At 64.1% G+C, this 112140-nt stretch carries 107 protein-coding genes, 1 tRNA gene and 3 pseudogenes (2 of these 111 running past the window's edge); 58 read left to right on the top strand and 53 right to left on the bottom strand.

Annotation, left to right across the window (positions count from 1 at the left end; genetic code table 11):
- The 3 genes in view from V1280_RS09925 to V1280_RS09915 are tightly spaced (at most 25 nt apart) and all read right to left on the bottom strand, a layout consistent with a single transcriptional unit that may run on beyond the window.
- A protein-coding gene (locus V1280_RS09925; RefSeq protein WP_334522404.1) for an L-idonate 5-dehydrogenase crosses the window boundary here: on the bottom strand, positions 1–389 show its beginning. Its footprint begins 643 nt before the window's first position; only the first 389 of its 1032 coding nucleotides appear in the window; it begins with the start codon at positions 387–389; its stop codon lies beyond the left edge, outside the window.
- Positions 390–414: 25 nt separating this feature from the next.
- Positions 415–1182, bottom strand: a complete 768-nt coding sequence (locus V1280_RS09920) for an SDR family oxidoreductase (protein WP_334522401.1) — start codon at positions 1180–1182, stop codon at positions 415–417.
- 12 nt (positions 1183–1194) lie between these two features.
- A complete protein-coding gene (locus V1280_RS09915; protein WP_334522398.1) occupies positions 1195–2394 on the bottom strand; it encodes a mandelate racemase/muconate lactonizing enzyme family protein in 1200 nt (399 codons plus the stop codon).
- A 178-nt stretch (positions 2395–2572) separates the two neighbouring features.
- On the opposite strand from V1280_RS09915, the gene V1280_RS09910 reads away from it, so the two are divergent.
- Positions 2573–3340 (top strand): GntR family transcriptional regulator, encoded by a 768-nt coding sequence (locus V1280_RS09910; RefSeq protein WP_334522395.1) that lies wholly within the window; start codon positions 2573–2575, stop codon positions 3338–3340.
- Positions 3341–3364: 24 nt separating this feature from the next.
- Positions 3365–4729: an MFS transporter gene (locus V1280_RS09905; RefSeq protein WP_334522392.1), complete on the top strand. Its 1365-nt coding sequence runs from the start codon at positions 3365–3367 to the stop codon at positions 4727–4729.
- A 9-nt stretch (positions 4730–4738) separates the two neighbouring features.
- Here the strand turns inward: V1280_RS09905 and V1280_RS09900 are convergent, their stop codons facing one another.
- The 4 genes and pseudogenes from V1280_RS09900 to V1280_RS09885 all read right to left on the bottom strand — a co-directional run bounded on the left by V1280_RS09900 (position 4739) and on the right by V1280_RS09885 (position 10284).
- On the bottom strand, positions 4739–5989 hold the full coding sequence (locus V1280_RS09900; RefSeq protein WP_334522389.1) for an arsenic transporter: 1251 nt from the start codon (positions 5987–5989) through the stop codon (positions 4739–4741).
- A gap of 22 nt (positions 5990–6011) precedes the next feature.
- Positions 6012–7290 (bottom strand): annotated as a pseudogene (locus V1280_RS09895) (MFS transporter).
- A gap of 66 nt (positions 7291–7356) precedes the next feature.
- Entirely contained in the window at positions 7357–7797 is a 441-nt protein-coding gene (locus V1280_RS09890; protein ID WP_334522386.1) for an EamA family transporter, read from the bottom strand.
- Positions 7798–7806: 9 nt separating this feature from the next.
- Positions 7807–10284, bottom strand: coding sequence for a PAS domain-containing hybrid sensor histidine kinase/response regulator (locus tag V1280_RS09885; protein ID WP_334522383.1), 2478 nt, complete (start codon positions 10282–10284; stop codon positions 7807–7809).
- Positions 10285–10502: 218 nt separating this feature from the next.
- Here V1280_RS09885 and V1280_RS09880 point away from each other — a divergent pair, with 218 nt between their 5' ends.
- From V1280_RS09880 to V1280_RS09865, 4 genes are all read left to right on the top strand, one after another.
- Positions 10503–11585, top strand: a complete 1083-nt coding sequence (locus V1280_RS09880; protein ID WP_334522380.1) for a zinc-binding metallopeptidase family protein — start codon at positions 10503–10505, stop codon at positions 11583–11585.
- 172 nt (positions 11586–11757) lie between these two features.
- Positions 11758–13773, top strand: a complete 2016-nt coding sequence (locus V1280_RS09875) for an acetyl/propionyl/methylcrotonyl-CoA carboxylase subunit alpha (RefSeq protein WP_334522377.1) — start codon at positions 11758–11760, stop codon at positions 13771–13773.
- Between the two features lie 148 nt (positions 13774–13921).
- Positions 13922–14788 carry an isocitrate lyase/PEP mutase family protein gene (locus V1280_RS09870; RefSeq protein ID WP_334522374.1) on the top strand — a complete coding sequence of 289 codons (867 nt, stop codon included), beginning with the start codon at positions 13922–13924 and terminating at the stop codon, positions 14786–14788.
- Positions 14785–15084, top strand: coding sequence for an acylphosphatase (locus tag V1280_RS09865; RefSeq protein ID WP_334522372.1), 300 nt, complete (start codon positions 14785–14787; stop codon positions 15082–15084). The genes V1280_RS09870 and V1280_RS09865 overlap by 4 nt, the downstream gene beginning before the upstream one ends.
- 7 nt (positions 15085–15091) lie before the next feature.
- Here V1280_RS09865 and V1280_RS09860 read toward each other — a convergent pair whose 3' ends face one another.
- Positions 15092–16612, bottom strand: coding sequence for a PAS domain-containing sensor histidine kinase (locus tag V1280_RS09860; protein ID WP_334522370.1), 1521 nt, complete (start codon positions 16610–16612; stop codon positions 15092–15094).
- A 152-nt stretch (positions 16613–16764) separates the two neighbouring features.
- Here V1280_RS09860 and V1280_RS09855 point away from each other — a divergent pair, with 152 nt between their 5' ends.
- The 3 genes from V1280_RS09855 to V1280_RS09845 are packed head-to-tail and all read left to right on the top strand — an operon-like array spanning position 16765 to position 19437.
- Positions 16765–17322, top strand: coding sequence for a GbsR/MarR family transcriptional regulator (locus V1280_RS09855; RefSeq protein ID WP_334522368.1), 558 nt, complete (start codon positions 16765–16767; stop codon positions 17320–17322).
- Between the two features lie 16 nt (positions 17323–17338).
- Positions 17339–18004 carry a DUF4166 domain-containing protein gene (locus V1280_RS09850; RefSeq protein ID WP_334522366.1) on the top strand — a complete coding sequence of 222 codons (666 nt, stop codon included), beginning with the start codon at positions 17339–17341 and terminating at the stop codon, positions 18002–18004.
- Positions 18001–19437 (top strand): TIGR01777 family oxidoreductase, encoded by a 1437-nt coding sequence (locus tag V1280_RS09845; protein WP_334522364.1) that lies wholly within the window; start codon positions 18001–18003, stop codon positions 19435–19437. Before V1280_RS09850 ends, V1280_RS09845 begins: the two co-directional genes overlap by 4 nt.
- 3 nt (positions 19438–19440) lie before the next feature.
- Here V1280_RS09845 and V1280_RS09840 read toward each other — a convergent pair whose 3' ends face one another.
- Positions 19441–20295, bottom strand: coding sequence for a LysR family transcriptional regulator (locus tag V1280_RS09840; protein WP_334522363.1), 855 nt, complete (start codon positions 20293–20295; stop codon positions 19441–19443).
- Between the two features lie 111 nt (positions 20296–20406).
- Between V1280_RS09840 and V1280_RS09835 the strand changes: the two genes are divergently transcribed.
- Positions 20407–20829: a tautomerase family protein gene (locus tag V1280_RS09835; RefSeq protein WP_334522361.1), complete on the top strand. Its 423-nt coding sequence runs from the start codon at positions 20407–20409 to the stop codon at positions 20827–20829.
- A 45-nt stretch (positions 20830–20874) separates the two neighbouring features.
- Here the strand turns inward: V1280_RS09835 and V1280_RS09830 are convergent, their stop codons facing one another.
- Positions 20875–21588, bottom strand: a complete 714-nt coding sequence (locus V1280_RS09830) for a DNA helicase (protein WP_334522359.1) — start codon at positions 21586–21588, stop codon at positions 20875–20877.
- A 197-nt stretch (positions 21589–21785) separates the two neighbouring features.
- Complete coding sequence (gene lipB, locus V1280_RS09825; RefSeq protein WP_334522357.1) at positions 21786–22535, bottom strand: lipoyl(octanoyl) transferase LipB; 750 nt, start codon at positions 22533–22535, stop codon at positions 21786–21788.
- Positions 22536–22617: 82 nt separating this feature from the next.
- Between lipB and V1280_RS09820 the strand changes: the two genes are divergently transcribed.
- Together V1280_RS09820 and V1280_RS09815 are read left to right on the top strand one after the other, a co-directional pair.
- Positions 22618–22860 carry a FliM/FliN family flagellar motor switch protein gene (locus V1280_RS09820; protein WP_008141759.1) on the top strand — a complete coding sequence of 81 codons (243 nt, stop codon included), beginning with the start codon at positions 22618–22620 and terminating at the stop codon, positions 22858–22860.
- A gap of 196 nt (positions 22861–23056) precedes the next feature.
- Positions 23057–23141: transfer RNA gene (locus tag V1280_RS09815), tRNA-Leu, on the top strand.
- Positions 23142–23330: 189 nt separating this feature from the next.
- Here the strand turns inward: V1280_RS09815 and V1280_RS09810 are convergent.
- From V1280_RS09810 to V1280_RS09800, 3 genes are read right to left on the bottom strand one after another with little or no spacing between them, the layout of a single operon-like run.
- Positions 23331–24251 carry an FAD binding domain-containing protein gene (locus V1280_RS09810; protein ID WP_334522353.1) on the bottom strand — a complete coding sequence of 307 codons (921 nt, stop codon included), beginning with the start codon at positions 24249–24251 and terminating at the stop codon, positions 23331–23333.
- The gene (locus V1280_RS09805) at positions 24248–26935 is read right to left on the bottom strand and encodes a molybdopterin-dependent oxidoreductase (RefSeq protein WP_334522351.1); all 2688 of its coding nucleotides are present in this window, start codon (positions 26933–26935) and stop codon (positions 24248–24250) included. The genes V1280_RS09810 and V1280_RS09805 overlap by 4 nt, the downstream gene beginning before the upstream one ends.
- Positions 26932–27573 carry a TetR/AcrR family transcriptional regulator gene (locus V1280_RS09800; protein WP_334522349.1) on the bottom strand — a complete coding sequence of 214 codons (642 nt, stop codon included), beginning with the start codon at positions 27571–27573 and terminating at the stop codon, positions 26932–26934. The genes V1280_RS09805 and V1280_RS09800 overlap by 4 nt, the downstream gene beginning before the upstream one ends.
- Positions 27574–27868: 295 nt before the next feature.
- On the opposite strand from V1280_RS09800, the gene V1280_RS09795 reads away from it, so the two are divergent.
- Complete coding sequence (locus tag V1280_RS09795) at positions 27869–28234, top strand: helix-turn-helix domain-containing protein (protein WP_334522347.1); 366 nt, start codon at positions 27869–27871, stop codon at positions 28232–28234.
- Positions 28235–28248: 14 nt separating this feature from the next.
- Here the strand turns inward: V1280_RS09795 and V1280_RS09790 are convergent, their stop codons facing one another.
- The gene (locus V1280_RS09790; protein ID WP_334522345.1) at positions 28249–28893 is read right to left on the bottom strand and encodes a transglutaminase-like cysteine peptidase; all 645 of its coding nucleotides are present in this window, start codon (positions 28891–28893) and stop codon (positions 28249–28251) included.
- A gap of 325 nt (positions 28894–29218) precedes the next feature.
- A complete protein-coding gene (locus tag V1280_RS09785; protein ID WP_187437394.1) occupies positions 29219–29476 on the bottom strand; it encodes a hypothetical protein in 258 nt (85 codons plus the stop codon).
- A gap of 229 nt (positions 29477–29705) precedes the next feature.
- Here V1280_RS09785 and V1280_RS09780 point away from each other — a divergent pair, with 229 nt between their 5' ends.
- Positions 29706–30080, top strand: coding sequence for a hypothetical protein (locus V1280_RS09780; RefSeq protein ID WP_334522341.1), 375 nt, complete (start codon positions 29706–29708; stop codon positions 30078–30080).
- 10 nt (positions 30081–30090) lie between these two features.
- Here V1280_RS09780 and V1280_RS09775 read toward each other — a convergent pair whose 3' ends face one another.
- Entirely contained in the window at positions 30091–31359 is a 1269-nt protein-coding gene (locus V1280_RS09775; RefSeq protein ID WP_334522339.1) for a polysaccharide deacetylase family protein, read from the bottom strand.
- A gap of 179 nt (positions 31360–31538) precedes the next feature.
- Complete coding sequence (locus V1280_RS09770; RefSeq protein ID WP_334522337.1) at positions 31539–32345, bottom strand: polysaccharide deacetylase family protein; 807 nt, start codon at positions 32343–32345, stop codon at positions 31539–31541.
- A gap of 76 nt (positions 32346–32421) precedes the next feature.
- On the opposite strand from V1280_RS09770, the gene mgtE reads away from it, so the two are divergent.
- The 4 genes from mgtE (at position 32422) to V1280_RS09750 (ending at position 36237) form a co-directional block, all read left to right on the top strand.
- Positions 32422–33843, top strand: a complete 1422-nt coding sequence (gene mgtE, locus V1280_RS09765; RefSeq protein ID WP_334522334.1) for a magnesium transporter — start codon at positions 32422–32424, stop codon at positions 33841–33843.
- Between the two features lie 165 nt (positions 33844–34008).
- Positions 34009–34320 carry a helix-turn-helix domain-containing protein gene (locus V1280_RS09760; protein ID WP_334522331.1) on the top strand — a complete coding sequence of 104 codons (312 nt, stop codon included), beginning with the start codon at positions 34009–34011 and terminating at the stop codon, positions 34318–34320.
- Positions 34321–34460: 140 nt separating this feature from the next.
- A complete protein-coding gene (locus tag V1280_RS09755; protein ID WP_334522328.1) occupies positions 34461–35279 on the top strand; it encodes an aldo/keto reductase in 819 nt (272 codons plus the stop codon).
- Positions 35280–35328: 49 nt separating this feature from the next.
- A complete protein-coding gene (locus V1280_RS09750; RefSeq protein WP_334522325.1) occupies positions 35329–36237 on the top strand; it encodes a hypothetical protein in 909 nt (302 codons plus the stop codon).
- Positions 36238–36268: 31 nt separating this feature from the next.
- Here the strand turns inward: V1280_RS09750 and V1280_RS09745 are convergent, their stop codons facing one another.
- The 3 genes from V1280_RS09745 to V1280_RS09735 form a co-directional block, all read right to left on the bottom strand.
- On the bottom strand, positions 36269–37867 hold the full coding sequence (locus V1280_RS09745; RefSeq protein ID WP_334522322.1) for a hypothetical protein: 1599 nt from the start codon (positions 37865–37867) through the stop codon (positions 36269–36271).
- 79 nt (positions 37868–37946) lie between these two features.
- Entirely contained in the window at positions 37947–38798 is an 852-nt protein-coding gene (locus V1280_RS09740; protein WP_334522319.1) for an alpha/beta hydrolase family protein, read from the bottom strand.
- Between the two features lie 903 nt (positions 38799–39701).
- Complete coding sequence (locus V1280_RS09735; protein WP_334522316.1) at positions 39702–40427, bottom strand: DUF599 domain-containing protein; 726 nt, start codon at positions 40425–40427, stop codon at positions 39702–39704.
- Between the two features lie 125 nt (positions 40428–40552).
- On the opposite strand from V1280_RS09735, the gene V1280_RS09730 reads away from it, so the two are divergent.
- The 5 genes from V1280_RS09730 (at position 40553) to V1280_RS09710 (ending at position 43733) form a co-directional block, all read left to right on the top strand.
- On the top strand, positions 40553–41215 hold the full coding sequence (locus V1280_RS09730; protein WP_334522314.1) for a glutathione S-transferase family protein: 663 nt from the start codon (positions 40553–40555) through the stop codon (positions 41213–41215).
- Positions 41216–41348: 133 nt separating this feature from the next.
- Complete coding sequence (locus V1280_RS09725; protein ID WP_442895117.1) at positions 41349–41717, top strand: YidB family protein; 369 nt, start codon at positions 41349–41351, stop codon at positions 41715–41717.
- Positions 41718–41903: 186 nt separating this feature from the next.
- On the top strand, positions 41904–42107 hold the full coding sequence (locus tag V1280_RS09720; RefSeq protein WP_148773938.1) for a hypothetical protein: 204 nt from the start codon (positions 41904–41906) through the stop codon (positions 42105–42107).
- A gap of 156 nt (positions 42108–42263) precedes the next feature.
- Positions 42264–43250 carry a hypothetical protein gene (locus V1280_RS09715; protein ID WP_334522311.1) on the top strand — a complete coding sequence of 329 codons (987 nt, stop codon included), beginning with the start codon at positions 42264–42266 and terminating at the stop codon, positions 43248–43250.
- Between the two features lie 42 nt (positions 43251–43292).
- Positions 43293–43733, top strand: coding sequence for a DUF1489 family protein (locus V1280_RS09710; RefSeq protein WP_334522308.1), 441 nt, complete (start codon positions 43293–43295; stop codon positions 43731–43733).
- A gap of 176 nt (positions 43734–43909) precedes the next feature.
- On the opposite strand, the gene panC is transcribed toward V1280_RS09710, so the two are convergent.
- Entirely contained in the window at positions 43910–44764 is an 855-nt protein-coding gene (gene panC, locus V1280_RS09705; protein ID WP_334522305.1) for a pantoate--beta-alanine ligase, read from the bottom strand.
- Positions 44765–45039: 275 nt separating this feature from the next.
- Here panC and V1280_RS09700 point away from each other — a divergent pair, with 275 nt between their 5' ends.
- The 4 genes from V1280_RS09700 to V1280_RS09685 all read left to right on the top strand — a co-directional run bounded on the left by V1280_RS09700 (position 45040) and on the right by V1280_RS09685 (position 48836).
- The gene (locus tag V1280_RS09700) at positions 45040–45963 is read left to right on the top strand and encodes a division plane positioning ATPase MipZ (protein ID WP_148754852.1); all 924 of its coding nucleotides are present in this window, start codon (positions 45040–45042) and stop codon (positions 45961–45963) included.
- 346 nt (positions 45964–46309) lie between these two features.
- Complete coding sequence (locus V1280_RS09695; RefSeq protein ID WP_334522301.1) at positions 46310–47170, top strand: alpha/beta fold hydrolase; 861 nt, start codon at positions 46310–46312, stop codon at positions 47168–47170.
- A 126-nt stretch (positions 47171–47296) separates the two neighbouring features.
- Positions 47297–48052 (top strand): VWA domain-containing protein, encoded by a 756-nt coding sequence (locus V1280_RS09690; protein ID WP_334522298.1) that lies wholly within the window; start codon positions 47297–47299, stop codon positions 48050–48052.
- 61 nt (positions 48053–48113) lie between these two features.
- Positions 48114–48836 carry a DnaJ domain-containing protein gene (locus V1280_RS09685; RefSeq protein WP_334522294.1) on the top strand — a complete coding sequence of 241 codons (723 nt, stop codon included), beginning with the start codon at positions 48114–48116 and terminating at the stop codon, positions 48834–48836.
- A gap of 224 nt (positions 48837–49060) precedes the next feature.
- Here the strand turns inward: V1280_RS09685 and V1280_RS09680 are convergent, their stop codons facing one another.
- On the bottom strand, positions 49061–50881 hold the full coding sequence (locus V1280_RS09680) for a D-alanyl-D-alanine carboxypeptidase (protein ID WP_334522292.1): 1821 nt from the start codon (positions 50879–50881) through the stop codon (positions 49061–49063).
- Between the two features lie 389 nt (positions 50882–51270).
- On the opposite strand from V1280_RS09680, the gene V1280_RS09675 reads away from it, so the two are divergent.
- Positions 51271–51609 carry a phasin family protein gene (locus tag V1280_RS09675; RefSeq protein WP_148754857.1) on the top strand — a complete coding sequence of 113 codons (339 nt, stop codon included), beginning with the start codon at positions 51271–51273 and terminating at the stop codon, positions 51607–51609.
- Positions 51610–51681: 72 nt separating this feature from the next.
- Here the strand turns inward: V1280_RS09675 and V1280_RS09670 are convergent, their stop codons facing one another.
- Positions 51682–53646 carry a TadE/TadG family type IV pilus assembly protein gene (locus tag V1280_RS09670; RefSeq protein ID WP_334522283.1) on the bottom strand — a complete coding sequence of 655 codons (1965 nt, stop codon included), beginning with the start codon at positions 53644–53646 and terminating at the stop codon, positions 51682–51684.
- A 482-nt stretch (positions 53647–54128) separates the two neighbouring features.
- On the opposite strand from V1280_RS09670, the gene clpS reads away from it, so the two are divergent.
- Both clpS and clpA read left to right on the top strand, forming a co-directional pair.
- On the top strand, positions 54129–54461 hold the full coding sequence (gene clpS, locus V1280_RS09665; RefSeq protein WP_027530069.1) for an ATP-dependent Clp protease adapter ClpS: 333 nt from the start codon (positions 54129–54131) through the stop codon (positions 54459–54461).
- A 292-nt stretch (positions 54462–54753) separates the two neighbouring features.
- Positions 54754–57165 carry an ATP-dependent Clp protease ATP-binding subunit ClpA gene (gene clpA, locus V1280_RS09660; RefSeq protein WP_334522277.1) on the top strand — a complete coding sequence of 804 codons (2412 nt, stop codon included), beginning with the start codon at positions 54754–54756 and terminating at the stop codon, positions 57163–57165.
- Positions 57166–57235: 70 nt separating this feature from the next.
- On the opposite strand, the pseudogene V1280_RS09655 reads toward clpA, so the two are convergent.
- From V1280_RS09655 to V1280_RS09640, 4 genes and pseudogenes are all read right to left on the bottom strand, one after another.
- A pseudogene (locus V1280_RS09655) lies at positions 57236–57691 on the bottom strand (translation initiation factor 2); the annotation flags it as partial.
- A gap of 128 nt (positions 57692–57819) precedes the next feature.
- Positions 57820–59241, bottom strand: coding sequence for an MFS transporter (locus tag V1280_RS09650; protein WP_334522275.1), 1422 nt, complete (start codon positions 59239–59241; stop codon positions 57820–57822).
- 187 nt (positions 59242–59428) lie between these two features.
- Positions 59429–60454, bottom strand: a complete 1026-nt coding sequence (locus V1280_RS09645) for an aldo/keto reductase (protein ID WP_334522272.1) — start codon at positions 60452–60454, stop codon at positions 59429–59431.
- 122 nt (positions 60455–60576) lie between these two features.
- Complete coding sequence (locus tag V1280_RS09640) at positions 60577–61482, bottom strand: LysR substrate-binding domain-containing protein (RefSeq protein ID WP_334522269.1); 906 nt, start codon at positions 61480–61482, stop codon at positions 60577–60579.
- A 219-nt stretch (positions 61483–61701) separates the two neighbouring features.
- Here V1280_RS09640 and V1280_RS09635 point away from each other — a divergent pair, with 219 nt between their 5' ends.
- On the top strand, positions 61702–63024 hold the full coding sequence (locus V1280_RS09635) for an aspartate aminotransferase family protein (RefSeq protein WP_334522266.1): 1323 nt from the start codon (positions 61702–61704) through the stop codon (positions 63022–63024).
- Positions 63025–63043: 19 nt separating this feature from the next.
- Entirely contained in the window at positions 63044–63946 is a 903-nt protein-coding gene (locus V1280_RS09630) for an amino acid ABC transporter substrate-binding protein (protein WP_334522263.1), read from the top strand.
- Here the strand turns inward: V1280_RS09630 and V1280_RS09625 are convergent.
- Positions 63943–64179, bottom strand: coding sequence for a hypothetical protein (locus V1280_RS09625; protein ID WP_334522260.1), 237 nt, complete (start codon positions 64177–64179; stop codon positions 63943–63945). The genes V1280_RS09630 and V1280_RS09625 overlap by 4 nt on opposite strands.
- A 104-nt stretch (positions 64180–64283) precedes the next feature.
- Entirely contained in the window at positions 64284–65240 is a 957-nt protein-coding gene (locus V1280_RS09620; RefSeq protein WP_334522257.1) for a helix-turn-helix domain-containing protein, read from the bottom strand.
- 198 nt (positions 65241–65438) lie between these two features.
- Between V1280_RS09620 and V1280_RS09615 the strand changes: the two genes are divergently transcribed.
- Together V1280_RS09615 and V1280_RS09610 are read left to right on the top strand one after the other, a co-directional pair.
- Positions 65439–66455, top strand: a complete 1017-nt coding sequence (locus V1280_RS09615; protein ID WP_334522254.1) for a carbon-nitrogen hydrolase family protein — start codon at positions 65439–65441, stop codon at positions 66453–66455.
- A 26-nt stretch (positions 66456–66481) separates the two neighbouring features.
- Entirely contained in the window at positions 66482–67522 is a 1041-nt protein-coding gene (locus V1280_RS09610) for a phenylacetaldoxime dehydratase family protein (protein ID WP_334522251.1), read from the top strand.
- Here V1280_RS09610 and V1280_RS09605 read toward each other — a convergent pair.
- Positions 67519–68157 carry an HAD family hydrolase gene (locus tag V1280_RS09605; RefSeq protein ID WP_334522249.1) on the bottom strand — a complete coding sequence of 213 codons (639 nt, stop codon included), beginning with the start codon at positions 68155–68157 and terminating at the stop codon, positions 67519–67521. The genes V1280_RS09610 and V1280_RS09605 overlap by 4 nt on opposite strands.
- 325 nt (positions 68158–68482) lie before the next feature.
- Here V1280_RS09605 and V1280_RS09600 point away from each other — a divergent pair, with 325 nt between their 5' ends.
- The 5 genes from V1280_RS09600 (at position 68483) to V1280_RS09575 (ending at position 72911) form a co-directional block, all read left to right on the top strand.
- A complete protein-coding gene (locus V1280_RS09600; RefSeq protein WP_334522247.1) occupies positions 68483–68677 on the top strand; it encodes a hypothetical protein in 195 nt (64 codons plus the stop codon).
- Positions 68670–68984: a hypothetical protein gene (locus tag V1280_RS09595; protein ID WP_334522244.1), complete on the top strand. Its 315-nt coding sequence runs from the start codon at positions 68670–68672 to the stop codon at positions 68982–68984. The genes V1280_RS09600 and V1280_RS09595 overlap by 8 nt, the downstream gene beginning before the upstream one ends.
- 45 nt (positions 68985–69029) lie before the next feature.
- The gene (locus tag V1280_RS09590) at positions 69030–71315 is read left to right on the top strand and encodes a glycosyltransferase family 4 protein (protein WP_334522241.1); all 2286 of its coding nucleotides are present in this window, start codon (positions 69030–69032) and stop codon (positions 71313–71315) included.
- A 34-nt stretch (positions 71316–71349) separates the two neighbouring features.
- On the top strand, positions 71350–72648 hold the full coding sequence (locus V1280_RS09580) for a glycoside hydrolase family 130 protein (RefSeq protein WP_442895116.1): 1299 nt from the start codon (positions 71350–71352) through the stop codon (positions 72646–72648).
- A 62-nt stretch (positions 72649–72710) separates the two neighbouring features.
- Complete coding sequence (locus V1280_RS09575) at positions 72711–72911, top strand: hypothetical protein (protein WP_148773911.1); 201 nt, start codon at positions 72711–72713, stop codon at positions 72909–72911.
- A 49-nt stretch (positions 72912–72960) separates the two neighbouring features.
- Here V1280_RS09575 and V1280_RS09570 read toward each other — a convergent pair whose 3' ends face one another.
- Entirely contained in the window at positions 72961–73977 is a 1017-nt protein-coding gene (locus tag V1280_RS09570; protein WP_442895115.1) for a TRAP transporter substrate-binding protein, read from the bottom strand.
- Between the two features lie 156 nt (positions 73978–74133).
- Between V1280_RS09570 and V1280_RS09565 the strand changes: the two genes are divergently transcribed.
- From V1280_RS09565 to tsaA, 4 genes are all read left to right on the top strand, one after another.
- Positions 74134–75039 (top strand): lytic transglycosylase domain-containing protein, encoded by a 906-nt coding sequence (locus tag V1280_RS09565; protein WP_334538250.1) that lies wholly within the window; start codon positions 74134–74136, stop codon positions 75037–75039.
- Between the two features lie 99 nt (positions 75040–75138).
- Positions 75139–75879 (top strand): AzlC family ABC transporter permease, encoded by a 741-nt coding sequence (locus V1280_RS09560; RefSeq protein ID WP_334522235.1) that lies wholly within the window; start codon positions 75139–75141, stop codon positions 75877–75879.
- The gene (locus tag V1280_RS09555; RefSeq protein ID WP_334522232.1) at positions 75876–76226 is read left to right on the top strand and encodes an AzlD domain-containing protein; all 351 of its coding nucleotides are present in this window, start codon (positions 75876–75878) and stop codon (positions 76224–76226) included. Before V1280_RS09560 ends, V1280_RS09555 begins: the two co-directional genes overlap by 4 nt.
- Positions 76227–76258: 32 nt before the next feature.
- Positions 76259–76750 carry a tRNA (N6-threonylcarbamoyladenosine(37)-N6)-methyltransferase TrmO gene (gene tsaA, locus V1280_RS09550; RefSeq protein WP_334522229.1) on the top strand — a complete coding sequence of 164 codons (492 nt, stop codon included), beginning with the start codon at positions 76259–76261 and terminating at the stop codon, positions 76748–76750.
- A gap of 3 nt (positions 76751–76753) precedes the next feature.
- Here the strand turns inward: tsaA and V1280_RS09545 are convergent, their stop codons facing one another.
- From V1280_RS09545 to V1280_RS09530, 4 genes are read right to left on the bottom strand one after another with little or no spacing between them, the layout of a single operon-like run.
- Positions 76754–77179 (bottom strand): HIT family protein, encoded by a 426-nt coding sequence (locus V1280_RS09545; protein ID WP_334522226.1) that lies wholly within the window; start codon positions 77177–77179, stop codon positions 76754–76756.
- Positions 77180–77230: 51 nt separating this feature from the next.
- A complete protein-coding gene (locus tag V1280_RS09540; protein WP_334522223.1) occupies positions 77231–78472 on the bottom strand; it encodes a GNAT family N-acetyltransferase in 1242 nt (413 codons plus the stop codon).
- A gap of 48 nt (positions 78473–78520) precedes the next feature.
- On the bottom strand, positions 78521–79273 hold the full coding sequence (locus tag V1280_RS09535; protein ID WP_334522220.1) for a glycerophosphodiester phosphodiesterase: 753 nt from the start codon (positions 79271–79273) through the stop codon (positions 78521–78523).
- A gap of 5 nt (positions 79274–79278) precedes the next feature.
- Complete coding sequence (locus V1280_RS09530; RefSeq protein ID WP_334522217.1) at positions 79279–79746, bottom strand: RidA family protein; 468 nt, start codon at positions 79744–79746, stop codon at positions 79279–79281.
- Positions 79747–80000: 254 nt separating this feature from the next.
- Here V1280_RS09530 and V1280_RS09525 point away from each other — a divergent pair, with 254 nt between their 5' ends.
- A complete protein-coding gene (locus V1280_RS09525; RefSeq protein WP_334522214.1) occupies positions 80001–80846 on the top strand; it encodes a cell envelope integrity EipB family protein in 846 nt (281 codons plus the stop codon).
- Positions 80847–80964: 118 nt separating this feature from the next.
- On the opposite strand, the gene V1280_RS09520 is transcribed toward V1280_RS09525, so the two are convergent.
- The gene (locus V1280_RS09520; protein WP_334522211.1) at positions 80965–82704 is read right to left on the bottom strand and encodes a hypothetical protein; all 1740 of its coding nucleotides are present in this window, start codon (positions 82702–82704) and stop codon (positions 80965–80967) included.
- 20 nt (positions 82705–82724) lie between these two features.
- Complete coding sequence (locus tag V1280_RS09515) at positions 82725–84032, bottom strand: autotransporter strand-loop-strand O-heptosyltransferase (RefSeq protein WP_334522208.1); 1308 nt, start codon at positions 84030–84032, stop codon at positions 82725–82727.
- A gap of 559 nt (positions 84033–84591) precedes the next feature.
- On the opposite strand from V1280_RS09515, the gene V1280_RS09510 reads away from it, so the two are divergent.
- The 3 genes from V1280_RS09510 to V1280_RS09500 all read left to right on the top strand — a co-directional run bounded on the left by V1280_RS09510 (position 84592) and on the right by V1280_RS09500 (position 88621).
- Positions 84592–86730 (top strand): type I secretion system permease/ATPase, encoded by a 2139-nt coding sequence (locus tag V1280_RS09510; protein WP_334522205.1) that lies wholly within the window; start codon positions 84592–84594, stop codon positions 86728–86730.
- A complete protein-coding gene (locus tag V1280_RS09505) occupies positions 86717–88150 on the top strand; it encodes an HlyD family type I secretion periplasmic adaptor subunit (RefSeq protein ID WP_334522202.1) in 1434 nt (477 codons plus the stop codon). Before V1280_RS09510 ends, V1280_RS09505 begins: the two co-directional genes overlap by 14 nt.
- Before the next feature lie 69 nt (positions 88151–88219).
- A complete protein-coding gene (locus tag V1280_RS09500; RefSeq protein WP_334522199.1) occupies positions 88220–88621 on the top strand; it encodes a RidA family protein in 402 nt (133 codons plus the stop codon).
- 348 nt (positions 88622–88969) lie between these two features.
- On the opposite strand, the gene V1280_RS09495 is transcribed toward V1280_RS09500, so the two are convergent.
- Entirely contained in the window at positions 88970–89377 is a 408-nt protein-coding gene (locus tag V1280_RS09495) for an ACT domain-containing protein (protein ID WP_334522196.1), read from the bottom strand.
- 198 nt (positions 89378–89575) lie between these two features.
- On the opposite strand from V1280_RS09495, the gene V1280_RS09490 reads away from it, so the two are divergent.
- Positions 89576–89731, top strand: a complete 156-nt coding sequence (locus tag V1280_RS09490; RefSeq protein ID WP_334522193.1) for a hypothetical protein — start codon at positions 89576–89578, stop codon at positions 89729–89731.
- A gap of 16 nt (positions 89732–89747) precedes the next feature.
- On the opposite strand, the gene V1280_RS09485 is transcribed toward V1280_RS09490, so the two are convergent.
- Both V1280_RS09485 and V1280_RS09480 read right to left on the bottom strand, forming a co-directional pair.
- Positions 89748–91037 (bottom strand): DNA polymerase IV, encoded by a 1290-nt coding sequence (locus V1280_RS09485; RefSeq protein ID WP_334522190.1) that lies wholly within the window; start codon positions 91035–91037, stop codon positions 89748–89750.
- A complete protein-coding gene (locus V1280_RS09480) occupies positions 91034–91345 on the bottom strand; it encodes a DUF3572 domain-containing protein (RefSeq protein WP_008130066.1) in 312 nt (103 codons plus the stop codon). Before V1280_RS09480 ends, V1280_RS09485 begins: the two co-directional genes overlap by 4 nt.
- Before the next feature lie 250 nt (positions 91346–91595).
- Here V1280_RS09480 and V1280_RS09475 point away from each other — a divergent pair, with 250 nt between their 5' ends.
- Together V1280_RS09475 and V1280_RS09470 are read left to right on the top strand one after the other, a co-directional pair.
- A complete protein-coding gene (locus V1280_RS09475; protein ID WP_008566616.1) occupies positions 91596–91961 on the top strand; it encodes a response regulator in 366 nt (121 codons plus the stop codon).
- A gap of 14 nt (positions 91962–91975) precedes the next feature.
- Positions 91976–93349 (top strand): PleD family two-component system response regulator, encoded by a 1374-nt coding sequence (locus V1280_RS09470; protein ID WP_334522183.1) that lies wholly within the window; start codon positions 91976–91978, stop codon positions 93347–93349.
- Between the two features lie 160 nt (positions 93350–93509).
- On the opposite strand, the gene V1280_RS09465 is transcribed toward V1280_RS09470, so the two are convergent.
- Genes V1280_RS09465 through V1280_RS09445 form a run of 5 tightly spaced genes read right to left on the bottom strand, consistent with a single transcriptional unit; the run spans position 93510 to position 97993 of the window.
- The gene (locus tag V1280_RS09465; RefSeq protein ID WP_334522180.1) at positions 93510–94214 is read right to left on the bottom strand and encodes an ABC transporter ATP-binding protein; all 705 of its coding nucleotides are present in this window, start codon (positions 94212–94214) and stop codon (positions 93510–93512) included.
- A complete protein-coding gene (locus tag V1280_RS09460; protein ID WP_334522177.1) occupies positions 94207–94953 on the bottom strand; it encodes an ABC transporter ATP-binding protein in 747 nt (248 codons plus the stop codon). The genes V1280_RS09465 and V1280_RS09460 overlap by 8 nt, the downstream gene beginning before the upstream one ends.
- Positions 94950–95960 carry a branched-chain amino acid ABC transporter permease gene (locus V1280_RS09455; RefSeq protein ID WP_334522174.1) on the bottom strand — a complete coding sequence of 337 codons (1011 nt, stop codon included), beginning with the start codon at positions 95958–95960 and terminating at the stop codon, positions 94950–94952. The genes V1280_RS09460 and V1280_RS09455 overlap by 4 nt, the downstream gene beginning before the upstream one ends.
- Positions 95960–96829 carry a branched-chain amino acid ABC transporter permease gene (locus V1280_RS09450; protein WP_334522172.1) on the bottom strand — a complete coding sequence of 290 codons (870 nt, stop codon included), beginning with the start codon at positions 96827–96829 and terminating at the stop codon, positions 95960–95962. The genes V1280_RS09455 and V1280_RS09450 overlap by 1 nt, the downstream gene beginning before the upstream one ends.
- 15 nt (positions 96830–96844) lie before the next feature.
- On the bottom strand, positions 96845–97993 hold the full coding sequence (locus V1280_RS09445) for an ABC transporter substrate-binding protein (protein WP_334522169.1): 1149 nt from the start codon (positions 97991–97993) through the stop codon (positions 96845–96847).
- Between the two features lie 25 nt (positions 97994–98018).
- On the opposite strand from V1280_RS09445, the gene V1280_RS09440 reads away from it, so the two are divergent.
- Complete coding sequence (locus tag V1280_RS09440) at positions 98019–99026, top strand: GntR family transcriptional regulator (protein WP_334522166.1); 1008 nt, start codon at positions 98019–98021, stop codon at positions 99024–99026.
- Here V1280_RS09440 and V1280_RS09435 read toward each other — a convergent pair.
- Positions 99020–99631: a TetR/AcrR family transcriptional regulator gene (locus V1280_RS09435; RefSeq protein ID WP_334522163.1), complete on the bottom strand. Its 612-nt coding sequence runs from the start codon at positions 99629–99631 to the stop codon at positions 99020–99022. The genes V1280_RS09440 and V1280_RS09435 overlap by 7 nt on opposite strands.
- A 131-nt stretch (positions 99632–99762) precedes the next feature.
- Here V1280_RS09435 and V1280_RS09430 point away from each other — a divergent pair, with 131 nt between their 5' ends.
- Both V1280_RS09430 and V1280_RS09425 read left to right on the top strand, forming a co-directional pair.
- Complete coding sequence (locus tag V1280_RS09430; RefSeq protein WP_334522160.1) at positions 99763–101001, top strand: MFS transporter; 1239 nt, start codon at positions 99763–99765, stop codon at positions 100999–101001.
- A gap of 541 nt (positions 101002–101542) precedes the next feature.
- Entirely contained in the window at positions 101543–102034 is a 492-nt protein-coding gene (locus V1280_RS09425; protein ID WP_334522157.1) for a cupin domain-containing protein, read from the top strand.
- Between the two features lie 47 nt (positions 102035–102081).
- Here the strand turns inward: V1280_RS09425 and V1280_RS09420 are convergent, their stop codons facing one another.
- The 4 genes from V1280_RS09420 to V1280_RS09405 all read right to left on the bottom strand — a co-directional run bounded on the left by V1280_RS09420 (position 102082) and on the right by V1280_RS09405 (position 106418).
- On the bottom strand, positions 102082–103161 hold the full coding sequence (locus V1280_RS09420; protein WP_334522154.1) for an NAD(P)H-dependent flavin oxidoreductase: 1080 nt from the start codon (positions 103159–103161) through the stop codon (positions 102082–102084).
- Positions 103162–103170: 9 nt separating this feature from the next.
- Positions 103171–103884 carry an SDR family NAD(P)-dependent oxidoreductase gene (locus tag V1280_RS09415; protein ID WP_334522151.1) on the bottom strand — a complete coding sequence of 238 codons (714 nt, stop codon included), beginning with the start codon at positions 103882–103884 and terminating at the stop codon, positions 103171–103173.
- A 137-nt stretch (positions 103885–104021) separates the two neighbouring features.
- Entirely contained in the window at positions 104022–104678 is a 657-nt protein-coding gene (locus tag V1280_RS09410; protein WP_334522149.1) for an AraC family transcriptional regulator, read from the bottom strand.
- Positions 104679–105164: 486 nt separating this feature from the next.
- Positions 105165–106418: an acyltransferase family protein gene (locus tag V1280_RS09405; RefSeq protein WP_334522146.1), complete on the bottom strand. Its 1254-nt coding sequence runs from the start codon at positions 106416–106418 to the stop codon at positions 105165–105167.
- Positions 106419–106734: 316 nt separating this feature from the next.
- Here V1280_RS09405 and V1280_RS09400 point away from each other — a divergent pair, with 316 nt between their 5' ends.
- A complete protein-coding gene (locus tag V1280_RS09400) occupies positions 106735–107565 on the top strand; it encodes a transglutaminase-like domain-containing protein (RefSeq protein ID WP_334522144.1) in 831 nt (276 codons plus the stop codon).
- Between the two features lie 528 nt (positions 107566–108093).
- On the opposite strand, the gene V1280_RS09395 is transcribed toward V1280_RS09400, so the two are convergent.
- Both V1280_RS09395 and V1280_RS09390 read right to left on the bottom strand, forming a co-directional pair.
- The gene (locus V1280_RS09395; RefSeq protein ID WP_334522141.1) at positions 108094–108294 is read right to left on the bottom strand and encodes a hypothetical protein; all 201 of its coding nucleotides are present in this window, start codon (positions 108292–108294) and stop codon (positions 108094–108096) included.
- A 200-nt stretch (positions 108295–108494) separates the two neighbouring features.
- Entirely contained in the window at positions 108495–108761 is a 267-nt protein-coding gene (locus V1280_RS09390) for a hypothetical protein (protein WP_334522138.1), read from the bottom strand.
- A 227-nt stretch (positions 108762–108988) separates the two neighbouring features.
- Between V1280_RS09390 and V1280_RS46745 the strand changes: the two are divergent.
- The 4 genes and pseudogenes from V1280_RS46745 to V1280_RS09370 all read left to right on the top strand — a co-directional run.
- Positions 108989–109120, top strand: a pseudogene (locus V1280_RS46745) (MFS transporter); the annotation flags it as partial.
- Positions 109121–109521: 401 nt separating this feature from the next.
- Complete coding sequence (locus tag V1280_RS09380; RefSeq protein WP_334522132.1) at positions 109522–110916, top strand: ammonium transporter; 1395 nt, start codon at positions 109522–109524, stop codon at positions 110914–110916.
- Between the two features lie 74 nt (positions 110917–110990).
- Positions 110991–111335 carry a hypothetical protein gene (locus V1280_RS09375; protein WP_334522129.1) on the top strand — a complete coding sequence of 115 codons (345 nt, stop codon included), beginning with the start codon at positions 110991–110993 and terminating at the stop codon, positions 111333–111335.
- Positions 111313–112140, top strand: partial view of a DUF6745 domain-containing protein gene (locus V1280_RS09370; protein WP_334522126.1) — the 5' portion only. The gene runs 300 nt beyond the window's last position; the window shows 828 of its 1128 coding nt (coding positions 1–828); the start codon lies at positions 111313–111315; its stop codon lies off the right edge, out of view. Before V1280_RS09375 ends, V1280_RS09370 begins: the two co-directional genes overlap by 23 nt.

Here is a 112140-nt window from a genome sequence, read left to right as displayed (position 1 = left end):
GTGATGAACTCGCGAAATCCGCCCTGGACATGGGGAAAGCGCATCGCGCTGCCGAGGAAGCGCATGTCGAGGCACTGGTTGCGCAGGCCTTCCTGGCAATGCAGGCACTGGCCGCACGGCTTGCTCGGATTGACCGCGACGCGCGTGCCCGGCTTCACGCCGGTGACGCCGTCACCGATGGCCGCGACGATGCCGGCGATCTCATGCCCCAGCGCCATCGGCTGCTGGATGCGGACCACGCCGAAGCCGCCATGATGATAGTAATGCAGGTCGGAGCCGCAGATGCCGCCATTGGCGATCTTGACGCGGACCTCGCCCGGGCCGGGCTCGGGATCCGGATAGTTGTCGATCCGCAGGTCCTTCGGGGCGTGAATGACGACGGCGCGCATGGTCTCGTTCCCTCAGGTTTCGCGATTACATCGCGGCGATCATGCCGCCATCGACATAGATGATCTGGCCATTGACGTAGGTCGAGGCGTCCGAGGCGAGGAAGATCGCCGCGCCCACCAGCTCGTCCGGCTTGCCCCAGCGCTTTGACGGAATGCGGCCCATCAGCCAGTTGTTGAAATCGGTGTTGTTGACCAGCGCCTCGTTCATGTCGGTGAGCATGTAGCCGGGGCCGATCGCATTGGCCTGGATGCCGTGCTGGGCCCATTCCACCGCCATCGAGCGGGTCAGGTTCTTGATGCCGCCCTTGGCCGCGGTGTAGGGCGCGATCGTCGGGCGCGCGAGCTCGCTGCCGAGCGAGCCTATGTTGATGATCTTGCCGTGCTTGCGCGGGATCATGCGCTTGCCGGCCTCGCGGCCGATCACGAAGGCGCTGGTGAGATCGGTCTCGATCACCTTGCGCCACTCGTCGGTGGTGAACTCGACCAGCGGCTTGCGGTGCTGGATGCCGGCATTGTTGACGAGAATGTCGACCGCGAGCCCTTCGCGGTCGAAGCGCTCGAAGGCGGCGACGATCGCGGGCTCATCGGTGACGTTGAACGCCGCGCCCTCGGCCTGATGTCCGGCGGCGCGAAACTCGGCGACAGCCTGCTCGACGCGCTTGGGATCGACGCCGTTGATGATGATTTTTGCGCCGGCCTTGGCCATGCCCTCGGCGATGGCGCGGCCGAGCCCGCGGGAAGAGCCGGTCACGAGCGCGGTGCGGCCGGAAAGGTCGAAGAGGGCGGTGCTCATCTCAAAAAATCCTCAAGCGTTGGAGCGACGCACGGTCAGATCGGAGCGATCGAATACGGCGGGCAGAAGATCGACGCCAAGGCCGGGGCCTTCCATCGGGAAGACATAGCCGTCCTTGATCGTTGGCATCGTGGTGACGAGTTCGTTGTACCAGCCCTTGTAGAAGGCGCGCACGGATTCCTGGATCAGCGTGTTGGGCTGGCTGAACGACATGTGGATGGCGGCGATGAAGCCGATCGGGCCGATGCAGTCATGCGGCGCGAAGGGCCGGTGATAGGTCTCGGCCATCGCGGCGATCTTGCGGCCCTCGGTGAGGCCGCCGGTCCAGCACAGATCGGCCATCACCACGTGCATGGCGTCGCGGTCCAGCATGTCCTTGTAGGGGAAGCGCGAGCCCAGCGTCTCGCTGGCGCAGACCCAGACGTCGGTCGAGCGGGCATATTCGGCCAGCGCCTGGGGCGAGTTCATGCGGATCGGGTCTTCGTACCAGGTCGGCTTGTAGGGCTCGAGCGCGCGGGCGATCTGCTTTGCGGTCGGCAAATTCCACAGCGAATGGAGCTCGACCATGATCTCCATCTTGTCGCCGACGGCTTTGCGGATCTTCTCGAACGGCTCGATCGCCTGCTTCATCTGGGCGGCCGTGATGTAGAGACCCTTGTTCTCCTGCGCCGCCGGATCGAACGGCCAGATCTTCATCGCCGAAATGCCGCTTTCCAGGAGGTTTTCGGCGAGTGCATCGGCGCGGTTCATGAAGCCGTCGAGATCCTCGTACGGACCCTTGTTGGCACCGAGATTCCAGTTCGAGACCGGGCTGATATTGGTGGAGCGGACATATTGCGTGCCGGCGCAGGTGTTGTAGATGCGCTGCTTGTCGCGGCAGAGGCCGCCAAGCATCTGGTGCACCGGCTGATTGCAGACCTTGCCGAACAGATCCCACAGCGCGATGTCGATCGCCGACGCCGCGCGATATTCCACGCCGGTCGAGGACTGCGCCATCGGCAGGTTCAGCATGTCGCGATGGATCGCCTCGATATGGAGGGGGTTACGGCCGAGCAGGCGACCGGCAAAGGTGTCGTGGATCTGCGCTTCGACTGCGCCGGCACCATAAAAGGTTTCGCCGAGACCGATCATGCCCGTATCGGTGTGAACGCGCACCCAGATGACGTTGGAGAATTCCTCGGTGCGCAGTGTCTCGATCGACGTGATCTTCACGGCAATTGTCCTCCCGTCACAGGCGCCTCGCACCGTCGTGTTTTCATTTTGCGCTGCAACATGCAACGCGTCCGCGAAAGTCTTACGCTTGCTTGTAATATATCACAACATGTTTTAAGGGTGCCACAAATAAGGCGCCGCCCAGCAACGAGAGCGCGGGCTGACGGGAGAGGACGACATGGCACGGCGCAAGCGCACGCTCGAGGTGGTGAGAAACGAGGACGACGGCGAGGGCAAGCCCTCGCGGCGCAACCGTCTCAACTTCTTCGAGCTGGCCTATCAGAAGATCGAGGAGCTGCTCGTTCATTGCGAGCTCAAGCCCGGACAATTCATGACGATGCTGGAGTTGCAGCAGATCACCGGCTTCGGCCGCACGCCGGTGCATCACGCGGTCAATCGTCTCTCCGCCGATACGCTCATCATCATCCGTCCGCGCCATGGCCTGCACATCGCGCCGATCGATCTCGCGCGCGAACGCATGCTGCTGGCCTTGCGCCGTGACATGGAGCGCTTCGTCGTCCGCCTTGCGGCCGATCGCGCCAGTCTCTCGCACCGCAATCAGGCGTTCCACATCGAGCGCTTGCTGCGCGAGCGCCGCGCTACGCTAACCCTCGACGAGTTCAACAGCATCGACCGCCGCATCGACGCGCTGGTGCTGGAAGCCGCGGGTGAGCCGTTTCTGGTGCATACGCTTCGGCCATTGCACACGCTGTACCGCCGCATCGGCTACATCCACCACCGTTTCATGCCGGGGCAGGCCGACCTGTCCGGCACGATCGACCATCATCTTTCCATTCTCAATGCCGTCGCCAACCGCCGCGTCGAGGATGCGGTGAAGGCGAGCGACGCACTGATCGACTACATGGGCGAGATGTTCACGGGCATGGAAACGGGGATCGACCCGCGCCTGCTCGATTGCAGCATCGAGCCGCTGCTCGGTGCGTAAAGAGTTTTGAAGAGAGGACCAAACATGTCAACGATGGCCGTGCCACAACCGACCGCGAGCGAAGCTGCGGTCCGCTACCTCATCACGAACTACAGTCCCAAGGGTAACAAGGTCGGCTGGCTGATGATGGCCTCGATCCTGGTCGAGGCCTGGGACCTCTATTCGATCGCCTTCGTGCTGATCTTCATCAAGGAGCAGTACAATCCTGATCCGCTGATGCTCGGCCTCGCCGCGGCCGGCACGCAGGGCGGCGCGTTGATCGGCGCGCTGCTCGGCGGCTGGCTGTCCGACAAGATCGGCCGCCGCGTGATGTTCCTGGTGACGATGGTGATGTTCATCGTGCTGGCGCTGGCGCAGGCCTTCGTGCCGAGCGTCGGCTGGCTCGTCGTGATCCGCTTCCTGCTCGGCGTTCCCCTCGGCTCGGATATCTCGACCGGCTACACCTACATCATGGAATCCATGGCCAAGGGTGAGCGCGAGGTGATGGGCAATCGCTGGCAGTTCATGTTCGCCGTCGGTGAAGTGCTGACCATCGGTGTCATCGTGATCTTTCTGCTGTTCGACATCCAGCACGAGATGCTGTGGCGTGTGACGCTCGGCCTCGGTGCGGTGCCGGCGCTGATCATCCTGATCATGCGCCACGACGTGCCGGAGACGGCGGTGTGGCTGGTGCAGAAGGGGCGTTATCGTGAGGCCAAGCAGGTCGCGCGCGAGATGTTCAACGACGATCTCGCCATGCTGCCGGACCGGGACGTGCAGGTCCCGAAAGTCAGCACGCGTGCGTTTCTGGCCGACCTCAAGCAGGACCCGATCCGCTGGCGCGCGACGGTCTACGGCTGGATTGCCTGCTTTGCGCAAGGCAGCGAGTTCTCGACCTTCGCGTTCTATTTGCCCGTGCTGTTCGTGATGGTCGGCGTGTCGAGCGTGCTCGGTATCAATCTGGTGACGATGGCGCTGTTCTGCTTCGCCGCTCTGTCCGGCTGGGTCGGTCCGTTGCTGACGCCGAAGATCGGCCACCGCGGCATCGCCATCGCGGGCTTCTCGATCGTGCTGGCCTCGCTGCTGGTCGCAGCTTTCGCGCTCTACACCGACAACAAGACCCTGCTGCCGTTCGCGGCCGCCGCCATGCTGTGGGGCCATTATTGGGACGCGTCGAACTGCATGACGATCCCGACCATGGTCGCCAAGCCGAAGTATCGCGGCACGGCGAGCGGCTTCGCCTACATGTTCGTGAAGTTGCCGTCGTTCCTGGCGATCTTCCTGTTCCCGACGGTGTTCGCTGCGGTCGGGCAGGCCAATGCCACGCTGATGGTCGCGATCTTCCCGCTGATCGGATTGCTCGCCGCACTCTTCATCCTGCCGGAAGTCTACGGCTACGAGAACGATTGATCTTGCAAGCTACCTGATCGCGGCCGCCAACGCAGCGATCAGGGCGGGCGGCGTCACCAGCATGCCGAGCTTGAGGAACGGCCAGGCGCCGACCTCGATCTTCTCGCGGCGGAGCGCGACCAGCCAGAGGATGGTCGCAAGCGAGCCCGTGACCGACAAATTGGGGCCGAGATCGACGCCGATCAGAATGGCGCTGACCACTGGCGTTGGCAGGTGATCGCTGGCCGCGACCGAGCCCGCGACGAGGCCAACCGGCAGATTGTTGGCAATATTGGTGGCCATCGCCGTCGCAATGCCGACGCTCCAGGCGGCCTTCGGGATGGATTGCGCGACCGCCTGATGCAGCAGCGCACTGAGCTGTCCGATGACGCCGGTCTTCACCAGAGCCTCGACCATCACGAAGAGCCCGCCGACCAGCGGCAGCACGCTCCAGGACACGCCCTTCAGAACCGGCAGCGGCGATTGGCGGCTGATCAGCAGCACGATCGCGGCCGTCACCACGCCGCAGATGAAGGTCGGCAGGCCCAGTTGCTTGTCGAGCGCGGAGGCTGTGACCAGGACGACGCCGATGGCGACGATGCCGACGGCCGTCAGCTTGCCGCCGCGACCGAGCTTTGGATGCGGCACGCTGCGTGCGATGGTCTCTTCCTTCAGCGCGCGATGTTGGGTCAGGCGCAGCACGATATAGGTGAGCAGTATCGAGGCCGCCGAGGGCAGGGCGAACAGGCGCAGCCATTCGGTGAGCTGCGGCATGCGCGCGCCGAACACGACGAGATTGGCGGGATTGGAGATCGGCAGCACGAAGCTCGCGGCATTGGCGATGAACGCGCAGACGAACAGATAGGGCAGCGGCTTGGCGCCGGCCGCGCGCGTCGCGGCATAGACTGCCGGCGTCAGCACGATGGCGGTGGCATCGTTCGAGAGCAGCACGGTGACGACCGTGCCGACGATGTAGATCAGCAGGAACAGTCGCTGCGGCGAGCCGGATGCATATTCCACCGCGAGGGCTGCCAGATAATCGAACAGGCCCTCGAGCCGGGCGAGCTCCGCGATCAGCATCATGCCGATCAGGAACAGATAGACGTCGACGCCCTTCTCGATACCGGTGAGTGCATCCTGCCATGGCAGGAGGCCGAGCAGGACGAGGGCGCCGGCGCCGAGCACGGCCCAGATCGCCTCGGGCAGGCGAAAAGGACGGATGATGACGCAAGCGGTCGCGGCGACGATGATGCTCCAGGCCCAGATGGCGTCAAACGGCACGTTCAATCCTTGTGGCGCGAGTTCATTTGGCAGCGATAGCGGAAGCCGACGCCACTGTCTTCCCCCGCGGACGCGGATCGTCGTCTGCGATTTGCCGCCTTTCGGGGAGGGCGAGCAGGCAGATCACGGCGCCGATTGCCGCAATTGTGCCGAGCGTGATGAAGGCCGCGCTGTAACCAGCGCCGACCACGACGAAGCCGGCGAGCGTCGTCGATAACGCGGCGCCAATGCTCTGGGCCGTTATGACAGCACCTTGCGCGACGTTGAAGCGACCCGTGTTGCGCATGAGGTCGGCGACGATCACCGGGAAGATCGCGCCAAAAATGCCGGCGCCGACGCCGTCGAGCAGCTGGACGCCGACCAGCCAGAACGGATTGTCCGAGAGCGTATAGAGCGCGCGCGCGAACGGGCAGTATCAACAGCGCGGCGACGAAGAAGCGCTTGTGGCCCCATCGGTCGGCCTTGGCGCCGACCAGCATCGCGAACGGCACCATCACCAATTGCGCGGCCACGATGCAGGCCGACATCAGGCTGGTGCCCATGTTCTTGTCCTGCAGCGCCAGCTTTTGCCCGACCAGTGGCAGCATCGCGGCGTTGGAAAGATGGAACAGCAATACGCAGATCGCGAAGACGAGCAGGGGGCGACAGGTCAGCAGCACGGCGAGGCCTGACGGCTGCTCGCTCTGTGCATCGGCGTCGTCCAGCCCGCGGGCAAGGTCGTGGTCGATGGCGCGTTCGGGGATCGCCAGGATGCTGACGAGGCTCGCGATCGCCATCGCGCCGAGAAGGTAGAACACGACAGTCGGGCCGAACCAATAAGCGGACACGCCCGCGAGACCGGCCGCAACCGCGTTGCCGGCGTGATTAAAGGTCTCGTTGCGTCCGATCCGTCGGGTGAAGGCGGCATGGCCGAAAATGCCGAGCGAAATGGCGGCGATCGCGGGCAGGAAGATCACGGCGGCAGCCTGCGCGATGCCCTGCGAGATCGCAACGGGCCCGAAGGTCGGAAACAGCGGTAGGGACAACGAGGCGAGGGTCACCATGACGGCAGCAATCACCATCACTGTCCGTTTTGCCCGCGTCGCATCGACCAGCGCGCCGGCCGGCGTCTGCGCCACGATGCCGGCGATGGTCGAAATCGACATCACGAGACCGATCCGCGCCTCGTCCCAGTGCTGCTCGGTGAGGAGATAGACGGCGAGATAGGGGCCGAGGCCGTCGCGGACGTCGGCAAGGAAGAAATTCGCCGCATCCAGCGCGCGGCCGGCCTGCCTTGCCTGATCGGGGTTGTCGCGCGACATCGGTCTCTCGATCGAGGCTGGGAAGTGCTCGGGCAGAAACCGATCTCACGCCACCTTTGTTCCGCCCTAAAACTTCACGGCCAGGAGAACCGCGCCGGCGCCGATCATCGCGATCCCGATCCAGCCCTGTGCCGTCGGCCGCTCGCCGAGAAAGGCAAAGGCGAACAGGGCAACCAGCACGACGCTGAGCTTGTCGATCGGTGCCACCAGTGTCGCGGGTCCGAGTTTCAGCGCACGAAAGTAACACAGCCACGACGCGCCGGTCGCAAGCCCCGACAGCACCAGGAAAAGCCAGGTTTTCGACGAGACCGCCGAAGGTACGGCGAATTGCCCGGTGAAGAACAGCAGCATCGAGAAAGCCAGCAGCACTACGATGGTGCGGATGAAGGTCGCCAGGTCCGGATTGATGTTCTCGACGCCGACCTTGGCGAAGATCGCGGTCAGTGCGGCGAAGCAGGCGGAGAGCAGCGCCCAGCTCTGCCAGGCGGAGAAGATGGCGGGTTTCATGCGGGTTCCTTAGCGAGCCACCGACAGCTTTTCCGTGATCGCCTTGCGCAGGATGCGCGAGAGCGATTCCACCGAATACGGTTTCTGGATCAGCTCGAAGCCGCGGTGGGCGTTCTCTGCGAGCACGTTGCTGTAGCCGCTGGTCAGCACCACCGGCAGGCCCGGATAGCGCTCGCGGATGATGCCGGCGAGCTCGACGCCGTTCATGCCGGGCATGATGACGTCGGAGAACACCAGATCGACGGCGAACTCGTTCTCGCCGAGGATGGCCAGCGCCGCGTTGGCGTTGGCGACGCGGCGGGTGACGTAGCCGAGATCCTCCAGCAGCTCCGTCGAGAACTGGCCGACATCGTCATTGTCCTCGACCACGAGCACGCGGTAGCCGCGCCCGGTGGTCGAGCCTTCGCTGGTGAACGATGCGGCTTCCTTTTCGGCTGCAGGGCTTTGCGCCTGCGGCAGGTAGATCGTGAAGGTCGCCCCCTGGCCCCGCGTGCTCGTCACCGCGATGTCGCCTTCGGACTGTTTTGCGAAGCCGAACGCCTGGCTGAGGCCGAGGCCGGTGCCTTTGCCGACCTCCTTGGTGGTGAAGAACGGCTCGAAGATGGCGTCGATGTTCTCGGGCGCGATGCCGCTGCCGGTATCCGCGAGCGAGATTGCGACGTAATCGCCGCCGCGCGCCGACTGCGTGCGCAGGTTCGGGATGCCCTGAACCTTGCGCACGGCGATGGTGAGGCGGCCTTCGCCGTCCATGGCATCGCGGGCGTTGATGGCGAGATTGATCAGCGCCGTCTCGAACTGCGCGATGTCGGCCACCGTGAAGCAATCGGCATCGTCGATCTCGACGACGATCTCGATGCGGCCGCCGACCAGCGGCCGGACCAGCTGCGCCACGCCCTCGACCTGGCTGCCGACGTTGAAGATCTGCGGTTTCAGCGGCTGCCGGCGTGCGAATGCCAGAAGCTGCGCGGTCAGTTTCGAGGCGCGCTCGACAGTGTCGGAGATGGCGTCGACATAGCGGCGGCGGCGCTCCTCCGGCAGCTCGCGCCGGCGCAGGAAGTCTGTCGCAGAGCGGATGATGGTGAGGAGATTGTTGAAATCGTGCGCGACGCCGCCGGTGAGCTGGCCGATCGCCTCCATCTTCTGTGACTGCCGCAGCGCCTCCTCGCCGCGGCGACGCTCGGTGATGTCGACGGCCTCCGGCACCGCGCCGGTGATGTTGCCGTGACGGTCGAGCACCGGGCGCATGCCGAACTCGAAGTCGCGCTCGCCGATGGGAAGGCGCAGCCGCATTTCCATCCGCACCGCTTCGCCTTTCAGTACGGTATCGAAGGCCTCGCGCACCGCGGTGCTCATGCCCTCGGTGGTGCTGAACCAGGGTGTGTCCCAGAACAGCTTGCCGATCACGTCGGCAGAGTTCGCCTTCATGCCGTCGAGCGCGGTCTTGTTGGCGTAGAGCAATTCGCCCTTGAGGTTGACCAGCCCCTGATACTGGTTGCTGGTCCCCAAAATTGCGCGCAGCCGCGCCTCGTTGGATTCGAGCTCGGCGGTGCGCTCGGCGATGCGCTCTTCGAGCGTCTCGTTGAGCTGCCGCAGCTCGATCTCGGCCTGCTTGGCGACGGTGATGTCGTGGGCGACGCCGATGAAGCCGATATGCTTGCCGGTCGGGTCCCAGCGCGGCTGCGATTCCGAGCGCAGCCAGCGCCATTCGCCGGAGGCATCCCTGTAGCGTGCCTCCAGCACGAACGGCTTGAGCGACGCTTCCCCCTGGACCGATTGCTGCAGCACATGCGGCAGGTCGTCCGGATGCAGCACCTTGCGCCAGTCGAAGGCGATGGCCTGATCGTAGGGCAGGCCGACGAAATCGACATAGGCCTGGTTGGCGAAGGAACGCGTGCGGTCGAGCTTCGTCACCCAGATCGGCACCGGTGCGCTGTCGGCGATCAGCCGAAACCGCTCCTCGCTCTCGCGCAAGGTCTCGCGCACCAGCATCTGGTCGGTGACGTCGATATGGGCGCCGACGAGGCGGATGGCACGGCCGTCGCTGTCGCGCTCGATCTTGGCGACGACGCGGATCCAGCGCGTCTCGCCGTCGCTGGGGCGGACGATGCGGTATTCAGCGGTGTAGTCCGCGCTGGTCCCGGCCAGCGCCTCAAAGAAATGCTTGACGGTCGCGTCGCGGTCATCGGGATGGATACGGCTGACCCAGTCCTCGTGCGATTCATCTGCGGCCTCGGGCGGCAGCCCGTGGATCATCAGATATTCCGGCGAGCGGCGGTTCTTGAAACCTTCGCGGAAGTCGACCTCGAGCCCGCCGACCTTGCCGATGCGCTGGATGCGCGCTAGCTCCGCCTCGCGCTCCTGGAGCGCGCGATAGGCTTCATCACGCTCCCGCGCGATGTCTTGGAGGTGCTGGCGCAGCCTTTCGGCGGCAATGGTCTCGGGCAAAGGATCGTTCAAGGCGTCGGCCGTTGTGATGCGGGAGCGCACGTGCCAAGCCGATATTCACACAGACAAGGCGTGATAGCCATTGCTCAAAAAGGGAATAGATAAGGGAAACACCCCGCCGAACGGCGTGTGGCGGGTATGAGCGAACGCGGGGTCTGGCTATTTGTTCCAAAACATTGGAACGATGGGGCGTCGATGGGCGTATCTGCGAGGCGCTGCAACTCTCATTCGTAAAACACCCTTTCCCAAGAGGCTAGATCTTGAAGCTCTTTGTCTGCCAGGCCTGCAGCAATGTTCTCTATTTCGAGAACCGCGCCTGCGAACGTTGCGGCCACAAGGTCGCCTTCCTGCCGGAGAAGGAGACGATGTCGGCGATCGAGCCCGACGGGGAGGGCTGGGCCACGCTCGCCGACAAGGGCAAGGGACGGATGCTGTGCCGCAATGCCGAGTACGACGCCTGCAACTGGCTCACCGATGCCGTCGATACCACCGGCTACTGCCGCGCCTGCCGCCATAACGGCATCGTGCCTGATCTCTCCGACCCCGCGCAGCTCGCGGGCTGGCGCGAGCTGGAGGTGGCGAAGCACCGGCTGTTCTATTCGCTGATCCGCTGGAAGCTGCCGCTCCAGACCCGGCAGGAGAACCCCGAGCACGGCCTGATCTTCAATTTCCTCGCCGATGATCCCAACAGCGGCCAGAGAATCCTGACCGGCCATGACAACGGCCTGATCACGATCGCGCTGACTGAGACCGATGGCATCGAGCGCGAGCGGCGCAGGCTGGAGATGGGCGAGCCCTACCGGACGCTGCTCGGGCATTTCCGCCACGAGGTCGGGCACTATTTCTGGGACGTGCTGGTGCGTGACGGCGGCAAACTGGACGAATGCCGCGCTGTGTTCGGCGACGATTCCGTCGATTACGGTGAGGCCCTGCAGCGCCACTATGCCGAAGGCGCGCCGCCGGACTGGCAGCAGAATTACGTCTCGTCCTATGCGACGATGCACCCCTGGGAAGACTTCGCCGAGACCTGGGCGCATTACCTCCACATCGTCGACACCCTGGAGATGGCCTCGGAGTTCGGCATGGAGGTGCGTCCCAAGGTCGACCGCGACGGAGAGTTGTCGACGCGAATCCGGTTCAACCCCTACGAGGCGAAAGGCGTCGAGGCGATCGTCGACGCATGGCTGCCCTTCACCTTCGCTATGAACAGCGTCAACCGCGCCATGGGGATGCGCGACCTCTATCCCTTCATCCTCTCGCCCGCGGTGGTGGCGAAACTGGGCTTCATTCACAGCCTGGTCCGGGACGTGGCCAAGGACAGGACCAAGGCCGGGAAGCCGTAGGTCATCCAAGGGGTTCGCCGGGCCCGATCGGTCTTGCGCTGGTACGCCCGCGGGGCCGGATTTAGACCGTTGCCTCCGGCCCATTTTGATGTACCACGGGAGCCACACGGCCCGTTCCATAGGCCCAACGGCCAGGGAAGGGTCCCGCCCAAGGTCGAGACTCAAGAAAATCATGTTCAAACGCATTTTGATCGCCAACCGCGGCGAAATCGCCTGCCGGGTCATCAAGACCGCCCGCAAGATGGGAATTCAGACGGTTGCCGTCTATTCCGAGGCCGACCGCGACGCCCTCCATGTCGAGATGGCTGACGAGGCCGTGCTGATCGGCCCGCCCGCTGCGGCCGAGAGCTATCTGGTGATCGAGAAGATCGTGGAAGCCTGCCGCAAGACCGGCGCCGAGGCCGTGCATCCCGGCTACGGCTTCCTGTCCGAGCGCGAGGCGTTTCCGCGCGCGCTGGAGGCCGCCGGCATCGTCTTCATCGGCCCGAACCCGGGCGCGATCGCGGCGATGGGCGACAAGATCGAATCCAAGAAAGCGGCTGCGAAAGCCAAGGTCTCGACCGTGCCGGGCTATCTCGGCGTGATCGAGGACGACAAGCACGCGGTCAGGATTTCCGACGAGATCGGCTATCCCGTGATGATCAAGGCTTCCGCCGGCGGCGGCGGCAAGGGCATGCGCATCGCGCATTCGAAGGCCGAGGTCGCCGAAGGTTTCAATCTCGCCAAGGCCGAGGCCAAGGCCTCGTTCGGCGACGACCGCGTCTTTGTCGAAAAGTTCATCGTCGATCCCCGCCACATCGAGATCCAGGTACTGGGCGACAAGCACGGCAACGTGATCTATCTCGGCGAGCGCGAATGCTCGATCCAGCGCCGCAACCAGAAGGTCATCGAGGAGGCGCCTTCGCCGCTGCTCGACGAAGCCACCCGCCGCAAGATGGGCGAGCAGGCGGTCGCGCTGGCCAAGGCCGTGAACTACGATTCCGCGGGCACCGTCGAGTTCGTCGCCGGCCAGGACAAGAGCTTCTACTTCCTCGAGATGAACACGCGTCTTCAGGTCGAGCATCCCGTTACCGAGCTCGTCACCGGCGTCGACCTCGTCGAGCAGATGATCCGCGTTGCCGCGGGCGAGAAGCTCGCGCTTACGCAGAAGGACGTCACGCTGACCGGCTGGGCGGTGGAATCGCGCCTCTACGCCGAAGACCCGTTCCGCAACTTCCTGCCCTCGATCGGGCGGCTGGTGAAGTATCGCCCTCCGGCCGAGATGAGCAAGGACGGCATCACCGTGCGCAACGACACCGGCGTGCAGGAAGGCGGCGAGATCTCGATCCATTACGATCCGATGATCGCAAAACTCGTCACGCATGCGCCGTCGCGCGCGGCTGCGATCGAGGCGCAGGCGACCGCGCTGGATTCGTTCTATGTCGACGGCATCCGCCACAACATCCCGTTCCTGTCGGCGCTGATGCATCATCCGCGCTGGCGCGAGGGCAATCTGTCGACCGGCTTCATCGCCGAGGAATTCCCCAAGGGCTTTTCCGTGCGTGTGCCCGAAGGTGAGGTCGCGCGGCGCATCGCTGCGGTCGGCGCCGCCATCGACCATGTGCTCGGCGAGCGCAAGCGCCAGATCTCCGGCCAGATGGGCGGCCGCATCGTGCAGCGCGAGCGCCGCCGCGCGGTGTGGCTGGACCGCCAGGAGATTTTGCTCGAGGTTGCCCGCGAGGGTGAGGCGATCGCGGTGCGCTTCGTCGACGCCGACGGCAAGGCCGGCAATGCACATCTGCTGCAGTCCGCATGGAAGCCGGGCGATCCGGTCTGGCAGGGCACTATCGATGGCCACTTCGTTGCGGTGCAGGCCCGCCCGATCGCCAACGGCATCCGCCTTGCGCATCAGGGCGTCGAGGTGCCGGTTTATGTCTGGACCGAAGCGGAAGCGGCCTCGGCGAAGCTGATGCCGGTGACGACGGCCTCCGACACCGGCAAGAAGCTGCTGTGTCCGATGCCCGGCCTCATCGTCTCGATCGCTGTGATCGAAGGCCAGGAGGTCAAGGCCGGCGAGACGCTGGCCGTGGTCGAGGCCATGAAGATGCAGAACGTGCTCCGCGCCGAGCAGGACGGCACCGTGAAGAAAATCCACGCCAGCGCCGGCGCGACGCTCGCGGTGGACGCGCTGATCCTGGAGTTTGCGTAGAGCGTGCGCGTGGGGCTCTCGCCGAGCCCCACGAACGTCGTCATTGCGAGCAATCCAGACTGCCTCCGTGGAAAGATTCTGGATTGCTTCGCTACGCTCGCAATGACGGAGTATGTTGCGGCTGTGTCGCAACAATAGAGAGGGCACCATGGCCTTTCGTTCCCGCCGCGAGAAACTGCGTTCCATCCTGTCGGGCGGGGCTTGCGTCCATCCCGGCTCGGTCTATGACGCGATCTCGATCCGCATTGCCGAGGACCTCGGCTTTCCGCTCGGAATGTTCGGCGGTTCGGTGGCCTCGCTGGCCGTGCTCGGCGATCCCGATGTCACCCTGATCACGCTCACCGAGTTGGCCGAGCAGATGCGGCGGATGTCGCGCGCCGCCGCGTTGCCGGTGCTGGTCGATGCCGATCACGGCTATGGCAATGCGCTCAACGTGCGCCGCACGGTGCAGGAGCTGGAGACGGCGGGCGCCGCCAGCCTCACCATCGAGGACACGCTGCTGCCGGCCGCCTTTGGCGAGGCGAAGGCGCAGCTGATCTCGCTGGAGGAGGGCGTCGGCAAGATGAAGGCCGCGCTCGACGGCCGCAGCGATCCCTCGCTAGTCATCATGGGCCGCACCGGTGCGGCCTCAATCAGCTCGATCGACGACGCGATCCGCCGCGCCAAGGCCTATGAAGCCACCGGCGTCGATGCACTGTTCTTCACGGGCATCAAGTCGCGCGCTGAGCTCGAAGCCATCGTATCCGCAACGCGGCTGCCGATCGTGCTCGGTGGCGCGCCGGACGAATTGAACGCGATCGACTATCTCGCCAGCCAACGCGTCCGCATCGCGCTTCAGGGCCACGCGCCGATCGCGGCAGCGACTCAAGCCGTCTACGACGTCCAGAAGGCGCTGCGCGAGGGCACGGCGCCGAAAGCGCTGAAGGGATTGCCGTCGGGGGAGCTGACCAATCGTGTCATGCGCGAAGCCGAAGCGAAAGCGCGCAGCGCCGATCTGCTCGGGCTGAAAAAATGAGCCGGGCGATCCTCCAGGTCATGATCCGCGGCCGCGTGCAAGGCGTCGGCTATCGGGCCTGGGTCGAGTCCCAGGCGGTGACTTGTGGCCTTGAAGGCTGGGTCCGCAACCGTCGTGACGGCAGCGTGGAAGCGCTGTTCGCGGGAGCGCCGAAACACGTCGCCGACATGGTCGCACTCTGCCGTCACGGCCCGCCGTCGTCGCGGGTGGACAGCGTGACGAGTGAAACGGCCAGCGTGGATGAGCTGAACCTGCGCAGGGCGGGGGAGGCGTTCTCGGTGTTGCCGACGGTTTAGTTGGCCGTCATCTCGGCAGCTTCGAGATCGCTTCGCTGAGCTCGTGAATCTCGTACGGCTTGCGCAGGATCGGGAAATCGCCGCGCACGCCGGCGGCGGCTTCGCTGTAGCCGCTGGCGAGCAGGATCGGCAGGTCGGGGTGGATCTCGCGCAGGTGATGAGCGAGGCTGAGCCCGTCCATCTTTCCGGGCATGACGATGTCGGAGAAGACGAAGTCGACGCCGTTGTTTTCGAGTTCACGCAGCGCGGATTCGGCATCCGCAACCTGGCGCACGCGATAGCCGAGCTGCTCCAGCAGGCCGATGCTGACGATGGCGACATCGGGATTGTCTTCGACCAGCAGCACCGTACCGCTGCCGCGCACCGGCGCGACCTCAAAGGCTTCGGTCGGCGTGGTCGCGGTTTCGCGCGGCAGCAGGATGGTGAAGGTCGTGCCCTTGCCGAGCTCGCTTGCGACCTTGACCGTGCCGCCCGCCTGGTGCGCGAAGCCGTGCACCTGCGACAGGCCGAGGCCGGTGCCTTTTCCGACCGGCTTCGTCGTGAAGAACGGCTCGAAAATCTTGTCGACGACGTCGGAGGCGATGCCGAGCCCGGTATCCGCGACGGTGATGGCGACGAATTCGCCGCTGTGGAGCGGATCGTCCACCACGATGTTGTGCGCGCCGATGGTCACCGTGCCGCCGTCGGGCATGGCATCGCGCGCGTTGATGACGAGGTTGAGCAGCCCCGTCTCGAACTCGGAGACGTCAGCCCTGACCGGCCAGACCTCGCGCTCGATGTCGAAGGCGAGACGAACGGTGCTGCCGACGCCGGCGTGAAGCACTTCGCGGATCGCCTCGATCCGCTCGCCGAAGTGGATCGCCTGCGGATTGACGCTTTGCCGCCGCGCGAAGGTCAGGAGCTGGGCGGTCAGCGCTGCGCCACGTTTGGAGGCGGTATCAATCGCAGAAATCGCGCGCTGAAATTTCTCATCGTTGGCATCGCCTTTCTTCAGGATGTGAAGGCTACCGGTGATGATCATCAGGATGTTGTTGAAATCGTGCGCGATGCCACCGGTGAGCTGCCCGAGCGCGTCGAATTTCTGTGACTCGGCAAGCTGCGTCTGCATTGCCTCGAGCCTGAGCTGCGCATTGCGGCGCTCGGTGATGTCGCGGGTGATCTTGGCGAAGCCGACGAGAGTGCCGTCCTCGTAGATCGGATCGATGATGACGCTCGCCCAGAAGAACGTGCCGTCCTTGCGGACGCGCCAGCCTTCCTCCTCGTAGCGGCCCTGGTCCCGCGCAATGCCGAGGGCCCGCGCGGGCTTGCCGTTGGTGCGATCGGTCTCGGTATAGAAGCGGGAGAAATGCTGGCCGAGAATCTCCTCGGGCGAATAGCCCTTGATCCGCTCGCCGCCGATGTTCCAACTCGTGATGATGCCGGTGGGATCGAGCATGTAGAGCGCGTAGTCCGCGACTCCCTCCACCAACAGCCGGAAACTCCGCTCGCTCTCGAACAGGTCTCTCTGTTGACTGGACTTTTTTACCATTCCTAGACCCCGCCTCGACGGAGACAAACGCTCACGCGGGCGTTCGGTTCCCGTTCTCTGGGACGTTTTTAGGCAAATAGAACGGACGGTATGCAGGACGCAAGGCGATCGCGGCACTTGACATGTAATCGTAGGCATCAGATATTTCTGTTATGACAGAAACAACCGGAAAGAAGAAACTCCCCGCCGCCGTCGAGCGCTTCATCCTGCATTGGGGCGACATGGGGGATCAGTGGGGCGTCAACCGCTCGGTCAGCCAGATCCACGGACTGCTCTATCTCGCCGAGGCGCCGATGACGGCCGAGGACATCGCCGACACGCTCGGCATGGCACGGTCCAACGTCTCCAATTCGCTGAAGGAGCTGCTCGCCTGGAACCTGATCCGGCGGGTGCCGATCCTCGGCGACCGCCGCGACCATTACGAGGCCGAGACCGACATATGGGAGGTCGCAGCCCGCATCGCGGCGCGGCGCAAGGAGCGGGAGCTCGATCCGGCGATCACGGCACTGCGGGCCTGCGTGTCCGATGCCGCTGAAGATCCGACCATCAATCCGGTCGCGAGCAAGCGGCTGAAGGAGATGCTCGCCTTCACCGAGCTCGCCGACCACTGGTTCATGCAGATGCTGAAAGTGCCGCGGCCGCGGCTGGTCGCCTTGATGCGGCTTGGCGAGAAGATCGCCAATTTGCTGCCGCTGGGCAAGGCCAGATAGTTCTGAGGAGGGTGTGATGACGTCGGCTCGATTGTCAGGCTCCAACGCACCAACCTCCGCCCACATCAAGCTGCTCGACGATCGCCGCTTCCGTACGCTGCTGTCGGACGAGGATTGGGGCCGCCTGCCGCTCGCGACCTGGCGGCGCTTCTCGAAACGCGTCGCCGACGGCGACAGCGTGGTCTATGTCGGCGTGGTCGACGAGGTCTCTTTCAGCGACATCGGCTGGTGGTTCGCGCAGGCCGCCCGCCTGATCGGCGGCCCGCTGCCGACCGGCCGCGACACCGGCGTCCCTATGATCGTGACGGTGACCGAGGACGGCGCGACCGGCGGCCAGACCTGGACCCGCATCTGCGCGCGCAAGCGCGGCTTTCCGCAGGTGATCCATTCGGCAAAGCGCTTCGCCGGCCCGACCGGGCTCGAGGAATATGTCGGCTTCGGCGTCTCCATGGCGCTGCGCATTGCGGTGGAAGGCGAGGCGCTGACCTTCCGCAGCGCCGGCTACGGCCTGCAGCTCGGGCGCCTGTGGATCCCGCTGCCGCAATGGCTCACGCCGGGTGATCTCACGGTCACACATTCCGATCTCGGCGAGGGCGCGTTCCGCTTCACCCTCGATGTCATTCATCCGCGTTACGGCGCGCTGATCCACCAGTCCGCCGTGTTCAGGGAGGCCGTATCATGACCCCGCTGTTGTGGACGCTCATCGCCATCCAGATCGTGATGGGTGTGTTCGACACTTTCTATCATCACGAGTTCACCGAGCGCCTGGCCTGGCGCCCCTCGCAGCGTTTCGAACTGAAGCTGCACGGCATCCGCAACATGCTCTATGCGCTGCTATTCCTGCTGCTCGGCTGGCTGGAGGTCTACGGCTTACTGGCACTGGCGATCGTCGCTGTGCTGGTTGCGGAGATCGTCATCACATTGATGGATTTCGTCGAGGAGGATCTGAGCCGAAAACTGCCGCCGAGCGAGCGGATCAATCACACGCTGCTCGCGATCAATTACGGCGCCATCCTGGTGCTGCTTCTGCCCGTCCTGATCGATTGGGCGATGCAGCCCTTCGGCGTGACGGTGGTTTATCAGGGTCTGCTCAGCATCGCCGCGACCGCCTGCGCGCTCGGCGCGTCGCTCTGCGGCATCAGGGATTTTGCGGCGATGCGCCGGCTTGGCCGCATGCGCTGCGTGCCCGCGGAGGGTCTCGTCGAGAAGCTGCCGGGCCGCAAGACCGTGCTGATAACAGGCGCCACCGGTTTCATCGGCAGCCGCCTTGCGGCGAGCCTCAGTGGGGCAGGGCAGAACGTCATCGCGCTGATCCGCAACCCCGCCAAGGCCGAGATGCTGCCGCCGCCGGTTACGCTGGTCACGAGCCTCGATCAGCTTGCCGCGGACACGCCGATCGACGCCATCGTCAATCTCGCCGGCGAGCCGATCGGCAACGGCCTGTGGACCGAGGCGAAGCGCGCGAAGATCATCGGCTCCCGCATCGACATGACCGGCGAGGTCGTCAAGCTGATCGCGCGGCTCGCGCGCAAGCCCGAGGTGCTCGTCAGCGGATCCGCGATCGGCTGGTATGGCCTGTGGGCCGACCAGGTGCTGACGGAGTCGACGAAATCTCACGCCTGCTTCAGCCACGAGCTCTGCGCGGCCTGGGAGCAGGCGGCACGGCCGGCGGAGGAACTCGGCGTCCGCGTGGTCAATTTGCGCATCGGCCTCGTGTTGGGCACGGAGGGCGGCTTCATCACGCGCATGCTGACGCCGTTCGAGTTCGGGCTCGGCGGTCCCATCGGCACCGGGCGGCAGTGGATGTCCTGGATCGAGCGCGACGATTTGATCCGGCTGATCGCCTATGTGATGGCGACGCCCGATTTCACCGGGCCCGTCAACGCGACCGCGCCGATCCCAGTCACCAACGCAAAATTCACCGAGGAGCTCGGTCGCCGCCTGCACCGGCCCGCCGTGTTCCGCATTCCCGGCGGTCTTCTACGCCGGATTGGCGGAGGCTTTGCCGACGAGCTCCTGCTCGGCGGCCAGCGCGTGCTGCCGAACAAGGCACTGAGCCGCGGTTTTGTGTTCCGGCACGAAACGCTGCGCAGCGCGTTCGAGGCGATTTTGTGAGGCTCAGGTGGCGGCTACACTCCGAAACGTCGCCGCGACCGCGCGCAGCGCGGCGAGTTTTGCCTGATCGCTGACCTTCGAATGCAGCATCACTTTCGAGCTGCCGAGTTTCGGCAGCTTGTGCGCGGGTCCAATGTCGATCAGTCCGGGAGGCGCGATCCGTCGTGCCAGCGGCGCGATGGCGAGCCCGGCAAGCGCGGCCGCGACCACCGCCGTAACACCGCCGCCGACAAAACGCTCGCGCCAGGCGAGGCCGGCCTTGTCGAGGGCGCGTACGGCAATCGCCCGGACGCCGCAGGGCGGGGCGAGCGTCGCGAGCGGCAGTGCTTCGCCCTTCGCCAGCGTAAAACGTCGTGACGCGAACCAGCCGAATTCGTCCTCGGTCAGTTTCTCCCCGCCGCGGCGGCTGCCTTCCTGGCGGACGATCACAGCATCGAGCTCGCCCGCGTCATAGGCATCCTGCATCTCGCGCGAGAAGCCAATCGTGACGGCGAGCGTCAGGTTCGCTGACATCGCATGCAGCCGTCCGAGCAGCGGCACCAGCTCGGGTCCAGCGGCGTGATCGGAGATACCGAGCGAAAGCGATTGCGCGGCCGGTGCCTCGCCCGACAGCGCGCGGTCATGTGCCGCGATCAGCGCGCGGGCGCGATCGAGGAAGCTGGCGCCGTCGGCGGTGAGCCGGACCGCGCGCGGCGAACGCTCGACGAGACGCTTTGCCAGCAATGTCTCCAGCCGCTGCAGCTTGAGACTGACCGCCGCCTGCGTCGTGCCGAGTGCCTCCGCGGCGCGTGTAAAGCTCTGGAGCTCGGCGACCAGCAGGAAGGCCTGGACGGTGGCGATGTCGAGGATTGCTGTCATTTTGAATGTTTATCACTGGTATCAATAGAGATAAGATACCAAAATGACCGGGCAAGGTCTAGCTTCTCACCAACGCCGCGCAAACAGCGCGACATTTTGAGGAGAACGACAATGCCCCTGATCACGGTGTCCTACACCTCGTCCCGCCAGTCGCCGTCGCTGAAGTCCGACATCGCCACTGCCGTGTCCGAGCTCACAGCTGAGATACTGCGCAAGGATCCCAAGGTTACCGCCATCATCGTGAAGCCGGTCGATGCGGGCGACTGGTTCGCCGGCGGCAAGTCGCTCGCCGAGCAGAAGCTTGCCAGCTACTGGATCGACATTCACGTCACCGAAGGCACCAACACCAAGGACGAGAAAGCGGCCTATCTTGCCGCGATGTTCAAGCGCATGGCCGGGATTTTGGGCCCGCTGCATCCCGAGACCTATCTGCATGTCGACGAGGTCAAGGGCGACGCCTACGGCTTCGGCGGCCTGACCCAGGAGCGCCGCTACATTGCCGGCAAGCTCGAGGTTTCGCTGAAGGCGGCGTGATGCTGTGAGCCGCGGGTGAGCCATCTCATCCGCGGCTTTTGGTAGTCAGCTCGCCGCGCGGAACTGAACCTCTGAGTTGTTGAGGAAGCACATTTTGTCGAACAACTTCAGATCCAGCGGGTTCGGCAACCTGACATCGCCGAGATCGGGGCAGGGCTTGACGGAGGGGTCATAGGACCGATCGATCTGCGAGATGAAGACGACGATCAGCCCCTTGTCGCGCGCGAAGGATTTTAGCGCGCGCACCTGAACGGTCAGGTCAGGGTTTTCCCGCCGCTGGTCGAGCAGTTGCAGATAATCGATCACCACGACTGTGCCGCGGGGGGCCGCGGCCATTTGCTTGACGATGTAGTCGGCGCTGATCGCGTCGGAGCAATCGACCTCGAACAATTTGTCGAACTCCGCCGGCTCCACGCCGATCGCACGCAAGCGATCCAGCACGTCCTTTTCGGTGTATTCGAGTGAGAAGAATGCAGCACGATTGCCGGACTTCATGGCCTCCACGGCAAGCTCGAGGCTCATCAAAGTCTTGCCCTGACCGGGGCGCGCGCCGACCAGCACGAGGTCACCCGGCTGGAATTGCGGGAACAGTCTGTTGGCCGGTGTCGCTCCGGCAGCTTTCACCGCCAGCATGCTCCAGGCGGAGAACCCTTCCGTCGTGGCGATGCGGTCAAGCGCGGCGTGGAGCGGAATGCCTTCGTCGCGGGACAGGCGCTTCGCTTTTCGCTTCAGATGATAGATTGGCGCAGACAATTTCATCGTCAAACCTCCCATTGCGAGCTGAAACGCAATCCCTCCTTATGCCCAGTGCTCGAACAGTCGGTCCGATGGTTTAGTCACCCGGCATGAGGTCTGCTTTCCCGGCGGAGGGGGGAGGCGTGGGCGGCACCGGATGCAAGCGTAACTGATTCCATGCTGATGGAGAACGCGCGCGGCATGTCTCCAACAGGAACGCGTCAGGCGGCGGCTTCCGGCAGTAGCGCGCGTGTCGGCCCGAACAGCTCTTCAAACGCCTGCCGAAGCGCGACGTCGACATCGGCCAGGGTCGCCAACTGGCCGAGATCGACCAGCGAGGTCACGCCGTAGCGGGGATCGGCAACGCCGCAGGGGACGATGCCGGCGAAATGCGAGAGCTCCGGCTCGACATTGATGGCGATACCGTGGAACGAGACCCAGCGCTTCAGCCGCACGCCGATCGCCGCGATCTTGTCCTCGTGCTCAGGTCCCCTGTCGGGCCGCTTCACCCAGACGCCGACCCGGTCCTCGCGCCGCTCGCCGCGGACGTTGAAGGCGGCTAGCGTCTTCAGGATCAGTTCCTCCAGGCTTGCGACATAGGCCCGCACGTCCGGCCGGCGGCGCTTGAGGTCGAGCATGATGTAGGCCACCCGCTGGCCCGGGCCGTGATAGGTGAGCTGGCCGCCGCGCCCAGAGGCAAAGGTCGGGAATCGGGGATCGAGCAGGTCGGTCTCTTTGCCCGAGGTCCCAGAGGTGTAGAGCGGGGGGTGTTCGAGCAGCCAGACCAGCTCCGAGGCCTCGCCCGCCGCGATGGCGGTGACGCGGGCCTCCATGGCGGCCACGGCCTCCGGATAGGGCACCGGAGCGTCCGAGATTCGCCACTCGACGGGCTCGCCGCTGGCGGCGGAAAACGACGTCAAATCGAGCTCTTGGCGGGGGTTTTGGCGGGGGTCTTGAGGCGAATTAACCATTGGCTAACCATAACGTGGTGATGATTGCAGGTGCAAATGCCAAGTCCTTTTGGCGTAGTCTCCAGTTGCGGTGGTGCTGACAGTGCCTACTCTCGACAAAGTCACCGTGGATCTCATGGTCGTCCTCGGGACGACCACCATGCCCATCCATCAAGTATTACGTCTTTCCCGCGGCGCCATCATCGAGCTGGACGCAACCGAGGCCGACGAGGTCAAGGTTCTCGCCAACAATCTGCCGGTGGCCTCCGGTGTCGTGCTGGTCGACCGCAACCGGATCGCGGTCGAGGTCAAGCAGATGCTGCCGCGGACGCAAGGCACGCGGTAGCGGCTGGGGCACGCGGTAGCGGCCCGGCATGCGCAGCGGCCTGGGTACCCGCTAGGGCCGGTGGGGCAGGGGCGGAACATTTTCTTCCCAAGCTTGTGGAATTCAGGGCTTCGGCAGGCTTGTACCCCACTGATGGATTTGTTAGATCGGCGCCGTTGATCCGGCAGGCCTCAAGCCCCAAGCCGGCATCCCCAAAGCGCTCGTGGCGGAATTGGTAGACGCGCTGCCTTGAGGTGGCAGTGAGTAAAATCGTGGGGGTTCGAGTCCCTCCGAGCGCACCAAGCGGCATAAGTCATTGATGCGAAAACGATTCGCCAAGACCTATTCCCACAATGTTCGGGATTGATCGATTTTCTGCGCCGCACCGCTGACGGTGGGCGCCGCCGAGCATTCCCGAAAAACAATATATCCCTAAGATCGGTGCGCCGGACCGACTCTCGCAGCACATGGCTGAGCGATGATCTATCGCGCTAGGCCATGAGGCGCTCCAGGAGATCGCGCAAGAGTCCCTCGAGCAAGTCCAGCTTGTAAGCCGTCATCGGCAGCGGCTTGGCGCCGGAGGTGGCTTGCCCCGCGGCTTCAGCGATCGTTGCGGCGTTTGTGGCCTTGCCCTGCAGCGCCGTTTCGCAAGCAATGAGACGAAGCGGCATCGGCGCTATGCCGCCGGCGGCAAGACGTACGAACTGGAACTTGCCGTCGGCGATCACGATTCGAGCGCAGACTTCCACCAGCGGCCATTCGGCGTAGGTGCGGCTGATCGCGCGTTTGTAGGACGCGCGCTCGCCGGCAAGAGGAGCAGGAAGCGCGACGCTCTTGATCATCTCGCCCGCCGCGAGCGTGTGATCGGAGCGCGCTTGCGAACCATCGCCGAGCAAATCGGCGATCGTCAGTCCGCCGCGGGAATCCGTGACGACGCTGGCGTCATAGGCGAGCAATGCCGCTGCCATGGTGGAGGGATGCGGCGCGACGCAGGGGCCGAGATCGAAGGCGACGCCATAGAGATGATTGCCCGATCGGGCAGGGCAGGCACTGCCGCCCTTCTTGAGGCAATCAATGTCGGCTTTGCGAAAATACCAGCAGCGCGACCGCTGCGCGAGGTTGCCGCCAAGCGTTGCAAGATGGCGCACCTGCGGGGTGGCAAGGCCTTGTGCGCTTGCCGCAATGCCGGGATAGGCTTCCATCATGCGCGTGTTGGCCGCGATGGTCGCAATGGTGGCGAGTGCGCCGATGCTGGCGGCGCCTTTCGCGTCCCAGGAAATGGCGTTGTCGCCCGCTGCAGCGAGATCGATCAGCGGTCCCCTCGACACGCCGCTGCGGCGGCGCTCGCTGAGATCGGTGCCAGCGGCGCGGAATTCCGGCGCGGCTTCGGCGGTCATGACGGCAGCACTCATGCGGCATTACTCCCTTTTAGCGCGGCGACCAGGCGATCGGGCCGGAACGGAATCTCGGTCAGTCTCACGCCGATGGCATCACGGATCGCATTCGCGATCGCCGGCGAGGTCGGCACGGTCGCGACTTCGCCGATGCCGACGCTGCCGCCGGGCACATGCTCGAAACCTGCCTCGTCGAAATGCACCTCAAGCCGTGGCATGTCGGCGATGCCGGGGATGCGGTAATCCTCCATGCTTCCGCTCAGGATATGGCCGCTGCCGGGATCGGTCTCGCGCGCTTCATAGAGCGCGTAGCCGATGCCTTGAATGACCGCGCCTGCGGCTTGGCTACGCGCCAGCGCCGGTGCGGCGAGCTTGCCGACCGCCAGCCCGGTATAAGCGTTGAGCACCCGCACATGGCCGAGCCAGGTGTCGACCTCGACCTCCATCACTTGCACCGAACTCGGCACGCCGGCGCCCACCACCATGTGGTTCATGAGCCGAAGCACCCAGCCGAACACCATGCCCATGAAACCGGCCTCCCTCAGCGCCGGCCTGACGCCCGGCGGGGGCTTGTGATCCTCCGGGCGCTTCGCGGACACCGCAAGGTCGGGCGCGGCCGCGATCAATTCGCGCCACGGAGCGTTCGAACCGGGAATTGGCCTCTGTGCCGCGGTCCGCTGGATCTCCGCCTTCAGCTTCTCGATCGCGAGCAATGTCGGCGGCACGACCGAGGCAGTGACGCGGCTGCCGCCGGAGCCTGGTCCCGGCGGCAGATTGGATCGGCCTATGCGGACGTCGATGTCCTGCGGCTCCAGGTCGAAAGCCTTCGCCACGGTATTCGCGATCACGCTGCGCGTTCCGGTGCCAATATCCTGCACCGCACAGCTTGCGACGATGCGTCCGCCCTTGATTGCGAGCTCCACCGACGAACCGGTCTGCCAGAGATAGAGCCAGTAGCCGGTGGCGACACCGACACCGCGCCGGTAGCGGCCGCTTTGCGAGGAGGCCGGCTTGCGGTTGCGCCAGACCTCGAGGCCGGCGGCCCAGTCGTAAAGCCGCTGCCGGTTGGGATCGCGATCCCAAAGCTTGCGCAAGTGAATCGGATCGACCTTCATCCGCAAAGCCGCTTCGTCGACCGCCTGCTCCAGCGCAAAGGCCATCGGCGGGCCTCCCGGGCCGCGGAACGGCGCGCCGGGCGGCAGATTGCTGAGTACATCGAAGTCGACGAGCTCTTTCGCCTCGGCCGGATAGATCAGCCGCGCGAGGCCCGCGATCAACGAGTTCACCGCGGCGCCGGTGTCGGCATGGGCGGTGAGCGACAGCGCTTTCAGGCCGCCTTGTGCGGAAGGCAACAGGGACAGCTTCAATTCGGCCGCCGGTCGATAGCCGGCGACGGAAAGCTCCTCCTCGCGGTCGAACACCACGCGCACGGGCGCTTTCGCGGCACGCGCAAGCTCGATTGCGGCAATGGTCTCCATGCCAAGGCTGCCCTTGGAGCCGAAACCGCCGCCGACGTGATCGGCGATCACGCGCACCTTGTCGTGGGAAAGCTGATAGCGCTTGGCGATCCTCTCCATTGTCTCATGAACGGCTTGTGTGGAGACGTGCACGGTGAGCTGATCGCCGTCGAACTTCGCCACTGCGGCATGCGGCTCGAGGCACGCGTGCTGCTGCGTGGAGACGCGGAAGGTTTCTTCCACCAGAAGCGGGTTACCTGCCTCGCGCGCCTCCTCGAGCCAACCTTTCGCCTGTTTCGCCCTCTGCGAGAACGGTGCCGAGGGTCCACGCACATTGCCCCTCCACGACACCGGAGCACCGCCGGCGCCCTCGGACACGTTGCCGGCGCGCTTGCGGTCCTTTTTTTCGAACACGACGGGGGCGTCGTCACGACGCGCTGCATCGAGCCCGATCACCGCGGGTAATTCCTCGGGCCTGAAGCTGATCGCGGCGATCGCCTTGAGCGCGGTGCGGCGATCCCTGGCGGCGACGGCCGCAATCGGCGCGCCGACAAAGCGGACCATGTTGTCCTCGCCGAGCAGCGAGACGGCCGCAACGACGCCAGCGATGGCGCGCGCGGGCGCAAGGTCGAGGCCCGTGATTTTCGCATGCGCGAGGTGGGCGCGAAGGATGACGCCTTCGAGCTGGCCGTCATGGCTGATATCGACGGTGTAGCGCGCCACTCCCGTCACCTTGTCGCGCGCTTCGAGGCGCGGTGGGACTGGGTCGTTGCCGTCGAAGCGGCCCGCACAGACCTCCGCCACTGCGCGAAAAATCCCTTCATAGGCGCCGCAGCGGCAGAGATGTCCCGACAGCGCGGCGGCGATCTCCTCGCGCGAGGGCGTGGCCGTGCCCCTGGTCGCGCGCCAGCGGTCATGGAAGGCGGTGGCTTCCACGACAAAACCCGGCGTGCAGAAGCCGCATTGCAGGGCGTCGTGCGCCATGAAGGCCTTCTGCACCGGATGCAGGCCGCTGGCGCCGATGCCTTCGATCGTCGTCAGCGATTTGCCGCCGGCCGCATGCGCCGGCAACAGGCAGCTCACGACTGGTGCACCGTCGAGCAGCACGGTGCAGGCGCCGCAGACGCCGGAGCCGCAGACGAGTTTCGTGCCGGTGAGACCGCCATCGCGGATGACGTCGATCATGAGCGCGTCCGGGTCGTCGGGTAGCGCTTCGGGGCGGCCATTGATCGTCGTGGTTGTCATTTTCGAACTCCCGTTTTACGTGGGGATTTCTTCGCGACTGGCGCCATCGCGCCCGCGATCAGCATGCGCAGCATCGTTTCGAGCTGTTTCAGGAACGCGTCGACCGGCTGCATGGAGGGGTAAGCGGATTTGGTGCCGTGGATCGCCATCTCGACGCAGCGCGCGAACTCTTCGACCGTCACGCCGCTGGCCAATTCAAACTTTCGTGCGCGGCAGACGCGAGCGATCGTTGCCGCAACCTCGGCGCCAAAACGCACCGAGTAGGCCTGATAAAGGTCGCGCGCATGCGCAAGATGTTCGGAGAACAACTCGTCGAGATGCGGTGAAGCCTCAAGCGCCGCGAACAGCGCACCGAGCCTCGCGCCGATTTCGGCGACAAGAATATCGGAAAGGCTTGCGCCGGCTTCTTCCGCTGCTTTGGCCGCCGCGACCTCGGCAGCGAGCGCCTGCTCGTAGAGTCGCTCGATGCCCGCGCGGAACAGCGCTTCCTTGGAAGCGAAGTGATGATAAAGCGCCTGCCGCGTCAGCCCGGCCTCCTCGGCCGCCTGCTCTATCGAGGAGCGACGAAAGCCATGGCGGCGGAACACGCGCATGGCGGCATCCAGAATGCGGTCCTGGGGCGGCTGTCTGGCTTGCATTTGTCGAAATTGACAAAATAGGACGAAATGTCAAATTACGGTTTGATGACGACGTGGCCTTTGCGGGAAGGCAACGGAACCGATGCAATGATTTTTGACTGCGCTGGTTCGTCGCCTGCGCAATGGAGAGAGCGGGGCATGTTGGGAATCGGCGCGATCCCGCATCCAGCCGTGCACCTTCCCCTCGTAAATGACGCTGTGTTCCCGGAGACCCCCGACTTTTCATAACTATGTTGAAAAGGTTAACTGATAGCGCTTACTAGGGTGAAGCGGGATAGAGGCCAAAGAGGGCGAGATGGTCGGCAGGAGACACGATTCGCGGGAAATTTCGGACAAGCTGGCCCAGGCGGATCAACTCGCGGCCAGAGGCAAGACCCAGCGCGAAATATCGAAAGCGCTCGGCGTCAGCATCATGACCTATCATCGCTGGAAGAAGATGATCAAATCCCCCGAGCCGGGGATGGATGGTGCGGACAGCATGGCCGTCAGCGGCATCAGCGCGCCGCGCGATGCCTCATCCGGCGATGCCATCAAGCGGCTGGAGTTCGAAAACGCCCAACTGCGACGTCTTGTGACTGACATGTTGCTGGAAAAGCTGAAGTACGAAGAGGAGCTTCGTGCGCGCCAGGAGCCGCGGCTGCGCCGTCCCGAGAAGGGCTAAGACTTGGTCCCGAGCTAGGGCTTGATCCCCAGCGGGGGCGGCAGGTCGAAGGGCGAGGCAGGCGGAAGGGCGACAGGTCGCTGCGAAGCCGCCGCCACGATCGTCGGCCCAGCCTGCTCGGCGCCGTAGGACACCCAGACATTCGGATCCGCCGCGCTCTGCCGTGACAGATAGCGATAGCTGGTCTCGTACCAGAACAGGATTTCCGGCGTCTGGTTGTCGAGGATCATTTCGCCGCGATCGGACCGGACGGTCAGGACCGCGTGACGCGTCTTATCCCGGCCGCGCTCCTCGACGATCGTGATCAGCAGCGCGCCCACCGGCCAGCCGGCCTTGGCGAGCATTTTGCGCTTGAGCAGGACCATGTCCTCGCAATCGCCGCGGTCAAGCGGATACGCCCAGCGTTCGGTCGCGCCGTACAGCTCGGCATCGCTGGTCCAGACCACGCGGTCGTTGACGTATTTGTTGATCTCGTAGAGCTGCTGGAGCAGGTCCGGCGTCAGCGTCATTTCGCGTGCCTGGCCGGCGGTCGGCTTGCATTCCTCGGCATTGGCCTCGCAGAGCTGCAACCATCCGTTCGGCGCTTTGGTGGCGTTCCCGATCGCGGCGAACAGCGCCGGGCGGGCGAGGAAGGCGTGGGCCGGCCCGCCGTCCAGCAAGACGGTCGCGGTGAGGGCGACGGCAGCCGTCAGCCACCGGCCAAGCCGTGCGAACGGCGTTGCGCTGCTCCCTGCAAGATCCGGTCATGCCTGTCCCCCATCGGCGTCCGGATGGAAGGCTCGCAGACAGACTTCGCAATGCCGCTAAGCCGTTCCTTCAAATTGAATCGATCTCGGAGAAAGCAGGCCCAGCCCATTGGTCATGGTGTGGTTTCGATTAATGCGCGCACCCTTGCAGCTCAGCCAAATGCTGAGCCTGAAGGGTCACCGTCAACTCATTGAAATGACGTCACATGCGGCCGCCGCAGGACGGCGCGCCGATGCCCTAGCCATATTCCTCGCCGATCCCGTATTCCCGGTAGATCTCGAGCGGATCGAGGTCGGGGAACAGGCGGCATTTGGCCTGGGCGAGATGCAGGCTCACCGCGGCCGGCTCCTTGCCGTTCGACAGCAGCTTGCGGATGTCGTCCATATGCGCGCCCGGCTGGTGCTTGGCCTCGAGCTGCTCCAGCGCGACCAGCGCGGTTGCGAGCGCCTCGGTCAGGACCCAGTCGTCGTGGCCCGTGATTCCCTTCTTCGGCATCGGCAGACCCCAATCCGCAGACCTCACGCATGGCAGCGGCAGCAGTCTACCGTAGCTTCGGTCGAATCTCCATCGAGCCGCGGGCTGCGTGGAACAAGGCGAGGGGACGTCCTCGCTTGCATTATGGCGGCGCGTGGCTAAAAGGCGGCGGCACGCGGGCAATGGTATCTTTGTTGAAACAAAATCGGCGTAGACGGGCCTCGCGCGACCTCTCTCGGCTGGAGCCAGCATGGTCTTTCTAAGCTTCGTCTACCGCTTCCTGACCAACTTCGCGTTCATGGCGCTGGTCTATTTCAGCCTGAACTTCATGGAGAAGTATCAGAACCGCGCGGTCCTCGCGATCCTGGTGCTGGTCTATAGCGGCATGCGCGCGGCCTCGACGCTGCGCGCGTTCTACTTCTTCCAGAAGATCGAGAAGCTGGAAGCCGAGACCAAGCGCCTGCAGGGGCCGATCAATGACGGCTCCGGTGGAACGGCGGGCCGCAAGCAGGTCGTGGCCGACGTGGCCCGGCTGCGCCGTGACGGCGAGCTCAAGTCCTATATGGACCTGTTCTTCCTGGCGCTGATCGTGCTGCTCTGCGTCGCCAACATCATGCGGCAGTAATAACTTTTATTCAGGCGCGCTTCTTCACGCTGGTGGCGACACGGGTCGGGTGGGGCGCCGTGCTCTTGGCTTGAGCTGCGCGCTTCGGCGCTGCGTGCGCAGTATGCGCGGTTCGCCGTGCCTGCAGCTTGGCCACCTTGCCCTTGCCGGCATGTGGTGCTTCGGCTGCCATCGCGAGCCGGGTTGCGGCCCGTCGCGACAAGGTCGTCGACAGCAACACCTCGACCGAGCCCTCGGGGATCGCGAAGAGATCGCGCCCGGGCGCGGGCAGGGTGGCGGCGACATCGGCCTGCGCCATGGTCTTGCGCGGCAACAGCAGCGGCTGGTGCGCGGTCTGCGTGTTGAGATCGGCGAGGCCGGGGGCCGGCAGCGTCTGGGCCTGCGCGAACACGAAGTTCGGCACGGAAGGCCAGCGCGCGATCGGCGTCGTTTCAGTCGGCGGATGCAGCAGCCACTCCACGGCAGTGGTCGGCGTCGCCGGCTGGTCGGCGGTCGCGGGCACCACATGAACGATGCGATAGCCGCGTGCCTTCAGGTCGCGGATGATCTTTGGCAGCGCCGCCACGGTGCGCGCCTGGATGTCGTGCAGCAGCAGGATACCCTTGCCCTTGGCCTCCAGCCGCTGGATCGCGAGCTGGTAGACGCGATCGGACGAGATGTGGCGCCAGTCGTCGGCCGGGAAGTCGGCGCTCCACACCTGGATGCCGTGCGAGATCAGAAGGTTTTCGACGCCCTCGGCGCGCATCAGGCCGGGAATGCGGAAGAACGGCGCGAGCTTGGATGGATCGGTCATCGCAGCCGACGTCCACTCGATGCCGCCGTTGATCTGCGCCTCGGCCTTGTCGAGCGGCATCCGGTCGAATGTCAGCGGATGGTTCATGCTGTGCGTGCCGACAGTGTGGCCCGCCGCGACCAGCTTGCGCACACCTTCCGGGTTCGCCTTGGCCTGTTCGCCGATGATGAAGAAGGTCGCCTTGATGCACTCGTCGGCGAGGATTTGCAGCACCTGATTGGAATTCTTCGGCAGCGGACCGTCGTCGAAGGTCAGCACCACCTCGTGGTCCTTCAGCGGCAGCGTCTCGCGGTACTGCATGGTGCCGATGCGCGGATGCTCATGCGGATCGACGACGAGCGTGCGGGAGGTGCCGAGCGCGCCCGGATGGCCCGGGCATTCGGCGGCGAAGGCCGCCGGCGACGCCGTGGTCAGCAACCCAAAGAACAGGCCGAGGAGCAGGACGGTCCACGATCGCGTCCGAAAAACAACGCTACTGCCGATCATGAACCCGGTCTGCCCTCATCTGCGTTTGCCGCCATCATAGGTCGGACACATCAGGAAACGGTTCAGGCGCGAAGACCGTTTCCGCTCAGCGGCCCCCTCAATCTTTGCACGGCGTAACATGAACAGAGTGTTAATAGGGCTCAAATCACCCCATTTTGGTCAGGCGTGACATTCCGGCATCAATGCGCGTCGGCGTTCTTCTGTGATGTGCCCGCCGGCACGATGTGGACCACGTGATAGCCGTTCTCCCGCAAATACCGCAGGAAGTCCGGCATCATTGCCGCCGTGCGCGCCTGGGCATCGTGGAACAGGATGATGCCCTTGCGGGCGGCGGCCACGCGATCGGTAATCAGCTTGAGTTCCTGCTCCGGTGTCATGTCGTTCCAGTCGCTGGCCCAGAAATCGGCCCCGAACACCACGATGCCACGCTGCTCGAGCAGGTCGAGCTGCGCCGGCGTGGACTCGAAATAGGGGAAGCGGAAGAACGGCGTCGACGGTGTCGTCGTCGAGACCCCGTGCAGCGCCATCTCGTCGGAAGCGATGCCGCGGTCGATCTCGTACTTCGCCGCATCGGCCGGGATCCGCGCCATGTACGGATGCGACCAGGTGTGATGGCCGATGGTGTGACCTTCGCGGGCGATGCGCTTGACGAGGTCAGGATATTCCGTGGCGTTCCGGCCGACCAGGAAGAAGGTCGCGCGCACGCATTCCTGCGCCAGCGCCGCCAGCACCTTGGACGTTGTCTGCGGACGCGGGCCGTCGTCGAAGGTCAGTACCACCTCATGATCGGCGAGCGGCAGCGTCTCCGGAAAGCTCTTCAGGCCGACGCGCGGCGTGGTCTTGGCATCGACGCTCAGGATCCGCGACGTGCCGAGCGCATCGCTCCGCGGGCAGTCCGCGGCCTCGACCGAGCCGATCGCGGCGAGGGCAGCGAGAGCCGGGCCCACAATGATCGAGGTCCATTTCGGTCGATGCATCTTTGCCATTGCGCTCGCGATTGCCTTGTGGGTATTGCCTGACCGTCAGCCCAAACCATCAACCTGTCAAACGGCGAGGCGTACCATGGATGAACATATGGATGACGCCGCTTCCACCGAGTCCTTGGTACTCGACCACGTCCCGATGCGCAACGAAGACGGCGAAATTCGGCACGAATTCGTCGAGGAAATTGCCCATGCGATCGAGGCCGCCGACAGTGCTGCGCTGCGGGCCTGCGTCGCCGATCTGCACGAGGCCGATCTCGGCGATCTCATTGCGGCGCTCGCACCCGACGACCGTGTCCGCCTGGTCGAGCTGACCGGCACCGATTTCGACTTCTCCGCACTGAACGAGGTCGATGAGACCGTGCGCGACGAAATCCTCGACGAGCTGCCGCCTGAGACGGTGGCCGAGGGTGTCCGAGAGCTCGAATCTGACGACGCGGTCGAGCTGCTCGAAACCCTCGACGAGGATGAGCAGGAGGAGATACTGGAGAAGCTGCCGCTGCAGGAGCGCGTCGCGCTCGAGCGCAGCCTGCTGTATCCGGAAAACTCCGCCGGCCGGCGCATGCAGACCGAGTTCATCGCCGTACCGCAGGATTTCACGGTCGGGCAGGCGATCGACTACATGCGCGATACGCCCGATTTGCCCGAGCGCTTCTACGAGATCTACGTCGTCGACAAGGAGCAGCACTGGCAGGGCGCGGTCTCGCTCGACGTCCTGCTGCGCGCACGCCGCCCGGTGGCGCTTGCCGAGCTGACCGACGAGGACCGCCGCCGCGTCTCCGTCCTGGAGGACCAGGAGGAGGTGGCGCGCATGTTCGGCAAATATAACCTCGTCGCAGCGCCGGTGCTCGACACCCAGGACCGCCTCGTCGGTGTCATCACCGTCGACGACGTCGTCGACGTCATCGAGGAAGAGGCGGACGAGGACCTCAAGGCGCTCGGCGGTGTCAACAGCGACGAAGAGCTGTCGGACACGTTTCTCACCATCGCGCGCGCCCGCTTCAACTGGCTGCTGATCAATCTCGCTACCGCCTTCCTCGCGTCCTCCGTGCTCGGCCTGTTCGAGGGCCAGCTCGAACAGATGGTGGCGCTCGCCGTACTGGCGCCGATCGTTGCGAGCCAGGGCGGCAATGCCGCGACCCAGACCATGACGGTCGCGGTGAGGGCGCTCGCGACCCGCGAACTCGGCTCATCCAACGCCTGGCGCGTGGTCATCCGCGAGGCGTTGGTCGGTCTCATCAACGGTCTCGCCTTTGCCGTGATCACCGGCATTGCGGCCGTGGTCTGGTTCAAGATCCCCGGCCTCGGCGTTGTCATCGGGCTTGCGATCATCGTGAACCTGGTCGCCGGCGCGCTCGGCGGCATCCTGATCCCGATGGCGCTCGAGCGCGTCAGGGCCGATCCTGCGGTGGCGTCGGGTACGTTCGTGACGACGGTGACGGATGTCGTCGGATTCTTCTCCTTCCTCGGCATCGCCACGTTGTGGTTCGGGTTGAAGTAGTCTCGCGGTGACATTCGTAGCCCGGATGGAGCGCAGCGTAATCCGGGACCACTGCGTCGACGTGAGAGGCACCCCGGATTACGCTTACGCTCCATCCGGGCTACGGACCGCTATCTTTAATCCCACCTTAAGCGTGCTGCCGCATGATCTCTCGCGCTTGGGGGAATGAGCATGCGGTTGCGGCTGAAGGCGGACGGACGGGTCGTTGAATTGCGGGACGGGCAAGAGTTTCCCGTCCAGCCGGTCGCGTCTGCAGTCGAGACTCCGCCGGCGGAGGCCGGTTCGCTTGCGGTGCGCGATTTGCGCCGGCGCGCCTGTCTCACCCAGATGGAGTTCGCCGCCAAGCTCGGCGTGCCCGTCGAGACCATCCGCAACTGGGAGCAGGGCAAGCGCGCCCCGCGCGGACCCGCTCGCGCACTGCTCGCCGTGATCGCGCATGCGCCCGACACGGTGTTCCAGGCGCTCGCCAAAGCCTGAACGGCGACGCGAACCTCCCGTTAGCGTTGCACGGAAAGATCCGGCCCCGAGATCGGCGTCCTCCGTTGCACTCTGGCAGACCGGGTCCATAATGATGCTAGTGATGACATTTGGGGCTGCCGCAACAGAGAGGATTCCCCATGCTGTTCGTCGAGGCCAATGGCGCGAAAATTCCGGCGATCGGGCTCGGGACCTGGGAGCTGAGCGGCCGGACTTGTGCGCGCGTCGTCGAGCAGGCGCTGCGGCTCGGCTACCGCCACATCGACACCGCCCAGGTCTATGACAATGAGCGCGAGGTCGGCGACGGGTTGCGCGCCTCCGGCGTCCGCCGCGACGACATCTTCGTCACCACAAAAGTCTGGACCAACCATTTCGCACCCCACGATCTCGAACGGTCGGTCAAGGAGAGCCTGGTGCGCTTAAGGCTTCCCGCCGTCGACCTGGTGCTTCTGCACTGGCCCAATTCGCATGTGCCGCTGGAGGAGACGCTGGGCGCGCTGGCCCACGCCAAGCGGATGGGTCTGACACGCCACATCGGCGTCTCCAATTTCACGGTGGCGCTGATCGAGCAGGCGGTCGCGCTGTCACCTGAGCCGCTCGTCTGCAACCAGGTCGAATATCACCCTTATCTGGATCAGGCGAAGGTTAGAGCGGCCTGCGACCAGCATGGGATGGCGCTCGTCGCCTACAGCCCGATCGCCAGGGGCCGCATCAAGGCTGACGAGACGCTCGCCCGGATCGGCCGCGCCCATCACAAGACACCGGCACAGATCTGCCTGCGCTGGCTGGTGCAACAGAATGTGTCCGCGATTCCCAGAACGTCGCGTGTCGAGCGTCTGTCGGAAAATATCGAGGTCTTCGATTTCGAGCTTTCGGATGACGAGATGGCGGAGGTCGCCGCACTCGCCAGCCCCAAGGGCCGCCTGACCGATTTCGGCTTCGCGCCGAAATGGGATTGAGGGGAGCCTGCTGTATGCTAGGAGCAGGTCGGCAACCCAAGATCGGGCGATGGAACGGCGGAAGATCATACGGACGGACATTGCGGCGTCAGCCATCGCGCATCTGACGCTGGTCGCGCTGATCATCGTGATCAGCGAGGTGCATCCGTTTCATTCCACGCCGCCCGAGACTGTCGCGGTCGATATCGTCACGCCGGAGCAGGTGAAGCAGGAGGAGGCCAAGGCGGAGGAAAAAGCCGAAGAGAAGGCGAAGGAGAAGCCGCCGGAGCCGCTCCCCGACTTGAAGCTGCCGAAGCTGGACTTCACCGACAAGGACAAGCCGGACGCCGCGCCCAAGCCCGCGGCCAGAGAGAAGGCAGCAGAGAAGGCGGCGCCGCAACAGAAACAGGCCTCGCACGAACCGCAACAGAAGCAGCCGCAGCCTCAGCCATCGCAGGTGCCGCCGCAACAGCCGCCGCCCCAGCCTCAGGCGCAGCAGCCTCCGCCCGCCATGCCGCAGCCGCAGGCCGCGCCGCCAGCCTATCGGGCGCCGGAGCCTGACGTCACCGTCAAATACGGCGTGATGCTGGGCCTGCCGCCCGAATTGCCACCCGTGCCGAAAGACGCGCCCAAGGATGACGGCGGCGATGCCAAGGATTCGATCGGCGCCAAATTGCCGCCCGAGGTCATTGCCGAGCTTCGCCGGCACCTGAGGAACTGTTCGAAGCTCCCGGCCGAGGTCGCGCCGACCGATGCCGTGCGCATCAGGCTGCGTGCGGTGCTCGCCACCGACGGCACGCTGGCGCGCCCGCCGATCCTGATCGAAGCCCCGCCGTCGACGAAGGGCGTGGCCATCGTGCAATCAGCGATGAGCGCGCTGCAGGCGTGCCAGCCCTACAAGATGTTGCCCGTCGACAAGTACGAGGAATGGAAAGTGATGGACCTGTCGTTCACGCCGCAGGATTTTGGCGGGTCGTGACGCCTGTGCCGCGTCGCGCTTCGATGACCGGCTACTTCTGCAATTGCAGCTCAAACCCGCGAACCGGTGCGAGACACGCCGCACAATACTCCACCCGCACCTCGGCATTGCCCGTGCAGGGCTGACCCGCCGCCATCAGGAAGCGCATCGGCTGCGAGATGAAGAAGCTGGATGACTCCACCCGGCAAGCGGCTCGTGACTTCAGCTCATTCGCGAGCGCATCGAGCCTCATGAAATGGCGAGAGGTGTCGGTATAGCCGGCATAGTCGAACAGCTCGAATGGCGGCCTGTCCTCGTCGCGAAAGGCTTCGCGGACCATCGTGACTTGCGCATGGACGAATCCGGCGAGCAGCAGCGCGATGGCCGGCATTTTCCAATTCGCGCGAAAGCCGTCAATGGCGAGGGCGATTGAAACGAAAAAGAGGAACTGCGGGATGATGTAGTAGCGATCGGCAACGCTGGCGATCGAAAGCCGCAGCGCCGGGAAATAGGCGATCATCCACAGACAGAACAGCGGCAGCAGGAGCTGCTCCGGCTCGCTCGGTTTGGAGCGGAGGGAGCGGAGTGCAGCCGCCGCGAACAATGCGAGCAGCAGCACCATGCGGATGTGCAGCGCGATCATTTCGATCGGGCCGGGCAAATGAGAGACGACGCGCTCGAGCAAGATCACGCCCGAGACCGTGCCGAAAAAGCTGGCATCGCCGATCGGCGACGCTGCCAGCGAGAGCACCACGAAGCCGACAATCACAATGCTCGCGACCCTCGCGACACGCCGATCGGTCAAGGCTCTGATCGTGTGCGGAAGCAGGTGGCCTTCGAAGCGAACATAGGCATGAGTTGAGAGCGCGATCAGGCCGAGGCCGGCCAGCAGCGCCGGCAAGGCCCGGGTCACGAACGCGCCGTCGCCGACGAAATGCCGTCCGCACAGGACGATCTGAACCAGAAGGTTCAATTGCCCGATCAGCAGCAGCCTTGCGCTGCTTTCGCCCGGCCATTTCAGTGCGACGAGGAGCGTCGCCGCAGCGAAGGACAGCGCCGCGGCAATGAAGATGGCGTGACTCCAGCACCCCAATGAGAAGGCGAGCAGGAGAAGGAAAAGCCAGCGATGAGGGCTTCGGCCTCGTTCCAGCAGGTGCGGGAGAGTGAGCAGCACGAGCGCGAGCAGGAGGTTCTGGAGCGCGTTCACCTCCCAGGCGACCCGGCTGTAGAACAGGAACAGCAGCGAGGATCCCATCGCGAGCGCGAAATAGAGCGCGGCCGCGCCTCGTTTCCAGAGGGCGAGCGCGGTCAAGCCGAGGGCCAGGCCATTCAAGATCGCGCCGGCCAGTCGCAGGCTGCCGATGCTCGCCGGGATGATCGAAAAGACCAGGCTCACGATCTCGGGGAAGAGTGATCCGGTATAGCCGTTCATGCCGCGAAGCGTGAACATTCCGCGGGTCTGCTGCTCCAGCGCGCGCAATCCGACCCAGGCTTCGTCACCATGCAAGCCGGGAAATGAATTCAGCCGCACCAGGAGGCCGGCTGCAATCACGGCGGTGATCGATGCCAGCAGCCCTGCGTAGGCGATATTGCCCGATCGTTTCGGCTCGATTGCAGTGTGTGCCGGTGCCGGCCGAAGATCAGGATGCATTTACGCCCGGCTGCCGCAGAATTCGCGGCGGCAGAAATATGTGGGAAAATTTCCCGCGTCAATAGCGAGTGTGTCCGAGCTACGCGCCGTGACTGGCAATCCAGGTGAAGGCCGCCAGGATTCCCGGCAGTTGCAGGTCATGACGAAGCTTGCCGGACGCCGGCAGGAGGCGGTGTTCGACCGCGACGCCGGCCCGGCGCAGCGCATCGACATAGGCGGTCTGGACCGACGCCGACACGCGCTGGTCCTGCGGGTCGGTCAACACGATGATCTTTTGCGGGGGATGACGCGCGACCTCAGTGACATGGTCGATCGGATCGAGAAAGTCGCTGTGGCCGGTGATGTCGGCGGTCCAGCCGTTCTCGCGGTTGCGCTGCGCCACCGCCGTATTCCCCGAGGTGATCACCGCGCAACCGACATCATCGCGGCGCGCGATCAGCGCGGCCACGAGATGGCCACCGCCGGATTGGCCGACGAGATTGAGACGGCGCCAGCCGAAATGCGCCTTGAGCCGCGTCAGCGCCGCATCGACCAGCGCAACTTCGCGTGGCCGGCGCCGGTCGAGATGGTGCCCCGTCGAACCCAGGATCCCGGGACGGGCCAGGTGGACATAGGGGCGATGGAAACTGGCGCTGAACTGTTCAGCCAGCGCCTGCACGTCGTAGGCTGTCGCCGCGACGTACCACTCGTTGGCAACGACCCCGTCATCGCGTTTCTCCACGGCATCGCCGCGCAGGAAGATGACGGGATCGGCCGGCGCACCTTCGGGCGCCGCGCCATAGAAAGCGAGAACGTCGGGCTTGCCGTCGACCTCGACCAGAACGCGCCCCGCCCCGTCGCCATCGGACGCAGCACATTCTACGCCCCGAACCACATCGGCCCCGGAGAAGGGCGTCGTTGGCAGGTCAGCAATGTCTGGAAAACTGATCATGGTTGAGTTGTCGAGGAAACGCGCACTCAGTGTCAAGCGGTGCACGCGTGATCTCGGTCACGCAGTCTCTGCAATTTGCCCGACGGGCAAAACACCGCCGAGGCTGTCAAGCTGCGCTCTCAAAAATATTCCACTTTACCGAAATTCGGAAATAGCGTATGTGTCGCGCATCCCGGCTCATCCTTGAGGGGCGATCTCGTGTCGTCTTGTTCGCGAGCCGGGGATGCGGTGGACGCGGGCAGCGTTGGGCGCGAGAGGTGCGGGCAGGGCGGGTAGTCCCTGTGAGCCCGAAACCGCGTGTCGACGAGCGGCGCTGTCTAGGTTCGTCTCGCCTGCATTCTCTTGGCAATGTCGACAACGCCGGGAGATAATGCGGCGAACTCGCGAACCGTGCGTACGGCAAAACCGTGTGGTCCTGGCCGTCGTTGCTACGGTCAAGCTTTCGCGGAGGTGTGGAGCGTCCAACCGGATCAACCGCATCGTCAATTCGCGAAGTGAGGGAGGCCAGAACGAACTCGGCTCCCGGGAGAGCACGGCATAAACCGTCAACCCACTGCGCAGGGAAGGCCGAGTGATTGGCACCACCTGTATGCTGCTGTGCGGTTTTCCTGCGCACCACTTTCGCGCAGCGGACCGCGGGTGCGAGGTCAGCACCCGGCCTTTCCCGCGCCCTCTCGGACAAGAGGGTGAGAGATAGAGCAAAGCTCGGGCGAAATCAGCCGCGAGGACGCGAAAGCATGTCTGCGATTCAAAATGCAAACCAAACGAGCGAAGCTGCTGCCTCATACTCCGTCATTGCGAGCGCAGCGAAGCAATCCAGAATCCCTCCGCGGAAAGACTCTGGATTGCTTCGCTGCGCTCGCAATGACGGCGAGGAGAGAGCTGTGCAGCAATCCAACTCCCTCATCGCTGGGGACCACGCTTCTGCATCTCAGGAACCCCCACCACCACATCCGGCGCCATCGCCGCCCATGCGCTGGACGCGAACTGCCGTCGCCATGTCACGATCACCACCGCGGCCGTGGTCACGAACAGCACCCAAGGACTGACGAACCAGCCGAGATAGCCCAGCGCGAAGAAGAAGGCGCGCTGGCCGCGGTTGAAGTGGCGGCCGGCGGATTCGAACACGCGCGTGGTGCGGATGACATGGGCCTCGGCCTCCGGCGTGTCGCGCTGCGCAGCCGGCGGCATGCCGCCGTAGAGGATCGCGACATAGTTGAACAGGCGATAGGCCCAGGCGAACTTGAAGAAGGCGTAGACGCAGATCAGCACCAGGCCGACGCATTTCAGCTCCCACATCGCCGGCGAGACGCTGAGGTCGATCGGCAGCTTGCCCAGAATGGTGATGGCGTCGTTGGTGGCGTGCAGCAGCGCCAGCGCGCCGCCAAGCGCGAACAGGCTGGTGGAGGCGAAGAAGGCGGTGCCGTTCTGGAGCGAGGCCATGATCTGCATGTCGACCATGCGCGCCTCGCGGTCGAGCAGGCGGCGGACCCAGACCTCGCGGTAGCGGTTCATCCGCGCCGACAGGCTGTCGCGGCCATAGGCGGAATGCTCGAGCGTTGCGGCATAGACCAGCCATTCGATGATAAAGAAGCCGACAGCGGTGATGTCGACCCAATGCCTGCTCATGTCTCTCTCCTCGCGAGGATCGCAACGATTGCCACGCATGGTGGGTTGCGGCAACGATTGATTGGCGGCAGGCGATGGCGTTAAAAGCAGCCGCATCCTAGAGGACCTACGGAAGGACCGGAGACATGGCAGCGCTCAAGCTCGCGATCGGCAACAAGAACTACTCGTCATGGTCGATGCGGCCCTGGCTTGCGCTGCGCGCCAACGACATCCCGTTCGTGGAGACCGTGATCCCGCTCTACACCGACAATCCCGCGGACAAGGAGCAGATCCTGTCCTTCAGCCGCGCCGGCAAGGTGCCGGTGCTGGTCGACGGCGACATCACGGTGTGGGATTCGCTCGCCATCATCGAGTACATCGCCGAGCGTTATCCGGAAGTGAAGCTGTGGCCCGATGACGTCGCGGCCCGCGCCTTTGCCCGTTCGGTGTGCGCCGAGATGCATTCCGGCTTCATGGCCTTGCGCAATGAATGCGGCATGAACCTGCACCGTCCCGTACGTCCCGTGACGCTGTCGGCGGACGCCAAGGCCAACGTCGCGCGCGTGCAGGAGATCTGGCGCACGTGCCGGACCCGCTACGGTGCCGGCGGGCCCTTCCTGTTCGGCCGCTTCGGCGCGGCGGATGCGATGTATGCGCCGGTCGTGCATCGTTTCCGCACCTACGCCATCGAGGTCACGCCGGAGACCAAGGCCTACATGGACACGATGATGGCGATGCCGGCGTTTCAGGAATGGACCCGCGATGGCCTCGCCGAAACGCTTGTCATCGAAAAGTTCGAGACTGTGTAATCGCAAGCATGATCCGGAGAAGTGGACGCCGGTTCTCCGAAAAGATCATGCTCACTTGAAATGTGATTTGGGGGCCGCTTGACGGCATGCCGAAGGGCGGCGCTCAATCCTGCGAAACAATGGAGGGACGGCTATGGGAATTCTGGACTCGCTGGAAAACAATCCCGCGCTACGCAGCGCGCTTGGCCAGCTCGGCGCCGCCGTCCTGCCGGCTGTGATGAACGAGGTGCTCGGCAGCAACAATCAGGGTGGCCTCAGCGCGATCGTCGCAAAGCTCCAGCATGCGGGCTTGGGCGACCAGGTCAAGTCCTGGCTCGGCAACGGCCAGAACCTGCCGATCTCGGCTGATCAGCTCCGCGCTGTGCTCGGCAACGACACCGTCCGCCAGCTCGCTGCCCGCTACAACATCCCAGTCGACCAGCTCGGCGAGATCCTGGCCCAGGAGCTGCCCAAGGCCGTGGATCAGGCCAGCCCGCAGGGCCATCTGCCTCATGGCGCCTGAGGCCTGGTTCCAGCGGTAGTCCAGGCCGGCTCTGTTCCCGTTATCGTCCTGAAAAGACTTCAAAATTGGTACGTTTGCCATGCTCGGATGAGGCTGGTCAAAAACGCCGCATGCGTGCTATACAACGGGTGGGTTTCCAGCCGGCCTCGCAGTGGGACCACGGGCGAGGCAGGCGTTGTTTGAGTGATGGAGAGGGTGTTGAAGCACAAATTCCCGATTGGAACGCGCGTATTGTTCACTGCCAGCAACGTCGCGCGCCCGGCTGCGAGTGGCTCATACGAGGTCATTCGCCTGCTGCCGACGGAAGGCGACGATTGCCAGTACCGGATCAAGAGCTCGACCGAAGCCTTCGAACGGGTTGCCAAGGAAAGCCAGCTCGCGCTCTCGTAATGCGCTGACGGCACCACGCATTGACAATGCGGACGAATTTGCTCCGCTCGCCGTTAAATGGCCCGCTTCGCCTCGACAAGGTGGGCCGGGGGCAGTTGCCGACTCGCGGTGCTCGCTTGACCATTCGCTCTCGGCTCGCGTGAGGGGACATCGCGCATGAACTGGGCATGGGCCTCGTCGTTCGACGACATCTGGCGCTCACCGGCCTTCCCGATGTGGATGACGCTGGCGGCTGCCGGCTTCTTCGGACTGATTCTCCTGATCACGCTCGTGCGCGCCGAAAAATCGGTCGCCAACGGCGCGCTGACCGTCATCACGCTGCTTGCGATCGGCATTGCGGTGGCCGCCACCATGCGCATCTATGGACCGACGGGGCAGTCCGCGCCGGGCGAAGCCCGTGCGCAGGCCGTGGCGACGGCGAACCTGCCGGCGCTGTCCTGCCTCGACGGTCTCGCCGGCGATGCCGTGCTGGCGGGCTGCGAGAAGGCGCTGTTCGGCTCGCCAGATGCTGCCGCTGCCGCCGTCTCCTACACCGCGGCGAGGATCGACCGGCTCACCGCGCTCGGTGACGCCGCATCTGCGAGCCTGACACCGGACATGAAGGTGCTGCGCAAGTCGCTGGAGCGCGATCGCTATGGCCTCGTCGCGCAAGTGCTGGTCGTGCGCGACGGCTGCACCCAGTTCGATTGTGCCGCCTTCCGCTCGCTGACCGATCAGCAGCAGGTCGCCGCCAACATGGACGCCCATCTTTACGACATGCTGGTCGCGCGCTACGCGCCGACCTGGAGCGCGCCCGCAGCGTCGCCTGCGGGGGCTCCGCCGGGCCCGATCGCCGGGCTGCCGCCGTCGATGCCGACGGGCAAACCGACCAATGCGGAGTTCCCGAGCGCCTCGTCGACGCCGCCGGTGAGCATCATGACTCCTGAGCCGCCGACGGCGGCCACGCGGCAGGCACCGGCCGCCAATGCGGCTGCAGCGCCGGCGCCGCGCGCCCCGGCTGCGACCTCGGCACAGGCCGCAGCACCAGCGGCCCCGCCTGCGAAGAAGCCGCCGGCGCCGAAGGCTGCGCGCGCGCCCGCCGCAGCACCGGTTCCGCTCGCGCCGCCCCCGGGCTCGGCTCCGGCGGCTGCGGATAACAACTAGTTCGGCTTTGAAAACCTGTGGCTGGCCCGCTAATGCTGGGCTATGCCACTTCATCTGATCAAGCTTGCCGTCGGCTGCGACTCCGTCAAGGAATTGAAGGGGTGGATCGCCGAGCGGATGCAGACGGCCAAGAAAAAAGGCCTGCCGCAACACCATATCCACATCACCCGCATGGTGCCCAAGCGCGACGCCGAGATTCTCGCGGGCGGATCGCTCTATTGGGTCATCAAGGGCGAGGTCGCCGCGCGCGAAAAAATCATCGGCATCGAGCCGTTCCGCGACAAGGACGGTATCGGGCGTTGCCGGATCGTGATGCAGCCGAAAGTGATCTCGGTGTCGCCGCGGCCGATGCGCCCGTTCCAGGGCTGGCGCTACCTCGCCGATGATTCCGTGCCGCCCGATCTCGGCAAGTCCGCCGCAGGCACCATCGCGGCGATGCCGGAGCCGATGCGGCGCGAACTGCGCGATCTCGGGCTGCTCTGAGGGATGTCGCTCAGGGCGGCGTGACGATGTGCAGCCGCACCGCTTCGGCGGGCGGCAGGACGGACCCGCGGCTGCCTTGGTCGATGGTGCGGATCAATGACATGGACCGGTCGCTTGGCTTGTTCCCTCACCACGATCATCCATACGGTCGAGGTGAGGTTCAAGATCAACCGCGGCTATCGCACCGCGATATTGTCGATCAGCCGGGTGGCGCCGAGCTTGGCCGCGACCAGAATCCGTAGCGGCCCGTCCTTGCGCGAGGTGACAGGCGCCAGCGTCTCGGCATGACGGAGCTCGAAATAGTCGAGCGCAAAGCCGGCCGCCTCGATCATCTCGGCGCCGCGCGCCATCGCGCTCGCGATGGCTTCGCCGGTATGAATCCGCGCGGAACTGTCCTTCATGGCACGGTAGAGGGTGGTGGCGGTCTGCCGCTCCTCGGGCGAGAGGTAGACGTTGCGCGATGACATCGCGAGCCCGTCGGGCTCGCGCACCGTGCGGGAGCCGATCACCTTCACGCCAAGGTCGAGGTCGCGCGCCATCTGTGTCACCACGCGCAATTGCTGGAAGTCCTTTTCGCCGAAGATCGCGACATCCGGCCGGCACTGCGTGAACAGCTTGCCGACGACGGTGGCGACGCCGCCGAAGAAGTGTGGGCGGAAGCGGTCCTCGAGGCCGGCCAGCGCCGGTCCCTCGGGAACGACGCGCGTCGCAAAGCCCTCCGGATACATCGCCTCGACGCCGGGGTGCCAGACGATGTCGACATCTTCGGCCGCGAGCTTGGCGATGTCGGCCTTCCAAGTCCGCGGATAAGCGCCGAAATCCTCGGTCGGCGCGAACTGGGTCGGGTTGACGAAGATCGACACAACGACGCGGCTCGCGCGTCGCTTCGCCAAGCGCACCAGCGACACATGCCCGTCATGGAGTGCCCCCATGGTCGGAACCAGCGCGACCGTGGCCTTTCGCTTGCGAAGATTGTCGACGGCGCGTCGCAGGGCGGGCACCGTGCGGGTGATCAAGGGGCTTCGTGACATCGGGACTCAGGGATCGTTGGGGATGGGCGCGGCCTGCCGCGCGCTTGCGGCTAACCTTAACAAGCGGCGGTCGTGGACGCCATGCATCGACATGCGGCACAGCGTTCCCCGCAGCGACGATGTCGCGCCCTTGTGGGCTGGATCACAGACGCGACACCGCGACACGATTCATGATGAAGACCAGCGCACTGTGATTTCGTCATCCTGTCACGCATTTCACTTGACCGCAGACGCGGCCAACTCGAAGATATTGTTTAGGGGTGTTGAGGATCGCCATGCTTGTGCAGGCTAGCCAAAGCCAATCCGGCTCGGCGCATGTCGTCGTGCTCGGCAATGAAAAAGGCGGCTCCGGCAAATCGACCACCGCCCTGCACATCGCAGTTGCGCTCCTGAAGGCCGGCCAGCGCGTCGCCACCATCGACCTCGACTGCCGCCAGCAAAGCTTCACCCGCTACATCAACAACCGCTCTGCCTGGGCGCGCCGCACCAAGCTCGACCTCGAGCTGCCGATGCATCGCTGCATCAAGCTCGGCGAGACCATGCAGGTCGCCGAGAACGAGAACTCCGAGTTCCTTCAATTCATGGAGGCGGTCTCGGCGGTCGAGAGCAGCTTCGACTTCATCGTCATCGATACGCCAGGCACCGACAGCTATCTGATGCGGCTTGCCCATTCGATGGCCGACACGCTGGTCACGCCGATCAACGACAGCTTCCTCGATTTCGACGTGCTTGGCACTGTCGACCCCGCCAATTACGCGGTGACGGGGGAAAGCCACTACGCCGAGATGGTGCGCGACGTCAGGCGCAAGCGCCGCCAGCTCGATGGCTCGACCACCGACTGGATCGTGGTGCGCAACCGCCTGTCGATGCTCGGCTCCCGTAACAAGCAACTCGTCGCCGAGGGGCTGAAGGACCTGTCGCTGCGGCTCGGCTTTCGCTACGTCGACGGCTTCGCCGAGCGCGTCGTGTATCGCGAGTTTTTTCCGCGCGGCCTGACGGCGCTCGACGAGATCGACGAAGCCACGCTCGGGATGCGGCCGAATCTCGGCCATCTCACCGCGCGGGAAGAGGTGACGAGCCTGCTCCGCCAGCTCAAGCTGCCGCTCGACGAGCGCGGCCGCCGCCGTGCGGCAAATCGCGCCGAGTGGTTCAGCCAGGTCGACAAGCCACTCGAGGTCCACGACATCCTTGGCGCTTAGGCGGCGGTATATCGTTACTTCCTATCCGTCCCATAATGGCCGGTTCCCATCGGAACTGCGCGCGTGCGAAGTCGTTTTCATCCTGTGTTTACTGCGAAATTGAACCCCATCGTGACAAGTTGCGTCGGATGGTGACCTGCACCCTGACGTAGCGGTATGAGGACGGGTGCCCAACAAACGTGTGCGTCGCACAATGAAGGGGCTGCCAGATCACAATATTTGGCCTTCCTGTCACGCGGCTGTGACGTATATTAGGGAATAGGCGCGAGGGAGCCAAAGAGCTCCCCGAACAAACACGGTTTCGACAGGGACTTCAGGTGCGACAGGCCTGAGGCTGAGGACGAAAATGAAGCGTGGAATTGCCGTTCTGGTGTGTGTCAGTGCCCTCTGCGGCGTCGCCTATTTCACGGCGAGCAAGTGGGCCATCAGGCACGAGACCATCACCTTCTACGACGCTTCGCGCGACAACCGTCCCGTGCCTGTCGACATCGCGATCCGTCGCGACAAGGAAATGCAGGCCAATGCCGGCTTGATCACCATGCCGGTTGCAGTGATCAATCACGGCAACACCGTCAAGAACACCGAGTACGGCTTCCTCGCCAACATTTTCGCCGCGCGCGGCTATCTCGTCGTCAGCCCGCAGCATGATTTGCCGACTGATCCGCCGATGGTGACCAAGCCCGGCGAGCTCTATGTCGGCCGCCTGCCGCAGATCCTGCGCGGTGTCGCCAACATCCATCTGGCGATGCAGGAGATGAAGAAGGTTCAGCCCAACGCCGACTACGCCCGGGTGACAATGGTCGGCCATTCCATGGGTGGCGACATCACGATGTATTTCGCCAAGCAGTATCCGGACGAGGTCAAGAAGGTCGTGACGCTGGACAATCTCCGCGTGCCCTTCGTCACCGCCGGCAAGTTCAAGATCCTGTCGTTCCGCTCCAAGGATCCGCAGTTCAAGACCGATCCGGGCGTGATCCCGACCGACGAGGAGTGCGAGAAGGCCGGTATTCAGGTCGTGAAGACCGACTTCCAGCACAACGACATGCGTGACACCGGTCCGGATCAGGCCAAGAACTCGATCCAGGGCATGCTCGATAAATTCCTGAGCGACACCGACAGCGCAATCGCGCCGGTCGACACCACGTCGTCGCCGCCGAAGGTGCTCGAGCCGGGTCCCGTTGCCCTGATGTCGCCAGCCAAGAGCTGATCAGTCCGACCATCGTCGGAAACACGCTTCAAAGCCTCCGCCGGCTTTCGCCTGCGGAGGCTTTGCACATTGACCGGGCAGGGCGCGCTATCCACATTGGTGGTTCGAGACAAAGCGTGACTACGGATGCCCGGCGACCCCATTAAACCGCGCAATAGCGATGCCGTCTCGGCGAGAGCCGAAAGCGACGGTGCGTTGCCGCAGGCAAAGACCTCGACTTCGGACGACGTCGCCGCCTTCGTCGCCAAGGCGCGTGCGCTGTCGCCGCATGCGCCTGGCGCGAAGGGCCGTCTGATCTTCGCGTTGGATGCGACGATGAGCCGGCAGCCGACCTGGGACATGGCCTGCGCGCTTCAGGCCGACATGTTTCGTGAAGCGGCGGCGCTCGGCAGCTTGGACATCCGGCTCGTCTACTATCGCGGCTTCAACGAATGCCGTGCCACCGGGTGGATTTCGGACAGCAGCAAGCTTGCAACGCTGATGAGCAAGATCGATTGCCGCGGTGGCGACACCCAGATCGGCAGGGTCTTGACCGATGCGCGGCGCGAGGCGGTCGCATCGGGCGTGCGTGCCGTCGTCTTCGTCGGCGATGCCATGGAGGAGAAGGTCGACGCGCTCTGCGCCAAGGCCGGCGAGCTCGGCATGCTGAAGGTGCCGGTGTTCCTGTTTCAGGAAGGCCATGATGCAGTCGCTGAACAGGCGTTTCGCGAGATCGCGCGTCTGACCGGCGGCGCCTGGTGCCGGTTCGATCCGGGCGCGGCGGCGCAGCTGCGCGAGCTGTTGCGGGCCGCTGCAGCCTACGCCGCCGGCGGCCGCGAGGCACTGTTGAAACTGGCGAAGACGGGGAGCCGCGCGGCGCAGCTGATCGGACAGATGAAGTAGAGGGGCTCGCAAGGCGCGGTGGCCGCATGCATTTTGTATGCGAGGCGACTATATTCCCGCCATGACCCTGATTGCCGGCCTTGTCGCTGTTATCACGCTTTATCTGTTGCTCCAGATGTTCCGCGCCGCCAACCCGGCCGTGCTGGCGCGCACCATCAAGGTCGGAGGCGGCGTGGTCGCGCTCGCGGTGGCCGCCTTCACGGGCTTGCGGGGCGAACTGGCGGTCGCGATCCCGCTCGGGATATTTGGCGCCGGACTGCTCGGCTGGACGCCGCTGGCGAATGCGGGCTTCGGCAATATCGGCGGCCTGTTCGGCGGCGCTGCGCGCTCGTCCGGCCAGAGCTCGCGCGTGCGCTCGCAGTTCCTGGACATGCGGCTCGACCACGAGTCCGGCCAGCTCTCGGGGCAGATCGTCGCCGGGCCTCACGCCGGGCGCGGTCTCGACGAGTTCGATCTCGCAAGCCTGCTGGCGATGGTCCCGGCTTTCGACGCCGAGAGCGTGGCCTTACTTGAAAGCTATCTGGACCGCCGGTTTCCCGCTTGGCGTCAGAACGCGCAGGGCAACGCGGCAGGGGGGCAGCGCCGCACGGCGTCGAGCGGCAAAATGACGGCGGAGGAGGCCTATCAGATCCTTGGCTTGCAGCCGGGGGCGGGGCGCGACGACATCAGCCGTGCGCACAAGTCCCTCATGAAGAAACTGCATCCCGACCAGGGGGGCTCGACGTACCTCGCTGCCCGTGTAAACGAGGCCAAGGATACTCTGCTTCGTACGCATAACGGCTAACTCCGGCACTACGCTACAAACGCCCGTACCGCGTGAGCTCCGCTTGCTCTGTTTGCCGTCGCCCCGATGCCCGCCTTTGTCGGCGTGGTCGATCCCTTGAGTAAAGTTTTAACCGTAAATCCTTGACGAGAGGTTGTCGTGGAACAGCCTCCAGCGCCACCGCATCCCAAAAACAAAAATGCCCGCGCAAGGCGCGGGCATTTCGCTTGGAGGGGTAGGGAAGATCAGTTGCGGACGGTCATGCAGGAGATGTCGGCGCGCTTCAGCGCCTTGCAGACCGCTTCGGCCTGGTCCCGCTCGAGCCCGGCGAAGCGGGCGCGGTAGAGCTTGCGATTGTCCCTGGCGACTACAGGCTCGGTGAACGGATCGGCTTTGCTGAGCAGGCCGCGGGCCGAGCTGCGCGCGGCTTCAATTCGCTGCTGGGCCTCGCCCTCGCTCTCGAGCGCGCCGACCTGGACGATCCAGCCGCTATGGGTGGCGACCGGCTTGGTGGCAGCGCTCATCTGGATCGGCTGCGGTGCCGGATCAGCGGAGGCAAGCTTCGCGACCGGGGCGGGCGCCGGGGCAGCGGCGGTGGCCGCCGGCAGCACGCCGAGGATGCCGTTGCCGGTGCCGAAGCCCGCCGGCTGCTGCGGCATCTCGGTCCGGGCGGCCTCGGTCCGGGTGGGTTCCGGCTTGTTGATGAGGTCGGCCCTGGCGACGACAGCGCCGGAGGTCTCGGCGACGTCGGTGCGGGACGAAACCGTGTTGGTGACCTGCGGGGCGACCTGGGTCGGGGCGGCGGATGCGACCTTGACCGCGCCGGCCTTGACCTGAACCGTCTTGACCCGGACCGGCTTCATCGGCTCGGACGACCCCGGAATGAGGGCGAGCGGCTGGCTCGAGATCACGCCATTGGTGAGCGGCGCGGGCTCGATCTTGGACTCCATGGGCTTGGCTTCGGGCTTGGGCTGGGCCGGCGGCATCGCGGCGGTCGCAGCTGCAAGGGCCGAGAGGCGCGACGCAGGACGCGGCGCGGGTGCCTCGGGGGCAGGAGCGGCCGCGACCTGAACCGGCGGAGCCGGACGGGCCGGGGTATCCGAAGCGTCGGCAACGTCGGTGCTGGTGTCGGCACTGTTGCGCTCCGCCACCGCCACGACAGTGTGGGTGGTCGCGCCCTTCTCGAGATTTTCCGCGAGCAGATTGCGCATGATGGCGTCGCGCGAGCCGCCGCTGCGGCCGCCGAGCACCACGCCGATCAGATGGCGGTTGCCGCGGCGCATCGAGGTCACGAGGTTGAAGCCGGAGGCGCGGGTGTAGCCGGTCTTGATGCCGTCCACGCCCTCGACGCTGCCGAGCAGGTGATTATGGTTGCGGATCTGCTCGCCGCGCCAGGTGAACGAGGTGGTCGAGAAATAGCGATAGTAGCGCGGGAAGCGCTCCTGGATGGCGCGGCCGAGCGTGGCCTGGTCGCGCGCGGTCGTCACCTGCTCGTCGTTGGGAAGGCCGTTGGCGTTGCGGTAGACCGTCTTGGACATGCCGAGCGCGCGCGCCTTGCGCGTCATCATCGTGGCGAAATCGTCCTCGTCGCCGCCGATCGCTTCGGCGATCACAACGGCAGCGTCGTTGGCAGAGCGGGTGACGAGACCCTTGATCGCGTCCTCGACGCGGATGGTCTGGCCGGCACGCAGATTGAGCTTGGTCGGATCCTGGTCGGCGGCGTGCTGCGACACCGGCATCTCGGTGTCGAGCTTCATCTTGCCGGACTCGAGACGCTCGAACAGCAAATAGAGCGTCATGATCTTGGTGAGCGAGGCGGGATGGCGAATCCCGTCGGGGCTGGTCGACTGGAGCACCGTACCGGAATTGCCGTCGACGATGATCGACGCGAATTGCGGGCTGTAGCTTTCGGATACGTCGCGATGCACCCGGTGGTGCGCGTAGTGGCGCCGATAGCGCCGCGCGTCGGCGGCATCGGTCGTGAAGATCACGGCTGTGGTGACCGTGAGAAGCCCGAAAACGCCAACCCGCGCCAAGCGCGAGGAAGACCAGTTGTTACGAAGCATGGAACCCCGTCCCCGTTTGTGACTTGATCACCGGCTCGTGAGGCGAAATTGTGCCCTGCGGACCCGGAATCATTACCTGCTCAGGCTGTCCCTCCGCTGGTGCTCGCCGCGGGGGACGTTGGGCCTGAGCCGCTGTTCTGGCTAAGGTGATGTTCTCAAACGGCTTTTGACCGTCTGCGGAAGGTGAACACGTCCAGGGAATCAGGGTAGGGGGCCGGAGTTTCCAAAAGCTTAAGAAATGCTTGCGGGAAAGCCCGGGAATCTCCGTAACTTGCATCGATTTTTTGTGCGTCGCACAAGATTCTTGACATTTTTGTGCGTTGCACTAATTGTGGGCAGAGTCAGGGAGCCGGGGCTTCCGGACGCGAGCCAGGGAAAAGGATTCCACGATGTTCAAGGTTGAAGACTTTCAGAACTACGGCAAAGAGCATTTCGAGACGTGTGTTGCTTCGGCGACCTCGGTGCAGCACGGCCTCCAGGCGATCGCCAGCGCGTATGGCGACTACACCAAGAAGTCTTTTGAAGACACCAAGTCCTTCGTCGAGAAGCTTTCCGGCGTGAAGTCGCTGGACAAGGCGATGGAAGCCCAGACCGATTTCGCCCGTTCCGCCTACGAGACCTTCGTCGCGGAATCGCAGAAGATCGCCGGCCTCTACAGCGATCTCGCCAAGCAGGCGTTCAAGCCGGTCGAAACGGTCGTGTCGAAGTTCACCCCGGCCGCCCAGTAATTTCTGAACTTCTGGAATCAAAAAGCCCGGCTGAACCAGCCGGGCTTTTTTCGTTTGTCGCAGAGGCTTCGGTCAGCGCGCCACGCGCAGCTTGCTCAGCGCGGTACCGATCGTGTTGAACGTCGTGACGATCTCGCTCGAGCTCCTCAGCATGAAGAACTTGTCGGGGCTGCTCGCACAGTTCTGCAACACCGTGGACGTCGCATCCGCAGGCGAGGAGGTGTTCACCTGGATGGTGTAGATGGTGTACATCGTCTGGCCCTTGGAATCCGTGGCGGCCTTCAGGTTGCTGCACATCAGTGCCTGCCGGGCGTCGATCGGATTGCCAGACGCTTGCGAGCTGCCGTCGCCGTATTCGGGCCAACGGTCTTCGGTGTTGAGACCGTCGGACAGCAGGATGATGACCCTGTTGTACGTCGTGTTGGCATCCTCCGCCGGCGCATTCAGCGGACCTCCGATTAGGAGCGACTGCCAGCCCCAGGCCAGTCCGACCGCCTGGTCGGTGCCGCCCGTGGGCTGCATCGCGTTGACGGCCGTCTTGAGCGTGCTCCAGCTATAGCTCAGCGGAATGAGCGGCTCGAGCTGGGTCGAGGCGCTGCTGCTGCAATAGGACGTGCTGTTCTCGTAATACTCGTTGGCCGGAAACAAAGTCGTGACATCGGACGTCGCAGGCAGCACGCCGGTCGCGTCGTTCGGTTGGGTGCGGTCTGCGACGCAGCCCGTCCAGGTGCTGATGGGATTGGTGGACGGCTGGCGCCAATCATTTGCAACCCCGACGGCGCTGGGAGTCCAGACGTGGTCCTTGTTGGGCGTGTGGGCGTTGTCCTTGAAGCCAACGACGGCGGAAACCCTGGGCTGACTAGGATTGTCCGTCAGGTCATTCGGGCCGGGCTGCGTCCAGTTGTGAACATAGGTCCATCCGGTGCAGGACCTGCCGCCGCCAGTGCCGGTGCAGGTGCAACCGGAGACGGCATTGTTGGAAGAGTCCTTTGGGCAGCTACAGCTACCACTTCCGCTACAGAAGACCTCCTGGAGGCCAGTGGGCTCGCTTGTCCAGCAGCCGTTATATTTGACGTAGGTTCGCCCGGAGCGACCGAAACCATCGGCGGTCGGACAAATCGGATTTTTGACGGTTGCGCCATTGACTGTGAGCGTTGTCGACGGAACTGTTGCCGTGGTCGAACCGTTGCTTGCGGTGGGACTGGTCTTGCAAACAAAGCCGCCATTTGCACTACCGTTATTATTGCCGACAGTGTTGGTGAACGGGCACTTTGCGCCCGGTCCGACGGCATGCCAGTTGATGGGAAGCGTCGCCATCAAGCTGCCATTGGCGGGTTGCGTGGTGGGCGGATTGAGCCAGTCCGTCCAATCGATCCAGCTCTTGCTATAATTGCTGGCATCGACGTTGACGTCCTTGGCGAAGGGAATGACCGAAATATAGACGTCGCCGTTGGTCTTGCTCAGCGCGCTGAGCTGATCGATCAGGCCCCCGGATCCGGCCACCGCGTTTCTCAGCGCGGTGATCTTGCCGTCCTGCGCCATGGATCCCGTATTGTCGAGCACGAGCGCCACGCGCATCTTGACGTTGCCCCAGGTCGTCGTCGACGTGGTATTGAAGCCGAGTGTCGGAAATCCTGCAATTTGCATGAACTCAGATGTGATGTGGCCGGCGCCGTTCAGAAGGATGGTCGCCGCTGCGCTCGCCGTCGGTGCCGTGTAGTTGGCGGTGATGGAGATGCCCTGCGCTTCCTTATCCGTATAGAGCCCCGTGAAATAGCTCTGCGCCTTCGAGCTGATATCGGAGCTCGTGATCGTACCCTGCGTCAGATCCTTGGACAGCATCAGCGCGGTGGAGTCGAGAGCGGCCTGCATCGCTGAGCGCGCCCGGGATGCCCTTGTATAGTCGATGGCGGCACCGACGAAGGACAGGACCGGGATCAGCGTGATGGCGAAAATGACGGCGATGTTGCCTTGCTCCGCGCCCGCAAAACGGGCGAGCTGTCGTCCTAAGCGTCTGACAACGGGTAGGCGAAACATGACGATCCCCGAGATCTGTGGTTTTGCCCGATTTCACGCCACAGCCTTGAACGACGGGTAAATCGGACCGTAGAAAAACGGAGGAATCCCGCGCCAAACCGCCGCGGTCATGCCGATGTCAGGTTCCTGGTCAACACCCTCTGAACGGGCCAGTGGGAAATTTTTGGCAAATCGGTCTGGATTGGTTAACCTTGGCGCGGATCGCCCGGACCGGGAATCGGGACCGTCGCGGCCGCATTGGCTGGGCCTTCGCATGCTTGCAGCGAGCCGGGGGCGGGCCCATATTCCCAGCAACCGATCCGGCTTCGACCGGACCGGTTGGAAGCGGCGATCCAGGGCGGCGCGCTTGCGCGAGGCTCCCGAGTTCGGGGCCGCGCGGCGAACCGCCATACGCTTCCGTGGGGAATTTGAACGCCTGAGCCATGCCGCAATTGACTTCCAGACTCGACCTGTCCGCGGCCGCCGCCGCCCACGCTCCCCGGATGAGCAATGATGAGAACCGTTCCGGTGGCCCGGCGGGTCCGAACACGTCCGTCATCACCAAGGTCAAGCCAAAGACCAAGCGGCCCAACCTCTATCGCGTGCTGATCCTGAACGACGACTACACGCCAATGGAGTTCGTCGTCCACGTGCTGGAGAAGTTCTTCCAGAAGGATGTCGAGGCCGCGACCAAGATCATGCTGCACGTCCATCATCACGGCATCGGCGAGTGCGGCGTCTTCACCTACGAGATTGCCGAGACCAAGGTGACGCAGGTGATGGATTTCGCCCGCAAGCACCAGCACCCGCTGCAATGCGTGATGGAAAAGAAGTAACTGCGCGTTCGCGTCCCGAGTTCTTAGATCGGTTCTGTTCGTGCGGTGTGTGATGTCGGCGGATACCGCTGCATGATCCGGCGAAAATCAGCGCCGACGCCAATCCTGCCCAAATGGGTAGTTTTGCCCAAATCGGAACGGGTTTTGCATCGAGAATGCGGTGGGCGCGTAATGCCCATCGAGTCGCGGAACCGGTCTTTTGCCGCGGTCTAGTATAACTATATGTGACAAAGGTTGTTGTTGCCTGACCGGGCGATGGCGATCATGATGGTGGGGGCCATAGAGGACGCGAATGCCGACTTTTTCCCAAAGCCTTGAACAATCCCTGCATCGTGCACTGGCGATCGCCAACGAGCGTCATCACCAATACGCGACGCTTGAGCATCTCCTGCTCTCCTTGATCGATGACTCCGATGCAGCCGCCGTCATGCGTGCCTGTAGCGTCGATCTCGACAAGCTCCGCACGAGCCTCGTCAATTATCTTGAGACCGAATTCGAAAATCTGGTGACGGATGGCGCCGACGACGCCAAGCCGACCGCCGGTTTCCAGCGCGTAATCCAGCGCGCGGTGATCCACGTGCAATCCTCCGGTCGCGAAGAGGTGACCGGTGCGAACGTGTTGATCGCGATCTTCGCCGAGCGCGAGAGTCATGCCGCGTACTTCCTGCAGGAGCAGGACATGACGCGCTACGACGCCGTCAACTACATCAGCCACGGCATTGCCAAGCGGCCGGGCGTCTCCGAGGCGCGGCCGGTGCGCGGCGTCGACGAGGAGACCGAGACCAAGAGTGCCGAGGACGCCAAGAAGAAGGGCGAGGCGCTCGAGACCTATTGCGTCAACCTCAACAAGAAGGCGCGTGACGGTAAGATCGATCCGGTGATCGGACGCAATTCCGAGATCAACCGCGCGATCCAGGTGCTGTGCCGCCGCCAGAAGAACAATCCGCTGTTCGTGGGCGAGGCCGGCGTCGGCAAGACCGCGATCGCAGAGGGCCTGGCCAAGCGCATCGTCGACAGCGAGGTGCCGGAGGTGCTGGCGGCTGCGACCGTGTTCTCGCTCGACATGGGCACGCTGCTCGCGGGCACGCGCTATCGCGGCGACTTCGAGGAGCGCCTCAAGCAGGTGCTGAAGGAGCTCGAGGCACATCCCAACGCCATCCTGTTCATCGACGAGATCCACACCGTGATCGGTGCGGGCGCGACGTCGGGTGGCGCAATGGACGCGTCGAACCTGCTCAAGCCTGCGCTGGCCTCGGGCACGATCCGCTGCATGGGCTCGACCACCTACAAGGAATACCGTCAGCACTTCGAGAAGGACCGCGCGCTGGTGCGGCGCTTCCAGAAGATCGACATCAACGAGCCGACGGTCGAGGACGCCATCGCCATCCTCAAGGGCCTCAAGCCGTACTTCGAAGACTATCACCGGCTGAAATACACCAATGAGGCGATCGAGGCTGCGGTGCAGCTGTCCTCGCGCTACATCCACGACCGCAAGCTGCCCGACAAGGCGATCGACGTGATCGACGAGTCCGGCGCGGCGCAGATGCTGGTCGCCGAAAACAAGCGCAAGAAGACCATCGGCATCAAGGAGATCGAGACCACGATCGCCTCGATGGCGCGGATCCCGCCGAAGAGCGTGTCGAAGGACGACGCCGAGGTGCTCAAGCATCTCGAGCAGACCCTGAAGCGCACGGTGTTCGGCCAGGACAAGGCGATCGAGTCGCTTGCCGCTTCGATCAAGCTCGCCCGTGCGGGTCTGCGCGAACCGGAGAAGCCGATCGGCTGCTACCTGTTCTCCGGCCCCACTGGCGTTGGCAAGACCGAGGTTGCAAAGCAGCTTGCGGCGTCGCTCGGCGTCGAGCTGTTGCGCTTCGACATGTCCGAATACATGGAGCGGCACACCGTGTCGCGCCTGATCGGCGCGCCTCCCGGCTATGTCGGCTTCGACCAGGGTGGTCTCCTGACCGACGGCGTCGACCAGCATCCGCATTGCGTGGTGCTGCTCGACGAAATCGAGAAGGCGCATCCCGATCTCTACAACGTGTTGCTCCAGATCATGGATCACGGCCGGCTCACCGACCACAACGGCAAGCAGGTCAACTTCCGCAACGTGATCCTGATCATGACCACGAATGCGGGTGCTTCGGATCTCGCCAAGCAGGCGTTCGGCTTCACGCGCTCGAAGCGGGAAGGCGACGACCACGAGGCGATCAACCGGCAGTTCGCGCCGGAATTCCGCAACCGCCTCGATGCCATCGTCTCGTTCGGCCATCTCAGCGTCGAGGTGATCGGCACCGTGGTCGAGAAGTTCGTGCTTCAGCTCGAAGCGCAACTCGGCGACCGCGACGTCACCATCGAACTGTCCGAGCCCGCCAAGACCTGGCTGGTCCAGCACGGCTATGACGAGCAGATGGGTGCACGTCCCATGGCCCGTGTCATTCAGGAGCACATCAAGAAGCCGCTGGCTGACGAGGTGCTGTTCGGCAAGCTCAAGGGCGGCGGTCACGTCCGCGTCGTTCTGGTCAAGGACGAGGCTGACGAGACCAAGGAAAAGATCGGCTTCGAGTTCGTCGAGGGCCCGGTCACGCCGAAGCAGGAAAAGCTGCCCGCCCGCAAGCGTCCGCCGGGCAAGTCGAAGCCGGGCGGTCCCGGTCCCGGCGGCTCCAAGGGGCCGACCTCCAAGGGCCCGCTGGTCAAGGCTTGATCGCGAGCGTCATGAATTGAAAAGGCCGGCTGTTCAGCCGGCCTTTTTTGCGTCGCGGTGCCGGATTCTGGGTGCCGGCTTCGGGAGCGGCCGCAGCCGGCGGCCGCGGCTTCCTCGGCGCGGGCGGCCGTGCGCGGGGAGGGGCCGATGGCTGCATCGTGACGATGACCGGATTCGGCTTGTGATCGGTTGCCGCCCCCGTCGCCGCGTCGACCCCCATGCCGATGACACCGCCTAGCAAAAGATTGCCGGCAAAGCCGGCTGCGCCTGAACCCGGTATGTCCCGGCTGAGCGGCACGATCTGCGGTTCATAGCCTTCCTTCTGGAAGGTGATGGAGATGTCGGCGTTCCGCTTGACGACCACGGCGCAAGGCGTCGTGCAGGTGGTCGGGACTTCCAGTCCGCTGACGACGGCTTCCACGCCTGACGGTGTCGATGAGATGCTGATATTTTCGGTCGTACCGCGCGTGACAGACGCGCAGCCGCCCAGCATGACGCTGAGCGCCACCAATCCAAATGAACGTATGAAATGCCCCTTATTCCCCGGCGCCAATCAAGCGCAACCGGAGCGGGAGGGCAATACGTCATTCGTACAGATAGTTAAGCCACGCACAGGTTGCGCGCTGAAGCGGCGGTAACCAGGGCTCGGGCCTGCTATTCGCCCCGCAGGCGCTGGTCGTCCTGCACGCGGACGTGCTCGGCACCGCGCGCACCAGCGGGCGATAGCCGCAGCATGCTCAGCATCGCGCCGCACATGGCAAATCCAACGCCGGCGAGAAGCGCAATCCGGGTTCCCTCGGCCGGATAGCGGCCGAGGAACAGCGGGACCAGTGCAGCTCCGGTGGTCTGGCCGAGCAGGCGCGCCGTGCCCAGCATGCCGCTGGCGCCGCCGGAGCGCTCGCGCGGGGCGGCGGCGATCATGGTGCGATTGTTGGGGGTCTGGAACAGGCCGAAGCCAGCGCCGGCCAGCGCCATCCGCCAGACGATGTCGAGCGGCGTCGGGCTCGCGGACAGGAAAGCGAGCGCGGCTAGGCCACAGGCAAACAGCGTCAGCCCGATACCGCCGAGCAGGCCGGCCGGATAATGCTCGACCAGGCGGCCGGCGAGAGGGGCTGCAAACGCCACCGCGATCGGCCATGGCGTGATCAAGAGGCCCATATGGACTGCCGAGTAGCCGAAGCGGCTCTGGAGGTAGAAGGGGATCGCGACGAAGGCCAGCATTTGTCCGCAGAACGAGGCGATCGAGGTCGCAATCGAGAGCCCGAACACCGGGATGCGCAACAGGTCGACCGGCAGCAGCGGCGACCTCATGTGCGTTTCGCGATAGATGAGCAACGCGCCGGCGACGATCGCGATGGCGAACTGGACGAGGCAGGTGATCGGCGCCTCGCCGTGGCCGACGCTGTCGATCGCGGCGATGCCGACGCCGAAGGTGATCGCCGAGAGCCCCGCGCTCTGCCAGTCGAAGGAATGGCTTGCGGGCGTCGTATGCGGCAGGCTGCGCAGGCCGAGGACGAGCGTGATCACGCCGAGCGGGACGTTGATGGCGAACAGCCAAGGCCAGCTGCCGACTGCGAGGATGCCGGCGGCGAGCGTCGGCCCGATCGCGGCGGAGAAGGCGACGACGAGCGCGTTGAGCCCGATGCCGCGGCCGAGCAGGTTGCGCGGATAGGTGAAGCGAACCAGCGCCGAGTTGACGCTCATGATGCCGGCCGCGCCAAACCCCTGGATGATGCGCGCGATCGTGAGCAACGGCAGCGTATGCGCCAGCGCGCAGAAAGCGGATGCGAGCGTGAACAGCACCAGCCCGACCAGATAGACGCGGCGATAGCCGACGATCTCGCCGAGCGACGCCAGCGGCAGCAGCGAGATCGTGATCGCGAGCTGGTAGCCGTTGACGATCCAGATCGAGAAGGCGGGGCTCGCGTTGAGATCGGCCGCGATCGTCGGCAGCGCGACGTTGGCGATGGCGCTGTCGACCACGGCCATGGTGATGCCGAGCGCAATGGTCAGGATCGCCTGGTTGCGCTGGGGCTGTGGCAGGCCGTCGGCATGTTCGATCGGGACAGACGGCATGGCGGAGGCGCGCTTGATTCGAGCCGTGATTGATCCCCGGATTAGGAAATTGCGCTGTCCATCGCAACCCGGCAGGACACGGACGGTTCCTGTGCCGGAAGGACGTTTCCCGGCGCCACGGGCATGGATCGGCTCGCCCTTCGCAGGCTCACCAGCGCGAGGTCGCCTTGCCTTGCGACTAAGCCAACTAAACCGGCGGCGGATTGCGGTCGGAGAAAGTTCCCCGCTGGTGCCAGTACGGATAGGGCAACGTCACCTTGCTAGCCGCGTCGAGTTTCGCGATCTGGTCCTTGGTCAAGGACCATCCGACCGCGCCGAGGTTTTCGCGCAGCTGCGTCTCGTTGCGGGCGCCGATGATCAGCGTCGAAACGGTCGGACGCTGCAGCAGCCAGTTCAGCGCGATCTGGGAGACGCTCTTGCCCGTCTCCTTTGCGACCTCGTCGATGGCCTCGACGACGCGATAGACGTGCTCGTCCGGTACCGGCGGCCCGAAATCGGCGGTCTGGGGCAGGCGGCTCACTTCAGGCTTCGGCTGGCCGCGGCGAATCTTTCCGGTGAGGCGGCCCCATCCGAGCGGTGACCAGACCACGGCGCCAAGCCCCTGATCGAAACCGAGCGGCATCAGCTCCCACTCATAGTCGCGCCCGACCAGCGAATAGTAGGTCTGGTTGGCGACGTAGCGCGGGAAGCCATGCTTGTCGGCAACGCCAAGTGACTTCATCAGGTGCCAGCCCGAGAAATTCGAGACGCCGACATAGCGGATCTTGCCGGCGCGAACGAGGACGTCGAGGGTGCTCAGCACCTCTTCGGGCGGGGTCATGGCATCGAAGCCATGGAGCTGGAACAGGTCGATATAGTCGGTGCCGAGCCGGCTCAGTGAGCCGTCGATGGCCGCGAGCAGATGTTGCCGCGAAGAGCCGATGTCGTTGGGGCCGTCGCCGAAGCGGAACGTGGCCTTGGTCGAGACCAGCACCTTGTCGCGGCGGCCCTTAATGGCTTCGCCGAGGACGCGCTCGGATTCACCGAGCGAGTAGACGTCGGCGGTGTCGAACATCGACACGCCGGCCTCGAGACAAATGTCCAAGAGGCGCCGCGCTTCCGTGGCGCCGGTCGTCCCCCATGCCGCGAGACGGCCGACGCCGCCGAACGTGCCCGTGCCAAGGCTCAAAGCGGGGACCATGAGGCCGGATCGGCCCAAGCGTCGGTATTCCATCGAACTGCTCCTCGTGGCCGCTGATTGATTGACGCGGCCTTGGAGACAGATCGTAATGCAAGCATGCGCGTTGTCCTACGACGCGCTCACATAGCGGCTCTGCTTTGCAGGGTCCGCAGGCGTCACGCCACGCTTGTCGCCTGCAGATTCGCGGCCGGGATCTTCGCGCGCAGCCAGGTTTCGAATGCGCCGACGTGGCTGCGGCCTTTGGCTTCAGCGGACCGCACGAGATAATAGGAGACCGTCTCGACCTCGAATTTGGGCTGGCAGAAGGGCGCGACCAGCGTGCCCTTCTCGAGTTCGTCGGCAGCGAGGATCTCGCTCTCCAGGACGACGCCGAGACCTTCGACGGCGGCGTCGATGGCCATCGTGGATCGGTCGAACCACAATTCGTGGCGCGCCTTGATGGTCGAGCCCAGGACCTGTCGCAGATAGTCGGTCCAGGTCAGGGCATTTGAGGAATGGATCAACGTGGCGCGGGCGAGATCACCGGGGTCGCGAAGCGCGAGCTGTTCGATCAGCCGCGGGCTGCAGAGCGGGCGCAGGCGCTCCGCCAGCAACGGTTCGATCTGGCGGCCGTTGCCGACCGGAGGACGGCCATAGGCGATGGCGAGATCGAACCGAATGGTTTCGAGGTCGCGCAAGTCGGTGATGGTCGACAGCCTGATCCCGATCTCCGGGTGCTGGCCGATGAAGTGTCCGATCCGCGGCTGCAGCCATTTGGCGGCGAAGCTCGGACCGCTCGCGATGAAGAGGTGTTCGCGCTGCGACTGCGGCGCCACCAGCTGCGTCGCTCCCATGATCGTTCCGAATGCGCGCTCGATCTCGCTGGCATAGGTGCGGCCCGCATTGGTGAGGACTGCGCGGCCGGCGTGCCGGGAAAAGACGGGAACGCCGAGGAAGTCCTCGAGCTTCTGGATGTGATGGCTGATCGCGGAGGGCGTGACCCCGAGCTCCTCGGCGGCCCGGCTGAAGCTGCCGTGGCGCGAGGCCGCTTCGAACGCCGACAGCGACTTGAGCGGAGGCATTCGCGGCCGCTGCGTTGAGCCCGCTTCATCGGCTGCTGAGTTTTTTGAACTGGCGCCCATCATGTCCGCTCGGTACGAATGTCCACGTTGCTCAGGCAAGTCTCGTACCGCAGGCGCCCTGAAGCAACACCTTCGTACCCCAAAACCGACCCGACAACGGCGAGCACACCGCCGCACCGCACGTCCGTGCGACGGATGCCGCTTGCCCGAGGAGAATCCATGACTTCTGCGCTGAAACAGGCCGCCGACGAGTTCCTGGTCCGATACGGCGGAGACGTCTTTCCGAACCTCTTCACCTCGGCGAAGGGGACGATCGTGACCGACAGTGACGGGCGCGACTATCTCGATTTCACCTCCGGCCAGATGTGCGCCACCATCGGCCACAACCATCCGGCCATCGTCGCGGCGGTGGAGAGTGCTGGGAAAAAGGCCTTCCATCTCTTCAGCGGGATGATACCCGAGGTGGCCGCCGAGCTAGCTCAGGTGCTGGCCACGGATTGGCTTCCCGGAGATATCAAGCGCTCGATCTTCATCAACACCGGTTCGGAAGCGACCGAAGTCGCGCTCCGGATGGCCAAGATGTACACCGGCGGCTACGAGGTGCTCGTCCTTGGCGGCTCGTGGCACGGCATCACCGGCGGGGCCGCCTCGGTCTCGATGGCCAGCGACCGCAAGGGATATGGCGTCCCGCCGCCAGGCGTGTTCGTCATCCCCGAGCCGAACGCCTATCGGCCCTACATCGCGAAGGGCAGCGAGGACGAGTCCGCGCTCGCAAATCTCGAGCTCGCCCTGAAAATGTTCGACATGCAGTCGAGCGGGCGGGGTGCGGCGATCATCGCGGAGCCCGTGATCAGCGCTGGCGGCGTGCTGGTGCCGCCGAAGGCGTTCATGAAGGCGCTGCGCAAGGCGGCCGATGAGCGCGGCATGCTGCTGATCTTTGATGAGGCCCAGACTGCCTTTGGGCGCATCGGCAAAAAAACGGGATCGGAATATTTCGGTGTCGTTCCCGACATCATGACCATGTCGAAGACACTCGGCGGCGGGCTTCCGCTTGCGGCGGTGTCCACAACCGAGGCGATCGAGAGTAAGCTCCACGACGATCACTTCACTTATTACACAAGCCACGTCTCCGATCCCCTGCTTGCCGAGGTCGGGCTCGCCGTGCTGCGCGTGATCACTGAAGAAAAACTCGTCGCACGCGCAAACGAGATGGGCGCTTACCTGCGCGGCCGGTTCGAAGGGCTCCAGCAGAAGTATGAGCAGATCGGCGACATCAGGGGCATGGGCCTCCTGCTCGGTGTCGAACTGGTCAGCGATCGCAACAGCCGGCGCCCAGCCCACCAGCTTGGCGGCCTGACGACGAAGAAGTGTTTTGAGTACGGGCTGAGCATGAATATCCGACGTCGCCCCGAGCGCGGGTCGGTGTGGCGAATCGCGCCGCCTCTGACCGTCTCAACCGGGGAAATCGACCACGCCGTTGAAATCCTGGATCGGGCCTTGAGGGAAAGTCTCGACGAGCTGTCGCGAAACCCCGCTGCCTAGCAACTTGTCGGAGGCTGACATGATCCGCAAATCTCTGCCGACAATCGCCATCGCCGCCGTATCGTTTGCACTGCTCGATATTCCGGCCGCGCGGGCAGCCAGCCAGACCCTCGACAAGATCAGGGAGGTCGGCAAGATCACCTTCGGTTACCGCGAGGCGTCGATTCCGTTCGCTTATCTCGGGGTCGATCAGAAGCCGACCGGACTTTCGCTCGACCTCTGTTCGACGGTTGCCGACAAGATCAAAGCTGCGTTACAGCGGCCCGAACTCGGGATCGAATACGTTCCGGTGAATGCGTCCAATCGTATTCCCTTGCTGCAGAACAGCACGATCGACGTCGAGTGCGGCAGCACGACCAATACTGCCGATCGGCAGAAGCAGGTCGCGTTCTCCGTTGCGACCTATGTGGCATCGCCGCGCTGGCTGGTGTCCGCCTCGTCGCAGGTGATGGAGCCGAAAGGACTTGACGGGCAGACGGTCGTCATCACGCAGGGCTCGCTGAATTTCGGGGTCGCCAAGAAGATCATCGATGACCAGAAGCTGAATGTCACGATCGTCCAGGCCAAGGACCACGCCGAGTCGCTCCTCATGCTTGGAACGGGCCGTGCGGTGGCGTGGTTTGAGGACGATATCCTGGTTGCCGGCCTTGTCGCGAACGCATCCGATCCCAAAGCTTTCCGGATGTTGGCAGCCACCTATGCGCCATCCTACTATGGGTTGATGACCCGGAGGGACGACCCGGAGTTCAAGGCCCTCGTCGACGCCGCAATCAAGGAGAAGATGGCGTCCGGCGGGTTCGAACGGCTCTACGTAAAATGGTTCGAGTCGCCGATCCCGCCAAAAGGACAGAACCTCCAGCTTCCTATGAGCGATGCAATGAAGGCGCGTGTTGTCTCGCCCAGCGACGCGCTGTTGCCCTAGTCGTGCAAGTGCATCTCATCGAGCGCGGCATCGACGATGCGCGAGCCCGCCAAGCTGGCCGGCGGCTGCGCCTCCAGCCGCGTTGTGGGGGATGAAATGCAAGCGACTTCCGGGTCGCGCGCCTGCTGCGGCAGGAGCGTCAAACCCCAGCCGACCAGGACCAGCATCGCGAGACGGATCGCGATCACGCCCAGCAGCAGCTCCGACCCGCTTATCGTCGCGTGAGTCCTCATACATGCGAGCCTGATGCAGACTGCACGACATGACAATCTGGAATTGGCGAGCATAGCCTTCGCCTGAGGCGAAGGCTAGCGATGATGGCTGACCGGAGCGGATCTCAGTGCCGCAGCTGGCTCTGCCTGTAGTCGCGTGGCGACATCCCGAAATGCTCGCGGAAGACGCGGCCGAAATGCGAGAGATCGTTGAAGCCCCAGGCAAACGCAATCTCGCTGATGTGGCGCTGGGCGAGCACGGGCGAGGCGAGGTCGCGCTTGCACTGGGCGAGACGCTCGGCAAGCACATGGCGCTGGAACGAGGTGTCCTCGTCGGCGAGGAGATCGTTGACGTAGCGCGGGGAGATGCCGAGCGCGGCGGCGGTCTCGGTCAGCGAGAGGTCGGGGTCGGCGAGGCGTGTGCGGATATGCGCCTTGAGCCGGTAGAGCAGGGCGGAGCGATGGGTCGAGGACGGCAGCGACGTCCCGCCGAGCCGTTCGCTCAGCGCCAAGGCGAGCAGGTCGACGGCCTGCTCGGACAGGGCGGCGGCGCTGTTGGGCGCGAGCCGGTCGGCGCTCTGGCAGAGGCGGAAGATGAAATCATAGGCGAGCCGCTCAAGCGGTACATCGGCCCCGAATGTGATCGCGGTGAGTGTCTCGGTGCGGCCGAGCCGGCGCTGCAACATCTCGCGGGGCACCTTGAAGATGGTCTGGGAGAACGTGTCCTTGAACTTCAGCTCATAGGGACGCGTGGTGTCGTAGAGCGCGAACTCGCCGGGATGGATCACGGTCTCCCGGCCATCCTGCACCACGCCGCCATCGCCGCGATGGCCGAGCGCAACGAGAACATAATCCTGATCCGAGCGCGCGATGCGCGAGGGCGTGCGGAAAACGTGCTGACGGTCCGAGCAGACCTCGGAGCAAACGGCCTTGCCGAGCGCGACTTGCGTGACCGAGCCGTGAAATGCGCTGCCTAGGTCCGACTTGCAGTCGAGCCCGACGAAGACGTCGCAGACAATATCCTGCCAGAGGGCGAGCCGGCGGTAGCCGGGGCTGCCGTCTGTCGTGAACTGGATTGGCATCTCACAGGCCTCCCTTTCACATCCAGCAAAACCGCATGGTGGCGCAGATCCAGCCTGACCGCAGGCAAGTTCCGTACCGGGGCGGCGATCCCTTCCAGTCGAGTTTTTGTTCCGCCGTGGTCGAGCGCGCGGCCGCCCGGCTTGGCCCAATAGACTGCATCGGACGTGGTCTCGGATCAACCGGCAATGGAGGCGGCAATGGGCATCGAACATCCAAAATACAAGGTCGCGGTGGTGCAGGCGGCGCCCGCCTGGCTCGACCTCGACGCCTCGATCGACAAGTCGATCGCCCTGATCCGGGAGGCCGCCGAGAAGGGTGCCAAGCTGATCGCCTTTCCGGAAGCCTTCATCCCCGGCTACCCCTGGCATATCTGGATGGACTCGCCGGCCTGGGCGATCGGCCGCGGTTTTGTGCAGCGCTATTTCGACAATTCGCTGTCCTATGACAGCCCGCAGGCCGAGCGGCTACGCGATGCCGTGCGGAAAGCGAAGCTTACGGCCGTGTTCGGCCTGTCCGAGCGCGACGGCGGCAGTCTCTATCTGGCGCAATGGCTGATCGGACCAGATGGCGAGACAATCGCAAAACGCCGCAAATTGCGGCCGACCCATGCCGAGCGCACCGTCTATGGCGAGGGCGACGGCAGCGATCTTGCGGTCCATGTGCGCCCCGACATCGGCCGTATCGGCGCGCTGTGCTGCTGGGAGCACCTCCAGCCGCTGTCGAAATATGCCATGTACGCCCAGAACGAGCAGGTGCACGTCGCGGCCTGGCCGAGCTTTTCGCTGTACGATCCCTTCGCGCCGGCGCTCGGCGCCGAGGTCAACAACGCCGCTTCGCGCGTCTATGCGGTGGAGGGCTCCTGCTTCGTGCTCGCACCTTGCGCGACGGTCTCGCAAGCGATGATCGACGAGCTCTGCGACCGGCCGGACAAGAACGCGCTGCTGCATGTGGGCGGCGGTTTTGCCGCGATCTATGGCCCGGATGGCAGCCAGATCGGCGACAAGCTGGCGCCGGACCAGGAGGGGCTGCTGATCGCCGAGATCGATCTCGGCGCCATCGGCGTCGCCAAGAATGCGGCCGATCCCGCCGGGCATTATTCGCGGCCCGACGTCACGCGGCTGCTGCTCAACAAGAAACCGTACAAGCGCGTCGAGCAGTTTGCGCTGCCGGTGGATACCATTGAGCCCACGGACATCAACGCTGCAGCAAGCTGATTGGCGGGATCAAGGGAGGCACGATCATGGAATCAGCAATTCCTATGCATCTCGAAACGCAGCGCACGCGCCACAAGCGCGTGCCGGACGATTACCAGCCGCCATATCCATCGTTCGTGGCGCGCTACAAGCCCGCCGTGAGCCGCGTCGTGATGGCGTATTTCGGCGTGCAGTATCGTGGGGCGACGCCGGCGGCCGCGACGGAAACGCTCGCTGAAATCGCCGCGCTGTTCGCCGGCGAGGGCGGTCCCTCGCATTGGGACCGCGCGCACTATGTCGATCAGGCCGGCCACGCGAACATTGTCTCGGTCGCCTATTGGGACGACATCGCCCGCTTCGATGCCTGGTTTGCGCGGGCACGCGAGGCGTGGACTGGAAAGCACCGTGACGGGATCGGCACCTTCATCGAGGTGCTGCGCCCCTCGGTCGAGCGGCACGAGACGCTGTTCTCCTCACTCGGCCGACCCGAGGGTGTCGCCGTTATTGCCGACGGCATGAGTGGTGAGGTTCAGGAGCACGCCTATTGGGGCGGCATGCGCGACCGCATTCCGCTGTCACAGACCGATCCGATGTCGCCGGGCGGCAATCCGGAACTGATCCGTGATGGTGCGCGGGTGCGCGTGAAGGCGAACGACAATCTCTGCCTGATCCGCTCCGGCCAGGACTGGAGCGATACCGAGGCGTCCGAGCGAAAGCTCTATCTCGACGACGTCGAGCCGGTGCTCCGCGAGGGCATGGATTTCTTGCGCGACGACGGGCTCGCGATCGGCTGCTATGCCAACCGCTACATGCAAGTGCTCTCGACTGACGGCAAGGCGAGTGAAAAATCCTACGGCCAAAGCTGGTGGAAAAGCCTCGCCGCGCTGGAGCGCTGGGCGGAATCGCATCCGACCCACGTCAAGATCTTCGGTGCGGCGATGAAATATCTCTCGACGCTCGGGCCATCAGCGAAGCTGCGGCTCTATCACGAGGTCACGGTCGCGGCCGCCGACGAGCAGTTCTTCGAATATCTCAACTGCCATCCGAAGACGGGAATGCTTGCGGCGGTCGAGACGGTCACCGCCTAGGCGACGCAGTGGCCGAGCAGCTCCGGATGTGCGGCGCAGATGTGATGCGCGCCGGCGTCCCGCAACTCGGCCTCGCTGCCATAGCCATAGAGCACGCCGATCGCGGTCATGCCGTTGGTTCGGGCGCCGACCACGTCGTGGCTGCGGTCGCCGATCATGATGGCGCTGGTGGCATCGACCCTAGTCTCGTCGAGCGCGTAACGCAGCAGGTCGCGCTTGTCGACGCGGGTGCCGTCGAGCTCGGAACCGAACACGCGCTCGAAATACGGCTTCAGGCCAAAATGATCGACGATGCGGCTGGCGTAGACCGCGGGCTTGCTGGTCGCGACGAACATGCGCTGGTCGGTCGCGGCAATCGTCGTCAATGTGTCGACAATACCGGCATAGGCCTCGTTCTCGAACAGGCCGATGTCGCTGAAGCGCTCGCGATAGAGCAACAGTGCCTGGTCGGCCAGCGCGTCGGTTCCGGTGAGCTTCTTCAGGCTCGCATGCAGCGGCGGCCCGATGCACCAGGTCAGCTCGTCCTCACTCGGAACTGCGAGGCTCAGCCGCTCCAGGGCGTACTGGATCGAGCGGGTGATCCCGGGCTTCGGGTTGGTCAGCGTGCCGTCGAGATCGAAGAAGATTGTCGCCATCCTGGCCGTGTCCGTGTTGATACCAGCGCCGCTGTTTGACCTAAACGAGGCCGCAGGCCAAGGCAATGCGCAACCGTCATCACGCCGAAACCGGCGTCGCTGATGTCGTGTACCGCTTTAAAGGCTCGCTATTGGCCGGGAGTAAGCGTAGAGTCACGCCATCACCGCCCTTCCCATGGCATCCATCGGTGACTGAGGGTTACTTGCGCTCCCGCCGAACGAGGAGGAGCGCGCATGCCTCGATTTCGCCTGGCCGACTGGATCGTGCCGCCGGTGATCGTCCCACTGTTTCTGTTGTTCCTGGTGGCCGCGGCGGCGCTTCTGCATGGATAGAACGTCACTGCAGTATCTGGTGAGCGGACGCGATCAAGGTGGCTACGTCAGCTTGGCCCGCGCCACCACGGATGCCGCTTTGAAGAAGGCGAGGGAGCTGCTGCAGGAGGGCTATATCGACGTGCGGATATGCACGCCGCAAGGGCGGATCCTGCTGTCCGACGAGTTCGACCAATTCGATGCATGAGGATCGCGGGGATTCGTCGAATGACCGCGTCCAGACCCTCGCGAGGAAAGATACCTGCATGAAAATGGTTATTGTCGCATTGGCGCTTGGCACATTCGCGCAAAGTGCCGTCGCGAGGGAGCCGGACTGCCGCGCGATCGAAAGCACGAGCGGACGCCTCGCGTGTTATGACGCTGCGTTTCCTCCGAAAGTGAAGAAGCCCGACGCTGTGGAGGACAACGCGTCCCGCAGTGCCTACAAAGACCCGTTCCTTGCGGAAGAGGCGATAACCGCAGCGAAACTGAAGAATATCTGCCGCGGTTGTTGAGGCCGTGCACGCTCCGACATCAGGCGAAATCATCGAGGTGACGACATGACGCCGCTCCGCCGCATCGCCGTCATCGGCAACTCGCTGCCACGCCGGTGCGGAATTGCGACCTATACGACCGATCTGAAGAACGCGATATCGATTTCGCGCCAGGATCTGGAGACCTGCATCGTTGCAATGACCGATCGCGGTCAAGCCTATGATTATCCTCCGGCGGTCGCGTTCCAGATCAAGGACGGCAATATCGAAGACTACATACGGGCAGCGGATTTCCTCAATGCCGGCCGGTTCGACACCGTGTGTCTGCAGCACGAGTTCGGGATTTTTGGTGGTGAAGCCGGAGCTCATATCCTCGTGTTGTTGTCCCGCCTTACCATGCCGGTAGTGACGACGTTCCATACCGTGCTGGCCGATCCGACACCTGCGCAACGGATGGTCATGGAGCGCATCGTCGAGGCGTCGTCGAAGGTCGTGGTGATGGCCCATAAAGGCCGTGAACTGCTGCGCGACGTCTACCTGGTGCCTGACGACAAGATCGAGGTCATCGCCCATGGCATTCCCGATGTCGCTTTCACCGAGCCCGATGCAGCGAAGGCCAAGCTTGGATTTGAGCAGAAATCGGTCATTCTGACGTTCGGCCTGTTGTCGCCGAACAAGGGCATCGAAGTCATGATCGACGCCATGCCGTCGATTCTGAAGCGCTGCGCGAATGCGGTGTACGTCGTGCTCGGCGCAACGCATCCCAATCTGGTTCGGAACCAGGGCGAGGCCTATCGCGAAAGCTTGATGGCACGGGTGCGCGAACTCGGAATTGACGATCACGTGGTGTTCTTCGATCGCTTCGCCGATCTGGCCACGCTGCTCGAATTCATTTCGATGTGCGACGTCTATGTCACGCCCTATCTCAACGAAGCCCAGATGACGTCGGGAACACTCGCCTACAGTTTCGGGCTGGGGAAGCCGGTCGTCTCGACGCCCTACTGGCACGCACGCGAGCTGCTTGCCGACGGGTGCGGTGTGCTGGTGCCTTTCGGCGACGCCGCGGCGATCGGCAACGAGATCGCAAACTTGCTGACCGACGACGCCCGCCGGCAGGCGATGTCCCGGCGTGCCTATGCAGAGAGCCGAATGATGACATGGGAGCGGGTGGCCGAACGCTACCTGTCTGTCTTCGAAAACGCGCGGCAAGGTCATCGGTTGAAGGTCTTCGCGCGCGCCGACAGGAGCTTGCCCGAGCCACGTAGCCCCGTGCCGCCCGATATGCAGATCGGCCATTTCCTGTCGATGTGCGACGATGTCGGCCTGTTCCAGCACGCGGTACATTCGGTGCCGGATCGCGCACACGGCTATTGCGTTGATGACAACGCGCGAGCGCTGCTGCTGGCCTGCGCCCTCAATAGTCCAGGCGAACAGCCGCTGTCGGAGCTATTGACGAGCCGGTTTGCGGCGTTCGTGCAACACGCCTGGAACCCTGACACCAGGCAATTTCGCAACTTCATGGGCTTCAATCGAACCTGGCTTGAAGACAAGGGGTCCGAAGACAGCCACGGGCGGGCGCTATGGGCCTTGGGTGAGGCTGCACGCAAAGACACGAGCCCGGCCAGGCGCCTGTGGGCCGCTGCTCTGTTTGCCCAGGCCTTGTCAGTCGCGGAAAGCTTTCGTTCGCCCCGCGCGTGGGCGTTCATGCTGCTGGGTCTGGACGCCTATTGCGCTGTAGCTCCGGACGATCTCCACGCCAGGGAGGTCCGGCATTCGCTTGCCGACCGGTTGATGTCCTGTCTGGCGTCGGTCGAGACGCCGGATTGGGTGTGGTTTGAGGAAGGGCTGGCCTACGACAATGCGCGATTGCCGCAGGCCCTGATACTCACGGGTGTGGCAACGCAAACGCCTCAATATCTCGATGGTGGATCGAGGTCTCTGCGCTGGCTCATGACGCAGCAGACGAGTTCGGCAGGTCATTTCCGGCCGGTCGGCACTGCCGGCTTCGGCGAGCTGCGGCAACATCCTCGCGCGTTTGACCAGCAGCCTGTGGAGGCAACGGCAACGATCGCTGCCTGCCTCACTGCGTGGCGTGTCGAGGGCGATGCCGAATGGAAAGCTTTGGCGACGCGGGCCTTCGGCTGGTTCCTCGGCAGCAATGATCTCTCGGTGGCGTTGGTCGATCCGCTTACGGGAAGTTGCCGGGATGGCTTGCACCCTGATCGCGCCAACGAAAACCGCGGGGGCGAGTCGGTGGTTTGCTATCTCCTCGGACTTGCGGAGATGCGTCAGCTTGCGCGCGTCAATCCGATCCTGACAAGGCCCACGGCCTTGCGCGCCGTAGGCGCCTGAACGTCATCTTTTCATTCAGCAAGCCGAGGATACCGTGTCACAAGCTTCGTTCCTGAACCGGCAGGGCCTTCATCTGCGCCCCGATCCAGCGCGAGTCATCGTGCGGCCCTTCAAGCCGGCAACCGAACCCCGCGACCTGAACCCGACCGACAAGATGCGGGCAAATCATATCGTCGACCGGGTTCTTGCGCTCAGTTCGGAAGCCGTTGCGGTTCAGCTCGCAGACGTCCTCGACAATTTTCAGGGTCGACATCGCAACCTCCTGGAGAGATTCGAGACCCGAGCGGATGAAATGGAGGATGCCTTCGCGGCGCATGGTGTCTTCTCGAAGACGCAGCGTCAGCTGGTCGGCGCCTATTTTCTCAGTGAGTATTCGTTCGAAGCCTCTGCCTTGTTCAACCCCAGCATCGTCCCGCACCCGGATCAATCGGGGGCACCGAAGGGAGGCTTACGCTTCGTCATCAGTCTCCGGGCCATCGGCGAGGGACATGTCTCGTCACTGACGTTTCGAACCGGAACGATTGCGGTTGACGGAAGCCTCGCCGTCGATCCGACCGCGCGCCTCGCTTCGGTTCCGCGGGTCAGCGATCGCGTATCCGGGCCGGACGGCGACCGCGTGGAATTGATGTTCAAGCCTGAGGAAGACCTCAGCGAGCGCGTCATCTTTCCCGTTACCGAATCCCAATCGAATGGCATCGAGGATGCGCGCTTTGTCAGATTCAGCGATGGCGATCGGGAGAGCTATTACGCAACCTATACAGCCTACAGCGGACGCGCGATCAGGTCGGAATTGATCGAGACCAGCGATTTCATGTCGTTTCGACTAACGCCTTTGCGCGGGGCCGCGGCACGCAACAAGGGCATGGCGCTGTTCCCACGCAAGATCGGCGGCAACTATGCCATGATCGCGCGACAGGACAATGAGAACCTGTATCTGATCTATTCGGACGACCTCTTTACGTGGGAAGGCGGCCGGATACTCCTGAAGCCGCAATTTCCCTGGGAGTTCGTCCAGATCGGCAATTGCGGGTCGCCGATCGAGCTTGACGAAGGTTGGCTGCTGCTGACGCACGGCGTCGGTCCGATTCGCAAATACGCGATCGGAGCCGCGCTGCTCGATAAGCACGATCCATCAAAGGTGCTGGCACGTTCGGTCGAGCCGCTGTTGCGGCCTGAACCATCCGAGCGCGAAGGGTATGTCCCGAACGTCGTCTATACCTGCGGTGCGATGCGGCACAATGACCAGATCATCTTGCCATATGCCGTGTCCGATACCTTCTCCAGTTTCGCAACGATCAAGATTTCCGCGCTCATCGAAGCGATGCAAGGTTGAACGCGGCTTTCACAGTCGTTGGCTCCGTTTGCTAACACGTCAGAGGATACAGGAGAGCCGGGATGAGCGAGCGACTTGAGACACTGAAGAAAGCCCGCGATCGCATGATAGAGGACAGAGACGCGCACGCAAAAGTGCTGGCCGCTCCCTTTGTGCGCGAGACGGCCGAGCGCGCGCGCAACAAGTTCGTGGAGATGCAGGGGCTGATCGACGCGCTCGATCGCGCCATCAGCGGCGAAAGCCTGTTTCCGGTCAAAAACTGAAGCGACGAAAGCGAGATCGGCGGACCTTTCACTACCGCCACCGTTCCCGTCATTGCTGTTTCGCCCATTCGACGATCGCGGCGGCATCCGCGCCCGCCTGCGCCTCCCAGGCGGAGATCGTGGCCGTTGCGGCAGTTCGGAGCGCCGTGACCAGGGATGGCGGCGCGGGCTCGGCGATCTTGACGCCGTTGTCGCGCATGCGCGCATAATTCTCGGTCGTGCGGTGGGCCAGCAGCGCGAGCTGGCTTTGCTCGGTCTCGGCTGCGGCGGCCAGTACCTCGCGCTGCATCGGCTCTGGCAGCGCGGCAAATGCCTCGGTGCGGACGAAGGCGATCGAGACCGGCATCGCGTAATTGATGGCCGTGAAATAGGGCAGGAAGTCCCACAATTTGCGTCCCGCGCCGCCATCGCCGGAGGTGAGGAACGCGTTCAGTTGATGCTCCTTCAGACTAGCAAGCGCTTTGTCCATCGGCAGGAACTGCGCGTTGGCTCCGGCCGCCTTCATCACCTCGCTGGAATTGGCATCGTAAGCGCGCAAATTGAGTTTCGGCAGGTCGTCGGCGCCCGCAAGCGCGCGATCCGACCATAGACCGGTGGCTGGCCATATCGTCAGATAGAGCAGTTTGAGGCCGCGGGCGGCGAGGGCCTTTTCGTAAAGCGGCCGTGCGCGCGCATTGGCGGCGTGAGCGATCTCGACCGATTGCACGAGGAAGGGGAGCGTCGAGAGGCCGAGCACGGGGTCGAGGCCTGAGAGCGCGCCCGCAAAGGCGTCGCCCCCGGCGATCCGGCCTTCCAGCGCCGCGCGCGGCATCTCGCCCGAGTTGATCTTCAGCTGATTGTCGAAGGCGTTGGTCACGCTCACGAAACCGTTTGTGCGCGCGGCCACGCGATCGGCGAAAGTGGTGAGCCCGATCCCGGATATATTGTTCGCGGGATATTCGGTGGTCATCCGCCAGTTCACTTGCGCCATGGCTGGCGCGGCGGACAGGATCAATAATGCGAGGGCAAGGATCGCGCGGATCCCTTTGGCGGGGGAGCGCATTGGGAGAAGCAGGTCAGGCAGCATTTATTGGCAACTCGTCGAACCATGGCACGACGCCACGACATGGCAGATTATCTTGTTGCATGCCGCGCCTGCGTGCGCCACGGCGATACTTGGGCACGGCTGACGCGAATTGCATCACGCATCATCCCCGCACTGCTCGTGTCCGCGACACAGGCGATGGCATGGGACAGCTCACCGGCAAAGACCAACGTCGCCGTCCCCAGCGTCGAGGAGCTCGCGATGCCGCCGGAGAAGCCGGCGGATGGGCGTGAGAGCGACACGCGGGAATCGATCTGCCTGATCGTGGAGGCGGCCGCGCGCGATGCCAATCTGCCGCTGGAATTCTTCGCCCGCGTGATCTGGCAGGAAAGCCGCTTCCAGGCCGATGCGGTGGGGCCCATAACGCGCAGCGGCGAGCAGGCGCAGGGGATCGCGCAGTTCATGCCGGGCACCGCGAGCGAGCGCGGGCTTCTCAATCCCTTCAATCCGGTGCAGGCCTTGCCGAAATCGGCTGAGTTCTTGAACGAGTTGCGCAACCAGTTCGGCAATCTCGGCCTCGCCGCGGCCGCGTATAATGCCGGACCGAGGCGGGTGCAGGAATGGCTCGCCGGCACCGGTGGCATGCCGGAGCAGACGCGCAACTACGTCTATGCCATCACCGGAGCGACAGTTGACGCATGGGCCAAGGCCGGCAGCACCGGAAAGGGGCCGCCGAGTTCACCGCCGACGAGCTGCCGCGATCTGATGGCGCTGTTGAAGCGCGCGCCGAACCCATTCGTCGCCGAACTGGAGCAGCATGTCGAGCTTGCCGCCGCGAAGATCTGGGGCGTGCAGCTCGCCGCGGGCTTCGATCGCAACAAGGCGCTGGCAATGTATTCCCGCGCCGTCACGCGACTCAGCGCGGTGATCGGCGAGCGCGATCCCAGCCTGTTGAGTTCGGTCGTACGAAGCCGGGGTTCGCACGCCTTCTACCAGGTGCGCATCGGCACCGACACGCGCCCCGAAGCCGATGATCTCTGCAACCGCATCCGGAAAGCGGGCGGCGCCTGCTTCGTGCTGAAGAACCGGGGCGTGAGCGGGTAGGGAGCGCGCGCATGCCAGCCCCGCCGCGTGGTTCCTTGACGCGGCCGCCCGCATTGCCCGTTATGCGGCCACGATTCCGCAACCTCAGCCGGCCGTCCCGTGGCGCTTCCTCCGCTCGATTCCCCTCAATGGCAAAGTCCGTGGCGCGCCTTCACCTGGGGGCTGCGCTCGATCACGCAGACGATCCTCACGCTCGTCCTGTTCGCGACCTATCTCGGCATCGGCGCGCTCGCCCATGACAGCCATTTCAGCCTGGTCTGGGCGCTCTGCTCGACGCTGTTCGTCTGGGCCGGGCCGGCACAGATCATCTTGATCACCACGCTCGGCTCGGGCGCGACCGTCGTCCAGTCGGCGATCGCGGTCACTGTCAGCGCCATCCGGCTGTTTCCGATGGTGGTCTCGGTGCTGCCGCTGATGCGCACGCCGACGACCAAGCGGCGTGAGCTCTTTTTCGCGGCGCATCTCACGGCGGTGACGCTGTGGGTTGAATGCCATCGCTTCCTGCCGCAGGTGCCGCGCGAGCGGCGCATCGCCTTCGTCAACGGACTTGGCTTCGGTCTGGTCTCGGTGTGCCTGACCGCCAACACGATCGGCTATTTCCTCGCCGCCAATCTGACGCAGACATTGGGCGCCGCGATCCTGCTGCTGACGCCATTGTCCTTCCTGTTCTCGACCGCGCGCAACAGCCGCGAGGTCGCCGATGTCGCCGCGCTCGCGCTTGGGGTTTTGCTCTATCCGCTGGCCGCGAAGATGAACTCCGGCCTCGACATCCTCGTCAGCGGCCTGGCGGCGGGCACGATCGCCTATGGCGTGCACTGGTGGCGCGAGGTGCGCGCATGAGCGCCGCGCAACTCATCGGCGACTGGCAGGCGCTGGTCGTGCTGTTCGTCGCCGGCGTCATTCCCAACCAGATATGGCGCATGCTCGGCCTGTGGTTCGGCGGCGGCATCGACGAGGGCTCCGAGCTGCTGGTCTGGGTGAGGGCGGTTGCGACCGCGATCCTGGCCGGCGTCATCGCCCAGATCGTGGTCGAGCCGCCCGGCGCGCTCGCCAGCGTACCGGATGGCTTGCGTTATGGCGCGGTCGGCGCCGGCCTCGTCGTGTTCCTGCTGACCCGCCGCTCGATCTTTGCAGGCGTTGTCGCCGGCGAAGTCTTCATGCTGGCCGGCAAGTGGTGGTTGGGTTAAAACCGCCTCCGAATAGCCAAGGAACTGGACATATGGTTCGCGAAAACGAACTCCGCGAGGGCGAGGTCGCCATCGAGCTGCCGTCGACGCAGGATGCCGGCCTCGTCTTCATCGGCCGAATCCGCACGCCCTGGACCTCGCGGCTGGAGACGCCACGGCAGGGCCGCGCCGACGGCCCGGTGTGCCGGCTCGAGATCTTCGAGCCGTTCCTGCCCGCCATCAAAGGCGTCGATTTCTACAGCAATCTCGAAGTGCTCTACTGGCTCGACAAGTCCCGCCGCGACATCGTGCTGCAGAGCCCGAAGAACAACGAAAAAACCCGCGGCACGTTTTCGCTGCGCTCGCCGGTCCGGCCCAATCCGATCGGCACGTCGATCGTGAAGCTCGTCGGCATCGAGGGCAACACCATCCTCGTGCGTGGCCTCGACTGCCTCGACAACACGCCGCTGATCGACATCAAGCCCGATCGCTGCGAGTTCACGCCGCTGGCTGCGCCGCAGTCGGGGGATTTTCAGACGGAGTGACGATCAGCTCTGCAACGCCGCGATCAGCTTGGTCGCGTTCTCTTCCAGCACCTTGACGTCTTCCTTGCGGCTCGCAGGCGGCAGCATCGCGACGCCGTCGTGGCGGGGCATCACGTGCATGTGGAGATGAAACACCACCTGGCCGCCGGCCGCTTCGTTGAACTGCTGCACAGTGATGCCGTCAGCCTTGAACGCCTTCATCGCGGCAGCCGCGATTCTGTGCGCGCCGCGGGCGACATGGGCGTAATCGTCGGACTTGATGTCGAGGATGTTGCGGGCAGGGGCCTTCGGGATCACCAGCGTGTGGCCGGGCACTCGCGGCATGATGTCGAGGAAGGCGAAGACATGCTCGTCCTCATAGACCTTGTGGCAGGGAAACTCGCCGCGCAGGATCTTTGCGAAGATGTTGTTGGGGTCGTAGGCGGTCATGGCGGCGGCTCCTCAAATTTTGCGCTTACTGTCACCAGCGACGGCAAACCGTCAAGGCACCTCGTCGATGCCTTTCCGGAACGGGCCGAGCTCGGCGAGCTCGCGTCCAGCCTCGGCGACATAGGCGCGCTCGCGCTTGAGGTAGTCGTCGATGGCACGGCGCAGGCCGGGATCGGCGATGAAGTGCGCGGAGTGGGTGGTCCGCGGCAGGTAGCCGCGCGCGATCTTGTGCTCGCCCTGCGCGCCGGCCTCGACATGTGTGAGGCCGCGCTTGATGGCGAAATCGATCGCCTGATAGTAGCAGACCTCGAAATGCAGGAACGGATGATGCTCGACCGCACCCCAGTTGCGGCCGAACAGCGTGTCCGAACCGATGAAGTTGATCGCGCCGGCGATCCAGCGGTCGTTGCGGCGGGCCATCACCAGCAGCACATCCTCGCTCATGGTCTCGCCGATCAGCGAGAAGAATTCGCGCGTGAGATAGGGACGGCCCCATTTGCGCGAGCCGGTCTCCATGTAGAACGCGAAGAAGGCGTCCCAGGCGTCCTCGGTGATGTCCTTGCCGGTGAGCCAATGGATGGTGACACCGGCAGCCAGCGCATCGCGCCGCTCGCGCTTGATCGATTTGCGGTGGCGCGAGTTCAGCGTCGCCAGAAAATCGTCGAAACTCGCAAAGCCCTCATTGCGCCAGTGGAATTGCTGGTCGGTGCGCTGGAGGAAGCCGTGCCGGGCAAGCAGCTTCCACTCTGCCTCGCGGGCGAAGGTGACGTGGACCGAAGAGGCCTTGCTGACACCGCAGAGCGCCACCAAGCCGCTCGCCAGCGCCTCCGTGATGCGCTCGCGGTCGACGCCGTCGCGGACCAGGAGCCGCGGGCCGGTTGCCGGCGTGAAGGGAATAGAGACCTGCAGCTTCGGGTAATAGCGCCCGCCGGCGCGCTCATAGGCGTCGGCCCAGCCGCGGTCGAAGACGTATTCGCCCTGGCTGTGCGATTTCAGATAGCAGGGCACGACGCCGGCCACGCGGCCGTCGATCTTGGCCACCAGATGCTGCGGTCCCCAGCCGGTGCGGATCGTGGCTGAACCCGATCTCTCCACGGCGGAAAGAAACGCGTGAGATACGAAGGGGTTATAGGCGGGCTTTAAGAGGCCGAGAGAATCGCCTGGGAGACCCGATGAGGTTCCCAAGCCATGCCCATTGCAGGCCCTGCCAGGATTGGCGCAGGCGTCCCAATCCTCCGGCGATACTTCGCCAATGGACGGTACGGCCTCCAGAGTGATGTCCGATGATCCCATTGCGCCCAAGATCGTGCATTGCAGCAGCGACTTCAAGGGTGGGGAACATCAAGCCTGCGGCACGAAGCCCTCAAAGATCATCTGGTCCGCACACTGCCCCACGCGCGTCCGCTGCTCCGGCGTGCGCACGGTCCAGCCGAGCAGGGCGCAGCCGAAGACGTTGCGGGCGATCCAGGGGGCGGGCGCCGGCAGGTGGTCGACCTTGAAGGCGACGAAATGCGGCTGGGTCTGGAAGCCGTGGCGCAGGTACAGCATGCTGTCGCGCTGCGCTTGCGTCAGGTTGGCCCAGTACTCGTCCTCATAGCTCCGCTGCGCGACGATGCCGCGCGGGCGGGAGGGCAGCAGCTCGCGCAGCGCCAGCACCTGGTCGGGATCGAAGGACATCCCGACCGCTTGCCCCTGATACGATGCCAGCACCTCGGCCATCCGCTTCACCAGCTTGCGGTCGCCGTCAAAATGGCTCTTCACCTCGATCACCAGCGGCACGCGGCCGGCGACCATGGCGCAGAGGTCGCTGAGCGACATCATCCGCTCAGGCGTATCCCTGAACTTGATGGCCTTCAGCTCGGCCGCGGTCTTTGCGACCACCGGGCCGGTGGCCTCTGTGAGGCGGCCGAGCGCATGGTCGTGGTGCACCATGGCCTCTCCGTCAGCTGAGAGCTGGATGTCGACCTCGATCGAGAAATTGCCCGCAACCGCCGCCTGCACCGCGCCCGGCATGTTCTCGACGATGCCGCGAGAGATGTCATGCAGGCCGCGATGGGCGACCGGCCGCGCTGTCAGCCAATCAGGAGCACGCATCGATGTCAGGCGACCTCGAACACGCCTTCGACCTCGACCGCCGCATCCGCGGGCAGCGAGGCGACACCGACGGTGGTACGGGCGTGACGGCCCTTGTCACCGAAGGCCGCGACCATCAGGTCGGAGGCGCCGTTGAGAACCTTCGGCCCGTCCAGGAAGTCCGGCGCCGAATTGATGAAGCCGCCGAGGCGCACCACCCGCACGACCTTGTCGAGGTCGCCAAGCGCCGCCTTGACCTGCGCGAGCAAGTTGACGGCACAGCCGCGCGCGGCCGCGGCACCTTCCTCGAGCGAGACGCCGGCACCCAGCTTGCCCTTGGCGATCAGCTTGCCGTCGGGTGCAAAGCAGACTTGGCCGGAGACGAACAGCAGGTTGCCGGTGCGTACGAACGGCACGTAATTGGCGACGGGGGTGGGGGCATCGTGCAGCTTGATGCCCTGTTCCGCCAGTTTCTGCTCGACCGTGCCCGCCATGTCTCGACCTCGATGTCTGAAAAATCATCCGCTCCGGCGCGTCTGGTGACCGCCGGGCGCGCCCTGTTTCGCCCATCATGCCGCCACATGCAAGCAAGCCGATAGGGTGGTGGGACGCCGGGGTGAACTGCATTTTCCTGAGGCAGGTCAGGAGGTTCAACGGAGAGGCGCAACTTTACGTGAAACCGCCGCAGTTGCGACGCAATGGAACGGTCATTAAAGTGTCGAATCTGCGCGTCCCCCAAGGAACAGACATGGTGCACCTTTTCCGGACTTCACTCGGTGTGATGGCGCTCGCGGCGGCCGCTGTCGGCCCCGGTGGCGGCGCCTATGCCGCGAACGGTCCGTTCCTCGCCCACCAGGCGCTCTACGATCTGAGCCTGGTCAAATCGCGCTCCAATTCCATCAACAGCGCGCGCGGCCGCATCCTCTACAATTTCGCCGGCAGCAGCTGCGAGGGCTACACGTCCGAATTCCGCCAGGTCTCCGAGCTCGACAGCGGCGAGGGCAAGATCACGCTCAGCGATCTCCGCTCCAATTCCTGGGAGGACGCCACAGGGAAAAGCTACCGCTTCAAGATCGAGACGCGGATGAACGAGACCGAGGCCGGTCTGGTCGACGGCTCGGCGGAACGCGACGGCGACCACATCAACGTCAAGCTGAAATTGCCGGCGCCGAAGAATTTCACCCTCGACGGCAAGATCGTGTTTCCGACCGAGCAGATCCAGCACATCATTGCCGCCGCCAAGGAGGGCAAATCGCTGCTGGAGTTGTCCGTCTATGACGGCTCCGACGATGGCCAGAAGGTCTACAACACGCTGACCGTGATCGGTCAGCCGATCCCCGACGACCGCACCGCGTCGCCCGATCCGTCGACGTCGGACGAGCATATGAAAGCGCTGAAGCGCTGGCCTGTGACCGTCAGCTATTTCGACCGCGACGTCCAGCAGAAGGAAGGCGAGCAGACGCCGGTCTATGCGATGTCGTTCGAGCTCTACGAAAACGGCGTCTCCCGCCAGCTCGTGCTCGACTACAACGACTTTGTCATTTCCGGTGCGATGGGCAAGTTTGACGTCAAGGACAGCAAGCCCTGCAATTGAGCGCCGAGGCTCGGCGCGCCACCGGTCCAACAGTGAGAGGAAAAGGGCGCTGCCTCTGAGGCGGCGCCCTTGATCGTTCAGGACAAGCAGAGCCGGGGCTGCGCCACCTGCGTCATCGTCAGGCCGCCAGGGCGTTCGGCGCCAGGCTCGCCGACGCCACCGCATTGTGCTCGGTGATCGTCGTGCCGCCATGCCCGTCGGATGCGAGCGCGAAGTTTGCAGCCGAGTACTGGCCCAGCAGGAACAGCGAGGTCGAGTTGACGCCGTCGTTCAGCATCAGCGTGCCGCTCGCATTGCCGGCATCGGCCGCGTACCCCAGAGTAGTCCCCGCGCCGAAGGCGATGTCCCTGAGGTCGATGACGTCGCTATCGCCGAACCCGGTGATCTGGCCCGAGAACAGGTCGGAGCTGTCGAGCTGAAGCGTGCCGCCTGCGCCCTGGAAGCTGACGTCGACCGCTGCACCACCCGCAGCAACGTGCTCGACGCCGCCCGCGATGATCGTGCCGTTGGCGATTCCGCTGTTCACCAATTCGACGCCACCGCTGTTGACGATCGTGCCGTTGGTGATGCCGCCCGACACGGTCTGGAGACCGCCGCTGTTCACGACCACGTCGTTGGCCACGCCCATGACGTTCTCCTTACCGTGATTTCCGATCACGGTGTCGTCGACGACGCCATAGACGTACTCGGTGCCGCCGAGGTTGGTCGTGTTGTCCGCCGTGCCATAGACGAACTGATATCCGGCGCTGATGACCATGTTGGTCGCCAGGCCTCCGATCTGGATCATGGCGTAGGCGCCGGTCAGCACCGTCGCTCCGTTCGAGATGCCGCCGGTGTCGACGACCTCGTAACCGCCGGAATTCACGGTCGTGTTCGTCGAGGTCGCGCCGGCGGTGACGATCTCGTAGCCGCCACGGTTGACAGTCGTCGCGAGCGAGCTTCCGCCCGCGCTGACGAACTCGTAGCCACCGCTGTTGACGATCGTGCCGCTCGTCACGCCCGCCGAGGTGACGACTTCGTAGCCGCCGCGGTTGACCACGGTGGCGAGCGCGGTGCCGTAGGTCTCCACCTGCTGCGTTGCGCTGGTCAGGGTCGTGCCGCTCACGACGCCACCGCCGAGCACGGTCTGTGTGCCGCCGGTCATCACCGTGTTGTCAGCGATACCGTCCCAGACGATCTGTGATCCGCCGCTCATATGCGTGCCGGCCGCGGTGCCGCCGGCCAGCACATATTCGAAGCCGCCGCTCATGGTGGTGTTGCTGGCGACACCGCCGTTGCCGATGAATTGCCAGCCGCTAGTCATGGTCGTGTCGATCGCGTTGCCGACGACGTCCTCCTGGCCACCGGCAATGGTCGTGGCGCTCACGATCGCGCCGCCATAGACGGCTTGGTAGATGCCGTTGCCGAGCGTCGAGCCGCTGGCCACGCCGCCGGCATAGACCCATTGCGCGCCGGTGCTCAGATTGGTTCCTGTCGCGATGCCGCCGTCGTAGACGGCCTGAACGCCGTCGCCGGTGGTGCCGCTGGCGACACCGCCGGAGTAGACGTTCTGGCTGGCGCCGTCCAAGGTGGTACCGATCGCCTTGCCGCCGTTCAAGATGTTCATGACGGCGCCACCGGCGATCGTCGCATTGATGTCGGTGCCGAACACGTTTTCGACGGCGAGGCCGCCGAGGAAGGAGTCAACGGCAGTCCCGCCGGAGTCCACCACCAGCAGACCGCCGCCATTGACGACCGTTCCATTGGCCGTGCCGCCGGCGTTGATTTCGAGCGTGCCGTTCCACAGGACCAAGGTCCCGTCGGCGGTCGACCCGGAGCCGACATCCAAGGTATCGCCGGGTTGCACTGTATCAGTCATCGCATTTCTCCTGGTAAAATTCACTGTGTGCTATGTCCGTTTCGCATCCCGAAGCCCGGGATGTTCTCGATCGTGCGTTTGACTTGGTCGAAGGTGATCAGCCGCGTGCATTCGAATTGCCGCGGGGTATCCTTGTGGCGCGGGCACCACAGGAAGTCTTTGTGGTCGAACCTGTGACCAGGATCGTTCCAGCAGGAATTGCAGGCGTGGTAATTGACGACGCGATGGGGCGTCGCGAACTCATTGGTCGGATGCGTGAAGCCGCTGATGAGCACGACCGGCGTTCGGGTCGCCCAGGCGAGCCACGACAGTCCGCTCGACAGGCCGATGAAGAAGGCCGCGTGCCTGACCCAGCGCGCGCGCTCCTGAAGCGGGCGGTCGCCGGTCTCGTCTTCGGCTCCGTGCGGAATGTGGGTCCAGACCAATCCGGAGCCGTGAACCGGCTTCTGGTCGATGCAGATCACCCGGTAGCCGGCCTGTTTCAGGAAGCGAACGGTGTCGCGCCAGCCATGGGGGTTATTCCAGTATTTGCATTGCGTCGTGCTCTGCACGGCGATGCAGACATAGGGCTCGGCGATGGGAGGCGTGTCCCCAGCCAGCGCGATGCGCGGCGGCTGCTCGGCTGGGTCGACGCCGAGGATGTAGCCTGCGGTGCGGTGCAGGCCGACATGGCGGAAGTCGCAGGGTTGAAACACTCGGTCCGGATCGTCGAAGAACAGTCCGATATTGTATGTCGCGTAGTAGCGGCGCGGATCGACCTCGCCGTGCGCCAGGAGCGTGATCTCCGGATACGCCTTGCGGAAGAGCGGGATGACTCTTTCTGACATTGTGCAGGTCAGGCGGCAGCCGTGCAGCGCGCGAAACCTGTCCGCGTAGGGAAACCATCCGATGGTATCGCCCAGTGTCACCTCGGGAAGCTGAATCAGGATATCGCGGTCGGCCGCGGAATAGTCGTGCTCGAGCACGATCTCGTCCTTGACCGAGATCTGGAGGCGGATACGGACGAAGTAGCGCTTGGTCGAATTGATGCGGCCGGACTTGATCTCGGTTTCGAACAGGATGTTACCGCTGTCGATATCGCTCAGTCGGACCCGGTAGGGGCCGTCGGCTTCGGGCAGCCAGACCCGGCAGCCGTCGTTGAAGTCGAAACGAATCCCGCGGGGACCGGACTGGGTCGGCACGTCGGCCGGAGGATGGAAGGGCAGCTTGCCCGGCGCGGCGGAAGATGTCCGCGCGGACGGCGACGCGGCATCGGCCGGTCCGGGCTCCGATGGCCAGGACGAGCCGTTTGCACCAGGCGCTGAATTCGGGACGTGGGCAATATTCATCGGTGAGCGGTCGGCAAAATGGATGTCGTCTGATGGCTTTGGCGCGGAATTGAGAGGTGTTGCTGTCGCGTTGACGCTGTCGTCGTCCGGAGTTGGTCAAAGCGACGGGGCAGTTATTACGATATCTGCATCATATTTGTTATCATAACACAGCGAGTAACATTTTATTCCCGCGAGATTCGATGTGATGTTACGCGCATCGACGCGCCGGATTGCCGCATGAATTGCCGCGAGACGGTGGTCTCGCGATGTGAAATTGATCCGGCGCACCCCGCGTAATGGGACCGGACAGGCCCTATTCGCAGGCCCGATTGCAAGCTTGATGAGAGAGCGCGATAGCGCCATCCCGCGCTAGCCGAGAGGCGTCAAGAAAGTCCGGTCAACTGAAATCTGCTTTCGCATATGAGTCGCATTTCTCGTCTATAACATAGATTGTTACTATATCGTACGAATTTGGGCGCGGCCTGCTGCATCGTGCCTGATGAGGATGCATGGAGCAGGCAATGGGCCTTATTGGGATCTCACTGCGTGATGGCGCTGGCATTTGGCCGGGCTACGCATGACTGAAGCTGCGGCCCAGGCGTTGCCCGGTGATCCCGGCCTTCACGCGATCATTGCCATGTTGAGCCTGAATGGGGTGGGGGCGAGCGCGGACCAGGTCCGCCATCAATTCGGCGCCCAAATTGGCGTTACCGAGATCCTGCGTTGCGCAAAGGGCTTTGGACTGAAAGCGAAGACGGTCTCCACGACCTGGGAGCGGCTCGCGGGAATTCCGATGCCATGCATCGGGGTCTTGCGTGACGGTGGATTTCTGCTGCTCGGCAAAGCCGGGGACGACAAGATCGTCGTCCAGGTTCCGGATGCGTCGAAGCCAATCATGATGACCCGGGCCGAGTTTGAGGCCGCCTGGGACGGCCGGGCCATCCTGATTGCGAAGCGGGCGCTCCTGACCGATCTGACCCGGCGCTTCGACATCACCTGGTTCCTGGGAGCGATTCAGAAGTACCAGCGGCTGCTCGGGGAGGTCCTGGTCGGTTCGCTGTTTCTCCAGCTGTTCGCGCTCGTCTCGCCCTTGTTGTTCCAGGTCGTGATCGACAAGGTGCTCGTCCATCGCAGCATGACCACGCTCGACGTCCTCGTGACCGGGCTGATCGCGATCGCGCTCTTTGAGACGATCCTCGGCGCGCTGCGGACGTACCTGTTTTCGCACACCACCAATCGCATCGACGTCGAGCTGGGCGCGCGGCTGTTTCGGCACCTTCTGGCACTTCCAATCGGTTATTTCCGGGCGCGGCGCGTCGGCGACTCCGTCGCGCGGGTGCGCGAGCTGGAGAACATCCGCAATTTCATCACCAGCTCGGCATTGACGATCGTGATCGATCTGTTCTTCACGATCGTCTTCATCGCCGTGATGTGGGTCTACTCGCCGCTGCTGACGATGGTGACGCTGGCGTCGTTTCCTTTTTATATCGCCATCTCCGCCGGCGTCAGTCCCGCGTTTCGCGGGCGGCTCGACGAGAAGTTTCAGCGCGGCGCGGAGAACCAGGCGTTCCTGGTCGAATGCGTCACGGGTGTCGAGACCCTGAAGGCAATGGCGCTCGAGCCGCAGATGCAGCGGCGCTGGGAAGAGCAGCTCGCAAGCTACGTGGCCGCGAGCTTCCGCGTCATCAGCCTCGGCAACACCGCAAGCCAGGCCATCCAGTTCGTCAGCAAGGTCGCAACCGCCGCCATCCTCTATTTCGGTGCGCGGCTGGTGATCGCGGGCGATCTGACCGTGGGCGAGCTCGTTGCCTTCAATCTCCTGGCAGGCCGTGTCAGTGCTCCGGTCCTTCGGCTTGCGCAGATCTGGCAGGATTTCCACCAAGCACGCTTGTCGGTGCAGCGGCTGGGCGACATCCTGAACACGCCGGCGGAGCCGGTCTATACCTCGGGGCGGGCGGCCTTGCCCGCGATCCGCGGTGACATCAAGTTCGAGCACGTCACTTTTCGCTACCGCATCGACGGCCCGGAGATTCTCAGCGACGTCAGCCTGAGCGTGCCCGCGGGGCAGTTCGTCGGTGTGGTCGGCACGTCGGGCTCCGGAAAGAGCACGCTCGCCAAGCTCATCCAGCGGCTCTACATCCCCGAGAGCGGACGTGTGCTGGTGGACGGCACCGATCTGGCGATGGTCGATCCGACATGGTTGCGCCGGCAGATCGGAATCGTGTTGCAGGAGAACATCCTGTTCAACCGCACGGTGCGCGACAACATCGCGCTTGCCGATCCAGCGATGTCGATCGAGCGGGTGATCGAGGCCGCCAAGCTTGCGGGCGCGCACGATTTCATCCTCGAGCTTCCCGAAGGGTACGACACGGTCGTCGGAGAGCAGGGCAGCACGCTTTCGGGTGGCCAGCGGCAGCGGATCGCGATCGCGCGGGCGCTGGTGACCAATCCGCGCATCCTGATCCTCGATGAAGCGACGAGCGCGCTCGATTACGAGAGCGAGCGGATCGTGCAGCAGAACATGATTCAGATCGCGAAGGGCCGCACGGTCTTCGTGATCGCGCATCGCCTCTCGACGCTGCGCATGGCCCACCGCATCATCACGATGGATCGTGGTCGTCTGATCGAGGACGGCACCCATGAGGAACTGGTCAAGACCGGCGGCCGATACGCCACGCTGTTCCGGCTTCAGGCAGGGCTGCATGAAATCAGCTAGCAAGGTCGTGCCGTTTCCGGCCAACAAGCCGCCCGCGAGAAGCCGGGACGAGATCGCATTTCTTCCGGCGGCGCTGGAGATTGTCGAGACGCCACCCAATCCCGTCGGCCGCGCCGTCAGTGCCACGATCGCTGCGGCCTTCTCGGTCGCGATCGTCTGGGCGTGCCTCGGGACCGTGGATATCGTCGCAGTGGCGTCGGGGAAGGTGATCCCGAGTGGCCGAACCAAGGTCATCCAGCCGTTCGAGACCAGCGTGGTGCGCGCCATTCAGGTCGCCGATGGCCAGACGGTGCGGGCAGGGGATGTGCTTGTCGATCTCGACTCGACGATGAACGAGGCCGAGCTCGGGCATCTCAAGAGCGATCTCGTCGGTGCGCAGCTCGAAGTGGCACGGTTGCGCGCCGCTCTTGCCGACGGCGCCGATCCGCTCGCTGGCTTCCATCCGCCGGAAGCCGCTCCCGCCGCGCTCGTGCAGGTCCAGCGGCGATATCTGGCGAGCCAGATCGTGGAGCAGAACGCCAAGCTAGCCTCGATCGAGCATCAGGTCGCGCAGAAGGAGGCCGAACGGGCGACGATCACGGCGACGATCGGCAAGCTCGAGGCAACGATCCCGCTGCTTCAGCAGCGCGTCGACATGCGCAAGCAATTGTTCGACAAGGAACTGGGATCGAAGATCTTCTATCTCCAGGAGCTTCAGGACCTGGTCGGCCAGCAGCAGGAGCTCCTGGTTCAAAAGAGCCGGTACAAGGAAGCTGATGCGGCTCTCGCCGCGCTGGTCGAGACCTCCACGAAGACTGGGGCCGAGTATCAGCGCTCGCTGTCGGATGACCTCGCCAAGGCCGAACAAAAGGCTGCGGGCCTCACGCAGGACGTCGTCAAGGCCGAGCAGAGGCGGAGCTTCCAGCGGCTGACCGCACCGGTCGATGGCGTCATCCAGCAGCTCGCGATCCATACCGTCGGTGGCGTCGTCACGCCGGCGCAGGCGTTGATGGTGGTCGTGCCGCTCGAGAGCCGGCTAGAAATCGAGGCGATGCTGTCGAACCGCGACATCGGCTTCATCGAGGTCGGCCAGGACGCGGCGATCAAGGTCGATACGTTCAATTTCACCCGCTACGGCCTGCTGGATGGCAAGGTCACGAGCGTGTCGCATGATGCCATCACCCGCGACAAGCCCGTGGACAAGAACGGCGCGAATCCGCCGGGTGCGGAGCAGGACAGCAGCGAGCCCAAGGGGCATGAGCTGGTCTATTCGGCCCGGATATCGCCCGACCGGGACCGGATGCTGATCGATGACAAATACGTCAATCTCTCGCCGGGAATGGCCGTGAGTGTCGAGATCAAGACGGGCACCCGCAGCATCATCAGCTATCTGCTGTCGCCGCTTGCGCGGTATCGACACGAGAGCATGCGCGAGCGATAGCAGCGTTGGCGTAAGGCGCGATTCCGGGTAGGCTCGCAACCGACCAAAGAAAAGCCAGGGAGCCAGCCCATGCCGAAGCTCGACCATCTCCGCCCCAGCGGCCTGCACCACAATCCCGCTTATTCCCACGTCGTCACCGCCTCCGGCGCGCGCACGATCTACATCTCCGGCCAGGTGTCGGTGGACGAGGAGGGGCGGATCGTCGGCGAGGGCGATATCGCCGCGCAGACCACGCAGGTGATGCAGAATCTCGGCCATGCGTTGAAGGCAGCCGGCGCGACCTACAGCAACATCGTGAAGATCACGACCTTTGTCGTCGGCTACAAGCCGGAGCTGCGTCCGATCATCGGCAAGGCGCGCTCAGCCTTCTTCGAAGGCATGGAGCCGCCGGCCTCGACCCTCGTCGGCGTCTCCGCGCTTGCGGCGCCGGAGTGGCTGATCGAGATCGAGGCGATCGCAGTTGCGGATTGAGTGGGAAGACCATGACGCCGAAAGATTCCATCCGGATCGCGGCAGCGCTGATGAGCCGGAGCGATGGACATGTCCTGCTGGTCAGGAAGCGTGCCACGGAAAGCTTCATGCGCTGCTTCCGCTGTGTTTGCGGCCGGCGCCGTAATCCGTAAGCCCGACGGAGTTCACCGCTTTCGCAAAAACGTGAAAACAACCCCATGCACAGTAGAAGCGCAGCTGCCGAACGGGACAGGTTGATCTGAATTTCGTATTTTGCGAATTTCGGTTGACGCGTCGGGCAAAACAGTGGCACTCTGCCATGCTGGCGTTTTTCAAATGCGGTACGGGCTGGCCGCCATGTTCGACGCGCTACGAAGCCTGCTCTTTGGATAACTCTCGCAGAAGGGCCATCGCGTCGTCGGCCCTGTCGTCCGGCACGAAGAGATGGTCGTGGTGGAAAGCCGAAACCGCATTCACGCTGATGCCGGCTTCGGCGAGACGTGCCGTGATCGCGGCCAGGAAGCCGACCGCATCGAGCGCTGAGTGGACCGTCAGAGTGATCATAGGTGAGGCGAATGCGTGGTGGAGTCCTGCCGCTTCGGCTTCTTCGCGCTGGATGACGAGTGTGGTTCCTTCCTGCTCGCGGAACGTCAGCAGCGGGTCGACCGCCGCCGGAATGCTTTCGTTTGGCGGAATCGTGCAAAACACGAAGATGCCTGGCTGCATCTCCGGCTTCATGTCCTTTAACAGCGCGTTGAGATCGCGTTCGCCCGCCACAGTTGTCAGCCTTTCAGCGCGCGTTTGAGTCAAGCGCTTGGGAAACCCATCAGCGTCGGGTCCTGGCAGGAGCCTCGCCAACATACCTTTGTATACCTGTTCTATTCCTTGTCATGCGCTGCTCTTACGCTCGTACAATTGAGCAACGGCGGGGCTTCTTACAATCTGAGTCCACTCGGGTCACTGCGAGGAGGCTCAATGAGCGTCGTCATTCGAAAACTCAACGGCTTGTGGCACCTCATGGTCGGGTCTTGTCAGATCCGGACTCCGTTCCCGGAGACTCAGGACCGGCAGTTGGTCGTTCAATACGCCCGGCGCGCCTATCCGGGCGCCAGGATATTCGAACACGACTGATTTCAACCGAGCCCAATCATTCCTGCGCCTTCTCCGGCCCGTCATACGCGATGCCCCGAATGACGGCGGCGCTGCCGAACTTCTTGCGCAGACTGTCCACGGCCCGCTCAGCATGCGCGGCGCGGCGGTCGAGCATGTCGGTGTCGTCGGCGGCGGAGCCTTCGCGCAGCGCGCTGACGCCGGCGCCCATCAGGCGGAAGGCGGTGCCGTCGATCTCTTTCGCCAGCATCTCGCGGCAGATCGCGAAGATCTTTGCGGCAAGCTGCGTCGGCGCCGCGATCGATTGCGAGCGCGTGCGCTGGCGGAAATCGGCGGTCTTGAGCTTCAGCGTAACGGTCGAGCCGGCGAGTTCGCTGCTCTTCAGGCGCGACGACGTCCTCTCGCACAGCCGCCACAAGATCTTCTCCAGCGAGGCGAAATCGCGGATGTCGCTTTCGAACGTGGTCTCGCTCGAAATCGTCTTGGCGCCGCGATCGGCCTCGACACGGCGGTCGTCGATGCCGCGGGCGAGCCGCCACAGCCTGCGGCCGTCACTCGGAAACTGCCGCATCAGCTCGATTTCGTCGGCCTTCTGCAGGTCGGCGATGATGCGGAAGCCGCGTTGCACGAGGCGCTCCTGCGTCGCAGGCCCCACGCCGAAGATGAAGCCGACCGGCTTTTCGGCGAGCATCGCGCGCGCTTCCTCCTGATCGAGCGCCGCAAAGCCACGCGGCTTGTCGAGATCGGAGGCGATTTTTGCCAGGAACTTGTTGCAGGACAGGCCGACCGAGACAGAGATGCCGACATCGCGCTCGACGTCGCGGGCAAAGCGCGCCAGCACTTTTGCCGGGATCATGCCGTGCACCCGCTCGGTGCCGGAGAGATCGAGAAAGGCCTCGTCGATCGAGAGCGGCTCGACCAGCGGCGTCAACGCCTGCATGGCCTGGCGCACCTCGCGGCCGACGCGGACATATTTCGCCATGTCAGGCGGGATCACGATCGCATGCGGGCAGGCCTCCAACGCTTTGAACATCGGCATCGCCGAGCGCACGCCATAGGTACGCGCAATGTAGCAGGCCGCGGACACGACGCCGCGCTTGCCACCGCCGATGATGACGGGCTTGTCGGCGATGTCAGGATTGTCGCGCTTCTCGACCGTCGCGTAGAAGGCGTCGCAGTCGATATGGGCGATGGTCAGGCTCGCCAGCGTCCGGTGGCGGACGAGACGAGGGGAGCCGCAGGCGGAACAGCGCCGCAGGCCGATATCCAGATCGGCCAGACAATCCCGGCAGAAGCAGCGGGGCCCGGCCGGATCGGGGGTGGTCACGGCACATCGCGCTCCCAGGTCCGGTCGCCGAGCGCATCGCCCAGCACCTGCCGCGCTGCGGCAACGTTGGTCGGATGCAGTTCCGAGGCCTTGGCGAAGGCCTTCACGGTGTCGTCATCGCGCAGCACGAAATCGAGCACGCTGAGCAGGAAATTAGGGTCCGAGGCGGCGTTCCGGAGCGTCTCCGGGCCAACCCCTGTCTCAGCCAGGAACAGGCCCAGCCGCTCGGGGTCGCCAGCGACAAAGGACAGCGCCTGAATCGCAACGATTTCAGCGACTTCGCGGGGGTTGTGAACAGGCTTTTTCACGGGCCCGGTTTGCCTTTCCGTTAACTTTCGGTGTCTACTTTGGAATATGCCCGAGTCTTGGGACTGAGTCTCGGTCCTGAGTCTTGCGGGCCCAGACAAGCAACTGGAAACCACATCGCAGAAAGTGGCCCCTCGGGTTTAACGAAACTAGAGCGAATCTGAGGCTAGTTTGAATCCAGTTTTCGAAGCGCCGGAAAGCGGCGCCTGAGGCGTCACATGGATAGGGCTTCGTGCCAATCAGGAGGGCGGGATGGCTAAGACCGTCCTGATCGTGGAAGACAACGAGCTCAACATGAAGCTCTTCCGCGACCTGTTGGAGGCGCACGGCTACCAGACCTCCGGCACCAGCAACGGCTACGAGGCGCTCGACCTCGTGCGCAAGATGCGGCCCGACCTCGTGCTGATGGATATCCAATTGCCGCAGGTCTCGGGCCTGGAGGTGACGCGCTGGATCAAGGACGATCCGGAGCTGCGCGCCATTCCCGTCGTCGCGGTCACGGCCTTCGCGATGAAGGGCGACGAAGAGCGCATCCGCGAGGGCGGCTGCGAAGCCTATTTGTCCAAGCCGATCTCGGTCGGCAAATTCATTGAGACGGTCCGGCGTTTTATCGGATAGGAAGTGAGTTCACAGTGTCCGCGCGTATCATGGTTGTCGACGACGTTCCTGCCAACGTCAAACTGCTCGAAGCCCGTCTCTCAGCCGAATATTTCGACGTGATGACCGCCTCGAACGGCACCGAGGCGCTGGCGCTGGCCAGCCGCGCCGAATGCGACATCATCCTGCTCGACGTGATGATGCCCGACATGGACGGCTTTGAAGTCTGCCGCCGCCTCAAGACCGATCCGGCCACGCACCACATTCCCGTCGTGATGGTCACCGCGCTCGACAGCCCGTCCGACCGCAATCGCGGACTGGAAGCCGGCGCCGACGATTTTCTGACCAAGCCCGTCTCGGACGTCGTGCTGATCGCGCGGGTGCGCTCGCTGACGCGATTGAAGATGATGACCGATGAGCTGCGCATGCGCGCCATCACCTCGCTCGAGATCGGCATGCAGGCGCCCGAGCGCAGCGCCATCGCCGATGCAGGCAAGGGCGGCCGCATCCTGCTGGTCGACGACCGGCAGTCGTCCTATGAGCGGCTGGCGACGATCCTCGCCGCCGAGCACGCCATCGACGTCGAGCCGAATCCGACCGAGGCGCTGTTCCACGCCGCTGAAGGCAATTACGATCTGCTGATCGTCTCGCTCGACCTGAACAATTTCGATGGCCTCAGGCTCTGCAGCCAGGCCCGTTCGCTGGAGCGCACCCGCCACGTGCCGATCCTGGCGATTGCGGAAGCGGAAAACGCCACGCGGCTGCTGCGCGGCCTCGAGATCGGCGTCAACGACTATCTGCTGCGCCCGATCGACAAGACCGAGCTCTTGGCGCGCGCCCGCACCCAGATCCGCCGCCGCCGCTACACCGATCATCTGCGCGACAACGTGCAGAACTCGATCGAGATGGCGATCACCGATGCGCTCACCGGCCTGCACAATCGCCGCTACATGGAGAGCCATCTGGCGACGCTCGCCGAGCAGGCCTCGTCCCGCGGCAAGCCGCTCGCGCTGATGATTCTCGACATCGACTATTTCAAGTCGATCAACGACAATTACGGCCACGACGCCGGCGACGACGTGCTGCGCGAATTCGCGGTGCGCGTGCGCAAATCGATCCGCGGCATCGATCTCGCATGTCGCTACGGCGGCGAGGAGTTCGTGATCGTGATGCCGGAGACCGATCTCCACGTCGCCGGCATGGTCGCCGAGCGCCTGCGCCGCTCCATCGCGGGCGAGCCGTTCGCCGTCCACAAGGGCACCAAGCGCATCGAGGTCACGATCTCGATCGGGCTCACCACGCTGGAGCAGAAGGGCGAGGCGGTCGCCGACGTCCTCAAGCGCGCCGACACCGCGCTCTACCGCGCCAAGCACGACGGCCGTAATCGCGTGGTGTCGCAGGCGGCGTGAGGCCGCTCGCGACAAAAAAGTGCGAAAAACAACCCTATGCACAGTAGCCGACGCCTGTCGGATCAATGGCTTATGAGCCAATGAGGCCGTTTGACTCGTCGGGCAAAACAGGCGCATTTTGATATGATCGGGCAGGGCGTGGCGGAGTTCCCTCCGGCCCCTAGATTCCGAGATAGGCCGACTGGACCTGTTTGCTGTTTGCGAGCTCCTCGCTGTTTCCCTGCATGGTCACGCGCCCGCTCTCCAGCACGTAAGCGCGGTCGACCAGTGACAACGCGCGGCTGACATTCTGCTCGACCAGCAGGATGGCGGTGCCCATCTTGCTGATTTCTGCAATCTTCTCGAACGTGACGTCGGTCATCACCGGCGCAAGGCCAAGTGACGGCTCGTCCAGCATCAAGAGCCGCGGCTTCAGCATGAGACCGCGGCCGACCGCGAGCATCTGCTGCTCACCGCCGCTCATTGTCCCCGCGAGCTGCTTTTTGCGCTCGGCCAACCGCGGAAAGATCTCATAGACGAGCGCCATCGTCTTGGCGCGTTCGACCTTGGCCTTGGGCACAAAGGCGCCGATTTCCAGATTTTCCTGCACGGACATCTCGGGAAAAACCTGGCGCCCTTCCGGGACATGGGCGATGCCCAATTCCGGAACCTTGTGAGGTGGCAGCGAGGCCAGGTCGATGCCGTCGAAACTGATGATCCCCGACGTGAGGCGAACCAGTCCGGAGATGGCGCGCAGGGTCGTGCTCTTGCCGGCACCGTTCGCGCCCAACAGACCAACGGCTTCACCGGCGTTGACGCGGATCGAGACCTGGGAAATCGCCGGCACCGCACCGTAGACCGCGCTGACGCCCTTGAGCTCAAGCATGGGCCCCTCCGCCTGCACCTGCATAACCGGAGCCGAGATAGGCACGGACGACCTCGGGATTTTCGACAATCTCCTTCGGCGCGCCCTCCGCGATCTTCTGGCCGTGGTCGAGCACGACGATGTGTCGGGCGACCGCCATGATCGCGCGCATCACATGCTCGACGATCACGATCGTGAGCCCGCGCTGCGACAGCTTGCCGACCAGCGCCACCGCCTGATCGATCTCCGCCGGGTTGAGCCCCGCCATCACCTCGTCGAGCAGCAGGATGCGCGGCTGTGTCGCCAGCGCGCGCGCCATTTCCAGCCGGCGCTGGTCGATGGTGGTGAGGTCCCTGGCCGGCGTCTGCTCGCGCGCGGCGAGCCCGACGAAGTCGATGGCCTCGCGCGCCTTTTCGCGCGCGGCCATGACGTGGCGATCGCGCAGGAACGCGCCGGTCATGACATTGGCAAGCACAGTCATCGCGCCGAAGGGCTTTGCGACCTGGAAGGTGCGTGCGAGGCCCAGCGCGCAGACGTCGTGCGGTTTCAGGCCGACGACTTCCTGCCCGAAGGCCAGCACGGAGCCGGAATCGGCGCGATGAAACCCGGTGATGAGATGAAAGCTCGTGGTCTTGCCGGCGCCGTTCGGCCCGATCAGCGCCACCGTTTCGTTCTGCTTGACGGTGAAGCTGACGTCCTGCACTGCGCGCAGGCCGCCGAAACGCTTGTTCAGGCCCTTCACCACCAGCGCATCGGTCATGGCAATGTCCTCATTCGCGCCGGACGCCGGTCGAGATGCCGTTGCCAGAGGTCGTTGAACAGGCCCATCAAGCCGGTCGGCCGCCACAGGATGATCGCCATCAGGATCAGGCTGTAGACGGTGAGCTGGATGCCGCCGGTCGAGGAGCCGAGCCAGCTTTGCAGCAGAGCCGAGGTGGTCTCCAGCAACACCGTGCCGACCACCGGGCCCCACAGCGTGCCGATGCCCCCGACGATCGAGACCAGCGCGGCCTCGATCGAGATGTTGAAACTGAACGCGGTCGCGGGATCGATGAAATAGATGTACTGGACGTAGAACGTGCCGGCGAGCGCGGTGAGGAACGCGCTGATCATGTAGATGTGGCGCTTGATGCGCGGCGCGTTCACGCCGATCGCCTCCGCCGCATCCTCGTCCTCGCCGATGGCGATGAGGTAGTAGCCCATCCATGAACGCTCGATGCGCCAGGTGATCACCAGCCCCAGCACCAGCAGGCCGAGCACCACATAATAGTAGGACGCCTTGGTCTCGAACTGCATCATCAAGGGCGAGCTGCCGAGATTTGGAATGGTGGTGCCTTCGGCGCCCCAGGCGAAATCGCGGAACTTCAGGAAGATCAGCATCAACGCCTGAGCGGTCGCGATGGTGGCGATGGTGAAATAGGGGCCGCGCAGGCGAAAGCAGAGCCAGCCGACCGGAAGGCTCGCTAGCATCGCGACGAAGCCGCCGGCAATCATGCCGATCCACGGCGAGATGTTGAAATCGATCTGCATGATGGTCGAGGTATAGGCACCGAGCCCGAAATAGGCGACGTGGCCGAGCGACAACTGCTTGGCATAGCCACCCATCAGGTTCCAGGCGACGCCGATGAACGAGAACAGCAGGATGCGGATGAAGATGTCGACTGCGAACCCGTTCGTCACGAGTTGCGGCAGCAACAGCATGATCATGCCCAGCGCGGCCAGCGCGACCACCTGCCAACTGCCGGTGTTGTTGATGTCCTTGCCCACTAGCGCATTCTCCCACCGCCAAGGCCTTGCGGCCTGAACGCCAGCGTCAGCAGCAGCATGGCAAACACCACGATCAATCCGGAATCGGCGCCGACGAACTGGATGCCGAGCGATTCTGCAACTCCCATCATCAGGCTTGCGACCAGGGCGCCGAGCACATTGCCGAGCGTGCCCAGCACGACTGCAACAAAGGCCATCAGCACGAACACCTGGCCTACGAACGGATAGGCCGAATAAAACGGCATCAGCAGCGAGCCCGCAGCACCGGCAAGCGCCAGGGCTGCACCGAAGGCGACGCAGAACACGCGGTTGGGGTTGATGCCCATCAGCGTCGCGACATCGCGGTTCTGCGCCGCCGCGCGCATCGCCTTGCCGAGATCGGTCGTGTGCAGGAAGGCCCATAGCGCGCCGCTCAAGGCCATCGCGACCACGAAGGCGATCAGCTTCGCTTCCGGAATGTAGAGTCCGCCGAAGTGAAGGGCTTCGTCCGAATAGGAGGTGTGAACCGTGCGGTAGTTCGCGGTGAACAGCAACAGCGCAAGATTGAGCAGCAGCAGCGACAGCGCAAAGGTCAGGAAGATCTGCGGCATGTCGTTTGGTCCCAGTACCCTGCGGATGAGGAAGTGCTGGATCAGCACGCCGATCACGAACAAGGTCGGCATCGACACCAGCAGCGACAGAAGCGGATCCACGCCAAAATAGGTGGCGAGGAAATAGCTGATGTACATTCCGATCATCACGAATTCGCCCTGGGCGAAATTGACGATCTTCACGACGCCGAAGATCAGCGTCACGCCGATGCTGACGAGTGCGTAGATGCCACCGATGAGCAGGCCGTTGATGACGGCCTGAGCCACTGTCTCCAGCATTGCGACTTCTCGTCTTCAGCTTTTGATGAGCGGTGCGCGGGCATCTTCCTTGGGGAAGACGCTGGCGAGGTCGCCATTCTGCCACTGCACCCCGACGGGGCGGCCATAGGCATTCTTGCCATCTGGCTCGAACCTGACCCTTCCGCCGGGCGCCATGGCTGCATAACCCGAGGATATTTCGAGCGTCGACAGCGCCTCTCGCACCTTCTGCGGATCTGCGGAGGCCGCGCGCTCGAGCGCCTCCGCCAGCATGAAGGTCTGTGCTACCAGCCCGCCGGCATATTCGAACAGGAAATCGCCGGTGATTTTCTTGTAGGCCTCGTTCACCTTCTGGCAGTCCGGGCTCATGTCGTGATTCCAATGAGCGACCCCTTGCAGGCCCTCGGCCAGCTTGCCGACATTCTTGTAGAAATCCGGAATGACAAAGCCGCCGGAGCCACCATTGATCGCGACGTTGAGGCCGACCTGCTTCACCGTGCGCACGATCAGGATCAGATCGTTGAGGTAGGAGACTGAAAACAGCGCATTCGCCCCTGACGCCTTCACCTTGTTGATCAGGGGGCCTGCATCGGTGAAACCCGCCGAATAGGGTTCGAACATCACGATCTCGACGCCTTCGCCCGGTGCCAGCTCCTTCAAGCCGTTCGAGGTGGAGGTGCCGAAAGCGGTGTTCTCGAAGATCACGGCCACCTTCGGCTGGTCGCTGACGAGCTTGGCCATCTGGAGCTGCGCGCGGGCGAATTGCGAGGCGCGCGCGAACGGCGTGAAGGTGAATTTGCGGCCCTTGTTGAGCTGGTCGGAGCTCGAGCCGGTGATGATCGGCACCTTGGCACGCTCGCAGACTTCGCTCGCGATCAAGGTGAGCGCGCTGGCGAAGCAGCCATGGATCGCCGACAGTTTGTTGCCGGTGATCAGCCGGTCGGTCTCGGTGCGGGTCACCGTCGTATCGCTCTGCACATCGGAGATGATGAGGTTAAGCTTGGCGCCGCCGAGCGACTTGATGCCGCCAGCCTCGTTGATCATCTCGACCGCAAGCTTGGCCGCGGCGACGCAGCCGGTACCGATCTGCGCCATGCTGCCGGTGGTGGGATAGAGCGCGCCGATATTGACGACGTCAGCAGCGTAACCACGGAGCGGCACCGCGCCGAAGGCGCCGGCAGCCAATGCGCCGCCTGCCTTGATGAGGAATTTGCGGCGGCTGTGCTGGCTGGAGGGGAGGGGGTTCGAAACGCACTCGCGATCGCGGACGGACTTGTGGCGTTGTCTTGTCATGCCGTTTCCTCCCTGTTCGGATCTGTCGCCGGGCCTAAAGGCCCAGCCGTCCGCATTGTCGAGAAGCGTAATCCCATTCAGAATTGTTTACAATATCGTCTACAATATTATTATCGGCTCAAAGCAAGCGGCGCCTGAGCGGCGCGTGTTGACGGATCAGGACAGCATGGCCGTAAAATCGATCAAGCCAGGGAAGGTCGGGGTGAAGATCGCCGAGAAGGCCTTGGACAAAGCCGCCGACGGATGTGCCGCGCAGGCGCCGGCCGCGGCCGATTTGATTGCGCGGCGGATCGAGGAAGATATCGTGCTCGGGCGACGGCATCCGCGCGAGCGTCTGATCGAGCTGGATCTTTGCGATCTGTTTCAGACTCATCGTGGTGACGTGCGGCTTGCGCTGTTCGAACTGGAGCGGAAGGGACTGATCGAGCGCATCCCCAATCGGGGCGCGATGGTGCGCGGATTGACGCCGCGAGAGGTGCGGGAAATCTACGCAGTGCGCGAGGAGTTGGAGGTGATGGCGGTGCGCATCATCCCGTTTCCTGTTGCATCAGTCGAAATCAGCCGGCTCGAAGACCTTCACCGCGAGCATAGCGCAGCCGTCGCAGCCGGTGATCTGCTCACCGTGTTTTACAGCAATCTGAGCTATCACCAGACCTTGTTCGGCCTGTGCGGCAATTCTTGCCTGATCGAGACCATCGATCAATTGGCGCGGAAGGTCCACGGAATACGCTTCTATGCCAACGCATTGCCGGAATCGCTCGATCGCGCGCGCCTCGATCACCTGAAGATGATCAAGGCGCTACGCGGCGGCCGTCGTGACGAGCTGATCTCACTGACGCGTCGGCATCTAAGACCCTCGCCGGAAGCCTACATCAAGGCATATGAGCAGCGTTTCGGTAAGAGCGACGCGAGCAGTCATTACTGAGGTGCGCGCTTGCCTCGGGTGGCCGTCGGCTTCGCCGCACCACTACCGACATCCACCCCGGCATTCCGCAGCAGCACCTTCGCCGCTTCCTTCGCCGCGCGCGCCATCGCGGGGTCATCTCGCACGAGGTCCTGCGCGATGGAGCCGTCGACGAGCAGCACGAGCTGCGTTGCGAGCCCATCCGCTTCCGCTACGCCAAGCTCGGTCAAACGCTCACGAAACCAGACGCGGCGGCTTTCCTTGAAGGCGATAGCGATCTTCTTCACCGCGCGGTCAGTGGGGCCGAGCTCGGCGACGGCATTCACGAACGGGCAGCCGCGAAAATCCTTCGCCGAAAAGCGCCGCTCCAGCGAATCGAAGGTGCCGAGAATCTGTTCGGCGGGCGGCTTGTCGGAGGGGCGCTGAGCTACGAAGCGGCGCTCGAGATAGGCCGCGATCAGCGCGTCCTTGGAGGGGAAGTGGTTGTACAGCGTGCGCTTGGAGATCCCGATCTCGGCTGCGATGGTGTCGACGCCGATGGCGCGAATGCCTTGCAGATAGAACAGCTTGTCGGCGGTCTCGAGGATCCGCTGTTTCATCGTTTGTGGGGCGGGCGGGGGAGCCATGCGGGCTAAGAACATCCACTTCGCTTGACAGTGCGACCCTTCTATAGACTAATTACACAGGTCTGTGTAACCGAAATCAATGCGAATTGCAGACGCCGGCACGCGTACCGTGCCCACGAGGGAGAACAACAATGCCCCTGTTGCAGGTCCTGCGTCCGACATTGCCGATCCTGATCGGCGCCTCGATCATGCTGACGCTGAGCATGGGGCTGCGGCAGTCGCTCGGTATCTTCATGCTGCCGTTGACGCACGACATCCACCTCTCGGTGTCGGACTTCACGCTGGCACTGGCCGTGCAGAACCTCGCCTGGGGCTTCCTCCAGCCGCTCGCCGGCGCGATGACCGTGCGCTACGGCTTCCGTCCCATCATGATCGTGGGCGCTTTGATGTACATCGCAGGCCTCATCTTGATGACGACCGCGAACGGCCTCGTCAGCATCATGATCGGCGCCGGCGTGCTGATCGGCACCTCGCTTGCCTGCACCGCGGCTGCGATCGCGATGTCGGTGGCGGCACGTGCTGTGCCTGCGACGGTGCGCTCCACCGTGCTCGGCATCGTCTCGGGCGCCGGCTCGCTCGGCGCGCTGCTGTCGGCGCCGATTGGGCAGATGCTCAACGAGGGCTTTGGCTGGCGCATCGGGCTTGCCGGCTTCGTTGTGATGTCGGTGCTGATGATCCCGGCTGCGTGGTACGCCGGCCGCGTCGACGCCATCCCGCTGCCGAAGCCGGCCGCCGACGACATTGGCGACGCCACGGCTGCGTCCGTCGCGAAGTTGGCGTTCGGCAATGCCTCCTTCGTGGTGATGACCTGCGCTTATCTGGTCTGCGGCATGCAGCTGGTGTTCCTCACCACGCATCTGCCGTCATATCTGGCGATCTGCGGCCTCGATCCGATGCTGAGCGCGCAGACGCTCGGCATGATCGGCGGCTTCAACGTGCTGGGCTCGCTGTTCTTCGGCTGGGCCGGCCAGCGCTGGAACAAGCTGGCGCTGCTGGGCGGCATCTACATCCTGCGCTCGCTCGCGCTCGCCTGGTACTTCATGCTGCCCGCGACACCGTTCTCGACGCTGCTGTTCGGCGCCATCATGGGCTTCCTGTGGATGGGCGTCGGGCCGCTGGTCGCGGGCGCGGTCGCCGAGATGTTCGGCCTGCGCTGGCAGGCCATGATCCAGGGCCTCGCCTTCATGAGCCACCAGATCGGCAGCTTCCTCGGCGCCTACGGAGGAGGGGTGATCTACGACGCGCTCGGCTCCTACAACATGGCCTGGCGCATCGGCGTGGCGCTGGGCTTGGCCGGCGGCATCATCCAGGTCGCGTTCGCGCTGATCCGGCCGGGTCAGCCGCCGTCGCCGGTGCTGCGGACGGCGTAGCCGGGGGCGGGTGGTCGCTATTATCTTCAGCTCGGGGCCATGCTGCCTGGTCGCGATGGGTTGCTTGTGACCCGAAGCAGTCATTCGATCGCGACCTATATCAAATCCGAAGGCTCCTGGACCGCTACCGATAAAGGCCCGGACAGATATACTGGTGGTATCCTCAGCTTCGGGACCGTCATGCAGCGGCGCGATCCCACCGGACCGAACCACTTCAGGCGACATACGATGATGCGGCAGCATGGGCGAAACGGTCAATGCGGGAGCAGGCGAGCCACTCCCCTCCGATACGTGTATTGGCCGCAAGCAGCGCGCTCGCGGGGCGGCTGGATGACGCGCACGCGGCAATCGCGCGCCTTCGCGAGTTCGAGCCAAATTTTCGAATTTCAGATTTAAGGAGCCGGACCCCGCTTCGTCGCCCGCAAGACCTTGCAAGGCTTGCCGATGGTCTACGAAAGGCAGGCCTGCCTGAGTAATGTGTCGAGCAGCATTCTCTTATTGTGGCATTCTCAATTTTGAGTTTCGGTCAATGGAGCACGCGATGGCAAACAACAACGAGATCGAGCCGAAGTCGCGCACCGCTGCGCCGCAGGGCTATGTGCTTGGTGCCGGAGGGGGCGAGCGCCTGATCCATTTTCGTGACGGCGGCAACATTTTCATAAAGGTCGACCCCGCAGCCGGGTCCGGTCATCTTGGCTTGGGCACGCAGCAGCTACCCAAGGGCTCCAGCATTCCGGTTCACCGACATCTCGACCGGGACGAGGCCTTCTACGTGTTGGAAGGCGACGGCACTGTCACCCTCAACGATGTGCGCTACTCCTGCGAACGAGGTGGAACGGTTTTCATACCGAGGAACACGTGGCACGGTTTCATGAATCCGGATCGGGAAATGGTTCTGCTGTGGATCATGGTGCCCCCGGGCCTCGACGGCTTCTTTCGCGAAACCTGCAGCCGACCAGGCGAGATACAAAGGGAATTGACGCGGGAGCAGATCAACGCGATCGGTCTCAAATATGGGACGGAATACAGGTAGGGATGTGAAGACTTTTCATCGCACATGCGAGGACGTTGAGTCAGCTATCAGCCGCCTCCCAACTTGGTGGCTTCCCGCACGAGGATGTCCATCAGCATCCTGGCGGGCATCTCGCGGGCAAGCGCGGCTGCCTGGCCTGACCAGAGTGGCATGAAATCGGCGCTTCCTTTCTGCTCAGCCGCGGCACGCAGCGACGGCAGTTCGCCCATGGGCAGCGGAAAGTCCGGCGCCGCGTCCGACCAGGGACCAATCTCGGTGGCAAGGCGATTGACCAGAACCCTCGCCGGTCGCCCGGAGAACACGTTTGTCACGACAGTCCGGTTCGACCGCGCGTTTCGCAGGGCCTCGCGATAGAGCGGGGGCGTTGCCGCCTCGGCACAAAGCAGAAAGGCGGTTCCAAGCTGCACGCCGGCGGCCCCGAGTGCGAGCGCCGCTGCGATCCCACGCCCATCCCCGATCCCGCCGGCTGCGATCACGGGCACGCTGACGGCGTCGGCGACTTGTGGCACCAGGGCGAACGTGCCGGCCTGTGAGGCGACCGCGCGCTTGCGGTCGGAATCGAGGAATAAGCCTCGATGTCCTCCGGCTTCGTACCCCTGAGCGATGATCGCATCGGCACCATGCTTTTCGAGCCAGCATGCTTCGTCGACTGTCGTCGCCGATGAGATCACCTTGCAGCCAGCTGCCTTGACCCGATCGACCAATCCGGGCTCGGGCAAACCGAAATGAAAGCTTACCACCTCCGGCCGGACCTGTTCGACGACGGCGGTCGCGACATCGCCGAACGGAGCGAGATCGAGGCGCGGTGGAACCGTTGCGGGGTCGATGCCCAGTTCGCGATAATACGACGAAAGCTTCTCATGCCATGCACGCTCGCGGGCGGCGTCCGCCTTTGCCGCATCGTGGCAGAAGAAATTGAGGTTGATTGGATTCTTCGTGAGCCGCCGTAGCTCGGCAGCGGTCTTTGCAATGAGCTCAGGCGTCAAGACGGCGCAACCGATCGAGCCCATGCCGCCGGCATTCGAGACCGCGGCTGCAAGATCTACCGTGCCCAATCCGGCCATCGGCGCCAGCACAATCGGATGCTCGATCTTGAACAATTCAACAAGACGTCGGTCAGACCACATTGCACCCTCCTACCAGCGGCCGGCGGACGCGCCCCCGTCGACATGCATGATCTCGCCGGTGACGAACGCCGCCCGCTCAAGATACATCACGGCGTCGACAACCTCCTGTATCTCGCCCATGCGGCCCATCGGCTGCAAGCCTGCGAGGAAGCCATGCGCCTGCGGCGCATGCATCGGGGTCGCGATCGCACCGGGTGATACGGCATTCACGCGGATATTCCGGCTTGCGTACTCGATCGCGAGCGAGCGGGTGGTCGCGTTGAGCCCGCCTTTGGTGAGCGCCGCGAGCGCCGCCGCCAGGGAGGCCATCGGCTGCTCGGCGATCGTGGCCGTGATATTGATGATGTGACCCGAACCCGCGAGCAGCATCCTCGCCGCCGCCCGCTGCGTCAGATTGAAAAAGCCCGCGAGATTGACCCCGACCATCGTGGCGAAGTCGGCCTCGGAATACTCGGTAAAGGGCTTCGCAATGAACAGGCCAGCATTGTTGACGAGCGTATCGATCCGTCCGAAGCGCTCGATGGCCAGTTCCACGATGCGATCGGCCGTCTCTGCGCTGGCGATATCGCCGGCGACCGCAAGCACCGATGGATCGTCGCTGCTGCCGATCGAACGAGAGCTGGCAACGACGTGATAGCCGATATCGCGATAGGCCTTGAGCAATCCCGCGCCAATGCCGCGCGATGCCCCGGTGATGATGGCAACCTTCCGCTCGGACATCATGTTCGCTTCTCCTTCACGCAAAATGCATGGATGGGCGAACAGTTACCCTGATCGAGGCAATGCCGCTTTGCATCGCCTGCTCAGCTATTGTCATTTCCTGCCGTCGGTGGCTGCCAATCGTTACATCGGTAACAAAGTCAAGCCAGCAGGTTTCGCCGATATTGCGCCGGCGTCTGGCCCGTGGCTCGCCGGAAAGCGCGGGTGAAATTGGCCTGGCACGAAAACCTGAGCGCGAGGGCGATATCGATCAAGGCCCGGTCCGCATGGCAGAGCAGATCTTTGGCGCGGTCGAGGCGCCTTGCACTGACATGCCGATGCGGCGATTTGCCGATGGCGGCCTTGAACGCGCGCGCGAAATAAAACTCGCTCAGGCAGGCAACCGACGCCAGCCGCGCGACCGTCAGATCGCCCTCCAAATTGGCTTCGATATAGTCGAGCACGCGCGCCAGTCTGCGTCGGTCGAGCCCTTCGCCTGAAGCCGGCGTGACCAGGCCGGACTGCGATGCTGCATGGTTCTGGATCAATCTCGCCACCAGGCTCAACGCCAGGGTTTCGGCGAGCAGCCTGCCCGCGGAAGTCTCGTGTTCCAGTTCGAGCATGATGGCATAGGCGATCTCGGCCAGCAGTGGATCGCGGAAGCCGCCCTTGCGGCGGAGCGAATCGATCGCGGTGGCGTCGAACCCTTCACCCAGATTGTCCGACAAGAACAGGCTGGGCGGCAGGTAAAGATGCAAAATCGCCGGCACCGGCTCCGACATGTCGATCAGGCCTTCCTGCACGCCGGCCGGACGCAACCAGATCGTTCCACGTTCGGAGACGGTCGAGTCGATGGCGCCGTCCAGCCGACGCGTGACAACGGACCGATTGCCGCGCACATCGACGCAGATCTCGGCATCAGGCTGCGGCTTATTCCAGGCAACCGTACCGCTGTGGCTGCGAAGCTCGGCCGTGAGATTCGACCAACCTCGCGGGGCGGATGAGGCCAGCAGCCCGGCGACGCCGTATTTGCTGGAGCCGCGTTCGCCTGACGGCGTCGGCTGAGATGTCAATTCCTGATTTCGGCCAAATGAATTCACGCGGGCGTTACCTTTGGACATGCACCGGGCTCGACGCCGTTAACGTGGCCGGACTCGTGGCTGACCGCAACTGTCGCCGTCACCTTATCACGCACCTGCGATCAACGCAGCATAGCCCTCATTCCCGTTATTGGCCCCTTAGCGGACCAATCGCGGTATGACGGAGCTCGGTTTTGAGGACGGCGTAGCCAGGGCAGCAGACGCTTATCCGGGCTCCGCCACCGCGACCTTCACCTTGACCGAGACGGGCAGCGGAAGGCGCAGCCCTAGTCCTCGAGCCAATGCCGGGCGCCTTGATGCCGACAGCCTCTTTGGAAGCTTTCCGAAATGCGCAAGAGTTAGCATCAACGCGGATCTGACGGCTGGCTCGATCTTCGCGCAAATGAACCAGCAGACCAGCATCAGCAGACCCAGCGCGATCCATACGGCCGAGGTCGCGTCGAGGCCGGCATCGATCAGGGCACGAATGATCGCCGTGCCAATGACGTTATGGGTGAGATAGAGCGGATAGGTGATCAGTCCGAGCGTTCTCAAATAGGCTGGCGCCTTGGGAGAAGCGATGCTCGCAGAGCGCCTGCTCCGGTTCGCGGCCAGCGCAATGAGGAGCACCGCCGCCGCCCAAACCATGATCGGCACAACGACTGATTGATCCGCGATGGCGGGTATGGACGTCAGAAAGAAAGAGGCAAAGACGTAGATCTCTGCGGCGCCCGAGAGACAGGTGATGGCAACGGCGACCCGTTCGAGCCTCGTCAATTGTCTGTTCGCAGACATGAACAGCCAGATCCCCAGCGCAAAGAAGCAGCCATGGCTCAACAGGAATGCAGCGCACGGCACCCGAAACATCAGGATGACGAGATAGGGCAGGTCGGATGGCGTCGTGCATGATGCGACCTGCAGCGCGACCGCATTGAATATTGCGCTGCAGATGGTGAGACCCCACGCCAGGTGCCGCAGCGTGATCCTCTTCGTGAGCATCGCGCAAAACACGAGACCATAAAACGCCGTCTCGGCTGCCAGCGTCCAATAGACCTCGTCGAGCCATTGACCTGTGACGCCCTTGGGCACCATCAGCATGGCGTGGATGTAGGGCAGAATGAATTCGGATGCCGGTCCATTCCCGAAGAGAAGCAGAGCGAGGAAGGTCGCGGTGCCGCAAACCCAGACGGCCGGATAAAGCCTGAGCGCGCGACCAAGAAGAAACTCGCCCGGCGAAGACTGGCTTGCGGAGTTCGCGATGACGAAACCGGAAATCACGAAGAATATCTCGACGCCCACCCAGCCGAACCACGTGAACGGGGCGGCGGAGGGGTAGATGACGTCGGCGGCGACGGTACGCTCGAAGCCGGGGACGCCGATCGAAACCCAGGCCCAGGACCAGAACATCTGATGAAAAATGGCGACCCCGACGGCGGCCCCGAAGCGCAGCGGATCCAGCAACGGCAAATGGCTTTTCACGGCAATGGACCAAATTCATGCAGCGATCCCGCTGGAGATATTGGATCGCCTCATGACGCTCTTTGACGTGGGTCACACTTGCTCCGCTGCCCAATTTCGAGGCGCCATAATGCGTTGGACGCGCAATTGAACTTTAGGCTCCCGAGGCGATTGTTCCGATATCGCCGAGTGGGACGTGGTATCGTCGCCTGAGAGCCATTTCTCTCCAGCCGATCAGCCGGGCGACTGTCGCCTGTCACGCCAAGGAGGCCGCCTCGATGCGTGGTCTCAGCGAATGCCGTTTTCCAATTCAACCAGCTGGAGTCAGGCCCTTCGCATGAAAATTCGTGTCGGCTTCGAGATGATCTACGACTTTCCGCAAGCGACGCCTGTGATCGCGGTGGTGGGCATGCACTTCACGCGGGCCTCCGACGTCATCGTGCCCGACTACCTCACAAGCCAGCCCTCTGTGCCGATCACGCCCTATCGCGACGGCTTCGGCAACTGGTGCAGCCGGATCGTCGCACCCGCCGGTCGTGTGCGCCTCTCCGCCGATGGGTCGGTGCGCGATAGCGGTTTGCCCGATGTGATCGTGCCCTCAGCCACGCAACACGCCGTCGAGGATCTGCCGGCGGACACCATCGTCTACCTCCTCGGGAGCCGGTACTGCGAGACCGACCGGCTGTCCGACATCGCATGGAAGCTGTTCGAGAAGACCAAGCCGGGCTGGGCCCGGGTCCAGGCGATTTGCGATTTCGTTCACAATCATATCGCGTTCGGCTACGAGCACGCCCGCGCAACCAAGACGGCGTGGGAAGCCTTCAACGAGCGCAAGGGCGTTTGCCGCGATTACGCGCATCTGGCCATCTCGTTCTGCCGCTGCATGAATATTCCCGCGCGCTATTGCACCGGCTATCTCGGCGACATCGGCATGCCGCCACCGTATGCGCCCGGCGATTTTGCCGGCTGGTTCGAGGCCTATCTCGGCGGCCGCTGGTACACCTTCGATGCGCGCAACAACACGCCGCGAATTGGCCGCATCCTGATCGCACAAGGCCGCGATGCCGCGGATGTTCCGATCACCCAGACGTTCGGACCCAACACGCTCGTCAGCTTCAAGGTGTGGACGGATGAAGTTGTGGAGACGTCCGGCGCCGCCTCGAGCTGAAGTGACCGCGATTGACCTCGCTATCGGGGAGAGGGCCTGCTATACTCTTCACATCACCGCACGCTGCCGGGCTGCTATCGGTGACTGAGAGCATTGCGCTCCCGCCTTGACCTCAAAGGGCGGTCTGATGTCCGACAGTCGCAAATTCGAACTTCGCGAGCGGCTCGTACCGCCGGTGCTGGTGCCGATCTTCTTCGCGCTGCCGATCGCCGTCGCAGCCGTTCTGTAGCGATCGCTCTGCTCGGCCAAGATGCGCGAAAGAGCAAGCCGATCGCCCGAAACCGATCAGGAGTTGGAATGGCAAACACAGCAATCATCAGGGACGCCTATGGGATTCCGGCAACCTTCGTCGGTTCAAAAACCGGCCGGGACGACGCTCCCTTCGTTTTCGTCAGGGTTGGAAACGAAGAGCGGCGGATGCGATGGTCCGAATGGGATGCGCTTCCAGCCTGGACCGGCGCGCCGCCACCCTGGGCAGGCAAACAGAAACAATGACGGGATCGCCTTAACGGCAGCCGCTGCTGGAGATCATGTCGGAGCGCGCAGCCCGGGCGAACTCACCCACTGATTGATCTCAATCGTGTTGTCCATCTGATCGGCCTTCCGCAGCAGCTCGGCGCGACGAATGCCAACAGGCAAGTGTTCAGCCTGCTTCCGCAAGTTGAAGGCCTCTTGCGTCAAGCGGAATTCCAAAGTCGAAGGTTGATCGAGAACTCGCAGCCGCGACATGATGCACGCTCCCTTGCTCGGTGAGGGCGGGAGTGCAAGACGCGCTCTCATCACCGGTAGATGCCATGGGCCGGGCGGTGCTGATCCCCATATGGGTGGTTGGTGGCATTTGAACCAGACCGCGATCAGATCAAATCTTGATAGCTTGAAGTCGAAATGCCTGCAGATGGCGTTTCCAGCGATTTCCTGGCGCTCATCTGTCATTCGTTGACGGCGCTTGCATCTGCAGCCTGCGCGTTGGCGAGATCGATCGAACCGATCGAGACCATCTCCATGGAGCCGCGGACGTTCTCCGAGGGTACCGTGATCATCGTGGCGACGCGGCGATAAGCCGGGAAGCTGAGACCCTCGATCGCCTCCTCGTCGGTGACGACATCATATGTGCCGGCGGGCAGCAGCCGCTCGATGCCGCGGATCCGAAACGGATGTCTGAACGTGACGGCTTCTCGCCGCGAACGGATGGTCATGCAGGCCTGCCTTTTCGACAAGAGGGGCTCAACCGACCTGGCAATACGACCATGCGCCCGTTGCGCGGCAATAGCCAGTACTATCGCCGAAACGTGGCGCGCAGCGGCTGGTCGAGACGACCGCACACTTTATCGGTGTGAACCAAAGTGCGCTGAGGTTGCGTGGCGATCAGGCAGGCAGGAGCGAGGACTGATCTTGTCTCGCACGCCGTGCGGCGACCTGCCTGGTGATCTACGACGCACTCGGGTCCTACAACATGGCATGGCGCATCGGCGTCGCGCTGGGTCTCGCCGGCGGCATCATCCAGGTCGCGTTCGCGCTGATCAAGCCGACCGCGCCGCCCTTGATGCGAACCGCGCAGGCATTGTCAGCCGCTGCTCATTCGTTGGGCGATACGCTACTGCGTGAAGCAGCGCGTGGCACGGTTGCCGCAAAGCAGCAAACTGGAATCGAAGCGCATTCAGCAGCTTGAATGAATCGTGTCGATGGTGCGAATCTTGCACGTCCTTTTACCAAGAATTGGAACCGTCTCTGACGCTTTCCGATCTGGCGACAAGGGAAAGGCCGATAAGCCATGAGGCTGGTCGATGCCAGTCTCCAGCCATCGACGCTCGACGACCTCATCGCGCCGAGCCGCGATCATTGTGTCCCGAAAATCCGAGCTGATCACGCTGGCGTTGTCGCGCCGGCGCGAATGATCATCTCTGCGGTTCCACTCAAACAAGGCCCAGAAGACATCTCTTGCGACTTGGGAGGACGATGATGGAATCAAGAACATCCGCGCGCCAAAGGCTCGTGACATTGGTGGTCGCGTTGCTGGGAATTGCACTTCTGTACCTCGCCCTGGGCGACGTTGCGCTCGCGGAGGATGCGGGCCCGCCCGCTTGCGGCGGCAAGATCCTCGAGAAGTGCACGCCCAATCCTGGCGATACCGCCTGGATGCTCACCTCCGTTGCGCTGGTGCTGATGATGACGGTCCCGGGGCTCGGGCTGTTCTATGGCGGCATGGTGCGCAAGAAGAACGTGGGCGATACCGTGATGACGAGTTTTGCGGTGACGTGCCTGGTCACGATCCTGTTCGCGATCCTGACCTACAGCCTGGCCTTCCGAACCGGCACGCCGTTCATCGGCGGGCTGGACCGCATGTTCCTGAAGGACATCCTCAGCGACATCGGCAAGGGCGGGATCGGTAACCCCAATCCGCTCGCGGCGACCATTCCGGAAAGCGTCTACATCTGCTTCCAGATGACCTTTGCGATCATCACGCCGGCGCTGATCGCAGGCGCGTTCGCCGAGCGGATGAAGTTCTCCGCGATGCTCTGGTTCATCGGCTTGTGGGCGATCTTCGTCTATGCGCCGATCGCGCATTGGGTGTGGGGCCCTGACGGCATCTTCTCCTCCGGCAACGACGCCGCCTGGGTCAAGGTGCTCGACTTCGCCGGCGGGACTGTCGTGCACATCAATGCCGGCGTGGCAGGCCTGATGTGCGCCATCATGCTCGGCAAGCGCAAGGAGGCGGGACCGGCCCACAACATGGTGCTGACCTTCATCGGCGCCTCGCTGCTGTGGGTCGGCTGGTTCGGCTTCAACGCGGGCTCTGCGGTGACGGCAGGCATGCAGGCCGGCATGGCGATGCTGGTGACGCAGATCGCGACCGCCGTTGCCGGCTTTACCTGGATGCTGGTCGAGTGGTCGCTCAAGGGCAAGCCGACGGTCGTCGGCATCTGCTCGGGCGCGGTCGCGGGCCTCGTCGCCATCACGCCCGCGTCCGGATTCGTCGGCCCGATCGGCGCTTTCGTGATCGGCATCGCGGCCGGTGTTTTCTGCTACTGGGGATGCACCGGACTCAAGAGCATGTTCAGTTATGACGACGCGCTCGATTGTTTCGGCGTCCACGCCGTCGGAGGCATTGTCGGCGCGCTGCTCACCGGCATCTTCGCCGTCGAGCAATATGGCGGCACCGCGGGGGCTCTGGAGGGAAATCCGGGCCAGTTCATCAACCAGTGCATCGGCGTCGCCACGGTCTTTGTCTACGACGCCGTCGTCAGCCTGATCATCCTGTACGTGATCAAGCTGTTTATCGGTTTGCGGGTGTCGGAGGATATGGAGCGCGACGGTCTCGACCTCGCACTGCATGGCGAGGTCGTGCACTAGATCGCCGATGACGATGTTGAACCAATCCGGCCATCCGCGTGCCCAGCGGATGCGCCGGCACGGGAGAAGGCACGATGACCGAGATCTTTGCGCAAGGTGACCTGCTGATTGAGCGGGTACCCGATGTGGCGCCATCGGGAACGCTCGCCGAAGCCGCCGAAGGTGTGCCGGTGGTCCTCCTGGAGGGCGAGGCCACGGGACATTGTCACGCGATCCGCGAACGCGTGACGCTGTTTCGCGACGACGATCTGGCGCGCGACATTCCGGCCGGGCTCTATGTCGGGCATCTCCTGATCGCCTCGGCCTATGCGCGGGTGACGCATCAGGAGCATGCGCCGTTGACGCTGCCGCGAGGGACCTATCGGGTCCGTCGCCAGCGCGAGCTTGGGCCTCGGGATGCGCGCGTCCTCGCCGACTGAGCAGGCGCTGTCCGCGGAGCAGACGGCGGCGTTTGGCGATTACCGTGCGCGGTGGAGAGCCATATGGCGCTCGACTGCACCTGCCGATCGCGACACCGCGGAACAGGGCGTGCGGCTTGCTTATCAGGCCGCAGGACTGGAGCCGCCGGCCCGCATCGTATGGTGCGACAGCCCGCTGGCGCTGGCTGGGCTTGCCGTCCGGATGTCGCGCGATGACGGCCGCAATGTGCGCTTTCGTCTCGTCGATCGCCTGCGCCGGCGCATAGCTTCGCTAGTCGAAGCGCGGGTTCACCGGAAGGTGCTTGCCGCGGTCGACAGCGCAGTCAATCCCGCCGACCAGCTGGTCGCCGCTGCGGCTGAGGCGGTGATACGGAACGTGCCGGAGCAGAATCTGTCCATGCTGGGCCAGCTGCGCCGAACCGGTCTGTCGTTGCCCGGCGTGCAGCAGGCCCTCACCGCCCCGCGGGGCTTTTCGAACTGTGCAGCGGGGCCGCACGATCTGTCTTGGCTTGGCGCGTACGATTATCTCCGCGAGGTCCTTGGTCTGCGCGCTGAGACGGAGCCGCTACGCGGCCTGATGCGGCTCGCGACGAGTGTGGGCTGGCTGCTGCCGCACGAGCGCACCTGCCGGCTCGCGGATCGACCGAACCTCATGTGCGGTGACGCGCGCGACCGGCTGCATCACGCAGGCGGTCCGGCGCTGCGTTATCCCGACGGCTGGTCGATCTGGGCCTGGCGCGGGGTGGAGGTGCCCCGCTGGATCATCGAACATCGGGACCGGATCACGCTCGCTGCGATCGACGAG

The sequence above is a fragment of the Bradyrhizobium sp. AZCC 2230 genome, from assembly GCF_036924495.1.
Classification (GTDB): Bacteria; Pseudomonadota; Alphaproteobacteria; order Rhizobiales; family Xanthobacteraceae; genus Bradyrhizobium; species Bradyrhizobium rifense.
This window is presented reverse-complemented; position numbering and strand designations above follow the sequence as displayed.

What these genes read in the sequence shown, in the direction of transcription:
- V1280_RS09920 (WP_334522401.1), bottom strand. Translation starts at nt 1,182, where the DNA reads ATGAGCACCGCCCTCTTCGACCTTTCCGGCCGCACCGCGCTCGTGACC.
- V1280_RS09910 (WP_334522395.1), top strand. Translation starts at nt 2,573, where the DNA reads ATGGCACGGCGCAAGCGCACGCTCGAGGTGGTGAGAAACGAGGACGAC.
- V1280_RS09905 (WP_334522392.1), top strand. Translation starts at nt 3,365, where the DNA reads ATGTCAACGATGGCCGTGCCACAACCGACCGCGAGCGAAGCTGCGGTC.
- V1280_RS09890 (WP_334522386.1), bottom strand. Translation starts at nt 7,797, where the DNA reads ATGAAACCCGCCATCTTCTCCGCCTGGCAGAGCTGGGCGCTGCTCTCC.
- V1280_RS09875 (WP_334522377.1), top strand. Translation starts at nt 11,758, where the DNA reads ATGTTCAAACGCATTTTGATCGCCAACCGCGGCGAAATCGCCTGCCGG.
- V1280_RS09870 (WP_334522374.1), top strand. Translation starts at nt 13,922, where the DNA reads ATGGCCTTTCGTTCCCGCCGCGAGAAACTGCGTTCCATCCTGTCGGGC.
- V1280_RS09865 (WP_334522372.1), top strand. Translation starts at nt 14,785, where the DNA reads ATGAGCCGGGCGATCCTCCAGGTCATGATCCGCGGCCGCGTGCAAGGC.
- V1280_RS09860 (WP_334522370.1), bottom strand. Translation starts at nt 16,612, where the DNA reads ATGGTAAAAAAGTCCAGTCAACAGAGAGACCTGTTCGAGAGCGAGCGG.
- V1280_RS09855 (WP_334522368.1), top strand. Translation starts at nt 16,765, where the DNA reads ATGACAGAAACAACCGGAAAGAAGAAACTCCCCGCCGCCGTCGAGCGC.
- V1280_RS09850 (WP_334522366.1), top strand. Translation starts at nt 17,339, where the DNA reads ATGACGTCGGCTCGATTGTCAGGCTCCAACGCACCAACCTCCGCCCAC.
- V1280_RS09845 (WP_334522364.1), top strand. Translation starts at nt 18,001, where the DNA reads ATGACCCCGCTGTTGTGGACGCTCATCGCCATCCAGATCGTGATGGGT.
- V1280_RS09840 (WP_334522363.1), bottom strand. Translation starts at nt 20,295, where the DNA reads ATGACAGCAATCCTCGACATCGCCACCGTCCAGGCCTTCCTGCTGGTC.
- V1280_RS09835 (WP_334522361.1), top strand. Translation starts at nt 20,407, where the DNA reads ATGCCCCTGATCACGGTGTCCTACACCTCGTCCCGCCAGTCGCCGTCG.
- V1280_RS09830 (WP_334522359.1), bottom strand. Translation starts at nt 21,588, where the DNA reads ATGAAATTGTCTGCGCCAATCTATCATCTGAAGCGAAAAGCGAAGCGC.
- lipB (WP_334522357.1), bottom strand. Translation starts at nt 22,535, where the DNA reads ATGGTTAATTCGCCTCAAGACCCCCGCCAAAACCCCCGCCAAGAGCTC.
- V1280_RS09810 (WP_334522353.1), bottom strand. Translation starts at nt 24,251, where the DNA reads ATGAGTGCTGCCGTCATGACCGCCGAAGCCGCGCCGGAATTCCGCGCC.
- V1280_RS09805 (WP_334522351.1), bottom strand. Translation starts at nt 26,935, where the DNA reads ATGACAACCACGACGATCAATGGCCGCCCCGAAGCGCTACCCGACGAC.
- V1280_RS09800 (WP_334522349.1), bottom strand. Translation starts at nt 27,573, where the DNA reads ATGCAAGCCAGACAGCCGCCCCAGGACCGCATTCTGGATGCCGCCATG.
- V1280_RS09795 (WP_334522347.1), top strand. Translation starts at nt 27,869, where the DNA reads ATGGTCGGCAGGAGACACGATTCGCGGGAAATTTCGGACAAGCTGGCC.
- V1280_RS09785 (WP_187437394.1), bottom strand. Translation starts at nt 29,476, where the DNA reads ATGCCGAAGAAGGGAATCACGGGCCACGACGACTGGGTCCTGACCGAG.
- V1280_RS09780 (WP_334522341.1), top strand. Translation starts at nt 29,706, where the DNA reads ATGGTCTTTCTAAGCTTCGTCTACCGCTTCCTGACCAACTTCGCGTTC.
- V1280_RS09775 (WP_334522339.1), bottom strand. Translation starts at nt 31,359, where the DNA reads ATGATCGGCAGTAGCGTTGTTTTTCGGACGCGATCGTGGACCGTCCTG.
- V1280_RS09770 (WP_334522337.1), bottom strand. Translation starts at nt 32,345, where the DNA reads ATGGCAAAGATGCATCGACCGAAATGGACCTCGATCATTGTGGGCCCG.
- mgtE (WP_334522334.1), top strand. Translation starts at nt 32,422, where the DNA reads ATGGATGAACATATGGATGACGCCGCTTCCACCGAGTCCTTGGTACTC.
- V1280_RS09760 (WP_334522331.1), top strand. Translation starts at nt 34,009, where the DNA reads ATGAGCATGCGGTTGCGGCTGAAGGCGGACGGACGGGTCGTTGAATTG.
- V1280_RS09755 (WP_334522328.1), top strand. Translation starts at nt 34,461, where the DNA reads ATGCTGTTCGTCGAGGCCAATGGCGCGAAAATTCCGGCGATCGGGCTC.
- V1280_RS09750 (WP_334522325.1), top strand. Translation starts at nt 35,329, where the DNA reads ATGGAACGGCGGAAGATCATACGGACGGACATTGCGGCGTCAGCCATC.
- V1280_RS09745 (WP_334522322.1), bottom strand. Translation starts at nt 37,867, where the DNA reads ATGCATCCTGATCTTCGGCCGGCACCGGCACACACTGCAATCGAGCCG.
- V1280_RS09740 (WP_334522319.1), bottom strand. Translation starts at nt 38,798, where the DNA reads ATGATCAGTTTTCCAGACATTGCTGACCTGCCAACGACGCCCTTCTCC.
- V1280_RS09735 (WP_334522316.1), bottom strand. Translation starts at nt 40,427, where the DNA reads ATGAGCAGGCATTGGGTCGACATCACCGCTGTCGGCTTCTTTATCATC.
- V1280_RS09730 (WP_334522314.1), top strand. Translation starts at nt 40,553, where the DNA reads ATGGCAGCGCTCAAGCTCGCGATCGGCAACAAGAACTACTCGTCATGG.
- V1280_RS09725 (WP_442895117.1), top strand. Translation starts at nt 41,349, where the DNA reads ATGGGAATTCTGGACTCGCTGGAAAACAATCCCGCGCTACGCAGCGCG.
- V1280_RS09720 (WP_148773938.1), top strand. Translation starts at nt 41,904, where the DNA reads ATGGAGAGGGTGTTGAAGCACAAATTCCCGATTGGAACGCGCGTATTG.
- V1280_RS09715 (WP_334522311.1), top strand. Translation starts at nt 42,264, where the DNA reads ATGAACTGGGCATGGGCCTCGTCGTTCGACGACATCTGGCGCTCACCG.
- V1280_RS09710 (WP_334522308.1), top strand. Translation starts at nt 43,293, where the DNA reads ATGCCACTTCATCTGATCAAGCTTGCCGTCGGCTGCGACTCCGTCAAG.
- panC (WP_334522305.1), bottom strand. Translation starts at nt 44,764, where the DNA reads ATGTCACGAAGCCCCTTGATCACCCGCACGGTGCCCGCCCTGCGACGC.
- V1280_RS09700 (WP_148754852.1), top strand. Translation starts at nt 45,040, where the DNA reads ATGCTTGTGCAGGCTAGCCAAAGCCAATCCGGCTCGGCGCATGTCGTC.
- V1280_RS09695 (WP_334522301.1), top strand. Translation starts at nt 46,310, where the DNA reads ATGAAGCGTGGAATTGCCGTTCTGGTGTGTGTCAGTGCCCTCTGCGGC.
- V1280_RS09690 (WP_334522298.1), top strand. Translation starts at nt 47,297, where the DNA reads ATGCCCGGCGACCCCATTAAACCGCGCAATAGCGATGCCGTCTCGGCG.
- V1280_RS09685 (WP_334522294.1), top strand. Translation starts at nt 48,114, where the DNA reads ATGACCCTGATTGCCGGCCTTGTCGCTGTTATCACGCTTTATCTGTTG.
- V1280_RS09680 (WP_334522292.1), bottom strand. Translation starts at nt 50,881, where the DNA reads ATGCTTCGTAACAACTGGTCTTCCTCGCGCTTGGCGCGGGTTGGCGTT.
- V1280_RS09675 (WP_148754857.1), top strand. Translation starts at nt 51,271, where the DNA reads ATGTTCAAGGTTGAAGACTTTCAGAACTACGGCAAAGAGCATTTCGAG.
- V1280_RS09670 (WP_334522283.1), bottom strand. Translation starts at nt 53,646, where the DNA reads ATGTTTCGCCTACCCGTTGTCAGACGCTTAGGACGACAGCTCGCCCGT.
- clpS (WP_027530069.1), top strand. Translation starts at nt 54,129, where the DNA reads ATGAGCAATGATGAGAACCGTTCCGGTGGCCCGGCGGGTCCGAACACG.
- clpA (WP_334522277.1), top strand. Translation starts at nt 54,754, where the DNA reads ATGCCGACTTTTTCCCAAAGCCTTGAACAATCCCTGCATCGTGCACTG.
- V1280_RS09650 (WP_334522275.1), bottom strand. Translation starts at nt 59,241, where the DNA reads ATGCCGTCTGTCCCGATCGAACATGCCGACGGCCTGCCACAGCCCCAG.
- V1280_RS09645 (WP_334522272.1), bottom strand. Translation starts at nt 60,454, where the DNA reads ATGGAATACCGACGCTTGGGCCGATCCGGCCTCATGGTCCCCGCTTTG.
- V1280_RS09640 (WP_334522269.1), bottom strand. Translation starts at nt 61,482, where the DNA reads ATGCCTCCGCTCAAGTCGCTGTCGGCGTTCGAAGCGGCCTCGCGCCAC.
- V1280_RS09635 (WP_334522266.1), top strand. Translation starts at nt 61,702, where the DNA reads ATGACTTCTGCGCTGAAACAGGCCGCCGACGAGTTCCTGGTCCGATAC.
- V1280_RS09630 (WP_334522263.1), top strand. Translation starts at nt 63,044, where the DNA reads ATGATCCGCAAATCTCTGCCGACAATCGCCATCGCCGCCGTATCGTTT.
- V1280_RS09625 (WP_334522260.1), bottom strand. Translation starts at nt 64,179, where the DNA reads ATGAGGACTCACGCGACGATAAGCGGGTCGGAGCTGCTGCTGGGCGTG.
- V1280_RS09620 (WP_334522257.1), bottom strand. Translation starts at nt 65,240, where the DNA reads ATGCCAATCCAGTTCACGACAGACGGCAGCCCCGGCTACCGCCGGCTC.
- V1280_RS09615 (WP_334522254.1), top strand. Translation starts at nt 65,439, where the DNA reads ATGGGCATCGAACATCCAAAATACAAGGTCGCGGTGGTGCAGGCGGCG.
- V1280_RS09610 (WP_334522251.1), top strand. Translation starts at nt 66,482, where the DNA reads ATGGAATCAGCAATTCCTATGCATCTCGAAACGCAGCGCACGCGCCAC.
- V1280_RS09605 (WP_334522249.1), bottom strand. Translation starts at nt 68,157, where the DNA reads ATGGCGACAATCTTCTTCGATCTCGACGGCACGCTGACCAACCCGAAG.
- V1280_RS09600 (WP_334522247.1), top strand. Translation starts at nt 68,483, where the DNA reads ATGGATAGAACGTCACTGCAGTATCTGGTGAGCGGACGCGATCAAGGT.
- V1280_RS09595 (WP_334522244.1), top strand. Translation starts at nt 68,670, where the DNA reads ATGCATGAGGATCGCGGGGATTCGTCGAATGACCGCGTCCAGACCCTC.
- V1280_RS09590 (WP_334522241.1), top strand. Translation starts at nt 69,030, where the DNA reads ATGACGCCGCTCCGCCGCATCGCCGTCATCGGCAACTCGCTGCCACGC.
- V1280_RS09575 (WP_148773911.1), top strand. Translation starts at nt 72,711, where the DNA reads ATGAGCGAGCGACTTGAGACACTGAAGAAAGCCCGCGATCGCATGATA.
- V1280_RS09570 (WP_442895115.1), bottom strand. Translation starts at nt 73,977, where the DNA reads ATGCTGCCTGACCTGCTTCTCCCAATGCGCTCCCCCGCCAAAGGGATC.
- V1280_RS09565 (WP_334538250.1), top strand. Translation starts at nt 74,134, where the DNA reads ATGGCATGGGACAGCTCACCGGCAAAGACCAACGTCGCCGTCCCCAGC.
- V1280_RS09555 (WP_334522232.1), top strand. Translation starts at nt 75,876, where the DNA reads ATGAGCGCCGCGCAACTCATCGGCGACTGGCAGGCGCTGGTCGTGCTG.
- tsaA (WP_334522229.1), top strand. Translation starts at nt 76,259, where the DNA reads ATGGTTCGCGAAAACGAACTCCGCGAGGGCGAGGTCGCCATCGAGCTG.
- V1280_RS09545 (WP_334522226.1), bottom strand. Translation starts at nt 77,179, where the DNA reads ATGACCGCCTACGACCCCAACAACATCTTCGCAAAGATCCTGCGCGGC.
- V1280_RS09540 (WP_334522223.1), bottom strand. Translation starts at nt 78,472, where the DNA reads ATGGGATCATCGGACATCACTCTGGAGGCCGTACCGTCCATTGGCGAA.
- V1280_RS09535 (WP_334522220.1), bottom strand. Translation starts at nt 79,273, where the DNA reads ATGCGTGCTCCTGATTGGCTGACAGCGCGGCCGGTCGCCCATCGCGGC.
- V1280_RS09530 (WP_334522217.1), bottom strand. Translation starts at nt 79,746, where the DNA reads ATGGCGGGCACGGTCGAGCAGAAACTGGCGGAACAGGGCATCAAGCTG.
- V1280_RS09525 (WP_334522214.1), top strand. Translation starts at nt 80,001, where the DNA reads ATGGTGCACCTTTTCCGGACTTCACTCGGTGTGATGGCGCTCGCGGCG.
- V1280_RS09520 (WP_334522211.1), bottom strand. Translation starts at nt 82,704, where the DNA reads ATGACTGATACAGTGCAACCCGGCGATACCTTGGATGTCGGCTCCGGG.
- V1280_RS09515 (WP_334522208.1), bottom strand. Translation starts at nt 84,032, where the DNA reads ATGAATATTGCCCACGTCCCGAATTCAGCGCCTGGTGCAAACGGCTCG.
- V1280_RS09510 (WP_334522205.1), top strand. Translation starts at nt 84,592, where the DNA reads ATGACTGAAGCTGCGGCCCAGGCGTTGCCCGGTGATCCCGGCCTTCAC.
- V1280_RS09505 (WP_334522202.1), top strand. Translation starts at nt 86,717, where the DNA reads ATGAAATCAGCTAGCAAGGTCGTGCCGTTTCCGGCCAACAAGCCGCCC.
- V1280_RS09500 (WP_334522199.1), top strand. Translation starts at nt 88,220, where the DNA reads ATGCCGAAGCTCGACCATCTCCGCCCCAGCGGCCTGCACCACAATCCC.
- V1280_RS09490 (WP_334522193.1), top strand. Translation starts at nt 89,576, where the DNA reads ATGAGCGTCGTCATTCGAAAACTCAACGGCTTGTGGCACCTCATGGTC.
- V1280_RS09475 (WP_008566616.1), top strand. Translation starts at nt 91,596, where the DNA reads ATGGCTAAGACCGTCCTGATCGTGGAAGACAACGAGCTCAACATGAAG.
- V1280_RS09465 (WP_334522180.1), bottom strand. Translation starts at nt 94,214, where the DNA reads ATGCTTGAGCTCAAGGGCGTCAGCGCGGTCTACGGTGCGGTGCCGGCG.
- V1280_RS09460 (WP_334522177.1), bottom strand. Translation starts at nt 94,953, where the DNA reads ATGACCGATGCGCTGGTGGTGAAGGGCCTGAACAAGCGTTTCGGCGGC.
- V1280_RS09450 (WP_334522172.1), bottom strand. Translation starts at nt 96,829, where the DNA reads ATGCTGGAGACAGTGGCTCAGGCCGTCATCAACGGCCTGCTCATCGGT.
- V1280_RS09435 (WP_334522163.1), bottom strand. Translation starts at nt 99,631, where the DNA reads ATGGCTCCCCCGCCCGCCCCACAAACGATGAAACAGCGGATCCTCGAG.
- V1280_RS09430 (WP_334522160.1), top strand. Translation starts at nt 99,763, where the DNA reads ATGCCCCTGTTGCAGGTCCTGCGTCCGACATTGCCGATCCTGATCGGC.
- V1280_RS09425 (WP_334522157.1), top strand. Translation starts at nt 101,543, where the DNA reads ATGGCAAACAACAACGAGATCGAGCCGAAGTCGCGCACCGCTGCGCCG.
- V1280_RS09420 (WP_334522154.1), bottom strand. Translation starts at nt 103,161, where the DNA reads ATGTGGTCTGACCGACGTCTTGTTGAATTGTTCAAGATCGAGCATCCG.
- V1280_RS09415 (WP_334522151.1), bottom strand. Translation starts at nt 103,884, where the DNA reads ATGATGTCCGAGCGGAAGGTTGCCATCATCACCGGGGCATCGCGCGGC.
- V1280_RS09400 (WP_334522144.1), top strand. Translation starts at nt 106,735, where the DNA reads ATGAAAATTCGTGTCGGCTTCGAGATGATCTACGACTTTCCGCAAGCG.
- V1280_RS09395 (WP_334522141.1), bottom strand. Translation starts at nt 108,294, where the DNA reads ATGTCGCGGCTGCGAGTTCTCGATCAACCTTCGACTTTGGAATTCCGC.
- V1280_RS09390 (WP_334522138.1), bottom strand. Translation starts at nt 108,761, where the DNA reads ATGACCATCCGTTCGCGGCGAGAAGCCGTCACGTTCAGACATCCGTTT.
- V1280_RS09380 (WP_334522132.1), top strand. Translation starts at nt 109,522, where the DNA reads ATGATGGAATCAAGAACATCCGCGCGCCAAAGGCTCGTGACATTGGTG.
- V1280_RS09375 (WP_334522129.1), top strand. Translation starts at nt 110,991, where the DNA reads ATGACCGAGATCTTTGCGCAAGGTGACCTGCTGATTGAGCGGGTACCC.